General features: G+C 70.2%; 109 protein-coding genes, 11 tRNA genes, 1 other RNA gene and 1 pseudogene (2 of these 122 running past the window's edge). 47 read left to right on the top strand and 75 right to left on the bottom strand.

Annotation, left to right across the window (positions count from 1 at the left end; all coding sequences use genetic code 11):
- The 3 genes from DAETH_RS12570 to DAETH_RS12560 form a co-directional block, all read right to left on the bottom strand.
- On the bottom strand, window positions 1-1,816 hold the 5' portion of the coding sequence (locus tag DAETH_RS12570; RefSeq protein WP_264777437.1) for a DHH family phosphoesterase. It extends 245 nt beyond the left edge of the window; 1,816 of the gene's 2,061 nt are visible here — the first part of the coding sequence; it begins with the start codon at window positions 1,814-1,816; its stop codon lies beyond the left edge, outside the window.
- A gap of 71 nt (window positions 1,817-1,887) precedes the next feature.
- Window positions 1,888-2,229: a hypothetical protein gene (locus DAETH_RS12565; protein WP_264775224.1), complete on the bottom strand. Its 342-nt coding sequence runs from the start codon at window positions 2,227-2,229 to the stop codon at window positions 1,888-1,890.
- Between the two features lie 110 nt (window positions 2,230-2,339).
- On the bottom strand, window positions 2,340-3,707 hold the full coding sequence (locus tag DAETH_RS12560; RefSeq protein WP_264775223.1) for an S-layer homology domain-containing protein: 1,368 nt from the start codon (window positions 3,705-3,707) through the stop codon (window positions 2,340-2,342).
- Window positions 3,708-4,077: 370 nt separating this feature from the next.
- On the opposite strand from DAETH_RS12560, the gene DAETH_RS12555 reads away from it, so the two are divergent.
- The 5 genes from DAETH_RS12555 (at window position 4,078) to DAETH_RS12535 (ending at window position 9,037) form a co-directional block, all read left to right on the top strand.
- Complete coding sequence (locus DAETH_RS12555) at window positions 4,078-4,794, top strand: phosphorylase family protein (protein WP_264775222.1); 717 nt, start codon at window positions 4,078-4,080, stop codon at window positions 4,792-4,794.
- A 60-nt stretch (window positions 4,795-4,854) separates the two neighbouring features.
- On the top strand, window positions 4,855-5,652 hold the full coding sequence (locus DAETH_RS12550; protein ID WP_264775221.1) for an enoyl-CoA hydratase-related protein: 798 nt from the start codon (window positions 4,855-4,857) through the stop codon (window positions 5,650-5,652).
- A 67-nt stretch (window positions 5,653-5,719) separates the two neighbouring features.
- Window positions 5,720-6,778, top strand: a complete 1,059-nt coding sequence (locus tag DAETH_RS12545) for a phosphohydrolase (RefSeq protein ID WP_264777436.1) — start codon at window positions 5,720-5,722, stop codon at window positions 6,776-6,778.
- Window positions 6,779-7,035: 257 nt separating this feature from the next.
- Entirely contained in the window at window positions 7,036-7,254 is a 219-nt protein-coding gene (locus DAETH_RS12540; RefSeq protein ID WP_264775220.1) for a hypothetical protein, read from the top strand.
- An 82-nt stretch (window positions 7,255-7,336) separates the two neighbouring features.
- Window positions 7,337-9,037, top strand: a complete 1,701-nt coding sequence (locus DAETH_RS12535; protein WP_264775219.1) for a VanW family protein — start codon at window positions 7,337-7,339, stop codon at window positions 9,035-9,037.
- Between the two features lie 288 nt (window positions 9,038-9,325).
- On the opposite strand, the pseudogene DAETH_RS12530 reads toward DAETH_RS12535, so the two are convergent.
- From DAETH_RS12530 to DAETH_RS12520, 3 genes and pseudogenes are all read right to left on the bottom strand, one after another.
- A pseudogene (locus DAETH_RS12530) lies at window positions 9,326-9,379 on the bottom strand (hypothetical protein); the annotation flags it as partial.
- A 14-nt stretch (window positions 9,380-9,393) separates the two neighbouring features.
- Entirely contained in the window at window positions 9,394-10,116 is a 723-nt protein-coding gene (locus DAETH_RS12525) for a metallophosphoesterase family protein (protein ID WP_264775218.1), read from the bottom strand.
- 60 nt (window positions 10,117-10,176) lie between these two features.
- A complete protein-coding gene (locus tag DAETH_RS12520) occupies window positions 10,177-10,740 on the bottom strand; it encodes a hypothetical protein (RefSeq protein ID WP_264775217.1) in 564 nt (187 codons plus the stop codon).
- On the opposite strand from DAETH_RS12520, the gene DAETH_RS12515 reads away from it, so the two are divergent.
- The 5 genes from DAETH_RS12515 (at window position 10,729) to DAETH_RS12495 (ending at window position 14,485) form a co-directional block, all read left to right on the top strand.
- Window positions 10,729-10,962, top strand: a complete 234-nt coding sequence (locus tag DAETH_RS12515; RefSeq protein WP_264775216.1) for a VF530 family protein — start codon at window positions 10,729-10,731, stop codon at window positions 10,960-10,962. The genes DAETH_RS12520 and DAETH_RS12515 overlap by 12 nt on opposite strands.
- A gap of 393 nt (window positions 10,963-11,355) precedes the next feature.
- Complete coding sequence (locus DAETH_RS12510) at window positions 11,356-12,057, top strand: sigma-70 family RNA polymerase sigma factor (RefSeq protein ID WP_264775215.1); 702 nt, start codon at window positions 11,356-11,358, stop codon at window positions 12,055-12,057.
- Complete coding sequence (locus tag DAETH_RS12505; RefSeq protein WP_264775214.1) at window positions 12,045-13,262, top strand: hypothetical protein; 1,218 nt, start codon at window positions 12,045-12,047, stop codon at window positions 13,260-13,262. The genes DAETH_RS12510 and DAETH_RS12505 overlap by 13 nt, the downstream gene beginning before the upstream one ends.
- A 43-nt stretch (window positions 13,263-13,305) precedes the next feature.
- Window positions 13,306-13,740, top strand: coding sequence for a thioredoxin family protein (locus DAETH_RS12500; RefSeq protein ID WP_264775213.1), 435 nt, complete (start codon window positions 13,306-13,308; stop codon window positions 13,738-13,740).
- A 4-nt stretch (window positions 13,741-13,744) separates the two neighbouring features.
- Entirely contained in the window at window positions 13,745-14,485 is a 741-nt protein-coding gene (locus tag DAETH_RS12495) for a cytochrome c biogenesis CcdA family protein (RefSeq protein WP_264775212.1), read from the top strand.
- Between the two features lie 63 nt (window positions 14,486-14,548).
- Here DAETH_RS12495 and DAETH_RS12490 read toward each other — a convergent pair whose 3' ends face one another.
- Together DAETH_RS12490 and DAETH_RS12485 are read right to left on the bottom strand one after the other, a co-directional pair.
- Complete coding sequence (locus tag DAETH_RS12490) at window positions 14,549-14,872, bottom strand: hypothetical protein (protein ID WP_264775211.1); 324 nt, start codon at window positions 14,870-14,872, stop codon at window positions 14,549-14,551.
- 81 nt (window positions 14,873-14,953) lie between these two features.
- Entirely contained in the window at window positions 14,954-16,087 is a 1,134-nt protein-coding gene (locus tag DAETH_RS12485; RefSeq protein ID WP_264775210.1) for a PQQ-dependent sugar dehydrogenase, read from the bottom strand.
- Between the two features lie 267 nt (window positions 16,088-16,354).
- Here DAETH_RS12485 and DAETH_RS12480 point away from each other — a divergent pair, with 267 nt between their 5' ends.
- Entirely contained in the window at window positions 16,355-16,705 is a 351-nt protein-coding gene (locus DAETH_RS12480; RefSeq protein WP_264775209.1) for a hypothetical protein, read from the top strand.
- Between the two features lie 90 nt (window positions 16,706-16,795).
- Here the strand turns inward: DAETH_RS12480 and der are convergent, their stop codons facing one another.
- A complete protein-coding gene (gene der / locus DAETH_RS12475; RefSeq protein ID WP_264775208.1) occupies window positions 16,796-18,121 on the bottom strand; it encodes a ribosome biogenesis GTPase Der in 1,326 nt (441 codons plus the stop codon).
- A gap of 205 nt (window positions 18,122-18,326) precedes the next feature.
- Here der and DAETH_RS12470 point away from each other — a divergent pair, with 205 nt between their 5' ends.
- Both DAETH_RS12470 and DAETH_RS12465 read left to right on the top strand, forming a co-directional pair.
- Window positions 18,327-19,046, top strand: coding sequence for a M23 family metallopeptidase (locus DAETH_RS12470; RefSeq protein WP_264775207.1), 720 nt, complete (start codon window positions 18,327-18,329; stop codon window positions 19,044-19,046).
- Window positions 19,043-20,020: a hypothetical protein gene (locus tag DAETH_RS12465; RefSeq protein ID WP_264775206.1), complete on the top strand. Its 978-nt coding sequence runs from the start codon at window positions 19,043-19,045 to the stop codon at window positions 20,018-20,020. Before DAETH_RS12470 ends, DAETH_RS12465 begins: the two co-directional genes overlap by 4 nt.
- A gap of 2 nt (window positions 20,021-20,022) precedes the next feature.
- Here the strand turns inward: DAETH_RS12465 and DAETH_RS12460 are convergent, their stop codons facing one another.
- From DAETH_RS12460 to DAETH_RS12450, 3 genes are all read right to left on the bottom strand, one after another.
- Window positions 20,023-20,586 (bottom strand): chloramphenicol phosphotransferase CPT family protein, encoded by a 564-nt coding sequence (locus tag DAETH_RS12460; protein ID WP_264775205.1) that lies wholly within the window; start codon window positions 20,584-20,586, stop codon window positions 20,023-20,025.
- Window positions 20,587-20,611: 25 nt separating this feature from the next.
- Complete coding sequence (gene ilvA, locus DAETH_RS12455; RefSeq protein ID WP_264775204.1) at window positions 20,612-22,159, bottom strand: threonine ammonia-lyase, biosynthetic; 1,548 nt, start codon at window positions 22,157-22,159, stop codon at window positions 20,612-20,614.
- A 219-nt stretch (window positions 22,160-22,378) separates the two neighbouring features.
- Window positions 22,379-23,173, bottom strand: a complete 795-nt coding sequence (locus DAETH_RS12450) for a hypothetical protein (RefSeq protein ID WP_264775203.1) — start codon at window positions 23,171-23,173, stop codon at window positions 22,379-22,381.
- Between the two features lie 252 nt (window positions 23,174-23,425).
- Here DAETH_RS12450 and rplS point away from each other — a divergent pair, with 252 nt between their 5' ends.
- Together rplS and DAETH_RS12440 are read left to right on the top strand one after the other, a co-directional pair.
- Window positions 23,426-23,911, top strand: coding sequence for a 50S ribosomal protein L19 (rplS, locus tag DAETH_RS12445; protein WP_264775202.1), 486 nt, complete (start codon window positions 23,426-23,428; stop codon window positions 23,909-23,911).
- A 125-nt stretch (window positions 23,912-24,036) separates the two neighbouring features.
- Complete coding sequence (locus DAETH_RS12440) at window positions 24,037-24,870, top strand: HAD hydrolase family protein (protein WP_264775201.1); 834 nt, start codon at window positions 24,037-24,039, stop codon at window positions 24,868-24,870.
- Here DAETH_RS12440 and DAETH_RS12435 read toward each other — a convergent pair.
- Entirely contained in the window at window positions 24,854-26,266 is a 1,413-nt protein-coding gene (locus DAETH_RS12435) for an ATP-binding cassette domain-containing protein (RefSeq protein ID WP_264775200.1), read from the bottom strand. The two genes, DAETH_RS12440 and DAETH_RS12435, sit on opposite strands and share 17 nt — an antisense overlap.
- A 69-nt stretch (window positions 26,267-26,335) precedes the next feature.
- Here DAETH_RS12435 and DAETH_RS12430 point away from each other — a divergent pair, with 69 nt between their 5' ends.
- Window positions 26,336-27,310, top strand: a complete 975-nt coding sequence (locus tag DAETH_RS12430) for an SPFH domain-containing protein (RefSeq protein WP_264775199.1) — start codon at window positions 26,336-26,338, stop codon at window positions 27,308-27,310.
- Window positions 27,311-27,312: 2 nt separating this feature from the next.
- Entirely contained in the window at window positions 27,313-27,777 is a 465-nt protein-coding gene (locus DAETH_RS12425; protein ID WP_264775198.1) for an NfeD family protein, read from the top strand.
- A gap of 78 nt (window positions 27,778-27,855) precedes the next feature.
- On the opposite strand, the gene DAETH_RS12420 is transcribed toward DAETH_RS12425, so the two are convergent.
- The 16 genes from DAETH_RS12420 to DAETH_RS12345 form a co-directional block, all read right to left on the bottom strand.
- Window positions 27,856-28,626 carry a hypothetical protein gene (locus DAETH_RS12420; protein ID WP_264775197.1) on the bottom strand — a complete coding sequence of 257 codons (771 nt, stop codon included), beginning with the start codon at window positions 28,624-28,626 and terminating at the stop codon, window positions 27,856-27,858.
- 159 nt (window positions 28,627-28,785) lie between these two features.
- Window positions 28,786-29,178 (bottom strand): 30S ribosomal protein S9, encoded by a 393-nt coding sequence (rpsI, locus tag DAETH_RS12415; protein ID WP_264775196.1) that lies wholly within the window; start codon window positions 29,176-29,178, stop codon window positions 28,786-28,788.
- Between the two features lie 2 nt (window positions 29,179-29,180).
- Complete coding sequence (gene rplM / locus DAETH_RS12410) at window positions 29,181-29,606, bottom strand: 50S ribosomal protein L13 (RefSeq protein ID WP_264775195.1); 426 nt, start codon at window positions 29,604-29,606, stop codon at window positions 29,181-29,183.
- 128 nt (window positions 29,607-29,734) lie between these two features.
- Window positions 29,735-30,316 carry a hypothetical protein gene (locus tag DAETH_RS12405; protein ID WP_264775194.1) on the bottom strand — a complete coding sequence of 194 codons (582 nt, stop codon included), beginning with the start codon at window positions 30,314-30,316 and terminating at the stop codon, window positions 29,735-29,737.
- Between the two features lies 1 nt (window position 30,317).
- Window positions 30,318-31,136, bottom strand: coding sequence for an alpha/beta hydrolase (locus DAETH_RS12400; protein WP_264775193.1), 819 nt, complete (start codon window positions 31,134-31,136; stop codon window positions 30,318-30,320).
- A complete protein-coding gene (gene aroQ, locus DAETH_RS12395) occupies window positions 31,133-31,564 on the bottom strand; it encodes a type II 3-dehydroquinate dehydratase (protein WP_264775192.1) in 432 nt (143 codons plus the stop codon). The genes DAETH_RS12400 and aroQ overlap by 4 nt, the downstream gene beginning before the upstream one ends.
- Window positions 31,565-31,639: 75 nt before the next feature.
- A complete protein-coding gene (aroB, locus tag DAETH_RS12390; protein WP_264775191.1) occupies window positions 31,640-32,689 on the bottom strand; it encodes a 3-dehydroquinate synthase in 1,050 nt (349 codons plus the stop codon).
- The gene (locus tag DAETH_RS12385) at window positions 32,676-33,269 is read right to left on the bottom strand and encodes a shikimate kinase (RefSeq protein ID WP_264775190.1); all 594 of its coding nucleotides are present in this window, start codon (window positions 33,267-33,269) and stop codon (window positions 32,676-32,678) included. The genes aroB and DAETH_RS12385 overlap by 14 nt, the downstream gene beginning before the upstream one ends.
- 146 nt (window positions 33,270-33,415) lie before the next feature.
- Window positions 33,416-34,564 carry a chorismate synthase gene (gene aroC / locus DAETH_RS12380; protein WP_264775189.1) on the bottom strand — a complete coding sequence of 383 codons (1,149 nt, stop codon included), beginning with the start codon at window positions 34,562-34,564 and terminating at the stop codon, window positions 33,416-33,418.
- A 116-nt stretch (window positions 34,565-34,680) separates the two neighbouring features.
- Entirely contained in the window at window positions 34,681-36,897 is a 2,217-nt protein-coding gene (locus DAETH_RS12375) for a type II secretion system protein GspD (protein WP_264775188.1), read from the bottom strand.
- A 3-nt stretch (window positions 36,898-36,900) separates the two neighbouring features.
- On the bottom strand, window positions 36,901-38,058 hold the full coding sequence (locus DAETH_RS12370) for a hypothetical protein (protein ID WP_264775187.1): 1,158 nt from the start codon (window positions 38,056-38,058) through the stop codon (window positions 36,901-36,903).
- Between the two features lie 8 nt (window positions 38,059-38,066).
- On the bottom strand, window positions 38,067-38,705 hold the full coding sequence (locus DAETH_RS12365) for a type IV pilus inner membrane component PilO (protein ID WP_264775186.1): 639 nt from the start codon (window positions 38,703-38,705) through the stop codon (window positions 38,067-38,069).
- Complete coding sequence (locus DAETH_RS12360; RefSeq protein ID WP_264775185.1) at window positions 38,695-39,378, bottom strand: fimbrial assembly protein; 684 nt, start codon at window positions 39,376-39,378, stop codon at window positions 38,695-38,697. Before DAETH_RS12360 ends, DAETH_RS12365 begins: the two co-directional genes overlap by 11 nt.
- The gene (gene pilM, locus DAETH_RS12355) at window positions 39,371-40,561 is read right to left on the bottom strand and encodes a type IV pilus assembly protein PilM (protein WP_264775184.1); all 1,191 of its coding nucleotides are present in this window, start codon (window positions 40,559-40,561) and stop codon (window positions 39,371-39,373) included. Before pilM ends, DAETH_RS12360 begins: the two co-directional genes overlap by 8 nt.
- 457 nt (window positions 40,562-41,018) lie before the next feature.
- The gene (locus DAETH_RS12350; RefSeq protein ID WP_264775183.1) at window positions 41,019-41,744 is read right to left on the bottom strand and encodes a hypothetical protein; all 726 of its coding nucleotides are present in this window, start codon (window positions 41,742-41,744) and stop codon (window positions 41,019-41,021) included.
- A gap of 55 nt (window positions 41,745-41,799) precedes the next feature.
- Complete coding sequence (locus DAETH_RS12345) at window positions 41,800-42,120, bottom strand: winged helix-turn-helix transcriptional regulator (RefSeq protein ID WP_264775182.1); 321 nt, start codon at window positions 42,118-42,120, stop codon at window positions 41,800-41,802.
- A 203-nt stretch (window positions 42,121-42,323) separates the two neighbouring features.
- Here DAETH_RS12345 and DAETH_RS12340 point away from each other — a divergent pair, with 203 nt between their 5' ends.
- Both DAETH_RS12340 and DAETH_RS12335 read left to right on the top strand, forming a co-directional pair.
- The gene (locus tag DAETH_RS12340) at window positions 42,324-43,235 is read left to right on the top strand and encodes an SDR family oxidoreductase (RefSeq protein WP_264775181.1); all 912 of its coding nucleotides are present in this window, start codon (window positions 42,324-42,326) and stop codon (window positions 43,233-43,235) included.
- Between the two features lie 79 nt (window positions 43,236-43,314).
- Window positions 43,315-43,614 carry a hypothetical protein gene (locus tag DAETH_RS12335; protein ID WP_264775180.1) on the top strand — a complete coding sequence of 100 codons (300 nt, stop codon included), beginning with the start codon at window positions 43,315-43,317 and terminating at the stop codon, window positions 43,612-43,614.
- Window positions 43,615-43,650: 36 nt separating this feature from the next.
- Here the strand turns inward: DAETH_RS12335 and murF are convergent, their stop codons facing one another.
- Window positions 43,651-44,928, bottom strand: coding sequence for a UDP-N-acetylmuramoyl-tripeptide--D-alanyl-D-alanine ligase (gene murF / locus DAETH_RS12330; protein WP_264775179.1), 1,278 nt, complete (start codon window positions 44,926-44,928; stop codon window positions 43,651-43,653).
- A gap of 29 nt (window positions 44,929-44,957) precedes the next feature.
- Between murF and DAETH_RS12325 the strand changes: the two genes are divergently transcribed.
- On the top strand, window positions 44,958-45,941 hold the full coding sequence (locus tag DAETH_RS12325) for an acetamidase/formamidase family protein (protein ID WP_264775178.1): 984 nt from the start codon (window positions 44,958-44,960) through the stop codon (window positions 45,939-45,941).
- 47 nt (window positions 45,942-45,988) lie between these two features.
- Here DAETH_RS12325 and rsr read toward each other — a convergent pair whose 3' ends face one another.
- The 8 genes from rsr to DAETH_RS12285 all read right to left on the bottom strand — a co-directional run bounded on the left by rsr (window position 45,989) and on the right by DAETH_RS12285 (window position 51,079).
- A complete protein-coding gene (rsr, locus tag DAETH_RS12320) occupies window positions 45,989-47,584 on the bottom strand; it encodes an RNA-binding protein Rsr (protein WP_264775177.1) in 1,596 nt (531 codons plus the stop codon).
- An 84-nt stretch (window positions 47,585-47,668) separates the two neighbouring features.
- Window positions 47,669-47,745: transfer RNA gene (locus DAETH_RS12315), tRNA-Arg, on the bottom strand.
- 17 nt (window positions 47,746-47,762) lie between these two features.
- A tRNA-Asn gene (locus tag DAETH_RS12310) sits at window positions 47,763-47,955 on the bottom strand.
- A 25-nt stretch (window positions 47,956-47,980) separates the two neighbouring features.
- Window positions 47,981-48,115 (bottom strand) — tRNA-OTHER (locus DAETH_RS12305).
- Window positions 48,116-48,135: 20 nt separating this feature from the next.
- Window positions 48,136-48,273: transfer RNA gene (locus tag DAETH_RS12300), tRNA-OTHER, on the bottom strand.
- An 8-nt stretch (window positions 48,274-48,281) separates the two neighbouring features.
- Window positions 48,282-48,368, bottom strand: a tRNA-Tyr gene (locus tag DAETH_RS12295).
- Window positions 48,369-49,137: 769 nt separating this feature from the next.
- Window positions 49,138-50,709 carry a DAK2 domain-containing protein gene (locus DAETH_RS12290; RefSeq protein ID WP_264777435.1) on the bottom strand — a complete coding sequence of 524 codons (1,572 nt, stop codon included), beginning with the start codon at window positions 50,707-50,709 and terminating at the stop codon, window positions 49,138-49,140.
- 37 nt (window positions 50,710-50,746) lie between these two features.
- Window positions 50,747-51,079, bottom strand: coding sequence for an Asp23/Gls24 family envelope stress response protein (locus DAETH_RS12285; protein ID WP_264775176.1), 333 nt, complete (start codon window positions 51,077-51,079; stop codon window positions 50,747-50,749).
- A gap of 446 nt (window positions 51,080-51,525) precedes the next feature.
- On the opposite strand from DAETH_RS12285, the gene DAETH_RS12280 reads away from it, so the two are divergent.
- The gene (locus DAETH_RS12280) at window positions 51,526-52,185 is read left to right on the top strand and encodes a hypothetical protein (RefSeq protein ID WP_264775175.1); all 660 of its coding nucleotides are present in this window, start codon (window positions 51,526-51,528) and stop codon (window positions 52,183-52,185) included.
- Between the two features lie 139 nt (window positions 52,186-52,324).
- On the opposite strand, the gene DAETH_RS12275 is transcribed toward DAETH_RS12280, so the two are convergent.
- The 6 genes from DAETH_RS12275 to hflX form a co-directional block, all read right to left on the bottom strand.
- A tRNA-Leu gene (locus DAETH_RS12275) sits at window positions 52,325-52,410 on the bottom strand.
- Window positions 52,411-52,455: 45 nt separating this feature from the next.
- Window positions 52,456-52,803, bottom strand: a transfer-messenger RNA (tmRNA) gene (gene ssrA, locus DAETH_RS12270).
- 94 nt (window positions 52,804-52,897) lie between these two features.
- Window positions 52,898-53,629: a PHP-associated domain-containing protein gene (locus tag DAETH_RS12265; protein ID WP_264775174.1), complete on the bottom strand. Its 732-nt coding sequence runs from the start codon at window positions 53,627-53,629 to the stop codon at window positions 52,898-52,900.
- A 4-nt stretch (window positions 53,630-53,633) separates the two neighbouring features.
- Window positions 53,634-54,578 carry a diacylglycerol/lipid kinase family protein gene (locus tag DAETH_RS12260; protein WP_264775173.1) on the bottom strand — a complete coding sequence of 315 codons (945 nt, stop codon included), beginning with the start codon at window positions 54,576-54,578 and terminating at the stop codon, window positions 53,634-53,636.
- 53 nt (window positions 54,579-54,631) lie between these two features.
- Window positions 54,632-55,546 (bottom strand): endonuclease/exonuclease/phosphatase family protein, encoded by a 915-nt coding sequence (locus tag DAETH_RS12255; RefSeq protein WP_264775172.1) that lies wholly within the window; start codon window positions 55,544-55,546, stop codon window positions 54,632-54,634.
- A gap of 56 nt (window positions 55,547-55,602) precedes the next feature.
- Window positions 55,603-57,312: a GTPase HflX gene (gene hflX, locus DAETH_RS12250; protein WP_264775171.1), complete on the bottom strand. Its 1,710-nt coding sequence runs from the start codon at window positions 57,310-57,312 to the stop codon at window positions 55,603-55,605.
- A gap of 263 nt (window positions 57,313-57,575) precedes the next feature.
- On the opposite strand from hflX, the gene DAETH_RS12245 reads away from it, so the two are divergent.
- A complete protein-coding gene (locus DAETH_RS12245; RefSeq protein WP_264775170.1) occupies window positions 57,576-58,343 on the top strand; it encodes an SDR family NAD(P)-dependent oxidoreductase in 768 nt (255 codons plus the stop codon).
- 55 nt (window positions 58,344-58,398) lie between these two features.
- Here DAETH_RS12245 and DAETH_RS12240 read toward each other — a convergent pair.
- A tRNA-Ser gene (locus tag DAETH_RS12240) sits at window positions 58,399-58,488 on the bottom strand.
- A 96-nt stretch (window positions 58,489-58,584) separates the two neighbouring features.
- On the opposite strand from DAETH_RS12240, the gene murJ reads away from it, so the two are divergent.
- Entirely contained in the window at window positions 58,585-60,162 is a 1,578-nt protein-coding gene (gene murJ, locus DAETH_RS12235; RefSeq protein WP_264775169.1) for a murein biosynthesis integral membrane protein MurJ, read from the top strand.
- A gap of 417 nt (window positions 60,163-60,579) precedes the next feature.
- Here the strand turns inward: murJ and DAETH_RS12230 are convergent, their stop codons facing one another.
- The gene (locus DAETH_RS12230) at window positions 60,580-61,152 is read right to left on the bottom strand and encodes a YdcF family protein (protein WP_264775168.1); all 573 of its coding nucleotides are present in this window, start codon (window positions 61,150-61,152) and stop codon (window positions 60,580-60,582) included.
- A 134-nt stretch (window positions 61,153-61,286) separates the two neighbouring features.
- On the opposite strand from DAETH_RS12230, the gene topA reads away from it, so the two are divergent.
- The 4 genes from topA to DAETH_RS12210 all read left to right on the top strand — a co-directional run bounded on the left by topA (window position 61,287) and on the right by DAETH_RS12210 (window position 66,319).
- Window positions 61,287-64,262 carry a type I DNA topoisomerase gene (gene topA, locus DAETH_RS12225; protein ID WP_264775167.1) on the top strand — a complete coding sequence of 992 codons (2,976 nt, stop codon included), beginning with the start codon at window positions 61,287-61,289 and terminating at the stop codon, window positions 64,260-64,262.
- A 1-nt stretch (window position 64,263) separates the two neighbouring features.
- The gene (locus tag DAETH_RS12220) at window positions 64,264-64,599 is read left to right on the top strand and encodes a hypothetical protein (protein ID WP_264775166.1); all 336 of its coding nucleotides are present in this window, start codon (window positions 64,264-64,266) and stop codon (window positions 64,597-64,599) included.
- Window positions 64,600-64,650: 51 nt separating this feature from the next.
- Window positions 64,651-65,817 carry a cyclic dehypoxanthinyl futalosine synthase gene (gene mqnC, locus DAETH_RS12215; protein WP_264775165.1) on the top strand — a complete coding sequence of 389 codons (1,167 nt, stop codon included), beginning with the start codon at window positions 64,651-64,653 and terminating at the stop codon, window positions 65,815-65,817.
- Window positions 65,818-65,977: 160 nt separating this feature from the next.
- On the top strand, window positions 65,978-66,319 hold the full coding sequence (locus tag DAETH_RS12210) for a hypothetical protein (protein WP_264775164.1): 342 nt from the start codon (window positions 65,978-65,980) through the stop codon (window positions 66,317-66,319).
- 26 nt (window positions 66,320-66,345) lie between these two features.
- Here DAETH_RS12210 and DAETH_RS12205 read toward each other — a convergent pair whose 3' ends face one another.
- A complete protein-coding gene (locus DAETH_RS12205; protein WP_264775163.1) occupies window positions 66,346-66,597 on the bottom strand; it encodes a hypothetical protein in 252 nt (83 codons plus the stop codon).
- A gap of 82 nt (window positions 66,598-66,679) precedes the next feature.
- Window positions 66,680-67,099, bottom strand: a complete 420-nt coding sequence (locus DAETH_RS12200) for an NUDIX hydrolase N-terminal domain-containing protein (protein ID WP_264775162.1) — start codon at window positions 67,097-67,099, stop codon at window positions 66,680-66,682.
- Between the two features lie 89 nt (window positions 67,100-67,188).
- Here DAETH_RS12200 and DAETH_RS12195 point away from each other — a divergent pair, with 89 nt between their 5' ends.
- Both DAETH_RS12195 and dusA read left to right on the top strand, forming a co-directional pair.
- The gene (locus DAETH_RS12195; RefSeq protein ID WP_264775161.1) at window positions 67,189-68,439 is read left to right on the top strand and encodes a glucose-1-phosphate adenylyltransferase family protein; all 1,251 of its coding nucleotides are present in this window, start codon (window positions 67,189-67,191) and stop codon (window positions 68,437-68,439) included.
- A gap of 715 nt (window positions 68,440-69,154) precedes the next feature.
- Complete coding sequence (dusA, locus tag DAETH_RS12190) at window positions 69,155-70,180, top strand: tRNA dihydrouridine(20/20a) synthase DusA (protein WP_264775160.1); 1,026 nt, start codon at window positions 69,155-69,157, stop codon at window positions 70,178-70,180.
- Here dusA and DAETH_RS12185 read toward each other — a convergent pair.
- From DAETH_RS12185 to DAETH_RS12175, 3 genes are all read right to left on the bottom strand, one after another.
- On the bottom strand, window positions 70,168-70,992 hold the full coding sequence (locus tag DAETH_RS12185; protein ID WP_264775159.1) for a DUF2785 domain-containing protein: 825 nt from the start codon (window positions 70,990-70,992) through the stop codon (window positions 70,168-70,170). The genes dusA and DAETH_RS12185 overlap by 13 nt on opposite strands.
- 5 nt (window positions 70,993-70,997) lie before the next feature.
- Window positions 70,998-72,251, bottom strand: coding sequence for a TCR/Tet family MFS transporter (locus DAETH_RS12180; protein ID WP_264775158.1), 1,254 nt, complete (start codon window positions 72,249-72,251; stop codon window positions 70,998-71,000).
- Between the two features lie 120 nt (window positions 72,252-72,371).
- Window positions 72,372-73,433: a M42 family metallopeptidase gene (locus DAETH_RS12175; protein WP_264775157.1), complete on the bottom strand. Its 1,062-nt coding sequence runs from the start codon at window positions 73,431-73,433 to the stop codon at window positions 72,372-72,374.
- A 40-nt stretch (window positions 73,434-73,473) separates the two neighbouring features.
- On the opposite strand from DAETH_RS12175, the gene apaG reads away from it, so the two are divergent.
- Window positions 73,474-73,860 (top strand): Co2+/Mg2+ efflux protein ApaG, encoded by a 387-nt coding sequence (gene apaG / locus DAETH_RS12170; protein WP_264775156.1) that lies wholly within the window; start codon window positions 73,474-73,476, stop codon window positions 73,858-73,860.
- Window positions 73,861-73,895: 35 nt separating this feature from the next.
- Window positions 73,896-75,146: an MFS transporter gene (locus DAETH_RS12165; RefSeq protein WP_264775155.1), complete on the top strand. Its 1,251-nt coding sequence runs from the start codon at window positions 73,896-73,898 to the stop codon at window positions 75,144-75,146.
- 790 nt (window positions 75,147-75,936) lie between these two features.
- Here DAETH_RS12165 and DAETH_RS12160 read toward each other — a convergent pair.
- Complete coding sequence (locus DAETH_RS12160; RefSeq protein ID WP_264775154.1) at window positions 75,937-77,667, bottom strand: sensor histidine kinase; 1,731 nt, start codon at window positions 77,665-77,667, stop codon at window positions 75,937-75,939.
- Window positions 77,668-77,891: 224 nt separating this feature from the next.
- On the opposite strand from DAETH_RS12160, the gene DAETH_RS12155 reads away from it, so the two are divergent.
- On the top strand, window positions 77,892-78,617 hold the full coding sequence (locus tag DAETH_RS12155; protein ID WP_264775153.1) for a hypothetical protein: 726 nt from the start codon (window positions 77,892-77,894) through the stop codon (window positions 78,615-78,617).
- A gap of 127 nt (window positions 78,618-78,744) precedes the next feature.
- On the top strand, window positions 78,745-78,972 hold the full coding sequence (locus DAETH_RS12150) for a hypothetical protein (RefSeq protein WP_264775152.1): 228 nt from the start codon (window positions 78,745-78,747) through the stop codon (window positions 78,970-78,972).
- 27 nt (window positions 78,973-78,999) lie between these two features.
- On the opposite strand, the gene DAETH_RS12145 is transcribed toward DAETH_RS12150, so the two are convergent.
- Together DAETH_RS12145 and DAETH_RS12140 are read right to left on the bottom strand one after the other, a co-directional pair.
- Window positions 79,000-79,770, bottom strand: a complete 771-nt coding sequence (locus DAETH_RS12145) for an RNA methyltransferase (protein ID WP_264775151.1) — start codon at window positions 79,768-79,770, stop codon at window positions 79,000-79,002.
- Window positions 79,771-79,807: 37 nt separating this feature from the next.
- Window positions 79,808-80,497: an aspartate/glutamate racemase family protein gene (locus tag DAETH_RS12140; protein ID WP_264775150.1), complete on the bottom strand. Its 690-nt coding sequence runs from the start codon at window positions 80,495-80,497 to the stop codon at window positions 79,808-79,810.
- Between the two features lie 67 nt (window positions 80,498-80,564).
- Between DAETH_RS12140 and DAETH_RS12135 the strand changes: the two genes are divergently transcribed.
- Window positions 80,565-81,272 carry an alpha/beta fold hydrolase gene (locus tag DAETH_RS12135; protein WP_264775149.1) on the top strand — a complete coding sequence of 236 codons (708 nt, stop codon included), beginning with the start codon at window positions 80,565-80,567 and terminating at the stop codon, window positions 81,270-81,272.
- A gap of 3 nt (window positions 81,273-81,275) precedes the next feature.
- Here the strand turns inward: DAETH_RS12135 and DAETH_RS12130 are convergent, their stop codons facing one another.
- A complete protein-coding gene (locus DAETH_RS12130; protein WP_264775148.1) occupies window positions 81,276-82,619 on the bottom strand; it encodes a glycogen synthase in 1,344 nt (447 codons plus the stop codon).
- A gap of 106 nt (window positions 82,620-82,725) precedes the next feature.
- Between DAETH_RS12130 and DAETH_RS12125 the strand changes: the two genes are divergently transcribed.
- The 8 genes from DAETH_RS12125 (at window position 82,726) to tmk (ending at window position 86,020) form a co-directional block, all read left to right on the top strand.
- A tRNA-Ile gene (locus DAETH_RS12125) sits at window positions 82,726-82,801 on the top strand.
- Window positions 82,802-82,825: 24 nt separating this feature from the next.
- Window positions 82,826-82,900 (top strand) — tRNA-Val (locus DAETH_RS12120).
- A 182-nt stretch (window positions 82,901-83,082) separates the two neighbouring features.
- On the top strand, window positions 83,083-83,769 hold the full coding sequence (locus DAETH_RS12115; RefSeq protein ID WP_264775147.1) for a TrmB family transcriptional regulator: 687 nt from the start codon (window positions 83,083-83,085) through the stop codon (window positions 83,767-83,769).
- 37 nt (window positions 83,770-83,806) lie between these two features.
- Window positions 83,807-83,882: transfer RNA gene (locus tag DAETH_RS12110), tRNA-Ala, on the top strand.
- 32 nt (window positions 83,883-83,914) lie between these two features.
- A tRNA-Met gene (locus DAETH_RS12105) sits at window positions 83,915-83,991 on the top strand.
- 88 nt (window positions 83,992-84,079) lie between these two features.
- Complete coding sequence (locus tag DAETH_RS12100) at window positions 84,080-84,478, top strand: VOC family protein (RefSeq protein ID WP_264775146.1); 399 nt, start codon at window positions 84,080-84,082, stop codon at window positions 84,476-84,478.
- A 14-nt stretch (window positions 84,479-84,492) separates the two neighbouring features.
- The gene (locus tag DAETH_RS12095) at window positions 84,493-85,284 is read left to right on the top strand and encodes a Nif3-like dinuclear metal center hexameric protein (protein ID WP_264775145.1); all 792 of its coding nucleotides are present in this window, start codon (window positions 84,493-84,495) and stop codon (window positions 85,282-85,284) included.
- Window positions 85,285-85,381: 97 nt separating this feature from the next.
- Window positions 85,382-86,020, top strand: a complete 639-nt coding sequence (gene tmk / locus DAETH_RS12090; RefSeq protein ID WP_264775144.1) for a dTMP kinase — start codon at window positions 85,382-85,384, stop codon at window positions 86,018-86,020.
- Here the strand turns inward: tmk and DAETH_RS12085 are convergent.
- The 12 genes from DAETH_RS12085 to DAETH_RS12030 form a co-directional block, all read right to left on the bottom strand.
- The gene (locus DAETH_RS12085; protein ID WP_406585082.1) at window positions 86,017-86,904 is read right to left on the bottom strand and encodes a glutaminyl-peptide cyclotransferase; all 888 of its coding nucleotides are present in this window, start codon (window positions 86,902-86,904) and stop codon (window positions 86,017-86,019) included. The genes tmk and DAETH_RS12085 overlap by 4 nt on opposite strands.
- A gap of 120 nt (window positions 86,905-87,024) precedes the next feature.
- On the bottom strand, window positions 87,025-87,405 hold the full coding sequence (locus tag DAETH_RS12080) for a nuclear transport factor 2 family protein (RefSeq protein WP_264775142.1): 381 nt from the start codon (window positions 87,403-87,405) through the stop codon (window positions 87,025-87,027).
- A gap of 60 nt (window positions 87,406-87,465) precedes the next feature.
- A complete protein-coding gene (gene queG, locus DAETH_RS12075; protein WP_264775141.1) occupies window positions 87,466-88,569 on the bottom strand; it encodes a tRNA epoxyqueuosine(34) reductase QueG in 1,104 nt (367 codons plus the stop codon).
- Window positions 88,570-88,677: 108 nt separating this feature from the next.
- Complete coding sequence (locus DAETH_RS12070) at window positions 88,678-91,461, bottom strand: M16 family metallopeptidase (protein ID WP_264775140.1); 2,784 nt, start codon at window positions 91,459-91,461, stop codon at window positions 88,678-88,680.
- Between the two features lie 191 nt (window positions 91,462-91,652).
- A complete protein-coding gene (gene pgl / locus DAETH_RS12065; RefSeq protein ID WP_264775139.1) occupies window positions 91,653-92,327 on the bottom strand; it encodes a 6-phosphogluconolactonase in 675 nt (224 codons plus the stop codon).
- 25 nt (window positions 92,328-92,352) lie between these two features.
- Entirely contained in the window at window positions 92,353-93,309 is a 957-nt protein-coding gene (locus tag DAETH_RS12060; RefSeq protein ID WP_264775138.1) for a glucose-6-phosphate dehydrogenase assembly protein OpcA, read from the bottom strand.
- A 115-nt stretch (window positions 93,310-93,424) separates the two neighbouring features.
- On the bottom strand, window positions 93,425-95,035 hold the full coding sequence (gene zwf, locus DAETH_RS12055; RefSeq protein ID WP_264777434.1) for a glucose-6-phosphate dehydrogenase: 1,611 nt from the start codon (window positions 95,033-95,035) through the stop codon (window positions 93,425-93,427).
- An 83-nt stretch (window positions 95,036-95,118) separates the two neighbouring features.
- Window positions 95,119-96,198: a phosphogluconate dehydrogenase (NAD(+)-dependent, decarboxylating) gene (gene gnd / locus DAETH_RS12050; protein WP_264775137.1), complete on the bottom strand. Its 1,080-nt coding sequence runs from the start codon at window positions 96,196-96,198 to the stop codon at window positions 95,119-95,121.
- A gap of 151 nt (window positions 96,199-96,349) precedes the next feature.
- Window positions 96,350-96,604 (bottom strand): hypothetical protein, encoded by a 255-nt coding sequence (locus DAETH_RS12045; protein WP_264775136.1) that lies wholly within the window; start codon window positions 96,602-96,604, stop codon window positions 96,350-96,352.
- An 11-nt stretch (window positions 96,605-96,615) separates the two neighbouring features.
- Window positions 96,616-97,167 (bottom strand): SRPBCC family protein, encoded by a 552-nt coding sequence (locus DAETH_RS12040; protein WP_264775135.1) that lies wholly within the window; start codon window positions 97,165-97,167, stop codon window positions 96,616-96,618.
- A 165-nt stretch (window positions 97,168-97,332) separates the two neighbouring features.
- Window positions 97,333-98,088, bottom strand: coding sequence for a PIG-L deacetylase family protein (locus DAETH_RS12035; RefSeq protein WP_264775134.1), 756 nt, complete (start codon window positions 98,086-98,088; stop codon window positions 97,333-97,335).
- Between the two features lie 76 nt (window positions 98,089-98,164).
- Complete coding sequence (locus tag DAETH_RS12030) at window positions 98,165-98,647, bottom strand: DUF4870 domain-containing protein (protein WP_264775133.1); 483 nt, start codon at window positions 98,645-98,647, stop codon at window positions 98,165-98,167.
- 180 nt (window positions 98,648-98,827) lie between these two features.
- Here DAETH_RS12030 and rnhA point away from each other — a divergent pair, with 180 nt between their 5' ends.
- Window positions 98,828-99,385 carry a ribonuclease HI gene (rnhA, locus tag DAETH_RS12025; protein ID WP_264775132.1) on the top strand — a complete coding sequence of 186 codons (558 nt, stop codon included), beginning with the start codon at window positions 98,828-98,830 and terminating at the stop codon, window positions 99,383-99,385.
- Here rnhA and DAETH_RS12020 read toward each other — a convergent pair.
- Entirely contained in the window at window positions 99,372-99,779 is a 408-nt protein-coding gene (locus DAETH_RS12020) for a GNAT family N-acetyltransferase (protein ID WP_264775131.1), read from the bottom strand. The two genes, rnhA and DAETH_RS12020, sit on opposite strands and share 14 nt — an antisense overlap.
- Before the next feature lie 213 nt (window positions 99,780-99,992).
- On the opposite strand from DAETH_RS12020, the gene DAETH_RS12015 reads away from it, so the two are divergent.
- Complete coding sequence (locus DAETH_RS12015) at window positions 99,993-101,363, top strand: MFS transporter (protein WP_264775130.1); 1,371 nt, start codon at window positions 99,993-99,995, stop codon at window positions 101,361-101,363.
- A gap of 62 nt (window positions 101,364-101,425) precedes the next feature.
- A complete protein-coding gene (locus DAETH_RS12010; protein ID WP_264775129.1) occupies window positions 101,426-101,767 on the top strand; it encodes a barstar family protein in 342 nt (113 codons plus the stop codon).
- Between the two features lie 78 nt (window positions 101,768-101,845).
- On the opposite strand, the gene glmU is transcribed toward DAETH_RS12010, so the two are convergent.
- The 5 genes from glmU to DAETH_RS11985 all read right to left on the bottom strand — a co-directional run bounded on the left by glmU (window position 101,846) and on the right by DAETH_RS11985 (window position 106,652).
- Window positions 101,846-103,291, bottom strand: a complete 1,446-nt coding sequence (gene glmU / locus DAETH_RS12005) for a bifunctional UDP-N-acetylglucosamine diphosphorylase/glucosamine-1-phosphate N-acetyltransferase GlmU (RefSeq protein ID WP_264775128.1) — start codon at window positions 103,289-103,291, stop codon at window positions 101,846-101,848.
- A 114-nt stretch (window positions 103,292-103,405) separates the two neighbouring features.
- The gene (gene lgt / locus DAETH_RS12000) at window positions 103,406-104,338 is read right to left on the bottom strand and encodes a prolipoprotein diacylglyceryl transferase (RefSeq protein ID WP_264775127.1); all 933 of its coding nucleotides are present in this window, start codon (window positions 104,336-104,338) and stop codon (window positions 103,406-103,408) included.
- 101 nt (window positions 104,339-104,439) lie between these two features.
- Window positions 104,440-105,225 carry a twin-arginine translocase subunit TatC gene (gene tatC, locus DAETH_RS11995; RefSeq protein WP_264775126.1) on the bottom strand — a complete coding sequence of 262 codons (786 nt, stop codon included), beginning with the start codon at window positions 105,223-105,225 and terminating at the stop codon, window positions 104,440-104,442.
- Window positions 105,226-105,243: 18 nt separating this feature from the next.
- Entirely contained in the window at window positions 105,244-105,498 is a 255-nt protein-coding gene (locus tag DAETH_RS11990; protein WP_264775125.1) for a twin-arginine translocase TatA/TatE family subunit, read from the bottom strand.
- A gap of 416 nt (window positions 105,499-105,914) precedes the next feature.
- On the bottom strand, window positions 105,915-106,652 hold the full coding sequence (locus DAETH_RS11985) for an SDR family oxidoreductase (protein ID WP_264775124.1): 738 nt from the start codon (window positions 106,650-106,652) through the stop codon (window positions 105,915-105,917).
- An 80-nt stretch (window positions 106,653-106,732) separates the two neighbouring features.
- On the opposite strand from DAETH_RS11985, the gene DAETH_RS11980 reads away from it, so the two are divergent.
- Window positions 106,733-107,233: a hypothetical protein gene (locus DAETH_RS11980; RefSeq protein ID WP_264775123.1), complete on the top strand. Its 501-nt coding sequence runs from the start codon at window positions 106,733-106,735 to the stop codon at window positions 107,231-107,233.
- Window positions 107,230-107,625, top strand: coding sequence for a hypothetical protein (locus DAETH_RS11975; RefSeq protein ID WP_264775122.1), 396 nt, complete (start codon window positions 107,230-107,232; stop codon window positions 107,623-107,625). Before DAETH_RS11980 ends, DAETH_RS11975 begins: the two co-directional genes overlap by 4 nt.
- A gap of 413 nt (window positions 107,626-108,038) precedes the next feature.
- Here the strand turns inward: DAETH_RS11975 and DAETH_RS11970 are convergent, their stop codons facing one another.
- Together DAETH_RS11970 and DAETH_RS11965 are read right to left on the bottom strand one after the other, a co-directional pair.
- Window positions 108,039-108,593, bottom strand: a complete 555-nt coding sequence (locus DAETH_RS11970; RefSeq protein WP_264775121.1) for a nucleotidyltransferase family protein — start codon at window positions 108,591-108,593, stop codon at window positions 108,039-108,041.
- Window positions 108,590-108,968, bottom strand: partial view of an ADP-ribosylglycohydrolase family protein gene (locus DAETH_RS11965; RefSeq protein ID WP_264775120.1) — the end only. It continues 617 nt past the right edge of the window; the window shows 379 of its 996 coding nt (coding positions 618-996); its start codon lies off the right edge, out of view — the gene reads right to left on this strand; the stop codon is at window positions 108,590-108,592. Before DAETH_RS11965 ends, DAETH_RS11970 begins: the two co-directional genes overlap by 4 nt.

The raw sequence follows: 108,968 nt of genomic DNA, 5'->3' as shown, positions 1-108,968 counted from the left end.
CGAGGGTCTTGGGCCCCAGGGCGAAGGCGACCCGGCCCGCACCCAGCCAGCGCCGCAGGTCGTCCTCGGCGGGCAGGGCGTACAGGATCAGTTCGCCGCCGGGGGGCGCCTCTCCGGGGGAACGGAGAGTCAGGCCGGGCACCTGATCCCGCAGGTAAGCGGCGACCGCGCCGTCCGCGTAGGCCGCCGCTCCCGCCTTCAGGTGCCGCATGGCTTCCCTGGGGTCGAGGCGGGGGAGCGGGGCGACGTCCCCCGGGCTCCCCGCCAGCCCCAGCCGCCCCGGCGCCCTGAGCGCCTGCCCGTGCAGCTCCAGCCGGGTCCGCCCGCGCCACTCGCTCATGACGAGGTGGGTGGCGAGGTCGCGCTCGCCGGGGGTCGCGTCGCGCTCGCCGTGCTTGATGCCCCTCAGGGGCCCGACCTGGAATTGCAGGCTGTCCCCGCGCTTGCCGACGAGGCGGGTGGCGGCGAGCGGCTCGCGCACGTGCCACAGGGGCGGGGTGTGCCCGGTCCCGTACGGCTCGAAGGCGGCGGCCTCGGTCACCAGGTCCAGGGTCGCCCCCAGGGTCGGCAGCGGCGCGTCGAGCCGGTACTCGGGCACGGGGGGCGGGAACTGCCGGGCGTACTCGTGCAGCCTTCCCCGCAGGGCGGGGAGGTTGGCGGGGTCGATGGCGAAGCCCGCCGCGCCGGGGTGCCCCCCGTAGCGCCTCAGGAGGTCGTGGCTGTAGCGCAGCCCCTCCACCGCGCTGATCCCCGGCGTGCTGCGCACCGAGCCCTTGCCCTGCGCGACCACGAAGACGGGCTTGTGAAAGGTCTCCAGCAGCTTGCTCGCCACGATGCCCATCACGCCCGCGTGCCAGTCCTCCCGGGTCACCAGGATGGCGGGGGCCTCGGGGTCGGCGATCTCCAGCGCCTGCGCGAACATCCGGTCCTGGATCACCCGGCGTTCCTGGTTGCGCGCCTCCAGGTAGGTGGCGAGGGTCGCCGCCTCGTGCTCGCCAGTGGTCGTCAGCAGCCCGAGCGCGAGGTCCGCCTCCCCCAGCCGCCCCGCCGCATTCAGCAGCGGCGCGAGCAAAAAGGCCACGTCCCGCGCACTCGGCCGCAGGGCGCCCTTGGCCCGCAAGAGCGCCCGCACGCCCGGCAGCCGGGACTCCGCCAACGCCGGGAGCCCCACCCGCACGAGCGCCCGGTTCTCGCCGACCAGCGGGGCCACGTCCGCGACCGTGCCCAGCGTCGCCAGACCCGCGAGGTCGCGCGGCTCCCCCAGCCCGAGTTCTGCGCGCACCGCCCACAGCAGGTGGTACGCCACGCCCGCCCCCGTCAGGTTGTGCAGGGCGGGGTCGTACCGGGTCGTCAGGCTGGGGTGGACGACGAGGCAACTCGGGAAGTCGAGGCCCGGCGCGTGGTGGTCGGTGACGATGACCTCGACCCCACGCGCGAGGAGCGCCCCCACCTCCTCCAGGTTGGTGACCCCGCAGTCCACCGTGACGAGCAGGTCGCAGGCGGCGGCGTGTTCCTCCACCCGGTCAGGGTGGATGCCGTACCCCTCGTTCAGGCGGTGCGGGATGAAGCCGTGGACAATGGCCCCCAGCTCGCGCAGCCCCAGCACGAGGATGGCGGTCGCGCTTACCCCATCCGCGTCGTAGTCACCGTGGATGCGGATCCGCTTGCGTGCCCGAATCGCCGCCACAATGCGCCGCGCCGCCTCCCGCAGCGCCGGGTTGGGGGTCAGGGTCAGCGGCGGGTCGAGGTGGGCGGGGGTCAGGCCCCGGCCGTGGAGCACCTGCGCGAGGGGCGGCGACACCCGCCACGCGCGCATGGCGCTCAGCAGTTCCGCGCGGCTCGCCGGGGGGGAGAGCAGCCAGCGGGCCTCCGGGGAGGGGTGGACCTTCACGCGCTCCTCGCGGCGGGCTCGGACGGAGGCGCGCCCGGCAGGGTGCCCAGCCGGGCCTGGAGGGTGGCGGTGAGTCGGCCCTCCAGCGCCTCGCGCTCGCGCCTGACCCGGCGAACGCGCGTCCGGGCCCGCCACAGGGGCGGCAGCAGCAGCAGCAGCACGTAGCCCCCGCCCAGGCCCGTGAACACGGCGACGGCCACCCCGGTGGGTAGGGCGAGTTCGCCCCGGCCCAGCGGCAGCGGCAAGCGCACGGGCGCCGGGTTCTCCAGCGCGACGAGCAGCAGGTACGCCGCGAGCGCGAGGAGCAGCAGCACCTGGACGAACCCCACGAGTCGCATGGGGTCAGTCTAGCGCCGAAAAGTCCGCCCCGGCGGCGAGAATATGGGGTCGAAGTCAGGCAAAGAAAGAAGGCCCCGCCTGGGGGCCTCCCGGAGAGTGAGGAATCAGGTCAGAAGTAGAACTTCAGACCGGCCTTGACCGCGTTGCCGAAGCCACGGGTCGCGGCGGCGTCCTGGGCGGCCCCAACGCCCTTGTTGGTGAGGTAGTAGCGCGCGTCGGCCTCCGCGAAAGCCGAGATGGTGTCGGTGACCTGGAAGTCCACGCCGATGAGCGCGCTGACGTAGGTGTCGGTCGAGTTGCCGGTGGGGTTGGGGGTGGCCGCCGTGGCGCGGGTGCGGCTGCTCGTCAGACCCAGGCCCGCGCCCGCGTAGGGCTGGAAGCGGCCGAAGGTCGTGGCGACGGTGGCGTTCACGTCCGCCGAGATGGCGTTCGCGCCGGGGCGGTAGTCGGCAGCCACGCGTGCGCCCACCGGCCCGATGATCTGGGTGCTGCCGATCATGCCGCCGAAGCTGGCGCAGAAGTTCACCGCGCGGCCGTTCGCGTTCGGGATGTAGCAGTTCCCGAGCGAGCCCGCGCTCGCCGCGCCGATGCTCACCCCGGCGAAGAGGTTGCCGCGTGTGGGGGCGGTGGCGGCGGGCGCCGTGTCGCCGATCACGACGGTGCTGGGGGCGGGGGTCGTCGTGACGGTCCCGGTGGTATCGGTGCCCGTCGTCGTGGGGGCGGGCGTGGTCGTCGCGGGGGTGGTCGCGGCGTTGCGGGCGGCGGCCTCCAGCGCGTCGATGCGGGCCGTCAGGGCGGCGGTGTCGGTGCCCGCCGTGGCGGCAGGTGCGGTCGGGAGCGCGCGCACGGCGGCCTCCAGCGCGTCGATGCGGGCCGTCAGGGCGGCGGTGTCGGTCCCGGCCGTGCCGGTGCCGGTGCCCAGCGCGGCGATGCGGCCTTCCAGCGCGGTGATGCGGGCCTGCTGGTCGGCGCTGAGGCGCTCCAGGTCGGTCACGCGGGTGGTCAGGGCGGCCAGCTCGGTGCTGACCTCCTGGATGCCGCGCGTGATCGTGGTGAGGTCACCCTGGCTGAGGTTGCTGTTGCTGAGGCCGCCGTTTTGCAGCAGACGGTAGAAGATCAGCGCGGCCTGGTAGCGGGTCAGGCTCTCGTTGCCCCGGAAGGTGCCGTCCGGGAAGCCCTGGATCAGCCCGCGCTGCACGATCACGTCCACCGCGTCCTTCGCCCAGTGTCCGGCGGGCACGTCGCTGAAGGTCGTGACCTGACTGGGGGTCGCGGTCGTCGTGGCGGGCGCCGCCGCCGGGGTCGCGGCAGGCGTGGCCGTCTGGTCCGTCGTCTGCGTGGTGTTCGTCGCCGGAGTCGTCGGGGCGGGGGTGGTCTGGGTCGCGGGGGCGGCGGGCGTGGTCGTCTGGTCGGTCTGGGCGCTGGCGGCGCCGACGCTGAGGGCCAGGGTGGACGCGATGATCAGGGACTTGCGCATGAATTCTCCTTTACCTTCGCACGGGCACGGCCCTAGCCGCCCCGGTGCATGGGTTTACCGTAGGCAGCCCGCGTGAGTGCCTCGTGAAGCAGCCTGACGGAGCCTTGGGGACTGCGTTACAGTTCGTGGAAAAGCCGACGAAAAGCCCCTTGAATGAGCAAACCCTGAAGCCCGGAGGGTGGAGATGAGTCTCGCCAGCCAGGGCCCAGAGCGCCGAACCTCCTAATGAATGAGAAGCCTTGTCGTCTCTTCAGCCCCTCCTCTCATGAAGTGATCCTCATCCTCTTGTCTTGAAGGGTGGACCTAGGGTCGAGCTTCTCTTGGCGGACCGCTTCTCACCCACGCGGCACGGGTCCCTATACTCGCCCCCATGACCCAGATTCACGTGCGCGCACGGCCCGGGGACGTGGCCGAGTCCGTCTTGCTGCCGGGCGACCCCAACCGCGCCCGCCGCATCGCCGAGGAGTACCTGGAGGGCGCCACGCTCTACACCGAGCACCGCCAGCTCCTCGGCTTCACGGGCACCTACCGGGGCGTGCCCGTCAGCGTGCAGACGACCGGGATGGGCTGCCCGAGTGCCGCCATCGTCACCGAGGAACTCGCCCGGCTGGGGGCGCAGACCCTGATCCGGGTGGGCACGCTGGGGGGCGCGACCCCCGTGGTCAAGCCCGCCGACCTCGTGGTCGCCACCGCCTCGGTGCCGAACGACGGCACCACCCGGCAGTTTCTCGGCGGCGCCCCGTATGCCCCCGCCGCGAGTTTCGAGGTCGTCGAGGCCGCCGTCCGCGCCGCCCGGAAACTCGGGGTGCCCCACCACGTCGGCCTGGTGATGACCGAGGACGCCTTCTACGCGAGCACGCCCGAACACGCGTGGCTGTGGGCCTCGCGCGGGGTGCTGGGCTTCGAGATGGAGGCGAGCGCGATCTTCCTGGTGGCTGCCCAGCACGGCCTGCGCGCCGGGTGCCTGACGGCGTGCAGCAACGACATCGGCGACCCGCAGCTCGTTCCCGACGACGTGCTTGCGGGCGGGGTGGACCGGATGATCCGGGTGGCCCTGGACGCCATCGTGACCCTCGCCGGGGGGTAGGGGGGAGGCGCGGGGGCAACCCTTTCTTTTCTCCTGACCTCCCCGTGGCAGGATTGGGGCATGACGATGCTCGACGAGATCGAATTCCGTAACCTGCAACTCGACCAGCACGGGCCCATCGCCGTGCTGACGGTCACGCGGCCCAAGGCCCTCAACGCCCTGAACGCCGACACCCTCAACGAGCTCTCCCAGGCGGTCGAGGCCGTGATCGAGAATCCGGAGGTGGGCGCCCTGATCGTCACCGGGGGCGGGGACCGCGCCTTCGTGGCGGGGGCGGATATCCAGGAACTCTCGCAGCTCGACGGGGTGTACGCGGGCCGCGAACTCGCCCTGGCGGGGCAGGACGTGATGCACTCGGTCGCCAGCCTGCCGATTCCCGTGATCGCCGCCATCAACGGCTTCGCACTCGGTGGCGGCCTCGAACTCGCCCTGGCGTGTGACGTGCGGGTAGCCTCCCCGAACGCGAAACTCGGCCTGCCGGAAGTCTCCCTCGGGCTGATCCCCGGCTTCGGCGGTACGCAGCGCCTCGCGCGGCTGGTCGGCTCGGGGCGGGCGCTCGACATGATGCTCACGGCGCGGCAGGTCGGGGCCGAGGAGGCGCTCGGCATGGGGCTGGTGAACTACGTGGCCGACGATCCCCTCACCAGGGCGCGCGAGGTGGCGGAGCAGATGCTGAGGAATGCGCCCATCGCCCTCTCGCTCGTGAAGGAGGCGGTGCGCCGGGGGCTCGACACCTCGCTGGAGGCGGGGCTGGAGGTGGAGGCGGACCTCTTCGGGATGACGGTCGCCACCCAGGATTTCCGCGAGGGAACTGCGGCTTTCCTCGCCAAGCGCCGGGCGGCCTTTCAAGGTGAGTGAGGCCAGGGTGAGTGAACGCCGTTCAGAGGGGCCACCCGGGGACGAGCGGCTGGGACTGGAGGACAGCATGTCGGGAGAGCAGAAGTTCACCCTCAGCGTGCAGGACGGCACCGTGCAGGACGTGGAGAGCCGCCACCCGGAGGCGGCCCTCGCCCCGGCCGGCGTGAACGGGGCGCGCGTGGTGGAGTACACGACGCCGCGCGCCAAGCTGATCGAGGAGGCCCACCGGGCGATCTGCGCCGACCTCGCTGACTACCCCCGGGCGCTTGCCGCCTACGAGGCCCTGCGCGCCGACCCCGAGGCCCTGGCGCACTGGGACATGGCGAACTACATCACCATGCGCAAGCTCGGCTACAACGACCACGGGCGCGTCCACGCCTTCATCACGGGCGCGGCGAGCCTGGCGATCACCGAGCTGCTGCTGGAGGCGGGCGTCAAACCCGACCTGATGGAGTCCGGCGTGGGCGACCCCGACGACGTGTTCCTGACCGTGATCCTGGGGACGATGCTCCACGACATCGGCAACCAGATTCACCGGGTCGGCCACGAGGGGCACGGGGTCGCGCTGGCGCTGCCGATCCTCGACCGCATCATGGGCCCCCTCTACCCCGACCCCTTCAAGCGGATGAAGGTGCGCTCCTTCATCCTGGGCGCGATCAACTGCCACGACCTCAACCCGCCGCCGCTGACCCTGGAGGGCGGCATCACGGCGGTCGCCGACGGCACCGACATCACCAAGGGCCGGGGCCGCAAGGCCTTCGCGCTGGGCAGCGTGGACATCCACTCCATCAGCGCCCTGGCGGTGGATCAGGTCGTCATCGAGCGGGGGCGCGACATGCCCGTCCTCATCAACGTGACCATGAACAACTCGGGCGGCATCTTCCAGGTCGAGGAGGTGCTGGCCCCCAAGGTGATCCGCACGCCCATGCGGCGTTACGTCGAGTTGCGCGCCTCCATCCGGCCGCAGGGTGAAGCCCAGATCCTCAGCCGGGTGCGGCTCGACGGCGACCATTTCGTGATGGACTTAGAGAGTGGCGAGAGAGTGGTGACCGAGGTGCAGGACACGCAGAAGCAGATGGCCGAGGCCATCGCGCAGAACCTGGGGGTGGGGACGGAACGGCGGTAGGGGGCCCTGGTTGGGTCGCTTCAACAGACTGGACGTTGTGAGGAGTCGGAAAGAACATGTCTTTTTTCTGTTGCTGCGGCCATCGTATCCATGACGAGCCGGAGGGCCTGCCGTACTACGGCCGTGTCCTTCCTGATCGTCAGGCGGCTGTGAGTCTCGATCTCATCCCACGTGCAATTGCGTCCTACTTGAACGCACGACTCCAGGGAAAAGAGCAGAGCTGGCAAACTCACTTTTTCGGCCCTCAGTATGCAGGGATGAACCTGAAGGACGAGGAGGTCATCTTCGACATCATGAACCGTTGCAGCAACGTCGCCGGGAATGTTCTGGAGGTCTGGCAATGTCAAAACTGCGGACGGCTCTACGTCGAGGATTGGCGTGACAGCACCCGACTGATCGCCTTCAAACCTGAGAACGAGGGGGTCCCGAACGTGTTTGCGGTTCCCGAGCCGGACACCCAGAGTTTGGACTTCTAATCAGGAGGCCCGACGGTCCTCCCGCCCCCACCTGTACGAAAATCGGCCCTCCTCGCCTCCCCGGCCGCTCTACACTGAGGGGGTGAAGAGGGTCTGGGCCGTGGGTCTGTCTGCCGCCGCGCTGCTGGGCGGGGCGCTTGCCGTGGGGGTCACCGTGCAGGGGGACGACCGGCTCGCCCCCGGCCTGCGGGTCGCCGGGGTGGACGTGGGCGGCCTGACCCGCGAGGCGGCGGCCCTGGCCCTGAAGGAACGGGAGGGCGCCGCGCCCCGGGTGACGGTCCGGGCGGGCCCCCGCACCTGGACGGTGGGCGCGGATCGGCTCGGCTGGCGGGCGGACGTGGGGGCGAGCCTGGACGCCGCCGCGCGGGCGAGCGCGGAGCGGAACGTGCTGGAGCGCCTTCAGGGCCTGATCGGGCAGGCCAGGGTGCAGGAGTTCCCCCTGGTGACGGGGGTGGACGCCGCGAAGGCTCGCTCGGGGCTGGCGACGCTGACCCGTGAGGTCAACACCCAGCCCAGGAACGCCCGCGCCATCTTCGACAAGACCACCCTCCGCTACGCCGTGACCCCCGACGCCCCCGGCCGCCGCGCCGCCGTCGAGGTCGCCGCGAACGCCTACGCCGCCAATCCGGCCCTCACCACCCTGACTGTGTCCGTGACCGAGTGGAAGGCCGGGGTCACCGCCGAGAGCCTGCGGGGGCACGCCCTGCTGGGCAACCGCCTGATGCGGCCCCTCACCGTGCGGCTGGAGGGCACGGACCTCACGGGCGAGCTGAAGCCTCTTCAGGTCGCCAACCTGTACTGGGTGCGCGGCGAGGGCATCGTCCTCGACGAGGGGATGGTGAAGGCCGTCTTCAAACGCCTCACGGGGGAGATGGACCGCCCCGCGCAGAACGCCCGCTATGCCCTGCGCGGCGGCGAATTCGTGAAGGTGGGCGAGCAGGCCGGGCGCGTCACCGACCGACAGGCCGCCCTCGCCGCCTTCCGGGAGGCGATCCTGAACCCGGCGGTCACGACCGTCGTGTTCCCGGGCGAGGTCAGCGTGCCCACCCTGACCGCCGCCGAGTTGCCCGACCCGGCGGGGCTCGAACTCATCGCCAGGGGGCGCAGCACCTACTTCCACAGCAGCCCCCAGCGGCGGGTCAACGTCGCCAACGCCGCCGCCAGGATCAGCGGGATGGTCGTGCCCGCCGGGGAGGACTTCAGCTTCCTGGGCGCGCTGGGACCCATCACGCCCGGCAACGGCTTCGTGGGCGGACTCATCATCAGCGGGGGGCGCACGGTGGACGGGCTGGGCGGCGGGGTGTGTCAGGTGTCCACCACGACCTTCCGCGCCCTGTACTCGGCGGGGCTGCCCGTCGTCGAGCGCAACTCGCACTCGTACCGGGTGGGCTACTACGAGCCGCAGGTGGGCTTCGAGGCCGCCGTGTACGACCCCGGCGTGGACCTGAGGATGAGGAACGACACCCGCGCCCCCATCCTGATCAAAACGGTGAACGACAATGCGCGCAGCACGCTGGAGGTGCAGGTGTGGGGGGTCAAACCGGAGCGCACCGTCACCGTTCACCCCGCCGTGATCCTCTCGCGCACGCCGCACCCGCCCGCCCAGTACGTGGCGAACCCGGAGATGCGTCCCGGCGCCCTGCGGCAGGTGGACTGGGCCCAGGACGGCTACAAGCTCTACATCACCCGGACGATCAAGGACAGCCGGGGCGTCCGCACCGACAAGGTGAGCACAGAGTACAAGCCCTGGCGCGCGGTGTACGAGTTCGGGCCGCGCGGCTGAGAGGGAAGGCTTTACCGGGGTTCCTTCCCCGCCAACCGTGAGGGAACCAGTCGCCCCAGCAGGGTCACGAGGTCCGGGTCCATGAACTCGTAGTCGTCGGGGACACCGAGGGTGACGAGGCGGTCGTCGGGTAGGACACCGCGCAGCTTCGAGCGAAGTCCTGTCGCGGTGACTCTTCTCCATGCACACCGCCACGTCCGCCCACTCCAGCAGGTCGCGGGTGAGGGGCGTGTCGGCGTCCCGCGCCGTCCCTGCCGAGGCGACCTCCCAATCCGGGAGGGTGCGGAAGAGGGCCTCGGCGGTCGGGCTGCGCAGCCGATTCTGGGTGCAGACGAACAGCACCCGCAGGGGACGGGTCACGGTTCCTTCCCCCGGGTCAGCCACTCCGCCTCGAAGTCGGCCTGCTTCGCCGGGGCCTGTGCTCGTGCCCACTCGGCCGCAGCCTCCACGTCGTACCCGGTGCGGCGGAACTCGGGGGCCCAGGTTCCCCGGCGGCGGGTCAGCAGCACCCAGCGGGCGAGGGGCAGCCCGTCCTTCTGGCGGCTGACCGGGCCCGCGTTCACCACGGTCACGCCGTCCACCACGCTCAGCATCTCGCGGTGGGTGTGCCCGACGACGCAGACCCGCCCGCCGTTCTCGAAGGTGAAGTCTCCCAGCCGCTCCCGCACCTCACGGAAGTGAGCGGGGTGGGTGTGTTCGCCCACCTCCGTCAGCAGCAGGTCCTCCCACGGGCTGCGGGGGCTGCCGTGCGCCACGCGGACCTCGCCGCCCGCCACGTCGAGAAAGGTGGGCAGGGCGGCGAGGAGGTCCGGCACGTCGGCCGGGAGCTGGGTCCACAGCCAGGCGCGCATGGTCTCCTTGCCCCCGCGCAGCCCGGCCACCCGCTCGTCGGTGTTGCCGCGCACGCTGGGCGGGGCGTGCTCCCGCTGGAGGGCCCACGCGCCACCCGGGTCCGCCGCCCCCCAGACGGTATCGCCGAGGTTGAGCACCATGTCGGGCGCCGCCTCCCAAACCCCTTCCAGTACCGCCTCCAGCGCGGGGCGGTTGCCGTGAACGTCGCCCAGAACGGCGAGCCTCATGCCTTCCTCCTTGTCTCACTCCCGGGGCGACAGGACGCGGGTCTTCCCTGGCGACTCCCCCTACTGCGGTCTGCGGATCGCCGCGAAGATCAGGCCGAAGAGCACGCAGGTGAACAAGGTGGCGAAGAGCGAGGCGGTCGCGTTGAAGGTGGGGCGCAGGGCGTCGCCCGTGAAGCGGTAGACGGCGTAGGGGGCCAGCCAGCCCAGGGCGTAGAGCAGGGCGCGGCGGGGGTAGGCGCGGGTGGCCGCCGCCTCGGGGAACATGCGGGCCGGAACGAGCATCGCGGGAATCAGGAGGAGTTGCGCGAGCCAGAACCACGCGGGCAGGTTCCCGAACCCGTACTCCACCCCTGAAAAGACCACGTTCAGGGCCGCGATCAGGAGGCCCGTCACGAGCATGGAACGAAGCAGCAGCGAGTTCACACCCGGCATGTTCGCACAGACCACCCGCTCGTCCCGTGTCGGTCGAACCAGTCTCGCCTCCCCTCGCCCCGCAGGCGGATGGTCCGGCCGCGCTGCTCCCCGCGCGATCAGGTCCAGTTCCGGGCCCGGCCCCGGGGTGACGGGGACGCCGGTTGTGCGCGCCCCGGCCCGCCCGCCATCATGGGCGCGATGACCGATCACACCTCCAGAGACCCCCTGCACGGCGTCACCCTCGAACAGATCGTCGTGCGGCTCGCGGAACGCTACGGCTGGGACGGTCTGGCGCGGCGGGTGCCCGTGCGGTGCTTCGAGAACAATCCCAGCGTAGCCTCCAGCCTCAAGTTCCTGCGGAGGACACCCTGGGCGCGGGCGAAGGTGGAGGCGCTGTACGTGGCCCTCGCGCGCGACGAGCGGGAAACCTGAAGCCCGCTCCTCCCGCCCCGCCAGGACCTCCGCCGACTCCCGCTGGAGGTACGCCGGGCGTGAGGGTCGGCGCGTCCACCACCCGCCCGCCTCCCCGCTCGCGGCGCAGGCCCAGGGAGCGGGTGAGAGTCAGGCGCGTGCGTCCTTCCCCTCCCGGTCACCAGCTCCACCCGCACCCCGTCCGGTTCCCGGGGAGGGAAACTCGCCCGCCGTCATGCCTCAGCGGAGGGGGAGGCCACGGGAAACCGGCCCCCACGCGGAGAGCCGGTCCTGTTCTGGCGACAACCAGGCTTCCTGCGAAAATTGCAGAAAGCAGAAGGCGCTCGCCCTTGGCTTTCGGCCTTCTGCCTTTGACCTTCTGCGCTCCTGGGCGCCCACTTCCGTGAGAAGTCCATGGGGATGATCGCTCCGGTCGGCGCAGGCCGCGTCCTCCGGTTGAACTGGGAAGGGGCCGGGGCCCGTACCCTGGGTGTGACGTGGCTATCTGCCGAACTGGCCTGGGCCCGGGGGCGCCGCAGCGTGGGGGCTGACCCGGTGCCCGACGACGGCACCCTGGCCGCCCGGTTGCGCGGGCGCGACGAGGAGGCCCTGGCCGAACTCTACGACCGCCACGCCGGGGCGGTGCACGGGGTGCTCGTGCGCCTGCTGGGCGCGGCGGGCGCGGCCGACACCCTGCAAGAGGTCTTCCTGACCCTCTGGAACCATCCCGAGAGGTACGACCCCGCCCGCGCCGGGCTGCGCGCCTACCTGCTCGTGCTCGCGCGCTCGCGGGCGCTCGACCGCCTGCGCGCCGAGCGGGCCCACCTCCCCCTGGTGGACGAGGCGGGCGAGACGCTGCCCCTCCCCGACCCCCGACCCGGCCCCGGCGAGCGGGCCGAGGCCGAGCGGCGGGGGGAACGGGTGCGGGCCGGGCTCGCCCACCTGAGCCCCGCGCACCGCGAGACCGTGAGCCGCGCCTTCCTCCAGGGCCAGAGCCGCGAGGAGATCGCGGGAGCAATGGGCGTGCCGGTGGGCACGGTCAAAAGCCGCCTGAAGTACGCCCTGGACCACCTGCGGCGCGTGCTGGGCGAGGAGGCGGGAACATGGCTGGACTAGACGCGAAGGGCGTGACGTGTGAGGAGGTTAGGGAGGCCCTGGAGGCGCACGTCTCGCGGGGCGGGCCGCTGCCGGGGGAGGTCGCCGCGCACCTGGCCTCCTGCCCCGACTGCGCCCGGGAACTCGCCCTGCTGCGGGCGGTCGAACGGGCCCTGCTGGAGGAGGTGCCCGAGCACTCCCCCCCGCCCGAACTTCGCACGGCCGTCCTGAGCCGTGCCCGGCGGACCCGCCGCCGAGCTGGTCCCAGGCTGCCTGCCCTGCGCCCGGCCTGGGGCCTGGGGCTCGCGGCGGCGCTGGCGGCGCTCCTCGTCACGGGGACGCTCCTGACTGGGTCGCGCACGTCGGCGGGGCCCCTGCCCGACCCGGCGGTGGTCGTGAGCACGGGGGACGCCCTGATCGTGGCGAGCAACGACCGCGCGGGGACCGTCACGCTCGTGCAGGGCGACCGGGCGCGGGCCTCGCTGCAAACCGCCGGACGCCAGCCCGCCTGGTTCACCGAGGGCGTGCGGCTGGGGGACCGGGTCTACCTCGCCGACGCCGCCAACGACCGGGTGCTGGAACTCCAACCCGGGCCCCTGCGCGTGCTGCGCAGCGTCCCTGTGCCGGGCGGGGTGGCGGGCCTTGCGGCCGGGGACGGGGTGGTCTACTTCAAGAGCGTGCGCGGCGAGGTGGGCCGTCTCGGCGGGCCGGTGGTCGCCCTGGCCCGCGAGGGGGAGATGGGGCTGGCGGACGTGATGGACGGGGTGCTGCTCCGCCGGGGTCGGCTGTACGTCACCCACCACCTCAGCGGCGAGGTCTGTGTGCTCGACCCCGTCAGCCTGCGGGTGGAGGCCCGGCTGCGGGTGGGCGGCGCTCCCGTCGCCCTGGCCCAGACCCGGGACGGCGTGCTCGTCCTCGACCTGAAGGGCCGTCTCCTGCGGCTGGACGACGCCGGGCAGGTCACCCGCGAGTGGGCCGTGCCGGGCACCCCCGACAAGCTGACGCTGAACGGCGACCTCGCCCTCCTCAGCGACCGGGCGGGCCGGGTCACGCGGGTGAACCTGGCGAGCGGGGCGGTGACCCCCGTTCCCGCCCGGCACCCGATGGACGTGGCGGCCCTGCCCGGCGGCACCTTCGCCGTCGCGGAGGGCGCCGTGGAGGGAAGAGGCGCGGGTGTGCGGCTCCTCGACGCCTCCCTCGCCACCCGGGGACGGCTGGGGCATTGAACCTCCGGCCTGCCTCCCCCCGTATCCATATCAGGAGGTCAATATGAACAAGCTCCACCTGTCCGCCCTTGCCGCCGCCCTGCTCGCCACCGCGCTCGCCGCCGCGCCCACGTCCACGCCCATGACCGGGCACGACATGAACATGGGTGACCACACCATGAAGTCGGGTGCCTATCAGCCCTACACGAAGGCGGCCTTCGACGCTGCAAAGGGAATGCGGCGGGTGCTGTTCTTCCACGCGACGTGGTGCCCCAACTGCAAGGCCGCCGACGCCGACCTCACGAAGAATCTGGCGGGATTGCCGAAGAACGTGGTCGTCTTCAAGACCGATTACGACAAGGAGACGGCCCTGAAGCGGCAGTACGGCATCACCTCCCAGCACACCTTCGTCCTGGTGGACGCGCAGGGCAAGGCGCTGGCGAAGTGGTCGGGCGGCGGCGTGCGCGAGATCGTCGCCAAGACGGGCATGGTGCGGTAGGGCCATGCTGCTCCTGCTGGTGGCCTTTTTCGGCGGCGTGCTGACGGTGGTGTCGCCGTGCATCCTGCCGGTGCTGCCCGTGGTGCTCTCGGGCACGGTGGGCGGACGGGCGCGGCCCTGGGGCATCATCGCGGGCTTTCTCGGCAGTTTCGTGGTCCTCACGCTGTTTCTGAGCACGCTGGTGACCGCGCTGGGCATCTCCGCCGACGCCCTACGCTGGGGGGCCGTCGCCCTGCTCTTCGCCTTCGGGCTGACGCTGGCCGTCCCGGCGCTGGGTCACCGCTTCGAGCGCCTCGCCGCGCGGGCCGTGCCGCAGGGGGGAGCGCGGGGCGGCGGGGACGGGCTCATCGGCGGCCTGCTCGTGGGCGCCACTCTCGGCCTCGTCTGGACGCCCTGCGTGGGGCCGATCCTGGCGAGCGTGACCACCCTGGCGCTCAGCGGGCAGGTGACGGCCTTCGCCGCCGCCGTCACGACCGCCTACGCGCTCGGCGTGGCCCTGCCCATGCTCGCGGTCATGGCGGGGGGTCGGCGCCTCCTGACCCGCCTGCCCGCCCTGCTGCGGAATCTCGGCGGGCTACAACGGGCCTTCGGTGTGGTGCTCGCCCTCTTCGCGGTCGGGATGGCGCTGGGGGTGGACCGCGCCGCGCAGTCCTATATCGTGGAGCGCGTGCCCTACGTGCAGAACCTGGCCTTTCTGGAGGAGACGGGGGCGGTGCGGGGGCAACTCGACCGGACCCTGCGGTAGGAAGCACGACGAAAAAGGAGGCTGGGCGAGTGTCCCAGCCTCTCTTTCGTCTGCTCCACCCGCCTACCGCTCGCCCCGTACGTACGCCCTCCCCGGCGCGGCGGGCGCGTTCCCCTGCTGCCCCCTGGACCCCGCCAGCGCCAGCACGACGAGCACGAGCACGAAGGGCGTGGTGGAGAAGACCCCGGTCGGGATGCCGCTGTTGCCCTGAGGGCGGAAATGCCTGCCGTCCAGGAAGCTGAAGAGGAGGACTCGCCAGGTCCGCGAAGGTGAAAAGGGCCGGGCGGCGGCCGTCGGCTCGCCGGAGCGGAGCGGGTGCTCCAGCACGGGGCCGAAGACGCGCACGAACTCCGCCTGGGCCGGACTCGGAGCGGAACTCTCCCACATGGGTTGAGTCAAGCCCATCCACCAAGGTTTGCGAAGAACTGGGAAGGACGGTCGCCTCCCCACGCCAGGGATGAGCGAGGATCACCGGCTCAGCTTGAGCACCCGCCCGCTGCCGTACTCGGCCACGTACAGCTCCCCGGCCTCGTCCTCCCCGAAGGTCGAGGGGTTCTGCACGCTCCCGATCCTCGCCTTGCTCCAGCTCTGCCCGGTCGTCGGCGCAGCCCACACGTTGCCCGTGCCGAAGTCGGCGAAGACGTAGCGGCCCTTGAGCGCCGGGACGGCGTTCCCCCGGTACACGTAGCCGCCCGTGATGCTCTGGCCCTCGTTCCGTCCGTATTGCAGCACCGGGTCGGTCAGGCCCTGGGTCGGGCAGCCGCTCGGCGGGTTGAAGCAGCTTCTGGCCTCGCGGACGCGCCAGCCGTAGTTCTCGCCTCCCTTGCTCGTGCGGGGCTGGCGGTCCACCTCCTCGAACTCGTTCTGGCCCACGTCGGCGATGATCAGGTCGCCCGAAACGCGGTCGAAGGAGAAGCGCCAGGGATTGCGCAGGCCGTACGCCCAGATGTTCGGGTTGGCCCCCTGGCGGTTGAGGAAGGGATTGCCGGGAGCAGGCCGCGCCGCGTCGCCCTTAACGTCGAAGCGCAGGATCTTCCCCAGCGGCGAGGCGAGGTCCTGCCCGTTGTTCTGCGGGTCGCCGCCGCTGCCCCCGTCCCCCAGCCCCAGGTACAGGAAGCCGTCGGGACCGAAGGCGAGTTGCCCGCCGTTGTGGTTGGCGTAGGGCTGCTCGGTGGTGAAGAGGACGCGGGCGCTTCCGGGATCGGCGCGGGAGAAGTCGGGGGCGGCCGTGTAGCGCGCGAGCACCGTGTCCCCGTTCCGGTCGGTGTAGTGGACGTACAGGCGACGGTTGGTCTTATACGCCGGGTCGAAGGTGAGACCGAGGAGCCCGCGCTCTCCCCCCGCGCTCGTCAGGTTCCGCACGTCGAGGAAGGGCTGGTCGCGCAGCTTTCCCCCCTCGATCACCCGCACGAGGCCCCCCTGCTCGGTGGCGTACATCCGGCCCGAGCCGTCGCCCGCGTGGGTGAGGGTGGTGACCTGCGAGAGCCCGCTCACGAAGGGGGTGAAGCGGACCTGGGGCGCGGCGCCGCTCTGCGCACACGCGGAGGCGGTGAGCAGGGTGGCGGCAAGGGCCAGCACGGCGGGAAGACGAATTGTGGACATACGCCAGTGTGCCGGGTCCTCTGGACGGGAAGTGTAAGCGGGATGTGAGGTGCCTTCCCGCCAGGAGGGAGAACCCGGGAGACGCCGGTCGGCCCGTGGGGCGTTCAGTCGTCATAGTCCCCCTCGTTTGTCGGGCCGCACACCATGAGGCTGGGGACGACAAGCCCGCCCAGCAGCCACCTGATCATGTGGCGCCTGGCTCACGGTAAACGAGGACGTTGAGTGCGAGGCCCGGTTCCTGGGGCCGCCGAGCAGGTACGCTGGGCCATGACCCGACCCCAGACCCCCGCCCCGCTGGAGAAGTACCGCGCCCCCGGCCCCGAGCGGCTGAGGCTCTACGCCTCACTCTTCGTCCTCCTCGTCCTGACCACCGTGCTGGGGCGGGGGCGCCCGGACGACCTCGGCCTGGTGGGCACCCTGCGGCAGAGCACCTTCGCGCGCGTCATGTTCATGGATGTCGGGGCGCTGAGCACCCTGGGGGCCCTGTACCTCGTGCTCAACGGCAAGACGGCGGTGCGGGTGCCCGCCGCGATAGCGACCCTGTTCGTGGGGAGCTTCGCGCTGCTGCCCGCCCTCGCGTGGGAGGACTGGGTGGCGATGCGGGAGGAGAGCTTGTAGCGCGTGGCATGTGGCTTGTGGAGGAGGGACAAAAAGCGTGGACCGAGGTTTCCCCCGGTCCACAAGCGACAAACCACATGCCACAATCCCCTACGCCTCCGCCGCCTCGCCCTTCTTGCCCCGCTTGTACGGCCCCTTCTCCTTCCACTTCAGCCGCACGGGAATTCCGGCCAGCCCCAGGTCCTCGCGGATGCGGTTTTGCAGGAAGCCCTCGTAGGCGCGGGTCACGAAGTCCGAGCGATTGCAGAAGATGGCAAAGGTGGGCGGCGCGGTCTCCACCTGCGTCATGAAGTACATCTTCAGCGGCTTGCCGTGGAAGTTGGGCATGGCCTGACGCATCTGCCAGATTTCCAACCAGCGGTTGAGTTCGGAGGTGGGAATGCGGCTCTGCCACTTCGCGTGCAGCTTCATCGCCTCGGCGAGCATGTCGTGGATGCCGTAGTCATTGATCGCCGAGGTGTACACGCGCGGCGCGTACGAGATGTGGTGCAGCTTCTGGTTGAGGTCCTTTTCCGTCCGCTTGAGGTCCTCGTCGGGCACGAGGTCCCACTTGTTCACCACGACGATGACGGGCTTGCCGCTGTCGTAGGCGAGGTTGGCGAGCTTGAGTTCGTGGTCGCCGATCTCGGTGGCGTTCACCACGAGCCAGATCAGGTCGCTTCTCTCGATGGCCGCCTGCGACCGCTGGATCGCGTACTCCTCGATGGCGGTGTCGGGCTTCTTGCGGATGCCCGCCGTGTCCACCAGCACGAAGCGTTGCCCGCCGTAATTCCACTCCACGTCGAGGCTGTCGCGGGTGGTGCCCGGCTTGTCCGCCACGATGGCCCGCTCGCTCTGGGTGATCGCGTTCAAGAGGCTCGACTTGCCCACGTTCGGGCGCCCGATCAGGCTGATGCGGATGGGTGCGATCTCCGGCACGTCCTCGTCGTCCTCGGGGAGGTGGCTCATCACCCGCTCCATCAGGTCGTCGAGGCCGCGCGCGTGCTCGGCGCTGATGGCAATGGGATCGCCGAAGCCCAGGCCCCACAGCTCGGCGAGGTAGACCTCGTGCTTGGGGCTGTCGATCTTGTTGGCGACGACGATGACCGGCTTGCCGAGTTTCCGCAGCCACTCGGCGACCTCGTAGTCGGCGGCGGAGAGTCCCTCACGCGGGTCGAGGACGAAGATCACCGCCTGGGCGCCCTCCATCGCCCACTCGGCTTTCTCACGGATGGCCTGCTCCCACTCGTCCCCGCTCCAGAGTCCCCCGGTGTCCACCAGGGTGATGCGGTGGTTGTGGTAGAGCATCAGGCCTTCCTTGGCATCCCGCGTCACGCCCGGGAAATCGGCCACGACGGCCTCGCGCCGCCCCACCAGGCGGTTGAACAGGCTGGACTTGCCGACGTTCGGTCGGCCTACTATGGCGACTTTATGCATGTGGACGCTCCTTTCGGTGTCGAACTCCCCTTGGCGTCAGCAGGAGAGTTCGCCGCTGCCCGCCGCCCCTGTGCCGGATGAGAACACCGGGCTGGGCGGGCCATAGACCAAAAAGTTTAACAGGGAGAAGCTTTACGGTTTGAAACCTAAGTCGCCGTGTAAGCGTCCGCACCGTCTTGAGCGCGGCGGTGCGTCACCATCGCCCATGCGGAAGAGAAGTTGGGGGCTGGGGGTGGTTCTGGCGGGAGGTGCGGTGGCCTGGGCGCACTACGCGCCCGCGTTGCCGGACAGCGCCATAGCGAAACCCGCACGGCAGTTCGGGCTGCCCTTCGCCGGGGCGCCGGGGCCGGACACCTGGCTCCTGGGGCAGGGCTACGGCAACACGACGGGCGCGTACCGCCAGCGGCGCAGCACCTACATCAACCTCCAGGGGGTCCACGCGGGGCTGGACTTCAGCGCCCCCTGCGGCACGCCGGTTCGCGCCATCGGGGACGGGGTGGTCGCCGAGGTGGACGGCTCGCACGGCAGCCCGCCGCACAACGTCGTCGTGGACCACGCGGGGAACCTCAGCAGCCTGTACGGGCACCTGCGGGTGCGGTCGCCTCTGCGGGTGGGGCAGCGGGTGACGCGCGGGCAGGTGATCGGCCAGAGCGGCGACTCGCAGTTCACCTGCGTGAGCGCCCCGCACCTGCACCTGGAAATCCGCGACCGCTCGCACCAGCGTTTTTTCAATCCCCTGCCCTACATCGCCGCCGACTGGGATTCCCTGTCGCTGGCGGGCAGCTTCGGGCGCGGGTACGAGTACGACCTCTCGGCCCCGCGCAGGTGGCAGACGCCCGAGTCGCAGCCCGAGGTGCGCCGGGGCGGCCGAATCCTCAACGAGTTCGCCCGGCCCTGGCCGCCCTCGCCCGGAGGGGCACGATGAAACGAGTCCCTTTCAAGCGGGTCTGGGCGCTGGCCCTCGCGCTCTCGGCCTCCTCCCTGGCCGCCACCCTGCCCTCAAGGGCCGTGCTCTCGGGGACCTGTTGTCCCGGCGCGGTGTGGACACCAGATTCGCAGGCGCTGCTCTTCCTCGACGGGCCCCCCGCCCGCCCCACCACGGGCATCTATCAGGTGTCGGCGGACGGCGAGACGGTCACCCGCCGCTTCTCCTCCGTCGCCTTTTTCTCCCCGAAACTGCGCTGGGCGGTCAGGCCCGGCACGGGCGAGAACACGGTCATCGAACGGCTCGCGGACGGGCGGAGATTCACCCTCCCCACGCGCGGCGGGGACGTGACGTGGACGGCCTCGGAAAACCGGCTCGCGTTCACGCGCAGCGACACGGCGGGCAACTTCGACCGCCGAGCCACCCGCGTCTTCGCGGCGGACGTGTTCGGCTCGCCCCGCCAGGTCGCTACCCTCTACGGCGGCGGGATCAGCGGGTGGCTCAACGAGAACGTCCTCCTGTTGAACGGCAAACGCAGCCCGGGCAACCGCGACCGCGAGCTCTTCACCCTCGACACGCGCACGGGGGCCCGCCGCAGTCTCGCCACCGCCCTCTCCTTCCGGGGGGTCAGCGTCAGCCCGGACGGCTCGCGCGTCATTTACTACGTCGCCTTCGACTCGGCGGCGCGCAACGGCCTGTGGTTGCGGCCCACCTCGGGCGGGACCCCCCGCAAGCTCGATGCCTTCGGCTCCTACCGCTGGCGCGACGCGCGGCGCCTCCTCCTCATCCCCCTCAGGGCCGACGGTTCTCCCCACGTCCTGCGCGAGTACAACGTGGGAACGAACGCCTGGCGCACCCTCGGTGACCTCGGCGATCAGGTCCGCCAGGGCGACTGGAACGTCAGCCCCGACGGGGAGAGGGTGTCGTACCTCAGTGCCAGGGACGGGAATGTTCGGGTGGTGGAACTGCCGTAAGTTTAGGAGAGGCGGCCCAGCACGCCGGGCCACCGTCTCAAGTGCCACGCGGCGATGATTCTTTCCGAGTTCTCCTCGGGTGGACGCCGGGAGTCCACCTCAAAGTCGTAGCGGGTGAAGGTATGCACGGTCAGCAGGTCACGCCGGGCGTCCCCGAGGTGGCGGTCACCGCGCGCCCTCTCCCGCCGCTCCAGTTCGTCCAGCGGACAATGGACCCCCACCAGAAAGACATCGAAGGGCCGCAGCAATTCCACCAGGCGCCGCCACTGTTCGGGTGTCTCGATGATGTAGTCCACCACCAGGTTGTTGCCCGCGCCCAGAAACGCGGGGAGGCAGCGATAGTACCCCTCGAACAACCGGGGACGCATCTCGGCCCAGGAAAAGGGCCCCTCAGGATCGCGGCGGGGCAATACTCTGGCCCCGAACATCAGGAAATCCAGCGAGAACTGGAGAAACGGTTCGTCGATTCGCGTTTGAATGGCGTGGCATAGCGTCGATTTTCCGGCACTCGACGCGCCGTTGAGCAGGATCAACCTGCCCGGGGGCACGGGAGGGGAAGAAGGCACGTCCTCCACCCTACCGCCCACAACCTCACGTCAAGAACAGCCGGTACGCCGGGTTCCCCGTCATGTCCGTCGCCGGGTAGCCCACCCCCCTGAGAAAGGCGGCGAAGTCGCCCAGGTCCTCGCCGGGAACCTGGATTCCGGCGAGGACGCGGCCGTGCGCGCTGCCGTGGTTGCGGTAGTGGAAGAGGCTGATGTTCCAGCCCGCGTGGAGGTGGGTCAGGAATTCGAGGAGGGCGCCGGGCCGCTCGGGGAAGGTGAAGGAGTAGACGCGCTCGTCGGTGGCCTCGGGGGCGCGGCCGCCGACCATGTGGCGGATGTGGACCTTGGCGATCTCGTTGTCGGTGAGGTCGGTGACACCGTAGCCGTACGCGGAGAGGGTGTCCACGAGTTCGGCGCGCTCGCCCGGGGAGCGAAGCTGCACGCCGACGAAGACGCGGGCTTCCAGACGAGGCGCGTAGCGGTAGTTGAACTCGGTGATGGTGCGCGGGCCGATCACCTCGATGAACTCGCGGAAGGAGCCGGGCCGCTCCGGGATCGTCACGGCCAGCGTCGCCTCGCGCTGCTCGCCGATCTCGGTCCGCTCGGCGACGTGGCGCAGGCGGTCGAAGTTCATGTTCGCGCCGCAGGTCAGCGCCACGAGCGTTTCTCCCCTCAGCCCCCGTTCGGCGGCGTACTTCTTCAGCCCCGCCACCGCCAGCGCCCCGGCGGGCTCCATGACCGCCCGGGTGTCGTCGAACACGTCCTTGATCGCGGCGCACACCTCGTCGGTGTTCACCCGCACCCAGTCGTCCACGAGGCGACGGGTGAGGTCGAAGGTGTAGGCCCCCACCTGCTTGACCGCCACCCCGTCCACGAAGATGCCCACGGTGTCGAGACGCACCGGCGCTCCCGCCCGCAGGCTCTGGTACATCGCGTCGGAGTCGTCGGGCTCCACGCCCACGATCCGCACGTCGGCCCGCAGCGCCTTCATGACGCCCGCCACCCCCGCGATGAGTCCGCCGCCGCCGACGGGCACGAACACCGTGTAGGCCCCATTATCCACCTGCCGCAGGAGTTCGAGCGCAATCGTGCCCTGCCCCGCGAGCACGAGGGGATCGTCGTAGGGGTGGACGAAGGTCAGCCCCGACTCACGTTGCAGGCGGTAGGCGTGCGCCTCGGCGTCGCTGAAGGAGTCGCCGTGGAGGATCACCTCGGCCCCCCGGACCCGGCACGCCTGCACCTTGATCTCGGGCGTGGTCACGGGCATCACGATGACCGCCTTGAGTCCCAGGCGCTGCGCCGCGAACGCCACCCCCTGCGCGTGGTTGCCCGCCGAGGCGCAGATCACCCCCCGCGCGGCCTCCTCGGGGGTAAGGTGGCTCATCTTGTTGTAGGCCCCCCGCAGCTTGAAGGAGAAGATGGGCTGCTGGTCTTCCCGCTTGAGCCAGACCGTGTTGCCGGAGCGGGCGCTGATCCCCGGCGCCGCGCTGAGGGGCGTTTCCACCGCCGCGCGGTACACCTTGCTCGTCAGGGCGAGCCGCAGCACGTCCTGGGCGCCCAGCGAGCCGGGAGTGAATTCCTGGGTTTGCGTCATGTGCCTATTCTCCTCGCCGAGAACAAGAAAAAGCCCCCGCCTCGGACGCGGGGGTGAACGTGGGGCACGCGGGCCTAGGCAACGTCAGTCCCCGAGGGCCCGGATCATTGGCGCCGCCTGCATGCCCGGAGGATAGGCGCGGGGCGGGGGAGGAAAGGTGCGCAGGGGTAGACAAGGAGGGAAGTGACGGGGCCGCGCCTCGTGGGGCCCAGCGTCGGCTCAGCGTTCCCGCAACTCCTCGGCCTTGTCCTGCACGGCCTGGGCGAGGGCTTCGAGGGCCTGGACCTGCTGGGAGGGGGTGGTCCCCGTCTCCGCCACCTTCTCGACGACCGCCTCCCCGATGCGGCCCAGGGCGTCAAGCTGGTGCGCGTTGGCCTCGTCGAGTTCCGCGATGCGCCCCACGACCTCCTCGCCCAGGTCTCCCAGCACCTGCACCCGCTCCCGGGCGCTGAGGTGCCGGGTGGCCTCCACCCGCTCCTGGTGCTCGGCACTCACCCGTTCCAGGCGGCTGATCTGTTCGAGGGTGTCAGCCTGGGCCCGCGCCGACCCGGTGATCGTCTCCAGGGCGCCGACCTGCCCCTGCAACCACTCGTGAATCCGGCGCAGGGCCTGCACGTTCACCTCGGCCACGGGCGTGCGCGTCACCTCGGCGAGCGCGTGGCACACCAGGTCGTCCAGGGCCTCGGCGGCGCTGATCTGCTCCTCACCGCTGTGCACGATCTCGGAGAGGGCCTGCGCGTGGACCTCGCGGGCCTCGCCGGGCGCCCCCAGCGGCAGCGTCCGCACCTGCTCGGTCGTCAGGGACACCACCTGCCGCAGCGCGTCCACCGCCGCCGAACCCTCACGCCCCGCCCGGATGATCGCCTCCAGCATGCTCGTCTGCGCCCAACCCGCCGCCCCCACGTGTTCCCGCGCCCGCGCCTCCGCCACCCGGCGACGGTGCTCGCCCACCGCCTGCCGCGCGCTCGCCAGCAGGGCGTCCCTCTTCTCGGCCGATCCGTCCACAGGCAGCATGTTGCCTGCGCCACATCGTGAGAAAAGTGATCTGGGGCAGACAGGTCCAGGAGCGGGGAAACTCAGGCTCTGCCGTGATTGGATAAGGGCAGGGTAAAGCCGCCGGGGCGTGCCCCTTGAGGTCCGGGCGCCAGGGCGGCTATACTCCCCAGGTTCGCCCCGCCGCAGTGCGGGAGCCGCACATCAGGCCAAGAACGTCTCTGCCCGGTCGAGCCGGGACTGTGGGGCGGTCCGCTGGCGAAGGAGAACAAGATGCAAAGTGCCGTCAAAGTAAACCGTGGCGCGATCCTGCGCGCCGTCGAGCAGCCCCACATCAAGACTGAGCACCCCGAGTTCCAGCCGGGCGACACGGTACGGGTCGAGACCAAGGTGGTCGAGGGCAACCGCACCCGCAACCAGGCCTTCGAGGGCGTGGTCATCGCCATGAACGGCTCGGGCAGCCGCAAGAGCTTCACCGTCCGCAAGATTTCCTTCGGCGAGGGCGTTGAGCGCGTCTTCCCCTTCAGCAGCCCGCTGGTGGCGAAGGTCACGGTGCTGGAGCGCGGCAAGGTGCGCCGGGCCAAGCTGTACTACCTGCGCGAACTGCGCGGCAAGGCCGCCCGCATCAAGAGCGACCGCAGCCGCGTGATGAAAGACGCCGCCCGCGTCGCCCGGGGCAAGGCGGACGCCGCTGCCCAGGCCACCTCGCCCGTTGAGGCCCAGAGCGACTTCACGCCCGTCGAGACGCTGGGCGAGTAAGCTCATCCCCGTCTCTGCCCGCCCGCCCGCGACGGTGGGCGGTTTTCTTTGGCCTCTTTCTTTGACCTCAGCCTTCGCCCCTCCCTCACGTTCCCTCACGGGAAAGGCTTGCTAGGCTGCCCCGCGTGACCACGCCCCGCCTCCTCCCCGCCGAATTGCCGCTCCTCCTCGCCTTCGACCTCGACGGCACCCTGATCCCCGACCAGGGCCGCGAGGTGCCCCCCGCGAGCGTGGACGCCCTGGCGCGGCTGCGGGAACTGGGCGCGAGGGTGGCGATCATCACCGGCCGCGACACCGCCCCTCGCCCCGTGCGCGACGCCGTGCAGCCCGACGCCATCGCCTCCAACAACGGCGGGCGCATCGAGATCGGCGGTGAACTCCGCGCCGAGGCCCGTTTCACCCCCGTCGAGCTGGAGGCGGTGCTCGCGCATGAGCTGGAGGACGCCCGCGTCGTCGTCTTCACGCCGGACACCCTGTATATCGACCTCCCGCCGGGCCGCGAGCCCGAGCCGTGGATGCAACTCCGCTCCTGGCGCCCGCTTGCCGAGGCTCCGACCGACGGCGTGCTCAAGGTCGGCTTCTACCACCCCGGCGTGAGGGACTTCGCCGCCCGCCTGCGGGACAAACACCCCAGCCTCGTGCTCACGGGCGCCCAGCCCCCCTACGACCACTTCCTGACCGTCACCCCGGTCGGCGCGCACAAGGGGGCGGCCCTGACCCTGATCGCGGGGGCGCTGGACATCCCCCTGGAGCGCACGGTTGCCTTCGGGGACAGCGACAACGACGAGGCGATGCTCGAACTCGCCGGGTACGCCGTGCAGCTCGGCAGCCTGCCCCTCCTCGCCCGCCACGCCCACGCGCGGGTGGCCTCCCCCGAGGCGCTGGGAACATTCCTCGACGCGCTGGCCGACCGGTTAGAGAAGACCTCGGAACCCCAGCAGGTTAGAGGGGACGGCTGAACACCTTCCGCCCGCCGTCGAGGTGAAGGTGGTGGGTCAGGCCGGGCGGCGCGTCCGCAGGGCGGTGCGCGATCACCATAACGTGCGTGCCGTTCCGGGCGAGCCCCGGCAGCAGCGTGAGAAAGGCGGCGCGTGCCCCCACGTCCAGAAAGTCCAGCCCCTCGTCGAGGATCAGGAGGCGGGGAGAGTGTGCAACCGAGCGGGCAAGGAGCAGGCGCCGCAGTTGCCCCTGCGAGAGCGTCTCGGCATTGCGGGTGAGGAGGTCGGTGACGCCGAGGTGCGCGGCGAGGGTGTCCACCCGCCCGGCCTGCTCCGGCGTGAGGTCGGGAGCGAAGCCCTCCGTCCCGCCCCACGCGCTTCCGATCACGTCCCGCCCCGTCCACTCGCGGCGCTGCCGGATGCCGACCTCGGCGCTCACCAGCCCTATCGTGCGCCGCCGGGCCGTCAGCAGGTCGCGGGCGAGGTAGGGCCGCTCCACCGTGCCGCCCAGCGCCGGGTGGAACTCCCCGGCGATCAGGCGGGCGAGGGTGCTCTTGCCGCTGCCGTTCTCTCCAGTGACGAGCCAGTGCTGCCCCGCCTCCCACGTCCAGTCGAGCGGGCCGAGGGCGAGGTGGCCGTTGCGGTAGACCCGCGCGTCCCGCAGCCGCACGAGGTCGCCGGAGCCGGGGGGAGGAGGAAGGTGCGTGGCCTCGTCCGTTTCGGACTGAGCCCCCCCCTCCGCCGTCACCCTTCCTCCACTGACATGCAGCGTCCGCCAGGGGAGGGGAGGCGCCTCCTCCGGCCGATGCGTGGCGAGCACGACGGCGACGCCTACCTCATGCACCCTCACCAGCACGCGGCCCAGTTCCGCTCTCGCCTTCCCGCTCAGCCCGTCGGTGAATTCGTCGAGGAGCATGGCCTCGGGGCGCGGCATCAGGGCACGGGCCAGGACCACCCGCCGCCGCTGCCCGTGGCTGAGGGTGCGGAAGTCGCGGCTCATGAAGGATTCAACCCCCGTCAACAACGTGACTTCCTCCAGTCGTGCCGAGGCTTCGGGCGTGGCCTCCCACAGCCGCAGCGCGTCCCCCTCGAAGCCCGCCAGGAGCACGTCGTGCACGGTCTGGGCCCACTCGCGGGTGAGGTAGAAGGCCTCGGCGTCCGGGCCGACGACGGAGAGGGTTCTTCTCGCCTGGACCGCCGACCGCCGCGTTTCACCCCCCAGCCGGTAGACGCGTTCCCCACTCACCGGGGCAACCTCGCCCGCCAGCAGCCGCAGCAGCGTGGTCTTGCCGCCACCGTTCGGCCCACTGAGCCGCAGGGCCTCTCCAGGTTGCAGGCACAACGTCACCCCCTCCAGCAGCGTTCGCCCGCCCGCCCGGACCGTCACGTCCCTGAGTTCCACCAGCGGTCCCGTCATCGCCGCCGAGTGTAGAGCGGGAACCCGGGCCCCCGCCCCCGCGTAAGGGAAGACAGGAGGCGACAACCTATGGGCGTACTCATCCTCGTCAGCGTGCTCGTGCTGCTCGTCATCGTGACCCTGCTCGCGGGCGTCAAGAGCGTGCCGCAGGGCTTCGAGTGGACCCAGGAACGGTTCGGCAAATTCCAGCGCACCCTCAAGCCGGGCCTCAACCTGATCATCCCCTACATCGACCGGGTGGGCCGCCGGGTCAACATGATGGAGCAGGTCCTCGACGTGCCCTCGCAGGAGGTCATCACCAAGGACAACGCCCTCGTCACCGTGGACGGCGTGGTGTTCTATCAGGTCCTCGACGCCGCGAAGGCGAGCTACGAGGTCCGTAATCTGGAGCAGGCGACCCTCAACCTCACCATGACGAACATCCGCACGGTGATGGGCAGCATGGACCTCGACGAGCTGCTCTCCAACCGCGACCAGATCAACGCCCGCCTGCTGATGGTGGTGGACGAGGCGACCGAGCCGTGGGGGGTCAAGGCCACCCGCATCGAGGTCAAGGACATCCGCCCGCCCGCCGATCTGGTGGCGAGCATGGCCCGCCAGATGAAGGCCGAGCGCGAGAAGCGGGCCAACATCCTCGACGCCGAGGGCTTCCGGCAAGCCGCCATCCTCAAGGCCGAGGGCGAAAAGCAGGCCGAGATCCTGAACGCCGAGGGCCGCCGCCAGGCTGCCTTCCTGGAGGCCGAGGCCCGTGAGCGCAGTGCCCAGGCCGAAGCGGAGGCGACCCGCATGGTCAGCGAGGCCATCGCGGCGGGCAATGTCCAGGCCATCAACTACTTCATCGCTCAGCGGTACGTGGACGCGCTCAAGGAGATCGCCACCGCCCCCAACCAGAAGACGCTGATCCTGCCCGTCGAGGCCACGAGCATCCTCGGCAGCCTTCAGGGCATCGCGGAGGTGGCACGTGAGGCCTTCAGCCCCGGAAACAGCATGAATAGCCTCGGCAAGATCGAGAGCCCGGTCCTGAGCGGCCCCCGGAGGTCCTGACGGTGGACTGGCTGCCCAGCCTGGCCCGGGTAGAGCCCTGGCACTGGTGGGTGCTGGGCGCCCTACTGCTTCTGCTGGAACTCCTGGCGCCGGGCGTGCTCTTCGTGTGGCTGGCCCTCGCCGCCTTCACGCTGGGTCTCGTCGTCTTCGTGCTCCCGCTGCCCGTCGCCCTGCAACTCCTGCTCTTCGCGGCGCTCAGCGTGGCCGCCTTCTTGATCGGGCGCCGCTATGTCAGCCGCCTCCCGGGGGGCAGCGAGGCGGGTGACGCCCTCAACGTCGGGTCGGCGCGCTTCCTGGGGCGCACTGTGACCGTCACTGCCCCCATCGTGAACGGCGTGGGCCGTGTCCGGGTCGGGGACAGCGAATGGCGCGCGACCGGGCCCGACCTCCCCACCGGGAGCCGGGTGCTGGTCGTGGGCGCGGAGGGGACGACGCTGGAGGTGGAGGCGGCGGATCGGCGGGGCTGAGGGCAGGGCACCGAGACAGGGCCGCCGCATTTCCTGGTGTTGGAATGCGGCGGCCCTGTCGGCAATGGAGTTCTGGCCCTACTTCTGGAACGGCACCATCTTGGCCAGCCGGTCGAGCAGCGTGGCCTGATCACTGGCGCTATTGCCAATGCTGCCGATACCGGGGAGGGCGCCCTGGCCCTCGCTGATCCAGAACGAGGCGCTGTCGGGCGTATTTTCCAGGGTGAGGGTCAGACTGCTGCTGGTGCCCTGGGGGTTGGACGTGAGGGCTGCGCTGGCCTTCAGGATGTTCCAGCCGGTGTGCAGGCGGGCGTTCGCCGTCAGCTTCCCGTCGAACGTCACGCCGGGTTGTGTGGAGGTGCAGTTCAGGCTGCCGCTCAGGTTCACGTCGCGGTCGGCATAGACCCAGAATCGGGCCTCGGCGGTTGCGCTGACCTGGGTGGGGGTCGAGGACTGGGCGTAGCTCACGGGCAGGATGGTCTGGCTGTTGCCGCCCGCCGTTGCCGTCAGACTCGCCACGGCGTAGGCCCGCGCACTTTGATCGCTGACGGTCAGGCTCCCCTTGCACCCCGTCTCCTCGAAGGTGACGCTGCTGATCGAAGTCAGATACGGCGTGACCGCCGACGCGGCCGGAAGTGCCAGCTGGAAAGTCCCGTTGCTGTTCAGCGCCGCGCTGCTGAGCAGCTTGGAGCCCTCCTGAAGGCTGACCGTACCCGCCCCGCCCGTCCAGCCGCCGACCGTGCCGTTGATCGCCGTCGGAGTCGCCGTCGGGGTGACCGTGTTGGTGCAGGCCGTCATCAGGCCGCCGAGAAGGAGGGTGCCGAGGGCAGACCGTTTGAGCTTTTGCATATCCTCACAGCGTAGAGGCTGGGGAAGCGTCCACCCCCGCAGATGTCCGCCTCTCCAAAAGAATGAAGGTTCGATGAAGGCTGGCGGCACATCCCAGCTCGTCCGGCAAAAGAAAACTCCCTTCCAACCTGGAAGGGAGTTCTTGCTGGCCGCGCTTGTTTATCGCTTGCTGAACTGGGGCGCGCGGCGGGCCTTCTTCAGGCCGTACTTCTTGCGCTCGACCTCGCGGGGGTCGCGGGTGAGCAGGCCCCGGGGCTTGAGCTGGGCGCGGAAGTCGGGGTTGACCTTCAGCAGGGCGCGGGCGATGCCGAGCTTGATCGCGTCCGCCTGACCGCTGGGGCCGCCTCCCGTCACGGTGATGATGGCGTCGTAGCGACCGGCGGTGCCCGTCTCGCGGAAGCCCTGGAGGGCGTGGACGGCGCGCAGGAGGCCCCGGAAGTAGGTCTGGAACTCCTTGCCGTTGACGATGATGCGGCCCTCGCCGGCGCGCAGGAACACGCGGGCGACAGCGGCCTTGCGGCGGCCCGTGCCGTAGAACTGTTCAATGGCCATGGTTAACGAACCTCAAGCCGCTGGGGCTTCTGAGCGGTGTGGGGGTGAGTTTCGCCCGCGTAGACCTTCAGGCGGGTGTGCATCGCGCGGCCCTGGCGGCCCTTGGGCAGCATCCCGAAGACGGCGTGCTCGATCACGCGCTCGGGGTGCTTGGCGAGGGCCACGCGGGCCGTCTCGGTCCTGAGGCCGCCCTGGTAGCCGGTGTAGCGGGTGTACACCTTGGTGTCCAGCTTGCCGCCGGTCAGCACGACCTTCTCGGCGTTGACCACGACGACGAAGTCGCCCTGGATGATGTTGGGCGTGAAGTCGGGGCGGTGCTTGCCGCGAATGCGGCTGGCGATCAGGGTCGCCAGGCGGCCCAGCGGCACGTTCGCCGCGTCCACCACGACCCAGTTCTGCTCGTCGTTTTTGGGTACGAAAGTCTTCACGTCTTGCCTCGTGGGGGGAATTTGGCTGCGAGTGCGCCCCGCACCTCGGGGGAAAGGTCTGCGTGCGCCTCCGGGAGCCTCCCGAACGTTCCGGCCCTACCAAGCGCGAAACACCGTTAGCGAGTGTATCAGGGCAGGGGGGAGGGGGGCAAGGGCAGTGAGGGTGAAGTCTGCGCCTCAAGCTGGCGCCGAACGAGGTCCCAGTTGTCCTCAAAACCTCCCTCCTGCAACTGCGAGGCATTCAGGCGCGCGTCGAAAGAGGCAGGGTTGCGAGGACGACGCCAGGGTTCCTTGCGCTCTTCCATGTAGGCCCGATACGCCGGGGCCATGATGTTCTGCACGTCCTGTTGGGTGAGGACAAAAAAACGATCTTTCGCGTCCTCCGTTTCTGCGGCGTTCTTACCCGCGATGGCGACGAAGACGTAGATCAAGTTCGGGTGGTCGAGCTTCCGGTCGCCGTGGTCCACCTGCCTGTTGCCGACAACCTCCAGATTGATCCAGTTGTTTGCAGGAGACAACCATTGGGGTCCTCTCGCCGCCTTGACCTGGACGGGGATGCAACGGCACTGTTCGTCCGCCACCAGCAGGTCGAAGGCAGGCACGTTTCCAGCGAAGGGGGTGGCTACCAGATCAAGCTGTCTCCCAAGTTCAGCGCAAACCAGAAACTCGCCGATCTGCCCTGTCAATTTGTTGCTCAGTCCACTCGCCATCTCACCCGTCTCCAAGCAAAAACTCCAGCGCCCCCAGCAACCGCCGCGCCCACGCGCTCTCGTGGTGGATGCCCTCCGGCTCGGCCACGAAGCATAACTGCTCGCCCATGCCCTTTTCGAGCAGCAGGTCGCGCATGGCGTGGGCGTCTCGCCAGTAGGCACGCATCAGCTCGGGCTCTTCGGGGCCCTCCCGGCCGCCGATGTCGAGCCAGATGCGCCCGGTTGGGGTGGGGCTGGTCTGGACGCGAGTAAAGGACTGGGCGGGCGCAGTCCAGAACGCCGGACTCATCACCCCGGCGTGCCCAAACACGTCCGGGCGGGTGAGCAGGGCGTGCAGGCTGACCAGACCCCCCATGCTGGAACCGATGACGACCGTGCTGCCCGGGCCGGGAAGAGTGCGGAAGTGGCCGTCCACAGCCGGTTTGACCGTACCCACCAGAAAGGTGACGTAGTCGTCCGCACCGCCCCCGTCCGCCGTGCCTGTCAACTCCGGGTTGGGCGACGCGCTGTACTCGTGGAATCTCCGCTCGCCGCCGTGGGGAATGCCGACCGCGATGGCCTCCACTCCCCGCGCCGCCAACTCGGTCAACGTCTCGTCCGCCCCCCACTCGCCGCTGTTGCTCGTGGCCGCGTCGAAGACGTTCTGGCCGTCGTGGAAGTAGACGACCGGGTAGCGGCGGTTCGGGTCTGTGTCGTAAGAGGGCGGCAGCCAGGCGAGCAGGGTGCGCGGGGCGTGGTTCGCGTCGCCTACCCCCTCCCACTGGAGCAGGGTGCCTGTGACCGTGCTGTCCGGCCTCGCCGCGTAGGGGCGCCAGCTCACGTGCCGCCCTCCGTCAGGGCCTCCATCGCCAGGCGGTAGCCCAGAAAGCCCAGGCCGCTGATCTTGCCCCGGCACACGGCGGCGGTGACCGACCTGTGCCGGAACTCCTCCCGCGCGTCCACGTTGCTGATGTGGACCTCGACCACGGGGAGGGGCTGCCCGGCGATGGCGTCGCGCAGCGCGTAGGAATAGTGGGTGAGGGCGCCGGGATTGATCACGATGCCCGCAAAGCCCTGCTCCTGCGCCTCGTGGACCCATTCGAGCAGTTGGCCCTCGAAGTTGCTCTGGCGGCAGGTGACGGTGACGCTGAGTTCCGCCCCCCACCCCTCGCACAGGCGTTCGAGGTCTTCGAGCGTCTGCGAGCCGTACACGCCCGGCTCCCGCAGGCCGAGGCGGTTGAGGTTGGGGCCGTTCAGGACGAGCAGCATGGGGGAAGCGTAACAGGGTGAGTGGGAAGTGATGAGTGGTCCGTGGGCCGCGTCTTTTCCACTCACCACGGACCACTACCTACTCACTGTTTCGACCTCTTCCCGCCACCCCGCGAACTCCCGCCGCAGCACCTCCCCCGGCACCCGCGCCAGGTAGGGCCGCGCCAGGTCATGCAGCAGCACGAAGCGCACCCCCTCCGCGTCCGCCTTCTTATCGCGCGCCATGTACGGCCACACGTCCTCGAACGTGAGGGGGGGAAGGGGCCGGGGCCGCTGCCAGCCCAGGAAGGCGAGCGTGTGCCCGGTCAGGTCCGCCCCGCCGAGCGCGCGGGAGAGGCGGGCTGCGTAGTGCATCCCGTACCCCACCGCCTCGCCGTGCGTGACTCCATGATCGGTGAAGGCCTCCAGCGCGTGTGCGAGGGTGTGCCCGAAGTTCAGGAAGGCCCGCTCGCCCCTCTCCGTCAGGTCGCGCGTGACGACCCCGGCCTTGACGGCGATGGCGTCCGCGAGGGTGTCCTCTAGGTTGGAGCCACCGGGGCGGAAGTCAGGGGACAGGACGCGGGGGAGGAGGGCCGGGTCGGCGATCAGCCCGTGCTTGTACGCCTCCGCCGCACCCTCCGCGAAGACGGCGGGGGGCAGGGTGGCGAGCACGTCCGTGTCGCACCACACGGCCCGGGGAGGCCAGAACGCACCCACCAGATTCTTGCCCTCGGGAAGGTTCACGCCCGTCTTGCCCCCCACCGCCGCGTCCACCATGCCGAGCAGGGTGGTGGGCATGGTGTAGAAGGCGACGCCACGCAGATAACTCGCCGCCACGAAGCCCGCGAGGTCGGTCGCCGCCCCTCCGCCCAGCCCCACCACCGCCCCGTCACGCGGGATGTTCGCCCGTGCCAGCCGCGAGAGCACGCCCGAAAAGACATCCAGCGTCTTGCAGTCGTCGCGGGCGGGGACGCTCACGGTCAGGGTGGGGGAGAGGGCCGACTGCGCCGCTTCGACGAGGAGCACGGGCAGGTCTACCGGGTGGATGAGGGCGACGTGCCGCTCGGGGACGCGGGCCCTGGAAATCAGTCCTGAGCCGACCTCCACGGCGTAAGTCCGCTCGCCCCCGACCTCAATCCGTCGCACGCTCGGCCCCGACGAGTTCTGCCTCCTCGACTTCTGCCCCGGCCTCGGCCCAGTCCCACAGCCGCTCCACGATCTCCCCGGCGATCTCCTCGGCAGGGCGGCCGTCGCTGTGGACGTGGAGGGTGCCCTGGCGGTAGTGCTCCTCGCGCTCGGTCATCAGGGTGCGGATGCGGGTCAGGGGGTCAGGGGTCTTCAGCAGGGGGCGGTCGCTGTGCTTGGTGCGCTGGTAGACCGTCTCGGGACTCGCCCACAGCACGACGACCGGGCCGCGCTCCAGCAGGGTGCGGCGGTTCGTCTCGTGGATGAAGGTGCCGCCGCCCAGGCTCACGACGGCGTGGTCGAGGCGGGTGACCCGGCGTACGACCTCCTGCTCGCAGGCGCGGAAGTAGCCCTCCCCCTCCTGTGCGAAAACCTCGGGGATGGTCTTGCCCACCACGCGGGTGATCAGCTTGTCGGTGTCCACGAAGTGCAGGGCGAGCATCCGCGAGAGTTCCCAGCCCACCCGGCTTTTCCCGGTGCCCATGAAGCCCGCCAGCGCCACCCAGGTGACGGGGCGCTCGATCAGGCCGGTCCCGTGCATGGGGGACAGTCTAGTGGAAAGCCCGCCTCTGAGCGTGACCGCCACACTCTGCCCATGGGCCACGTCCTCGGGAGGTTCCGGGTGCGCAAGGTACGCTTCCAGGCCCGCCTCCACTCGCTCCGCCAGCGGCGACGACACCGGGCTCCCTAGTACGCCTGCACGTAGGCCCGCGCCGCCGCCACCCGCTCCTGCAACTCGGGCAGGGTGTCACCCCCGAACTTCTCCAGCATCGCGTGGGCGAGCACCCAGCCGATCACGCACTGGAGGATCACCCCGGCGGCGGGCACGGCGGTCGTGTCGCTGCGTTCGCGCGCCGCGTCCGAGGCCTCGTGCGTGACGACGTTGACGGTTGGCAGCGGCTTCATCAGCGTGGCGATGGGCTTCATGGCGACCCGCACGATGAGTTCCTCGCCGTTCGTCATGCCCGCCTCCAGGCCGCCCGCCGCGTTGGTCTCGCGGGCGTAGCCCCCCTCCTTGTAGTACACCGCGTCGTGCACGCCGCTCCCGGGCCGGGTGGCGTTCTCGAAGGCCCGCCCGATCTCCACCCCCTTCATCGCCTGCACGCTGAGACATGCCTGCGCGATCCGCCCGTCGAGCTTGCGGTCCCAGTGGACGAAGGAACCCAGCCCCACCGGCAGCCCCCGGAAACGCACCTCCAGGATGCCGCCGAGCGTGTCACCGTCCTTCTTCGCCCCGTCGATCCGCTCGCGCATCTGCGCCGCCGCGTCCGCGTCCAGGGTCCGCAGGTCGGACTCCTCAATGGCGTCCAGCGCGTCCCAGGAGAAGGGCTGCCGGGTCTCGATCCCGCCCAGGCTCGCCACGTAGTTCGCCCCCTCGACCCCGAGTTCGGACAGGAGCTTGAGGGCCACCGACCCGACCGCCACGCGCGCCGCCGTCTCGCGCGCCGAGGCCCGCTCCAGCACGTCACGCAGGTCCTTGTGACGGTACTTGATGCCGCCCGTGAGGTCGGCGTGGCCGGGGCGGGCGTCGGTGAGGGCCTTCTTGCGGGGCTCGCCGCCCGGCTCCGGGGACATGATCTCGGTCCAGTTGCGGTGGTCCCGGTTCTCGACCACGAGGGTGATCGGCGCCCCCGTGGTGCGGCCCGCGCGCACGCCGCTGAGGATCTGGGCCTCGTCGGTCTCGATCACCATGCGGCGGCCCCGCCCGTAGCCACCCTGCCGCCGCCTCAGCCAGGGGTCGATGTCGCCCTTGCCCAGCGGCAGTTGCGAGGGCAACCCCTCGATGATGGCCGTCAGTTGCGGCCCGTGCGACTCCCCGGCGGTCAAGTACCTCATGGGGGGAATGTAGCGTCGCCGTCAGGTTTGGCCCGGGGGGCTGCCCAGACGGCGGGCAGGGGAGAGGAAGCGGGCGGCCCCCGCGTGGAGAGCCGCCCGCCTGAAACCGGCAGGAACTACCGGACGACGTTGCCGGTGATGACCACCAGGAGTTGAGATGCCTTCTTGGTCGTGGACTGCTTGCCGAAGAGGCCGCCGATCACCGGCAGGCTCGACAGGAAGGGCACACCCGTCTTGCCGGTCGATTCGGTGTTGCCGAGCAGGCCGCTGAGCAGCACCGTCTGGCCGCTCTTGAAGGTGATGGTGGTCTGCGCCTCGCTGTTGGAGAAGTCGAGCACGTTGGGGACGGAACTGGGCGTGATGGCGGACTTCGGGGTGTTCACCTGACCGCGCACCCGCAGCGTGATCGTGCCGTCCGGGGCGACCTGCGGGTCGAAGAAGTCGAGGTTGACGCCGTAGTCGATCTGCTTCTGGATGGGGGGCACGTTGGCCGCGCCGGAGGGAATGTTGAGTTCCAGCCGCCCGCCCGACTTGATGGTGGCCGCCGCACCGTTCGACGAGTTCTGCGTGCTGCCGTTCGCACCCAGGGACCGCTGCCCGCTCTGCATGGTGATGCTGCCGTCGTAGACCTGCTTGCTCAGGCCCTGGCTCTCCTGGGCCTGAAGGGTTGGGAACACGTTGAAGCCCATCAGGCTGCGGGTGGGGTCGAACGTCGCGCCCAGGCCGCCGCCCCCCAGCGAGACGTTGAAGCCCCCGAAGCCCACCTTCCAGTCCACCCCCAGGCTGCGGCTCGCGTCCTCGGTGATCTCCTGGATGCGCACCTGCACGTTGATCTGCGGCACGACCTGATCGAGCTGCGGGATGAGTTCGGCGATCTGCCTGACCTGCGCCTCGGTGCCCCGGGCGATCAGCGTGTTCGTGCGCTTGTCGGCGATCAGGGTGACGGCCTCGGCGGCGGGCCGGGCGGCGGTCGTGCCCGTGGTCTGGGTCCCCGTCGTGGTGCCGCCCGAGCCGGTGGCGCCGGCCGGGGGCAGGGCCACGTTGATGGGGTTGCCGTTCACGTCGAGCAGGGTGGTGGGCAGGCTCTTCAGGTTCTGCCCGACGCCGCCCTCGTCGCTCACCTCACGCGCCAACGTGCCCTCCAGCGTCGCCTTGACCTCCTCGGCGCTCGCGTTGATGAGCTGGAAGACGCGCTGCACCGTCTGCGGCCCGGCCTGGGGGGGCGGCGCGGGGCGGTCCACCTGCGTGAGCAGGGCGAGCGCCGCGTCGAGCTGGGTGGGCGGCCCGACCAGAACGAGTTGTCCGGTCTGCCCGACCGGCGTAACCTTCATGCTGGGGTATTGCGCCGCGAGCAGCGCCGTCACGTCTCCCTGCTGCCCCTTGACGTTGTAGATGCGTTGTGCCGTCTGTACGGCGGGGCGGTCCACCTGACCCAGCAACGCGAGGGCGGCGTCGAGCTGGGGTTGCGGCCCGGTCAGGATCAGTTGTCCGCTCTGCCCGAGGGGGGCGACCTTCAGTTCGGGATACTGCGCCCCGAGCAGCGAGGTGACGTCGGCCTGCTGGCCTCTCACCGTGTAGACGTGTTGCATGTTGGAAGGCCGAGCGGCGGCCGCTCGGACGGCTGGGGGCTGCGCGGCGACGATCTCGGCGAGCAGCCGCTCGACCTGCGCCACCTCCTGATTCGTGCCCCGGATGATCACGCTGTTCGAGGTGGGCTCCGCGATGATCCGCATGGTGGGGGAGTCGAGCACGACCTCGTCGCGGGTGGTCTCCGTGGTGTTGGTGCTCGCGCCCTGAGCCGGGGCGGCGTTGCTCTGGCTGCTTACGGTCTTCAGGGTGCCGAAGGACAGCTTGAGCTGCCGCTCCACCAGGGGCGCGCTCAGGGTCTCCGGCAGCTTGACGATCTTCTGGACGGGCTTGGCGCTCACGCGCAGGACAGGCTTGCCGCCGATCCGCAGGGTCTCGTAGCTCAGGCCGTAGATGTCGAGCACGAGCGGCCAGACCTCGTTGAAGGGCTTATTCACGAAGGAGTAGGTGACCTGGGCGGGAGTGTTCGCCGCCCCCTGGGGCGCGGCGTCTCCTCCGTTGTTGCCCCGCAGCACGGCGTCCACGCTGGGCTCCATGATGATCTCGTAGCCCGCGCTCTTCGCCAGGGCGAGCAGCATGGAGGTCAGGTCACTCCCGGCACGGTGCATGTCGAAGGTGACGTTGGCGCCCGAGAGCCCGGCGTCGGCGAGGCGGGAGGAACTGGCGGCGGTGGCCTGGGCGGGGGCGGGGGTCTGCGCGGCGGCCATGCCGAGCGCGGCGGTCAGCAGGAGGGCGTATCTCTTCATGGCTCACCTTTTGTCGAGTTCGAGGAACTTGGTTTCCGTGCCGAGCGCGAGGGTGGCCCCGCTGGCGCTCACGTCCTTCACCACCACGTCCGAGTCGGGCAGGGGTTGCCCCACCGACACGACCAGGAAGCCGCCCTTCGAGCGGAAGATGGCGGTGTTCACCGGGCCAAGGACCCCGGCGTCGAAGGCGAGTTCACGCCGCCGCACGAGGTCGTCGAGCGGGCTGACCGGAGCGGCGTCCACACGGTCTCCACCGAGTTGCGTGATGGGCTGCGGCAGTTCGGGGGTGGGAAGGGCCGTGGCGGAGGCCGTCCCGGTTCCGGCCGCCCCCGTGGCGCCGCCGCTGGCCGAGGAGCGCGGCCCGAGCAGGGCGTTCAGGTCGAGGGCCCCGCCGGGCACGCGGACGCCCGCGACGGGGGGACGGACCGGGGGGGCCGGGGGGACCGGGGCGGCGGGCACGGGCTCACGTCCCCCGCTCGGCGCGGTGAGCGTGACGACGCCTGCGGGAGGCGTGCCGGGAACGGGGAACGCCTTGCCGCTCACCGGCGCGGAGGCCACCTTCACGGGGGCGTTCGTGCTCGGCAGGGGCGGGATGACGACGGGCTCGGCGGGGGTGGGCACCGGGTCGTCGGCGCGGGCGGCCACGCTCGGCAGGGGCTCGGGGGCCGTGAAGGGGGTGGCCGGGAGCGCCGTCCGGGTCACGCTGACCGGTGGTGCCGTCACCGGGGCCGCCGCCACCGGTGAGGGCGCCGCGCCGGTGGCCGTGCCCGCCGCGAGTTCGAGCGGCCGGAAGGGATTGCCGGGCGGCAGCGCTGCCAGGGGGGTATCGGGGTTGATGCCGCCGGGCGGGGGGGCGGCCTCGGCCTTCGGCCGGGCGGCGTTGGCGTCGGAATCGGCACCGAAGGCTGGGATGGAGGGAACCTCCACCTGCCCGTCGGGTTGGACCCGCAGGCCCGCGTCGGGGGCTGCCTCCTGCCCGTCCGCCGCCCCGGAGGCCGGGTCACCGCCGGGACCGGACGGCGTCTGGGCAAGGGCTTGCGACTGCGCGTGGCGCGCACTCAGCCACACGTACCCGCCCCCGATCAGGGCGACGAGCAGCAGCAGCACGAGCAGCACCTTCATCTCGCGCGAGAGCTTGAGGTTCGGGGAGGCAAGGGTCACGGGGCTCTTCACTGGGTTCCCCCCTGGGCGGGCGGGGCGGCGGGGGCGGCGTTCGGGGCCTGGGGGGCGCCTCCCGTGCCGCTCGCCTGGGTCTGGTCGAAGGTGTACACGGTGAGGCCCAGCGTGCCCTCCAGCTCGGGATCGAAGGCGTCTGCCTGGGGCAGTTGCAGGCCGAGCGCGCCCACGGTCGTGAAGCGGTTTTGCGTCTCCAGCGACCGGAGTGCCCGGAATACCTCGGCGAAGCGCCCCCGCACGCTGAGACTCAGGTTGATGGGCCGCACCCCGCCCGGCAATCCCGCCACGTTGCCGTTCTGCACGGTGAAGGTGGTGAGTTCCGCACCCGCAGCGGTGACGTTGCGGCGCACCTCGTCGAGCACGGTGCCGAACTGGGCGGTGGCGGGCAGGGCGCGCAGGAACTGGTCCTGTTCCACCTGAAGCCGCGCGACCGTCTGGCGCAGTTCGGGCAGGGCCCGCTGGGCGGCGCGGTACTGCTCTGCGCGGCTGCGGGTGAGTTCCAGGTCGCCGCGCAGCAGGGTGATCTCCTGCTGGCGCGGCTGGAAGCGCAGGAAGTACCACAGCATCGCGGCCAGCACGCAGGCGGCGAGGACGATCAGGAAGAGCGAGCGTGGCGCGAGCTTAACGGACATCGCTGCCTCCCGTGTTGCCCGCCGAGGCCGGGGTGGGGGTTCCGTCCGGGGCACCTTCCGCCGGGGTGTCGGCGCCCTTCCCCACCAGCCCCACCGAGGCGGCAAAGGTGTAGCGGCCCGTCTCGCCCTCCTGCCCCAGGCTGCGGAAGTTCACCGCGAAGTTCGGGTCGTTCTCGTAGACGTTCAAGAAGTTCACCACCGCCTGCTGGCTGCGCGCCGTGCCCGAGAGGTCGATCTCGCGCACCACGTTCTTGCCCACGTACACGCCCCCCTGTTGCAGGCTGCTCAAGGCGCCCGCGTCGAGGGGCCTGACGTTCATGGAGGTCAGCGCCACCCCGCCCCCCGCCGGAAGCTGCGCGGAGAAGGACGCCACGTCGTTCGTCCAGTACGTCTTGCCGTCCCGCAGTTGCCCGGCGACCGCCGTGACCTCTTCGAGAGTGCGCCCGGTAGCCGTCAGGCGGTCGTACTCGCTTTTGGTGGGGGCGAGCGCGGCGATCTCGCCGTTCAGGCGGTCTTGCTCCGCGCGCAACTGCCCGACCTGGCGGCCCACGACGATCTCGGGGACGAGCAGGGCCAGGATCGTCACGGGCGGCAGGACGTAGGCCGCGTACTTCCAGACGTTCGGCTCGCCCCGCTTGCGCTCCTGCGGGGGAAGGAGGTTCAGTTCAACCACGGCCAGGCACCCCCCTCAGCGCGAGGCCCAGCGGCACGGTGAATTCCGCCGCGTGGGTCTGGAGGTAGCCGCCGTCCACGTTCGCCCCGTCGGTCTGCACCGAGAGCCAGGGGCTGGCGACCTCCACCCGGAAGCCCAGCGCGTCGCCGATGGCGGAGGCGAGCCCGCGCAGCTTGGCGCCGCCCCCGGCGAGCAGGGTCCGGTCCACCACCACGTCGCCCGACTGCACCCGGTAGAACTCCAGCGAGCGCCGGATCTCGGTGATCAGGTCGCCCAGCACCGGGCGCACGACCTCGAAGACCCGGGCCGGGGAGTACTGCTCGCGGGCGAGGTCGAAGTTCAGCAGGTCCTCCTCGTCCTCGGTGGGGGTGGTGGCGGTCGCGTAGCCCAGCTTGACCTCCTCGGCGGCGCCGAAGTCGAGGTCGAAGGCCTTTTGCAGGGCGGTCGTGAAGTCGTCCGCCGACACGCCGATGTTGCGCGCCATCAGCACCCGCTCCCCGCGCACGAGGCTGATCACGGAACTGCTCGCGCCGATCTCCAGCACCAGCCCCACCTCGCCCCCGGGACTCAGCCCGGCGACCGTCGTGCCGTCCACGGTGCTCGCTGCCGTCAGGTGCTCGCCGAGCAGGCTGCCGCGCAGGGCGCGCAGGGCCGCGAAGCTCTTGAGATCCACCACCGTGGGCTCCAGCCCCGCCAGCCGCAGCACCTCGACCTGCCGGGTGACCGCCTCGCTGGGGGCCGCCGCGATCACGACCTCCATCTGCCCGTCTTCGGGGATGGTGGCGGGGTCGTCGAGGAGGTCAAAATCCAGGCTCACCTCTTCGATGGGATAGGGGATGTACCGCTCGGCCTCCCACTTGATGGCCTCCTGGAGGTCCTTGCGCTCCATGCGGGGCACCATGATGTTGCGGGTCACGACCGACTGGTTGGGCACGGCGGTGACCGCGTGCCGCGCCGTGATGCGGTGCTCGGCGAGGAGCGCTTTCAGCTCGCCCGCCACCGCCTGCGGCTCCACGACCAGCCCGTCGCGCATGCTTCCGATGGGCGTCGGGATCATGACCGCGTGCGAGAGCACCGGGGGCGAGCCCGGGCGCAGGGCCACCACCTTGATGGCGCTCGTGCCGATCTCCACCCCGATGGCCGCCGGGCGCGGGTTGAGTAGGCGTTGTAAGAAGCTCGACATTCTCCCTCCAGGACTTCGGCAGGCTTTAACGTTTGCTCATGCTCGGGCGGGCCAGGGCGCGGGCGGGGGGCCGCAGGGGCCACGACGGACGGGGACGGGGGTGCATCAACGGCTCATGCAACCACCTGCCCACTTACGGAACTCTGACAGTTTTCGGGCTCCGGCACGTTTTTTTCGCGTGTCAGCCGAGGAATTCAGCGCCTTGCCCGGAAGCGCGACGTGCCGCCGGGCCTTCCAGCTTCACGCCCCCAGTACGTGAAGGTTCCCCGGCGGCGGTTCTCGCCCCGTGTTCACCTCCGGGGTGGACAAAGGGGTCGACTCCCGGCGGTGGCGGCAGGAGTTGCGGGGAAGCCGCTCGCTTCCCGCGTCCCGGGCGAGGCGGAAAACCGTGAGGAGCAGCGGCCGGAGTGGAGCCCGGGGGGTGTCGTCCTCCTGGGGCTTCGGCGGAGCACCGCGATCAGGGGGTCAGCGGCCGGAGGTCCACGTCGAAGACCCGCACCGCGCCCCCCGGCGCGACCGTCACCACGTCCGCGCTGACAAAGCCCACCCGGCCCGGCCCGTGCGGCACGCTCGCCAGGACCCGGCCCGAGGCGTCCACCCGTTCGAGCGCGGTGCCCGTCAGGCGATAGGTGCCCTGGGGAGTGACCACGCCGGGCGTGTTCGCCGTCGTGACCCCCGTCGGGGTGACGCGCAGGAAGGGCTGCGGCGCGCGGTCGAGGATCACCCCGTCCTCCACCCGGCGCAGCGTTCCCGCCAGGAGCACGTAGTCCTGCCCGTCCCCGCCCGTGACCGCCGCCGAGGGTGCTCCCGCCACGCCCGTCGCCGCCGCCCCCGCGTAGGTCACGGCGCTGCCGTCCTCGCGGTAGGCCCGCGTGCTCGACAGCGCCACCACGCGCCCTGCCGCCACCGAACGCGCGGCCCGGTCGAGGGTCACGACCACCCCGGCAGCGGGCACCGCCGCCCAGGCGTCCCCGCCGTTCCAGGCGACCGCGACCGCCGGGGGGAGCGCTGGGCAGACCGCCCGGTATGAGGGCGCCCGCGCCACGCAGGCCCGCCCCCCGTCCACCCACGCCACGCCCTCCACGCCAAAGGCCGCGTCGAAGGCGGGGGCGCGGGTGGCGGTGGTGGGGGCGCAGGCGGTCAGGGGCAGAAGGCAGAGGGCCGAAAGCAGAAGGCGGCGCATGGCCCGATTCTCCCCGGGCCGACGCTGAGGGGCGTGAAGCCTCCCCGCGTCCCGCTCAGGTCCAGCGGTCACCCCAGGCGTGCATGGCGGCGATCACGCCCTCCAGGGCCCGGCCCTTGGGGGTCAGGGTGTATTCCACCCGGGGCGGCACCGCCGGGTAGACGGTGCGGGTCAGCACCCCCTGCTCCTCCAGCTCGCGCAGCTTGTCTGTCAGGGTCTTGGGACTCACCCCGGTCAGGGCCGCGCGCAACTCGCCGTAGCGCCGGGTTCCGCGCAGGAGTTCGCGCACGATCAGGGTCGTCCACCGTCCGCCGATCACGTCCACCGTCCGCTCCACGCTGCACTCCTTGCGGCGCACCTGCTCCTCGTAGTTCATCTCCTGAAACTATGTTCCTTTTTGGTGCCTTCTTCAACTGTTGATGCACGGCTGCTAGGGTGAGCCCGTGGAGAGGTGCGGGGGCGCCCGGAGGGCGTTCATCCGGCCGCAGGACGTGTGGGCAGGAGAGGAGCGGCGGGGGCAGGACCCGGCGCCCCGGCCTCGCCCCTGTCCCGGCACGCGCTTCTCCCAAAGGAGGGACCATGCAGACCATTCTCGTGACGGGAGCCACGGGCTCACAGGGACGGCCGGTCGTGGAGGGGTTGCTGGAGGCGGGGTACGGGGTGCGGATGCTCGCTCGCCACCCCGAGCGGGCGGGCGACCTGACCGCCAGGGGTGCCGAGGCCGCCCCCGGCGACCTGGGCGACGTGGAGGCGGTGCGGACGGCGGTGCGGGGCGCGGACGGCGTGTTCCTGCTCGTCCCCTTTTTCGCGGACCCCGGCGCCGCGCTGGAGTACGGCCGCCACGTGATCGACGCGGCGCGGGACTCGGGGGTGCGGCTCATCGTCTGGAACCCCACGGGCGAGATTCCCCCGGGCCCCACCGGCAACCCGGCCCTCGACCTGCGGCGGGACCTCCTCGCGCACCTGGAGGCGAGCGGCGTGCCCCACGTCGTCCTGCAACCGACGGCCTACCTGGAAAACCTGCTGGGGCCCTGGACCCGGGAGGAGGTGGCGGAGGGAGACACCTTCGCCTACCCCACCCCGAACGAGGTCCGCATCCAGTGGATCGCCACCGCCGACGTCGCCACCTTCGCGGTGTACGCCTTCGGCCACCCCGACCTCGCGCCCCTGAACCTCAAGATCAGCGGTCCCGAGCGCCTGAGCGGGGAGGAGGTCGCCGAGCGTTTCAGCCGCGCCCTGGGGCGAAAGGTCACCTTCCGGCCCATGCCCCCGCGCGAGTTCGGCGAGCGGCTGGACCGCGTGTTTCCCGGGATGGGCGAGGACGTGACCCGCGCCTACGAGATGGCTTACACGAACCCTGAGATGATGTCTACCCACGTGGACATAGACGCCGCCCTGGCAAAGATGCCGGTGCGCCTCACCACCGTCGAGGAATGGGTGCGGCAGCACGCGGGGGCATTCAGCCCGGCGGTGGAGAACCAGACGGTCTGACCCTCAAACGGAACAGGACAGGGGGCGGCTTCACCTACAGGTGGCCGCACCCTGTCCCGTTGAAGGGTAAGGAGACAATGTGTTCAACATCCGGGGCGACGGCTATGAAATCAGTTTGGTTGTGGAAGACCTCCAGCGCGCGTTCGAGGATGCTTCCGCCGTCGATTTTCATGTGCGAATCAAGGTACGTCGGCACGGCACTGACACTCGATATGATTTCAACGTTGATGACCCGTTACAGAACGACGGGCGAATGCGGTCGGGAAAAGTTCTTCTGGGCGTCCGACATGATCATCTTAGAGGACTTTCGACCGGAGACCCTCCGGCTGGCCGTATCGGAGCTGATTTCGACTGGGGAGTACCGTCAGGCCTTGTCTAAGGTTGATGACCTTGGGGAGAACTGACCTCAGACACTTCACTCCTCCCGCTCCCGCAGCAGGGCGTCGACCACCACGTCCAGCCCCACGCCCTCCTCGGCCCGCCTCTCGGGCGTCCAACTGATGCCCCGGCTCGCCTTGACGAGCACCACGTCCCCGTCCCGCACCTCGGTGAGGAGGTCGGCGAGGAGGTCGGGCACGGTGCGAAAGGCGCGGTCGCCCAGTTCCGGGGCGAAGGCTCCGACCCCGTAGGTCAGATCGGCCCGCTGGCGCGCGTGGGCGCCCACCCCCGTGTGCAGCTCGCGCTCCGTCTCGCCGAGTTCGAGCATCCGCCCGAGCACGCTGATCCGGCGGCCCGGGAACGCGGCGAGGGCGTCGAGTGCAGCCCGCACGGCGAGCGGCGAGGCGTTGTAGGCGTCGTCGATCACGGTGAAACGCCCCGGATGCACCCGGTAGCGGCCCCCCGGCACCTGCACGTCCGCCATCCGCGCCGCCGCCTCTTCCGGGGACACCCCCGCCCCCTGGGCCAGCGCCAGCCCCAGCACCGCCGCCTCCGCCTGCACCCGTGAGGCGAGGGGCAGGGAGACGGGCACGCCCCGGAAGGAGAAGCGGGCGCCTTCCGGCGTGACCTCCAGGTCCTCCCCCGCGAAGGTCGCCCCCTCGCCGAAGCCGTAGGTCGCAGCGCCGGGATACCAGGGCGACGCCTGCGTGCTCACCAGCCCGCGCCGCCCTTGCAGGATCACGCCCTTCTCGCGCGCGATGCCCTCGACGCTGCCCAGGGCTTCCAGGTGCGCCTCCCCGATGCTCGTCACCACGCCGATGTCGGGCCGCACGAGGTCCACCAGCTCGGCCATCTCGCCCACCCGGTCGATGCCCATCTCCACGACAAGGGGCCGCTCGCTTCTGCCGAACTCGATCAGGAAGCAGGCGATGGCGGGCATGGTGTTGTACACGGGCATGGTGTGCGCGCCCAACGCCGCTGCCGCGTAGCTCTTGGCGGTCGTCTTGCCCACGCTGCCCGTGATGCCGACGACGAGCCCATTCCTCGCCCGCTCCGCCCGCGCCCAGGTAAAGAGGGCCTCCCTCGCCTCCGGCACCCGCACCGCCCGCTCCACGTCGAGGTCGGTGAGGACGAAGGGCGCGCCCGCCGCCAGCGCCGCCTCCACGAAGCTGTTCCCGTGCATCCGCTCCCCCGGCAGCGCCACGAAGGCCACCTCGGGGCCGGCCTGCCGCGAGTCCCAGGTCAGGCGCGCGGCGGGGGAGGCGTCCGGGTGAACGGCGGCGGGGAAGGGGAGGGCGGCGCGGGGGTCGAGCATGGGCGGAGGATACCCGTACCCTGGGGCTCATGAGCGACCCCCACCTCGGCACCGCGCACATCCACACGGTCTGGGACCGCGACCTTGCGCCCGCCCTGAGCATCCGGCCTGGCGACACGGTGACCTTCGGGACGCTGGATGCCTCGGACGGCGCGGTGGCCCGGCGGGTGGCGGCGGGGGAGGTGGAGGCGCCCCCCGAACTCGCCGCCCTGATCGCCGCCGACGCCTTCCCCGCCCGGGAGGGACCGCGCGGCCACCCGCTGACGGGGCCGGTGTTCGTGGGGGGCGCCGAGCCCGGCGACGCGCTGGTCGTCGAACTGTTGGACGTGCGGGCCGCCGCCTGGGGCTGGACCGCCTGCCGTCCGAACGGGATCGGCCTCCTCGACGCCGTGCTGGCCGAGGAGGGCCTGCAACCCTACACCCACCTCTGGGACCTGCGGGCGGGCACCCACGCCGACTTCCGCCCCGGCATCCGCGTCCCGCTCGCGCCCTTCCCCGGTGTGATGGGCGTCGCTCCCGCCGAGCCCGGCCCACACCCCACCGCCCCGCCCCGGCAGGTGGGCGGCAATATGGATGTCAGGCAACTCGTGGCGGGCAGCAGCTTTTATCTCCCCGTCGAGGTCCCCGGCGCCCTCTTCTCGGTGGGCGACCTGCACGCGGCGCAGGGGGACGGCGAACTGAGCGGCACGGGGATCGAGTGCGCCGGACAGGTGACGCTCCGTTTTGGGCTAGAGCGCGGCGCGGGGCTCTCCACCCCGGAATTCACCACGCCCACCCACGGCGGCAGCAGCACCCGCTGGCACGCGACCACCGGACACGACCCCGACCTGATCACGGCGGCCCGGATCGCTCTCCGTGCTCTCCTGCGGCGGCTCCAGGCGCGCGGGCTGAGCCTGGAGGAAGCCTACGTGCTGTCGAGCGTGTGCGTGGACCTCAAGATCAGTCAGATCGTGGACGCGCCGAACTACACGGTGAGCGCGTTTCTGCCGCTGGATGTATTCGCGGAGGGCTGAAAGCAGAAGGCAGAAGGCGTGATTTGCCTCCTGCCTCTGGCCTACTCTTACAACTCCCCCCGCGCGAAGTCCGCCATCACCCCCGGGGCGGCGCTGTCGAAGCCCACCACGTCGAGCATGTCGGCCCGGTTGGGGTCGGCGATGCTGAATCCGGTCGCCGTCAGGCCCACCACGATCAGGCGCGCGGGGAGGCCGGTCTTCTGGCGGTAGCGGTCGAGGGCGACGGTGGGGTGGACCTTGCCCGCCCAGGTCTCGTTGTCGGTGTAGACCACGAAGGTCTCCGCCTCGACCCTGTTCTGGGCCGCCCACAGCATCGGCTGGGCGCAGTCGGTGCCGCCGAAGCTCGCGCTCTGAGCCTTACGCATGGCGCCTTCCAGCGTGTCTCCCGGCGTGATCCCCAGCTTGCGGAACCCGTCCGCGAAGCCCATCGTCAGCGCCTGGGGCTCGGTGCGCAGGGCGACCAGGCTCATCGCGGCGGCGGCCATGTTGGGCGTGAGGCCGGGCGTGCCCTCGACCTGGCCCCAAGTCATGCTGCCGCTCACGTCGAGTGCGAGCAGATGCCGCGTTCCGGCGGGCCGCACGTTCCCGAAGGCCGTGTGAAAGGCGTCTTCCAGCGCGTCCACCACCCGGGGCACGGGCACCCACTCACCGCCGCCCTTCACGCCGCGCCCCTGGCCGTACACGAGGCGAGCCTTGAGCGCGTCGAGGGGGTGGATGCGGCCCCGCTTGAGCTGGGCGGGGTCGGTGACGCGCTCGGTCACCACCCGCGTCACCTCGGAGTCGTTGACGCTCAGCACGCCCACGCGACCGAGGTTGCCCAGGTTACGCAGCAGCCACGTCAGGCCGTTCGTCGCAAACGCCGCGCGGTAGACCTCCGCCCCGCGCAGCCCGGTGGGCACCGCCTCGATGGGCAGGCCGTACTCGCCCATGAGCCTCGCCGCCTCGCCGTCCGTCCCTGCGTTCAGGGCGAGCAGGTGGCCCTCGATCACGCGCAGGGCGGGGTCCGAGGCACCCTCCAGCACGCCGTTCACCATGAACCGCAGCACCGCGTTGCGGGCCTCGTCCGTGGTCCTGGGGTGCGCGAGGCGCAGGGCGTCACGCATGTGCCAGCCGTCGCGGGCCTTGTACTTCACGGCCCACAGCGCGAGGCGCTCCAGGGGCGCGTCCTCGTACACGCGCGCCACGCCCCGGCGAGTCAGGCGACCCCAGCCGCCCAGCGCGTTCGCGAAGGCCAGGAAGTGCAGCAGCATCGTGCCCGTGCGCGCGACCTCGGAGAGTGCGTTCCAGGCCGCCTGACGGTCAGCCACGTTCGGCGCCGTCTTGGCGATCAGCGCGAGCACGAGCAGCGCGGGGTCCATCTTGGGCGCACGGTTGCCGCGCACCGCGTCCAGCGTCACCCGCAGGGCGGTGGCCGCGTCGCGCTGAACGAACTCGCGCACGAAGTCGGTGGCCTGCACCGTGTGCGCCCGCTCGCCCGCGTAGAAGGTGCCGCCATCGGTTCCCAGCACCAGGAAGCGGGTCAGGCGGCCCTCGTCCGGGAGGGCGTACACGAATCCGCCCGCGTTGTTCTTGACCTGACGCGCGTCCAGGCGCTCGGTCTGCTTGCGGCTCTTCGGAGAAACGGCTTTCAGGAGGTTCTTCATGGCTTCGGCCCTCCTTTCAAGGGGGCGAGGGGGGAGAAGGGGCGCTGGAGTCACCAGCGGCGACCGGGCACGCGGCGTGCCGGGTGGAGAAACGGACAGGGGTCGAACCTGCAGCCTCCCGGTTCGCTCCCGGGTGCTCTGTCCTGCTGAGCTACCGCTTCTTGAGGTTGTTGTGAGGTGGAGCGGGCGGGACTCGAACCCGCGACCCGGCCATTAACAGTGGTAACCTTCCCGCTTCGGCCCGTGGGGCAAGGGATGCCGGAAGGGGTTTTCCTGCTCTACCCAGGCACGCAGAGACGCTTCATGCACTGCAAGGCAAGCTTCAGGCCGCCCTGAAGCGTCCGGCCACGTACCAACTGAGCTACCGCTCCACGCGATGAGAGAACAAAGGGAGGTGGGAACGGGCGGGATTCGAACCCGCGACCTCTCGATCCGGAGTCGATAAGCCTGGACCTTCGGCCCGCCCATCTCGGCGAAACAGGGGGCAAGGGGTGGTCAGGCGAAGTGCTCTGTCCGCTGAGCTACCGTTCCCATCTGAAGAAGAGTCTCCGCGCGGCGGGGCAGGAGTCGAACCTGCGACCCAACGAGTATCGGTAAGCCTTCCGCTGCGGCCCGTCGCACCCGGGGGCACGGGGGCAAGGGGTCGTGGAAGGCAGGCGTTTGCTCTACCAACTGAGCTACCGCGCCGCGCCGAGACTGGTGGATGGGGTGGGACTTGAACCCACAGAAACCGAAGTTTCCGGTTTTACAGACCGGCGCGACTCGCCTCCGTCGCCGCCCATCCATGTGCCGGAAGTTGGGGCCTTCCGGCGGTGCCCTGTGGGGTGGGTGTCTGGAGTCGAACCAAGTTTCACCGAGAACCCTCGCGCGTCGGCCCGCCGGGCAAGCCGGGGGCAAGAGGTGCGGAGGGGTTGAACACCCACCATGAGAGGTCGGGGAAGGGTTACCCTCTCGCTTCGGCCCAGGAGAACCGGACGAGGGGGGGCGGCAGGGGAAGATTCCCCGTGGAGCAGGCTGGTCGCCAGTCCCATCAAGCAGGGGCACCGCCGTCTCCCCGCTGGTCGCGGGGCGTCTTGCTGCTGGACGAAACCTGCGTGAAGGGCTCAGGGCAAGGGGTGGGCCACGGGATGTGCACGTGCGCGAAGCACGGTTTCCTCGGGGATGGTGAAGAATAACCGTCGCCCTTCGGCCCTGAGCATTGGCGATCCCGGCGGGACACGAGGGCCGCGTCACCCGGCAGACAACCGGGCGTCCTGGCCGCCGGACGATGGAATCAGGGTGAAAAGACCGGGCAAGGCGTGACACTGGGGCGTGGTCTACAGGAAGGTAGGTAACCCAGCGTCTTCGGCCCGGTCAGTGAGGCGCGGCGCGTGGCCTCGTCCTCACCCGGGGCAGAGTCTACGGAGGGAGCGGTGGGCGGCACATTCGCCGCATGGCGCAGGGAAGGAGTAAGCCAAGTGATGCAGAAGGCGGACGGCAGACAGCAGAAGGCCGGGGACGCTTCCGCTCTCGCCACCCCGGCCCTCTGCCTCCGCTTTCTGCCCCTTGCGCCTCTACTCGATGGTCACGAGATAGTCGTACAGGTCCGGCCCGCCGGAGTGCGCCTCGACCTCGGCCTCGGGGTAGTCCTGCCCGACGCGCTCGGCGAGGGCCTGGAGGTCTTCCGGCGTCTTCTGCGGCCCGCCGAACACGGTGACGATCTCCTGGCCGCTGTAACCGCGCATCAGCATCTCCATAACGGAATCTTCGGGAGTGCCGCCCGATTGCACGAGTTCGTCGTCTTGCAGGCCGATCACGTCGCCCTCGCTGATCGCTAGAGTGCGCCCGTCCTTCGTCGTGATGTTCGTGGTGCGGCTGGCGCGCGTGACCTCGAAGGTGGTGACCCTCCCGGCGGCCTCCTCCATCTCGGCCCTCAGCGTCTCGGCGTCCACATCGGCGTTGAAGGCGAGCGCGGCGCCCATTCCCTGCCCGAGCGTGCGGGTAGGCACGACGACGGCGCGGCCCTCCATCAGTTCCGTCGCCTTCTCGGCGGCCATCAGGACGTTCTTGTTGTTGGGGAGGATCAGAACCTTCTCGGCGCTCACCGACCGCACCGCGTCCACGATGTCCTGCACGCTGGGGTTGGCCGTCTGCCCGCCCGAGACGATACGCGCGCCCAGCGAGCGGAAGAGCTTGACGAGGCCGTACCCGCTGGCGACGGCGACGAGGCCGGAGGGCGGCACCTCCTCCTCGGCCCGCGCGGCAGCTCCCGCCATGCCCAGGATTTCGGTGTGCTGCTCGGACATGTCCTCGACCTTGGTCTTGAGCATCCGGCCGTAGCGGCCCACCGTGGCGAGGAGTTCGTCGGGCTCGTTCGTGTGGATGTGGCCCTTGACGTAGCCCTCGGCGCCCACCACGAGCAGGCTGTCCCCGAAGGGGGAGACGAGTTCGCGGATGTCCTCGATGGACCTCGTGGAGTCCGACATCAGGAACTCGGTGCAGTAGCCGAACTCCTCGGTCTCGAACCCCTCCTGAGCGTAACTCGTGATCTCGGGTGCCTCGGGCAGCGCCTCACCGCGCAGGGCCGCCAGCATCCCCTGCACCACGTACAGGTAGCCCTGCCCGCCCGAATCGATCACGCCCGCCTGCTTGAGCGCCGGAAGCATCTCGGGCGTCTGGTCGAGGAGACGCTGACCCTCAAAGAGCGCCTGTTCCAGCACGGCGTCCACCGTCTCGCGCTCACGCGGTCCCTCCGCCCCGTCCGCCACCCCCCGCGCCACGGTCAGGATCGTGCCCTCGACGGGCTTCATGACGGCGCCGTACCCGGCCTTCTGGGCGGCCCGGAAAGCCGCCGCCAGCGTCCGCGCGTCCACGGTCGGCCTGTCGCGTACCGCCTCGGCGAAGCCCTTGAGGAGTTGCGAGAGGATCACGCCGCTGTTGCCGCGCGCCCCCAGCAGTGCCCCGTAGCTGATCGCGCGGGCGACCGAGGCCATGCTGCTCTCGTCGCAGGTGTCGAGTTCGCGCCGCACCGACTGCATCGTCAGGTGCATGTTCGTGCCGGTGTCGCCGTCGGGGACGGGGTAGACGTTCAGGGCGTTGACCTGCTCGCGGTACACGCCCAGCCAGTCGGTCGCCACCCGCAGCATCCGCGCGAGGTCGGCGGGTTTGAGGAGTTCGACATGTTCAGGCACGCTGCACCCCCACCGCGTGAACGCGCGTCGCCTTGAGGGTGATGCCCGCCTGGGTGCGGACGATGTGCTCCACCCGCTCCACGATGTTGCGCGCGACCGTGGGGATACTGACCCCGTAGGCGACCACGACGTACAGGTCGGCGAGGTAGTCGGGTCCCTCGCGGCCGATCACAACCCCCTCGCGGGCGTTGGCGCGGCCGAGCACGCGCGACAGGCCCTCCTTGAGGTTGGCGGGGGCCATGCCGACCACGCCCGGAACCTCGTGCGCCGTCAGGCCGATGAGAGAGGCAAGCGCCGCCTCGGTGATGTTGATGGTGCCAGTCACAGTAGACGTCAGTATACGTGAGCCCCGGCGGGCTCCCACCAATGCCCTTGCCATGCCTCCAACACGGAGGACAAGCCCGTTCGCCGGACTCCTGCCCAAAATGTACGAGCAAGGCCTATCTCATCCGCAACCCTCTCCCGTGGGGTCACGGTCCGCTGATCTGAAGAAGTCCTTAATGTCAGGGAATCGTCAGGAGATGCGCCCATTGTGTGCAATACTTCTCAAAAAGCATGAGCATTGTGAACCACTCCGCTGGAGTTGGGCAGCCCCTCAACGGGTCTGTCGAGTACGACCTTTGAAAGGAAACCATGATCAACACAGGAGAAACTCAGGTTCGGGGGACCCTTCGAGGAGACAATGTCTTCATTCAGGTTTCAGGAACGACAGACAACCTTGAAGGTCGGCTGAACATATCCATCAAGAGGTTTACCTCTTTGCTGTTCAGAGTGACCCTCGTCCTGGCCTTGCTCAGCGTGTTCCTCGACTTCTTCGACGCTCACGTTCCCAACTTTCCCGGCGGGGGATGGCTGCACCACGCCTTTGACCTGGACGCGGAGGCCAATATCCCGACGTTCTTCTCCACGGGCCTCCTCCTGCTGGGGGGCTGCCTGAGCCTGCTGATCGCGCGGGTGGGTGCTCGTGCGGGCTCCACAGCGTCCAGCGCCGGGTCGTGGCGCCTGCTCGGCTTCATCCTGATCCTGATGGGCGGAGATGAACTGCTGATGTTTCACGAAACCCTGGGGAGTTTTCTGGACAGCCCCTTTCACGTCGCGGGTGTGTACGCTTGGGTTATTCCGGGCACGCTGGCGGTGCTCTGGTTCGTCTGGTCGTTCTTCCGTTTCTTCAAGAGTCTGCCGAGTGCCGTCAGGAGATATCTGGCCCTCTCGTTCCTCCTGTTCGTGGGTGGCGCCGTAGGCCTGGAGTACGTGGAGGCCGTGAACCGCAAGGTCATGGGGGAACTCGGGCTCTCGGGTCTTCTCCTCACCAACAGCCAAGAGACACTGGAGATGCTGGGCGAGATTGTCCTGGTGAAGGGCCTGCTGATCTACATCCGGGACTTCCTGGAGTACCCCAGGACTCAACTGGCCCTGCTGTTTGGCGATTGACTCGTCCCTCGTCTGCTCCCCATCACCCGGGGTATTTAGTTTGGAGGAGGACGGGGCTCATCCCTGGTTCCGTCGCGCTCTCAATCTGCCAAAGATTCCCGGGGAGAAGGAAAAAAGTCCGCCATAGACGGACTTGTGCTGGTGCCGAGAGCGGGACTTGAACCCGCAAGGGCTAGGCCCGGCCGATTTTAAGTCGGATGCGTCTACCGATTCCGCCATCCCGGCCCGGGGGGAGTATAGAGAAAAACCCCGCCGGGATGGCGGGGCAGGTGGTGGAGGTGGGCGGAGTCGAACCGCCGTCCAAAGGTCCTTCCAGCGTGCGTCTACGTGTGTATCCCGCTCTTTGGTTGTCGGGTGACGCGCCGCCAGCGGGCGGGCTTCGCGTCACCGTATTTCCATTTGTTTTCGCCTTCGGTTATGGAACCTCACCGGGGCTAGCCTTCTTTTGGTTCAGTTCGCGCCGCGCCAAAGGCCGGGCTAGGCGGTCACTGTCTCACTTAAGCAGCGAGAGCGATGTTCTGGTTGCCAGTTAATGGCTTTGCCGTTTGTTTACGAGGCCAACGGCACCTCGACACGCAACATCACCTTCGGTTCCCCTGTCGAAACCGGGTCACCCCCAGCCCAAAGAGTGTAGCAGAACGGGGCGAAAAGCATCCTGAACCTTCTCACGATCTTTCCTCATCCGGCAGGGCCGGACGGCCTCCCCGCAGCCTCACCTCTCCTGCCTGAACCGCCCGTTCAGCGTGCGCCACTGCTTGCGCCCGTAGGCGTAGACGGGGTGGGTCCAACGTCCGGCCACCACGCCCTCGCGCAGGGCGGCGATCAGGCTCTCGGGCGTGCGGATGACCCGGAAGGGCGTCTCCACCCACGCCTCCCCGATGTCGCGCAGGGTGTGGGCGTCGCTCCCGGCGCACTCCGGCAGGCCGCGCTCCCGGGCCCAGGCGGCGGCCACGTGGTTCCAGTGGTGGCGCGAGAGGCGGGAGTTGAAAGTCTCCACGATGTCCACCTGATGGGCAATGCGCGCCGTCGCCTCGGGCCTCAGGCGGTAGCGTTTGAGGGGGTCGAAGCCGTGCTGTAGCATCACCAGGCCGCCCTGCGCCTTGATCTCGCGGGCAGTTTCCTCGGGGGTGAGTTTCGGCGGAATACGTTCTTGCAGGAACAGGCCGATCAGCTCGCCCTCGCTGGTGGTGACCTCCTCGCCGGGGATGATGCTGAGGCGGTCGTCCAGGCCCATATCCGCGACGATGCGGGCGAGTTCGGGGCCGCCGCGCTGCTGGTCGTGGTCGGTGACGGCGAGGGCGCGGGTGTTCGTGCGCAGCATCCAGGCGGGGACGCTGCGCAGCGGGGTGCGGCAGTCGTGGCTGACCTCGGTGTGGGTGTGGAGGTCCACGCGCATGACCTGCACGCCGTCACGGAAGACCACGTTGTTGATCAGGACGGGCATGTGCCTAGCCCTCCTTGTCTGGCGGCACGAGCACCTGGAGGGCACCCGGCCAGACCTCAATGCAGACGGTCCCCGTCACGCCCGGCTGCGCGGCCCGGACCTCGCCGTCCACATGGAAGGCCTGCCCGACGTAGGGAACCCCGACCGCCCGCGCCTCGTCGCTCAGGACGCTGGGCAACGCCTCGAACTCGTCTCGCGCCAGCGCCGCGAGGTAGGTGAGCAGACCATCGAGTTGCTCCCCGTCCACCCGGATCACGTTCAGCCGCCCGTCGGTGGGGTCGGCGGTGGTGGCGAGACGTAGGCGCGGGCCCGTCGCCTTCATGTTCATCACCTCCACCAGGGCGCAGGCGGCCTCCGGTTGCGCCCGCCCGTCGAGCGTGAGGGCCAGGGGCGGCGGCTCGAAACCGCGCAGGGTGGAGGCGAGCGCCTGCACGGCCCGCAGCGGGCTCTTGCCCTCCTCCGGGTCGTACTTGGCGAGCACGTCGGCGAAGGCGCCGCAACCGCACGCCTCCACGAAGAAGTCCTCGCCCCAGGGCGCCGTCACCCGCCCGAGGTCGAGCGGCACGGTCCGGGCGTGCTCGTACCGGGCCAGCACGTCCAGGGGGGCGCCCTCGATGCCCAGCGTCCGACCGATGTTGTTCGCCGTCCCCATCGGCAGGATGCCGAGCCGTACGCCCGACCGCCCGGCGAGGTGCAGGGCCGCCGCGCGCACCGTGCCGTCCCCACCCGCCACGAACACGGTGCCCCGGACATCCGCCAGCGCCGCCGCGAGGTCCGCCTCGTCGTCCGTCGCCCGGTAGACGGGCCGGTAGCCGAGCCCGTAGAGCGCCTCCACGAGGAGGTCGGGGCTGGCATTCGCGCTGCCGCCCGCCCTCGCGTTGAAGATCAGCGTCGCGTCGGTCACGTCCGCGCCCGGCACCTGGGGGGCGGCCGGAGAGTCGAGGGTCATGGGAAGACTGTAGCCCATCATGCAGTAAGCGCGACAGCAGGCGGTGGGGGAGGTCAGGGGTACTCGACGAGCAGCGGGCGGTGGTCGCTCCCCGTGCCGGGCAGGACGCGGGCGCGGGTGGGGGTCAGGCCGCGCGCCATCAGGTGATCGATACGGAGGAAGAGGCCGGGGAAGGTCCAGCCCGGGCCGCGTCCGGCGACCCCGTGGGCGTCCGGGCCGACGCACGCCCGCAACCGCCGGTACAACCGCCCCCGCCCGGGCGTGTTGAGGTCGCCGCCCACGAGCAGCGGGCCGGAGCCGTCCGCCGCGACGCGGCACAGCAGGTCCACCTGCCCCACCCGCGCCCGGTTCGTGCGCCGCAGGGCGTCCCCGTCGCGCCTCAGGAGACTGGACACCAGGACAGTGTTCAGGTGGGCGTTCATGATCCGCAGGTCCTGCCCACGCCAGCGCACGGTCGTCTCCAGCACCGTGCGCCGGCTGCCGGGAATGGGGTGGTTGCGGCCAGACACCAACGGCAGGCGGGTGAGCGTCATGACCTCGTGCCCGGCGCGGACGTGGTAGCCCGGCAGCGCGTTCAGGAGTGTCCTCCCGTACCCGGGCGGGAGGAAGTTCGTCTCCTGCAACAGGATCACGTCCGCGTCCGCCGGGCGCAGCGCCGCCGCAATCTGATCCGGCGTGCCCAGTGTTCCCCGCGTCACGTTGTAGGTCACGACCCGGAGCGTGCCGCCTTGATGGGGCCGCCAGTGGAGGAACCCGGCCCCGCCCAGCGCGAGGAGGGTTCCTGCCAGCACCACGCCCACGCCCCGTCCCCCCCACAGCGTCCAGGCCAGCACGAGGGGCGCGGGCAGCACCCAAACCACCGCCGGGAGGTAGGCGAGCAGGAGGGTGGGCACCGTCCACTCCCCCACGAACTCCCCGAGGAGCCACGCCGAGGCGACGGTCAAGAGGTATGCCCACGCGAGCCGCATAAGAAGAAGCCTCTCACCCGGGGGCGAGAGGCGTCGTCCTTCTCAAGTTGGAGGTTTCAGCGGTACTCCGCCGCCCGCACCTGCGCCTCCTCGCGCTGGGCGAGTTCCTGGCGCTGCACCTGCCCCACCGCGTCGGCGAGGGCGTCCTTGAGTTCGGTGAGGCCAATGTCCCGCAAGGCGCTGACGGGCACCCCGCCCAGCCGCTCGCGCTCGCGGTCCAGCGCCTCCGGGTCGGCGGCGTCGGCCTTGTTCAGCGCGACGACGGTGGGCATATCGCGGAAACCCAGGTCTTCCAGAATCCGGTTCACCGCCTCGAAGCGGGTGTCGGCGCCGGGGCTCGCCGCGTCCACCACATGCAGGAGCACGTCGGCGTCGCCGATCTCCTCCAGCGTGGCGCGGAAGGCGCGGCTGAGGTCCTTGGGCAGGTCGCGGATGAAGCCCACCGTGTCGGTGAGGACCACCGGGCCCACGCCCACGACGAACCCCTGGCGGCTCGTCGGGCGCAGGGTGGCGAAGAGCTTGTTCTCGGCGAGCACCCGGCGCGGCTCCTCGGCGGCGTGGGTGAAGGCGTTGAGCAGCGTGGACTTGCCCGCGTTCGTGTAGCCGACGATGGAGACCACCGGGATGTCGTTCCGCGCGCGGCCCTTGCGGCGCTCCTCACGGCGGACGGCGACGCTTTCGAGCTGCTTCTCCAGGAAGGAGATGCGGTCGTTGATGCGGCGGCGGTCGAGCTCCAGCTTCGTCTCACCGGGGCCGCGCGTGCCGATGGAGCCGCCCGCCGCGCTGCCCGCCGACCCACCGATGCGCGAGAGCTGGGCGCCCGCGCCGAGCAGCCGGGGCTTCATGTACCGGAGCTGCGCGAGTTCGACCTGAAGCCGCGACTCCACCCCCTGCGCGTGCAGGGCGAAGATGTCGAGGATCAGTTGCGTGCGGTCGAGAATCTTGAGCCCGGTCGCCGCCTCGATTTCCCGCGCCTGGGCCGGGCCGAGTTCCTGCCCGAAGATTAGGAGGTCCGCGTCGAGATGGTACGCCCGGCTCGTCAGTTCCTCGAGCTTCCCGGCGCCGACGAGCGTGCCCGGCTTGAGGTTGCGGCGGTACACGAGTTCCTTGTGGACGACCTCCGCCCCCGCCGTGCGCGCGAGTTCCGAGAGTTCCTCCAGCCGCTCCTCCGCGTCGAACTCGCCCTGGTCGATCTGAACGAGGATGGCGCGTTCGTGGTCCTTCTTCGCCTCGCGGGTGCGCACGGCGCGGGCCATTTCTTCCTCCAGCGCCGAGACCTGCGCGCCGAGGTCGAAGCTGTCGATCTGGAAGCTGGGCACCGGGTCGAGGATGCGCCAGTCCTCCTCCTCGCCCACCGTTCCGGGCGGGGTGAGGTGCGCGGTGTGGACGAGGCCGGGCTGCCCCTCGTCCCGCACCTCGATGGCGCTCACGGCGTCGAGCCGCTTGAGGAAGAGAGTGGAGAGGTCGCCCTTGCTGAGCCCCCCGCCGCGCGGGTGCGTGTGCAGCAGGTGGAAGCCCGCCAGCCGGTTCTCGCCGAGGCGGAGGTCGGGCAGTTCGGCGCCCTTCGCGTCCGCCACCGAGACGCTGATGACGCGTCCCCGACGATCAATGAGGACGCTGACCTCTCGCCGCACGTCGTCGGAGAGTTCGGCGAGGTTGCGCGCCAGTTCGGGCGACCCCACCCGCCCCGGCTCGATGCGGCGGCGGTAGAGGTTCCCGAGGGACTTCAGTTGGGCCGGGCGCAGGCCCGAGGTGTTGCCATGCACTTTATCGATAGGGAGTCACTTCCTTCTGGTGTTTGTGAGAAGAGAGGAGCGATACGCAGGCCAGGCCACCCGGATAAGGTCCGCGCGGCAAGGGAGAGAAGCGTCCTGGCATTGCTCCTATCTTAGCCGAATCCGCGCAGAAAAGGTGTGGGCTTACTTAAGAAAGTTGATCACAGTACGCTCAGCCTAGCAGCCGGGTGGCGTCCGGGCATCCGCCGGGTGGCGTAGGGCAGCCCGGGTCCCACCGGGTGCAGACTGTACCCATGACGAACCCACTCCCCCTGAACGGCACCGTCGCCCTCGTCACCGGGGCCAGCAGCGGCATCGGCGAGGCCACCGCTCTACATCTGGCCCGGCAGGGGGCGGTGGTCGCTCTGGTGGCGCGGCGGGCCGACCGGCTGGAGGCTCTGGCCGAGGAGGTCCAGGGGAGCGGCGGACGTGCGCTGGTCCTGGAGGCGGACGTGACCGACCGCGCCGCCGCGACGGAGGCGGTCGAGCGCACCGTGCGGGAACTGGGCCGCCTCGACACCGTGGTCAACAACGCGGGGGTGATGTTGCTCGGCCCTGCCGAGGAGGCGCCCCTGGAGGAATGGGAGCGCATGGTGAGCCTCAATGTCCAGGGGTTCTTGTACGTCGCCCACGCGGCCCTGCCCCACCTGCTGCGCGCGGCGGACGGGGAGCCGCGCCGGGTCGCCGACCTCGTGAACGTCTCCTCGGTGGCGGGGCGGGTCGCGCGGGCGGGGAGCGCGGTGTACAACCTCACCAAGTTCGGCGTGACGGCCTTTTCCGAGGCGCTGCGTCAGGAGGTGGCCGGGCGGCACCTGCGCGTCTCGGCGGTCGAGCCGGGGGCGGTGGAGACCGAACTCGCCACCCACCTCCGCCCCGAGGTGATGGGCGCGATGCGGCAGCGCTTCGGTAACATCGAACGCTTGCAGGCAGACGATATCGCCGACGCCATCACCTATATCGTGACCCGACCCCGCCACATGGCGATCAACGAGCTGCTGGTGCGCCCGACCGAACAGGTCTGAGGGAGAAAACAAGCCGCCGCCCCCGACCTGGAGTTGGGGGCGGCTCGACTTGCTTTGGCGAAGAGGGTGGGATTCGAACCCACGGTAGCCTTGCGACTACTTCGGTTTTCGAGACCGACCCATTCAACCACTCTGGCACCTCTCCGCGTGTGGTTGCTCCCGGCTGGGAACCGGTGGGCGTCAGCGAATATAGCACGCCCGCCCGGGGGTTGGGGAGGGGGGAGGCGCTACAGTTGACCGCGTGACCGTTCCGCCCGCCGCGCCCGACCCCAACCTCCCGCCGCAGGGGCCCGCCTCGCCCGCCCTGGCCCCACGCCGCTCCCTGCGGGTGAACACCCTGATCATCATGGCGGGAACGTTGGGCTCGCGCCTCTCGGGGATCGTGCGGACGCAGGTGATGGCGCTCTTCGGCAACACCCTGCTCGACGCCTTCCTGGTGGCCGTGAAGGTGCCGAACCTGTTGCGGGAACTGCTGGCCGAGGGTGCGCTCGTCAATTCCTTCATCCCGGTGTACAAGACGCTGGACGACGCGGGGCGCCGGGCGCTCGCCTCGGCCTTCAGCGGGGTCCTCATCGCGGTCAACCTGATGCTGATGGCGCTGGGCATCCTGGCGGCGCCGTTCATCGTGGACCTGCTGCTCGCCGGGTCGCCCAACGTGGACCGGGCGCTGGCGGTCTACATGACGCAACTCGTCATGCCCTTCCTGATGCTGATCAGTCTCGCGTCGGTGGCGATGGGGCTCCTGAACGCCGACGAGCATTTCCGGGAGAGCAGCTTCGCCCCGGTCGCCTTCAACCTCGCGGGCATCGCCGCGCTGCTGTTGCTCCCGGACACGGCGACGTGGCTCGCCTTCGGGTGGCTGATCGGCGGGGTCGCGCAACTCGTCGTGCAGCTTCCGGCCCTGCGGCGTTTCGGGCTGCTGCCCACCCCCGCCCTGCGTGGTCACCCGGCGCTCGGGCGCGTGCTGCGGCAGATGGCCCCCTTCACCCTGACGGCGGGGGCGCGGCAGTTCCTGAACCTGTACGTCACGCGCCTGCTCAGCAACGCGCAACTGTTTCCGGCGGGCACCCAGTCGGGCTACTTCTACGCCGAGACGCTCTTCACCACCGTCAACGGCCTCTTCGTGGTCTCGCCCGCCCTGGCCCTCTTCCCGCGCTTCTCGCAGCACGCCGCCGAGAAGAACTGGCTGGAGTTCCGCACGCTCACCGTGCAGGCGATCCGCACCACCACCTTCCTCGCCGCCCCGATGAGCGCGCTGCTCGTCGCGCTCGCTCCCTATGCTGTCAGCATCTTCAACCTGCGACCGGATTTCGACCTGACGCGCTTCGTCGCCGGGACCCTGATCCTGCGGGGGTGGGCGCTCGCGCTCGTGCCCTGGGCGGTCGTCACCCTGCTGCTGCGGACCTTCTACGCCCGCGAGCGGGCGCGCGAGGCCGTGACGGTCAGTGCCCTCGGCTTCGTGCTGGAAGTCGCCCTGTACCGGGTCTTCGTGCCTACCTTCGGGCTGCTGGGTTTCGGATTGAGCACCACCATCAGCGGGTTGATCATCGGCACAGCGCTCGCCCTGCTGTACCGCCGCGCCCTGGGCTTTCCCACCCGGGCCGTCGCCTCGCACCTGATCCGGGTGGTGCCGCTCGCCCTCGTCGCGGGCCTTGTCGCGTGGCTCGTCTCGCGGCTGATGCCCGCGCCGGGGTTCGTCGTGCCGGGCGTGATTGGGCTGGCGGTCGCGGGTGGGGTGGGGCTGGGGGTGTATCTGGCCGGGGCGTTGGCGCTCGGGATGCCGGAGGTGGCGGGGGTGTTGCGGCGGTTGAGGCGGTAGGGCGGTTAGGTTGGAAGACGTTGCCCCCACCCCCCCAGCCCCCCTACCCCCGCCGGGGGCAGGGGGGAGTGGCGCTGCGCTGGGCAAGGGCACACGGGCAACGTGGGTGGACGCGTTCTTCTGAACGGAATGTTTGATCTTGTCGCCTCCCGTCTGCGTGCCCACCGTCTCGCTGCGCGAGCCGACGTGGTCGTGGGCTCAGGGCGTCCGTTCACTTTCACCTGTTCGGCGTCCAGAGTAACGTTTCAAACAACGCAAAGGCTCCCGCTCTTTTTACTCCTCCCCCCTTGTGGGGGACTGGCACAGCTCGCACCGCGAGAGGCCGGGACTTGTAAAGCTCCGCAGGAGAGGGGGCGTATGACCCACTCCACCGCCCCTGCCCCGCCTTACGCCCCTGCCGTTCCCACAGCCCCACCTCTACTTCCCGACCCCCAGCAACGAGTACGCCATCAGTGCCAGCTTCTCCCTCAACAGGTAGCGGCGATCCGGTCGTTCGCCCAGAGGGCTCGGGCTCGCGTTGGCCGTCAATCCAAGGGCGTGCGCGAGGGCCAGGGCGCGCGGCGCGTGGGCCTCGTCGGTGACCAGGGTGACGGGGGTGTGAGGGGGCAGGTACGCGCGGGCATTGCGGAGGTTTTCGACCGTCGTGCGGCTGCGCGTCTCGGCGAGGAGGGCGGCGGAGGGGACGCCGTGGCCGTGCAGGTAGGTCACGCCGACCTCGCCCTCGGTGTGGGGGTCGCCGGGCCTGCGGCCTCCAGTGACGACGATGGTCCGGATGCCCCCCGTTCGATAGAGGCTCAGGGCGTGGTCGAGCCGCCGCTGGAAGGCGGGGCTGGGCCTCCCCGCGTACTGGGCGGCGCCGAGGACCACGAGGACGGGGTGGGGGGGCCGGGCAGGGGACACACGCGCGCCGGGCGCCAGCAGGAAGGCCATGGCCAGCAGGCCGACGAGGGCGAGCGGCAGCAGGGGGAGACCTGAGCCCGTGGCGCGCATTGCGGCGAGCGTAGCACGGGAAAAAGGCGGCTGGGTGGGAAAAGACTGGGTCAGAAGACTTCCGTGACATGTCGCCCCGTACCCTGGAGGGGGGTGTGCTACGCTCCGCGCAAGTTTTCAGGGGAGCCCTCGCTATGTCCAGAACCCTCGTGATCGTCGAGTCGCCCGCCAAGGCCAAAACCATCGAGAAGTACCTCGGCAGGGGGTACGCGGTGGAGTCCTCCATCGGGCACATCCGCGACCTGCCGAGGAGCGCCGCCGACGTTCCCGAGAAGTACAAGGGCAAGGCGTGGGCCCGGCTCGGTCTCGACGTGGAGGACAACTTCAAGCCCCTCTACGTCGTCTCGCCCGAGAAGCGGCAGCACGTCGCCCGCCTGAAAAAGCTCGCCTCCGAGGCCGACGAGATCATCCTGGCGACCGACGACGACCGCGAGGGCGAGAGCATCGCCTGGCACCTCTACCAGGAACTGCGGCCCAAGGTGCCCGTCAAGCGGATGGTCTTCCACGAGATCACCAGGGACGCCATCCAGCACGCCATCGAGCACCCCCGCCAGATCGACACCAACCTCGTCGAGGCGCAGGAGGCCCGCCGGGCGCTCGACCGCCTCTACGGCTACGAGGTCAGCCCGGTGCTGTGGAAGAAGGTCGCCCCCAAGCTCTCTGCTGGCCGGGTGCAGTCGGTGGCGACCCGGATGCTCGTCGAGCGTGAGCGCGAGCGGATGCGCTTCGTCAGCGGGACGTGGTGGGACCTGCTCGTGACGGCGGCGACGAGGGACGGCGAGACCTTCCCCGCCCGCCTGACCGACGTGGACGGCGTGCGGCTGGCGACGGGCAAGGACTTTGACCCCCTCACCGGCAAGGTGAAGAAGGGGACCGAGGTTCGGCTGCTGGACGAGGCGGCGGCCAAGGCGCTTGCCGACGGCCTGACCGGGCAGACGCTCACCGTCACGAGTGCCGAGGAGAAGCCCTTCACCCAGCGGCCCTACGCGCCCTTCATCACCTCCACCCTCCAGCAGGAGGGGAGCCGCAAGCTGGGCTTCGCCGCCACCCGCACCATGCGCGCGGCGCAGCGGCTCTACGAGCAGGGCTACATCACCTACATGCGGACGGACTCGACCAACCTCTCGCAGGAGGCGATCAATGCCGCCCGCACGCAGGTCAAGGCGATGTACGGCCAGCCGTACCTCAGCCCCCAGCCGCGCGTGTACGCCAAGAAGGCGAAGAACGCCCAGGAAGCGCACGAGGCGATCCGTCCCGCCGGGTCGAGCTTCCGCACGCCCGAGTCCCTGCGCGGCGAGCTGAGCGGCGACGAGTGGCGGCTGTACGACCTGATCTGGAAGCGCACGGTGGCCTCCCAGATGGCGGACGCGCGGGGCCGCAGCCTGCGGGTGCGCCTCACGGGGAAAGCGACGGGCGGGGAGGAGGTGGGCCTGAGTGCGTCGGGCCGCACCATCGACTTCCCCGGCTTCCTGCGCGCCTACGTCGAGGGCCGCGACGACCCGAACGCCGCGCTGGAGGACCGCGAGACGCCCCTGCCCCCGCTGAAGGAGGGCGACCGCGTTCACGCCGAGTCGGTCAAGCCGGAGGGCCACGAGACCCAGCCGCCCGCCCGCTACACCGAGGCTTCGCTGGTGCAGGCGCTGGAGGGAGCCGGAATCGGTCGCCCCTCCACCTACGCGAGTATTCTCGGCACCATTCAGGAGCGAGGCTACGCCATCAAGAAGGGGCAGGCGCTTGTTCCCACTTGGACGGCCTTTGCCACATCTGCCCTGCTGGAGCACCACTTCGGGCGGCTGGTGGACTACGACTTCACAGCCCGGATGGAGGAAGACCTCGACGACATCGCGGGCGGGCGGGCGCAGCGGGTGCCGTACCTGCGGCGCTTCTACCTCGGTGAGAACGGGGAGGGAGTGGCCCTGCGCCCCCTGATCGACTCCAAGATGGGCGAGATCGACGCGCGGGGCATCGCCACCATCCACGTGCCCAAACTCGACGGCAGCGGCATCGAGGTGCGGGTGGGTCGCTACGGGCCCTACATGCAGCGGGGCGAGGAGAAGGTGAACCTCCCCGACGACCTCGCGCCGGACGAGCTGACCTTTGATGCGGCCGCCGAGCTGATGAGCCGCCCGACCGGAGACCGGGTGATCGGGACGGACGAGGCGACCGGACACCCTGTCGTTGCTCGTGCGGGGCGTTATGGACCTTACGTGACGCTCGGGGACGGCAATCCGCCCATCCGCTCGGCGAGCCTCTTCCCGAGTGACGACCTCAAGACGATCCCCCTGGAGCGGGCTCTGCGCCTCCTGAGCCTTCCCCGCCTCGTGGGCGTCTCCGAGGGTGAAGAAATCTGGGCGCAGAACGGCAAGTTCGGGCCGTATCTCAAGCGCGGGAACGACAGCCGCAGCCTCGCCACGCACGAGCAACTGTTCACGGTCACGCTCCCCGAGGCCGAGGCCCTCTTCATGCAGCCGCGCTTCCGGGCGAGGGGTGCCGCCGCCGGTCCCTTGAAGAGCTTCGAATACGAGGGCCGCGCCCCCATCCAGCTCAAGTCGGGCCGCTACGGGCCTTACCTGACGGACGGCGAGCGCAACGCGACCCTGCGCAAGGGGGAAGAGGAAGGCACCCTTACCGCTGAGCGCGCCCTGGAAATCCTGGAGGAGCGCGGCAAGGAGCCCAAGAGCAAGGCGGGGAAGCCGGGCCGCAAGACAGGAGCCGCGAAGGCCAGCGGGACGAAGGCGAAGACGGGCGCCACGAAGACCACCGCCCGGGGGAGCACGGTGACCCGAACGGTGGCCGCGAAGACTCCTGCCCGCAAAGCCCCGGCGAGCAAGACGAGCGCGAGGAAACCCGCCGCCAAGGCGACCCCCGCGCGAACCAAGACTGCCCCCAAGGCCCCCGCCACTCCCGCCAAGGCCGCCCTCACCTGGGCCGACCTCAAGCCGCATCTCGGCGTGCTGAGCGAGCAGGAACGCGCTCTGGTGACCGCCACCCGCGACCAGGGGCGCAAGGTGGAGGAGGTCGCCCCCACCCTCGGCCTCGACGTGAAGAAGGCGAAGGGGATGGCGCTCCAGGCGAGCAAGAAGCTCAACCAGGCGGCGCGCGGGGAGTAGCTTGCCAGGACGCCCGCCCCTCCGGCGCAGGCCCCCGCCCCAGACCCTGCACCTCGCGCGGCTGGCGCAGGGCACGCCGGGGGAGTGGGTGGCGTTGCCGGGCGGCCTCCTGCGCGTGCTCGCTCTGGGGGGCAAGGTGGACGGCCCGAGTGCTGCGGGCTGGCTGACCTGCCTGACGGGTGAGGCCATCCTCGACCTGCCGGAGCGGGAGTTCGTCCGCCTGCGCCCCGCCGAGAGCTACCGGGTCACGCCGGGGGAGCCCTGGACGGCGCTGCCCGTGCGGGAGGGGACGGTGCTCCTCCTCGCGCCGGACGGGGAGATGGGCCGTTCTCCCTGAATCGCGTCCCACGGGACGCTTGCCGCCCCCTCCCGGTGCTAGCGTGACCCCATGACCTCCGGCACCGAGCCCCTCCAGAAGGCCGCCTCCGGCGAGCGCCTGAACGCCGCCGAGATCGAGGCGTTGTACCACCTCCCGCTGCCCGAGGTGGCCGCCGTCGCCCACGGGCTGCGTCTGGAGCGGCGCGACCCCGACGTGGTGACCTTCCTGATCGACCGAAATATCAACTACACCAACGTCTGCAACGTGGGCTGCAACTTCTGCGCCTTCTACCGCACCCGTCGCCAGAAGGACAGCTACACCCTGGATTACGAGGAGATCAGCGCTAAAATTCGGGACCTGGAGGCGGTCGGCGGCACCCGCATCCTCCTTCAGGGCGGCGTGAATCCCGAGCTAGGGCTTGCTTACTACACGGGCCTCCTGAAGCACGTCAAGGCGCACCACCCCACTATCCGCATCGACGCCTTCTCGCCCGAGGAAGTCCTCTTCATGGAGAAGACCTTCGGGCTGAGCCTCGACGCGCTCCTCGACACGCTGATCGAGGCGGGGCTCGACGGGCTGCCGGGCGCGGGCGGCGAGATCCTGGAGGACGAGGTGCGGGCGAAGGCGGCCCCCGCGCGCATCCGCTCGGACGACTGGTTCCGCATCATCGACGCGGCGCAGCGCAAGGGGCTGTACACGATCTCGACGATGGTGATCGGCTTCGGGGAGACGTACGCCCAGCGCGCGGCCCACCTCCTCAAGATTCGGGAGCAGCAGGACCGGGCAAATGCGCTCCACGGCGGCAACGGCTTTTCCGGTTTCGCCATGTGGACCCTCCAGACCGAGCACACGCGGCTGCACGGCAAGGCGCCCGGCGCGACGGCCCACGAGTACCTCCAGCAGCTCGCGGTGGCCCGCATCGCCCTCGACAACGTGCCCAACATCCAGGCGTCGTGGCCCGCGCAGGGGTTCAAGGTGGCGCAGGCGTCGCTGTACTACGGGGCGAACGACCTGGGGAGCACCATGCTGGAGGAGAACGTGGTCTCGGCGGCGGGCGGGCACGGGCGGCACAGCGCGACGGTGCGCGAACTCGTCCGCGTCGCCGTGGACGCGGGCTACACCCCCGCCGTCCGCAACAGCCGCTTCCAGATCATCGACTGGCCGGACGCGGACGCCCTGCTCAACCGCGCGGAGGCGAACCCGGAGGCGGAGCGGGCCGTGGGGGCGGCGGGGTAGGGTGGAACAAGCCGGGCAGTTCCCCGCCCAGCCTTTACCTTTAAGGTGAAGTAGTTAACAATAGGTGCATGTGCTGTGGGTTGACCGGGCGTTTCCTCCCGCTGATGGACGGAGGAGAAGACCCGGCCAGAGGAGTGTCGTCCGTGTTCGGGGAGGGCCTTTGCTCGCGTTCGTGATCTGCGAGGCCCTGGACGGAAAGGTCTGGCAGGCGGAGGCACGCTTTCTGGTGCGCTCGGCCCGTGACCTGCGGGCGCTGCTCGACTCGGCGGGGCTGGGGGACCGGGGCCACCAACCCGATGTCAGCGTGACCGTGCGGGGGGACCTGCTGATGGAGGACCGCCGGGTAAGCGGTCGCACGGTGTTGACCACGGAGGAGGTCGCCCGGCTCGCGGCGGTGGCGGAGCCGAACGAGCGGGCCCAGCTCACGGCCTGGCACGCCTTCGCCCGGACGCTGGAGGACGCCGGACGGCCCGCGCGGCTGATCTTCTGGTTCGTGGGATAGTGGGGGAACGACCGGCTGCCCGGGCCTCAGGCCGCCCCGTCCACCTGTTCGTCCACCCGGGCCCGCCGTTCGAGGTCGCCTATCGCCTGCTCGTACAGGTCCTGGCCGAGGAAGGGCACCACCGCGAGGAAGGTCGCGGCGTCCTCCAGCGTGGCGTGGAGACTGTCGTGGTGCCAGCCGGGGCCCTCGGCGATCAGGCGCACCCCGCCCGCCGAGAGCAGGAAGCGCACGCGCCCCTCTGCCGTCCGCGTGTCGCTGAAGTGCCGACTCGTGTTCATGCCTCCAGCCTAGAAAACGGGGGTGAGGCCCGCATCGGCCTAAATGATGAGGCGTTCAGGGAGGGACGGGCATCACAGGGCGCTAGCCCCGGAGCAGCGCCCGGAAACTCGCCTGCATGAGCAGACGCACGAGCCTGACGCGAAGTGACCTACGTTGGGGCGTCGTGCCGCCGGGCCGGGCCTGCTCGTGCCACTCGCGGGCGGGCTCGGGGTCGAAATAGGGCGTGCCCGAGTCCAGCGCCGCCCGCGCGATTCGCAGCGAGGCCGCGTGTCCGGGGTGCAACTCGGGCAGGGCGTCCCAGCCGTGCCACCCCACCCCTCGCGCCTCCAGATACGCACCCTTGACCTCACCCAGACGGGCGGGGCTGTCCTGTGCCGCCAACTCGGCGCTCAGCGCCAGCACGCGGCGGTAGCGGTCGAGGTCGTACGGGTCCCGGACGTAGGTGAGGCCCAGCAGGGCCAGGGCGCGCAGCTCGTCGGCGATGAGGTGGGGATGGGTCACCCGGCCATTTTGACCCTCGCCCTGCTCATGAAGCGGTATGCAGGGGTCCCTCACGGCCCTGGACGTTTCTCCCCACACACTCTGGAGCGATGAGCACGCGCATTGCCGGTCAGAAGGTCCTCGCCATCGTCCTCGCGGGGGGCAAGGGCAGCCGTCTCGCGCCGCTGACGACCGAGCGGGCCAAGCCCGCCGTGCCCTTCCTGGGGACCTACCGCCTGATCGACTTCACCCTGTCGAACCTCGTGCACAGCGGCGTGCAGGACGTGTGGGTGGTCGAGCAGTACCTTCCGCACGGGCTGAACGACCATCTCTCGGGCGGGCGACCCTGGGACCTCGACCGCACGCGCGGCGGCCTGGTGGTCATGCCGCCCTTCTCCAGCCCCGGGAACGAGGACGGCGAGTTCGCCCAGGGCAACGCCCACGCCCTCGCCCAGCACCTCCCCCTGATCCGCGAGTTCGGCCCCAACGTGGTCCTGGTCCTGAGCGCCGACCACATCTACAGGTTCGACTACTCGGACCTGATCCGCGCCCACGTGGGGCACCGGGCGAGCGTCACGATGGCCACCACCGAGGTCGAGCTGGGGCAGGCCACCCGCTTCGGCAACGTGGTGACGGGGGAGGACGGCCGGGTCGAGCGGTTCGCCTACAAGCCCGACGAGCCGCTGGGAGGGACGGTGACCGCCGAAATCTTCGCCTACGACGCCCAGGTCCTCCTCGACACGCTGGAGGAACTGGGTCGGCAGGGCGACCTGGGGGACTACGGCGAGGAGTTGCTGCCCGCCCTCGTCGCGCGGGGGGACGCCTACGCGCACCCGCTGGGCGGCTACTGGATGGACGTGGGCACCCTGAGCGCCTACCACGGGGCGCACCGCGACTTTCTGGACGGCCGGGGATTCCCCCTCGACACCGAGGACTGGCCCTTCATCACGTCCTCCATCGCCCGCCCGCCCACCCGGGTCGAGGGCACGGCCCGCCTCGACCACGCCCTCGTCTGCGGCGGGGCCGTCATCGCAGGCGAGGTGGTGGGCAGCGTGGTCGGCCCCAACGCCGTCGTCGAACACGGCGCGGTCGTGCGCGACAGCATCGTCCAGGCAGGCGCGGTCGTGCGTGCGGGGGCGAGGGTCACCCGCACCATCGTCGACCTGCACGCGACCGTCGGCGAGGGGGCCCAGGTCGGTGCGGAGGGGGGCGACCTGAGCGTCATCGGCGCCCGCGCGACGGTGGAGGCTGGGGCGAGGGTGGGCGGCGGGCTCGTCGTCGAGCCGCGCGTGACGGTGCGGGCCGGGCGGGAAGGGGAGACCGCACGTCCGCCCGAGGGAGACGACACGGCGGGGAAGTGATCTGAACAGGAGTGGCCGTTGGGCGACCTCGCGTCCGGTGTGCCTGATATCTGGGGGTGGCTGAACCGACTCGGCGGGTCATCTGCCCAATGCAGCCTCTTTAAGGTGAAGACGTGCCGAACCATGCGAGCCCCGTGTTCGGTGCACTGTGGGGCGGCGTCCTGGGAGTGTCAACCGGGCTCCTGAGTTGGGCGTGGACCGCAGTCCTGATCTTCGTTTTGGGGAGACGGAAGTGGCCTGGGTGGCAGCTTGCGGTCAGGCAGGAAGACAGCCGCTCCTTCCTGAATCCGTTGTACCTCCTGGCTGTGCTCGTCGTCCCCGGGCTGGTTCTGGCTTTTGTCACCGCAGAGGTGTTTTGGAAACGCACGAAGCGCCGTGGGTCTACCAGCATTCTGGGAGTGGGTTTTGCACTGGCTGCGGGGGCCAGTGTTCTTACAGGTGGCTCGGCCAGGTGGCTCGGCCCTTCTCCTGGCATTCACTCAACTGTTTTCGGCGCAGGGAATGGACTCGCTCGTCGTCTCCGCTCTGCTCATTCCTCTTGCGGTCTTGGCATCGGGAGTTTTCCTCTTCTTGTCGGGAAGCTGGTTGTTGGCCGGTGCCGTGTTAACACGGTAGGGCATTTATAGGAAGTTCGTTGAGACCAACCCTCAACTATCAACGGGGCCGTGACATGGGTACGAATCGCTCCTGCGACGTGCTCGTACACTGATTATCCATGAGCGCCGCCCCCCGCCACCCGCACACCCTGTCGGTCGCCCCGATGATGGACTGGACCGACCGGCACTGCCGCGCCTTCCACCGCACCCTGACCCGGCACACCCTGCTCTATACGGAGATGGTCACGACGGGCGCGATCCTGCACGGCGACCGGGAGCGGCACCTGGGATTCGGGGAGGCCGAGCACCCGGTGGCGCTGCAACTCGGCGGCTCCGACCCCGCCGCGCTCGCCCAGTGCGCCCGAATGGCCGAGGATTGGGGGTACGACGAGGTGAATCTGAACTGCGGCTGTCCCAGCGACCGGGTGCAGAACGGCTCGTTCGGCGCCTGCCTGATGGGCACGCCGGACGTGGTGGCCCGTTGCGTCGAGGCCATGCACGGCGCGACCGCCCTCCCCGTCACCGTGAAGCACCGCATCGGCATCGACGACCTCGACAGCTATGAGCACCTGACCCGCTTCGTCTCCACGGTTGCCGGAGCAGGCTGCGAGACCTTTATCGTCCACGCGCGCAAGGCGTGGCTCTCGGGCCTGTCGCCGAAGGAGAACCGGGAGATTCCCCCCCTGAGGTACGAGGTCGTGCGGCAATTGAAAGGGGACTTCCCGAGCCTGACGGTCGTGCTAAACGGCGGCGTGTTGACCCTCGAAGCCGCACGTGACCACCTCGCCTGGGCGGACGGCGTGATGATCGGGCGGGCAGCGTACCAGGACCCCTACCTCCTCGCCACCGCCGACCGGGACATGTTCGGGGAGGACGTGACGCCCCCCACCCGGCAGGAGGTCGTCGAGGCCTTCCTCCCCTACGTCGCCGGGCAGTTGGAGGCGGGGCAGCCCCTGAACCGCGTGATGCGCCACGCTCTCGGCTTGTTCGCGGGGCAGCCCGGCGCCCGCCACTGGAAGCGGACGCTGAGCGAGCAGGGCCACCGCCCCGGCGCGGGGTTGGAGGTCGTGCGGGAGGCGCTGGCGGGAGTGCCGGAGAGCGTGCTGAACGCGCGGCCCGGGGTGGGGGAGGCTCAGACGGTCTGACCTTCACCGGAGTACGGGTGGACGCTGCGTAAGATGTCCTGCACGGCGGCGAGCGTTGCCTCCGGGTAGGCCGGGCGGAGAGTTACGCCGTCCACCGTTGCGCCCAGGTGGAGCAGGGTGTGGAGGCTGTGGAGGGTTCGGAGGGCGAGGGCGGCTCCGGGTGAAAGCGGGAACGAGAGGGGTGTCCAGAGGGTCCGGTAGTCGGCTAACCATCCCCGCACATCTCCGGGTTCGTACTCCTCGCGGGCGAGAACGGCGAGCATGGCCAGGGCGAGACGGTCGTCCTCGGTCTGGTTGAGGTGCAGGGGCAGGGAGCGCAGGCGTTTCGTGAGGGTGTCGAGGAGGCCGCGAAGCTCCGCGCGCTCGGTCCGGGGATGACTCGCTACCTCCCGCGCCGTGTCCGCTCCGTGCGCGACGGCGTGGACCCAGCCGACCCCTTCCTCGAAGGAACGCACGTCGAGTTCATGTGGATACCAGCGCGTCCACCTGTCCCGCCAGACGGCAACGGTCTCCCCGGGAAGCAGGGAGGTCAGCCGATCCCGCCGAATGGCCTCCCCCAGCACGAGAGCTGAAAACGAACGGACGAGAACGCTCTCGTGACTCAGCCCGAAGGCCGTCGCGTCTCCCAGTTCTCTCAGGACGGAATCGAAGTGTCCCGCCCGTGTCCAGTGCGCCAGCGTCGAGTACGCCTGCCTGTCCCGCACCTCCGGGTCCTCGCTGCCGAGCATCCCCAGCAGTTCGCCCAGCGCGTCCGGCGGGTGCAGCCCTTCCGGCACCGCGTACCCCCGCGCCGCCACCTCCGCCCAGTTCACGCCCGTCACTCCTGAAGCCGCACTGGGGCAGGATTCTTCCCCGCCCGCCGCAGCACCACGCCCGCGACGAGGGTGCCGAGCAGGCTGAACACGGCCGACAGGTAGAAGGCGGCGCCGGGTTCGTTGAAGGTGTTGCCCGGCCGGGTGAAGTAGGCGAACACGCTCGCGGCGATCAGGGGGCCGACGATTCCCACGAGGCTGTTCACGCTGGTGAGCGCCCCCTGCACCCGGCCCTGCTCGGTGGGGTCAACGGTGCGGCTGATCAGGCCCTGGATGGCCGGGCCCGCGATGCCCGCCAGCGCCCCGACCACGATGGAGGCGTATAACGTCGCGTCCGTGCGCGCCGCGCCTAGCAGCACGTACTGCACGACGCCGAGGAGGAGCCCCGTGATGATCGCCCCCCGTTCCCCCAGCACCCGCATCGCCGTCCCGACCAGCCCCGCCTGCACGATGGCCCCGAGCAAGCCGACGACCGCGAGCGCGACCCCGTTCTGCGCCGGGCTCCACCCCAGCACCCGCTCGGTGAAGAGGACCCAGGTGCTGAAGATCGCCTGCTGCGCCAGCCCGATGAAGATGAAGGCGGCGGCGAGGTTGCGCACCAGGGGATAGCGCCCCAGGGCCCCCAGCGGCGCGAGGGGGTTGAGCACGCCCTGCCCCGGACGCGCCCCCCGGTTCTCCGGCGACAGTGATTCGGGCAGGACGAAGAAGCCGTACAGCGCGTTCAGCAGCGCCAGCCCCGCCGCCACCAGAAAGGGCAGCCGCAGGCTGATGTCCCCCAGCACCCCGCCGAGCGCCGGGCCCAGGATGAAGCCCACCCCGAAGGTCGCCCCCAGCAGGCCGAAGCTCCGCGCCCGGTTCTCGGGAGGCGTCACGTCGGCCAGGTAGGCGTTCGCCACGGTGATGCTCGCCCCCGTCATCCCCGCGATGATCCGGCCCAGGAGCAGCCACCACAGGTTCGGCGCGACGGTCAGCAGCAGATAGTCGAGCCCCATCCCCGTCAGGCTCGCCAGCAGGACCGGGCGGCGGCCGTAGCGGTCCGACAGGGCGCCCAGGATCGGCGCGAACACGAACTGCATCAGCGCGTAGACGGCGGTGAAGAGGCCGACGAACTGCGCCCCGGCGGTCGGCGATCCCGCCAGTTCGGTCACCAGGGGCGGAAAGACCGGGATGATCAGCCCCAGCCCCATCACGTCGAGCAGCACGGTGAGCAGGATGAACACGAGCGCGGCGGGACGGCGGGAGGCAGGGGGAGCGCGCATCCGAGCAGTCTACGGCGCTGACCCGGAAGGGCAGTAAGCCGTTTGAGCGAGGGAACTCTATGTGTTCGGGCGGAAATGAGGATGACCGGGACTCCCCCGCCCCGGCCGCCCCAGCCTCCCTCAGCGCGTGAAGTCCGGCTCCGCCTCCAGCCCGCGAATCCAGGCGGCGATGAGGTCGATGCAGGCCTTCACGTCCCGGGCGTCTACCATCTCGTTCGGCGAGTGCATGTAGCGGGCGGGGGCGCTCACCACGGCGCTCGGCACGCCTGCCCGCGCGAGGCTGAGAGCGTCGCCGTCGGTCGCGGTGGAGTGCGGGCTGGCGCTGACGGTGTAGGGAATGCCCTCCGCCTGCGCGACCGCGATCATCTGCCTCCGGATGACCGGGCTCGTCCGCGCGCTCACGCTGAGGTTGGCGCCCGAGCCGAAGGGCTTCACGCCGTTTTTCTTCTCGTTCACGCCGGGCTGCTTCGTCTCGTGCGTGAGGTCCACGGCAATTCCGGCGACCGGGTTCAGGCGGTAGCCACTGACCTGTGCCCCGAAAAGTCCGATCTCCTCCTGGCTGGTGCCCACGGCGACGACCCGGTGCTTGAGGTCCATCCCGGCCAGGGCCCGCAGCGCCTCCAGCACGATGAACGCACCCACCCGGTTGTCGAGCGCCCGGCCCACGATCCTCTCCCCGACAAGGATCGGGCCCTGGTCGATCACGCCGACGGTGCCGACCGGGATGCGGGCCTGCGCCTGCTCCCGGCTCAGGCCCACGTCGAGCCAGAGGTCCTCCATCTTGCTCGCCTGCTTGCGCTCCTCCGGGTCCATCAGGTGAATCGCCTTCTTGCCCACCACGCCGGTCAGGTCCCCCTCCGGCGCGAGGAGGCGGATGCGCTGCCCCACGAGCACCTGCGGGTCCCAGCCGCCGACGGCGACCACGCTGAGCAGGCCCTCGTCGCCCACGTAGCTCACCATCAGGCCGATCTCGTCGAGGTGACCCATCAGGGCAATCGTGGGCGCGTCCTCGGGGCCGAGTTCGGCGTACACGTTGCCGAAGTGGTCCTCGGAGACAAGGGCGAAGCGCTCGGCTTCCCGCTTCCACACGTCCGCCGCCCGGCGCTCGGAGCCGCTGGGCCCCGCCTCGCGCAGCAGGGCGAAGAGGAAATCCTGGTTGATCTGGGTTGTGGGGGCAGTCATCGGGGCGAGTCTACGCCACCCGCCCGGCTATGCTGCCCGCATGACCGGCCCCCAGAACGCCCCCGACGTGCGTGTCACCGTGGACGTGCGGCACCTTCCCACCCACAGTGGCCCGGAACGGCAGGTCTTCGCCTACGTCATCCGCATCGAGAACCACAGCGATGAAACGTGGCAACTCCTCGCCCGCCACTGGGACATCGTGGACGCTTCTGGCCGCGAGACGGTCGTGGACGGCGAGGGCGTGGTCGGCCAGCAACCCCTCATCGCGCCGGGCGGCGTCTTCGTGTACGACTCCTTCATGACCGTGCAGGACACGCCGGGGCGCATGGGCGGCCACTACGTCCTGCGGGACGCCTGGGGAGAAAGGGCGCGCATACCCATCCCGCCCTTCGTGCTGGAGGTGCCGGGGGAGCGGACGTTGAATTAGAGTGCTTACTCAGCGGTGACACGATAGGCTCAGCCATGAGGGCTTGGCGGGCGGGACCGACCTTCCGGCGCCTGTGGCTGGCGAGCACGAGCGCGAATATCGGGGACGGCATCGGCAAAACGGCGCTGCCGCTGCTCGTCGCGTCGATCTCGCGCGATCCCATCGTCGTCGCCAGCCTCTCGGCCTTCGCCTCGCTGCCCGGCCTGGTGTTCACGCTCCCGTTCGGCGCCCTGATCGACCGGCTTGACCGCCGCACCCTGCTCGTGGTCGCGCACACGGCGAGGGGGGTGCTGCTCGGCCTGCTCGCCCTCGCCGTCTTCACGGGGCACCTCCACGTCGCCCTGCTGTACGGGCTCGCCTTCGTCCTCGGCACGGCGGAGACGCTCGCGGACGGGACAGCCGAAACCTTCGTGCCGTCGCTCGTAGAAAACGAGCACCTGGAGGACGCCAACGGTGCGCTGTACGCCACGAGCGTGACGAGCAACGAGTTCGTCGGCCCGCCGCTCGGGGGGCTGCTGTTCGCCGCCTTGCCCGGCCTGCCGTTTCTCGTGAACGCCCTGAGCTTTCTCGGGAGTACGGCGCTGATCTGGGCCCTGCCGGGCCGACCCGCGCGCCACTCCTCGCCGCGCGAATCGTGGTGGCGCGGGGTGGTGGAGGGCCTGAAGTGGCTGTGGTCGCACGCGCTGCTGCGCTCCGTGGCGTTGCTGATGGCCCTCACGACGCTGCTCGACGCGGCGGTGTTCGCGCTGTTCGTGCTCTTTGCGACGGCTCTCCCCGGCGTCGGCCCAGTGGGCTACGGCCTGCTGCTCACGGCAGGTGCGGTTGGGCACATCCTCGGCAGCCTGCTGTCGCCGTACGTCTCACGGCGCTTCGGGGCGGGGCGAACCGTGCTCGGCTCGGTGTTCGTCCTGGGGCTCGTGTATCTCGGCCTGAGCGTCCTCCACGCGCCGCCGCTGCTGGCCGCGCTGTTGGTGCTCGACGGCCTCAACCTGGGCTTGTCGGGGGTCGTGAGGGTGGCGCTGCGCCAGAGGCTCGTGCCCCCGGAACTGCGCGGGCGGGTGGGTGGGGCGTACCGCTTCATGGTCGCCGGTGCTGCCCCGCTCGGTGCGTTTCTGGGAGGGGTGCTCGGACAGACCCTGGGCCTGCGCGAGACCTTTGCGGTGGCGGGCGGGCTGGCCCTCGTGGCGGCGGTGCTGTTCGTGGGCCGCGTGAACAACCGGGCGGTGGCCCGCGCCCAGGAGTGGGTGGACGCACAGACACGTCTTTCGTCACTTTCGCGTGAATGACAGCGGTGAATGCAGGTGCCCATCTCGCCCTTCGTGCTGGAGGTGTCGGGGGAAAGGACGTTGAATTAGGGAGATGTTATTTCGGATTCCTGCCTGCGTGCCTGCGCTATCAATAGCCCTACCAGCGCCACCGAGATCATTACGAAAAGAAGACTGGGCCAGAACACCGGGCTTCTAAAGACACTAGGTCCACAGCTTGAGCTGAACTTGTCCTCAGGTAGCCAGGGGAGAGGACGGCCTCGATCTAGGTTCAGGGCCGAACGTAATTCCTTTTCATTGGAGGCTCTGCTCACTGAGCGTTCAGCAGGGTGAATGATGACATAGCTCCCCTGACCGTCGTCTCCTTTGATAGCAAGAAAAGGCTGCTTCCCAGCACATCCGAAACGCTCGACGATTGGCTTGTCGTAAGCGTTCAATCGTGGTGGGTCGTCAGAGAAACGAGTCGCAGAGTAGCCTCCGCCCAGAGGAGTTTTCCAAATCTCATCACTTCCCTGATCTAAATCGGCGTCTAGAAGGGCAGTCAGAACATAGGTCATCAGGAAGATACCTGTGCAAGCCAGGGGTAATAGAAGGGCAACTCGCGCTAGCCCCTCCCTCGCTGCCTCTTGAAGACCTTTTGTATTTCGCCTGACCAGCGTTTCGAGAAGACGGCCAGCTACGATAAGCACGAGAAGAAAGAGAAGTACCAATAACATCCCCAAGTCAAAAAACACTCTCCACCGTAAGCGGCCAACGGAGGCGAAGTGTCCTGACGGTTGTGCTTAATGGACTGGCGGGGTACTCCTCCCCCTCACGCCTGCGGCACCTCCGCCTCCACCAGCGTCCCGTGCCCCGGCTCGCTGAGCACGCGGTATTTTCCTCCCCGGCTCTCCACCCGCTCGCGCATCTGCATCAGGCCGAGGCCCCCGGCGCTGCTCACCCGGCCCGAGACCTGCTCGGGGTCGAAGCCCGCGCCGTCGTCCTGCACACGCAGGGTGACGTGCTGGCCGCCGTGCAGGGTGACGGTGACCTCGCGGGCGCGGGCGTGCTTGGCGACGTTGTTCAGGCTCTCTTGCAGGATGCGGAAGACCATCGCCTCGTCCCCCGGCGCGAGGTGAATCTCGCCCGTGACGTTCAGCGTCGTGCGGACGCCGTTCTGCTGCCCGAAGTCCTCCACGTAGCGCCGCACGGTTTCGAGCAGCCCGTAGCGTTCGAGGTCGATGGGCCGCAGCGCGAAGATCGACCGCCGCACCTCCCGAATCTGCTCGCGCAACAGGGCGGTCGCGGCGCGGACCTCCGCCTCCGCCCGCTCGGGGTCCGCGTGCAGTTGCCGGGCCACGAGGTCGAGCTTCAGCGCGCAGAAGGCGAGCGACTGCGCCACCCCGTCGTGAATCTCGCGGGCGATGCGGGCGCGCTCGTCGCTGATCGCCAGTTCCTCCGAGTAGAGGTAGGCGCGGGCGTTGCGCACTCCTAGGGCCGCCTGCGCCGCCAGCAGCGCGAGCAGGGGCACCCGCGCGTCCGTGAAGGCGTCGGGCCGGGCGTCGCCGAGCACGAGGACGCCGACGAGCCCCTCCTCGTCGCGCATGGGGAAGCCCAGGGCACTGGCCGCGCCGGGGAAGACCTCGGCGGCCTCCCCGGCGGTCGCGGTCAGGGGCGTGTCGGCCTCCGCCACCCGCAGCGCGAAGGGCGGGGCGAGGTTGCCGCCGCCCATGCCCTCGCCTTCCGCGTCCTGGCGGTATTCGAGCCTCAGCACGCCGTCCTGGTCGCTGAGGTAGGCGGCCCGCGCCCCCGCCCGCACCCGCTCGGCCATGTTGCGGGTCACGCGGGCGAGGAGCCGCCGCAGGTTGCGCTCGGCCCGGATGCTCTGGTCCACCGAGTACAGGGTCATCAGGTCGAGGGTCCGCTGCCGCGCGGCCTCCACCCCGGTCGCCACCTCCGCCGCGAGGGCCTGGGCCAGGGTCTCCGTCTCTGGGGCGGGCGGCGTCTCGAAGTGCAGGGCGAGGGCGCCGCCCCCCGGGATGCCGACCTTGAGGGGGTAGAGGTCGGCGCTGGGCGTGGACACGGGCACCTCCCCCCGCGCCGTGCCGCTCAGGCCCCCGGGTACGGTGAGGGTGGCCTGCACCGCCCCGGTCGCCCGGACCGCTCCCCGCGCGGCGACCTCCACGACGGCGCCCATGTCGGGCGCTTCGGTCAGGTCCCGCATCAGTTCCTGCACCGCCTGGAGCCGCCCGTGCGAGGCGCGCAGTTGCCCGTACAGGTCGCGCAGCTCGCGCTCGGCCCGCTCGCGCGCCCGGGTGCCCTCCGCGATCCACTCCACCGAGAAGAAGGTCACCGCCGGTCCCACCAGCCCGTAGAAGAGCAGATGAGCCCACACCTCGCGCCCGGGGTCGCGCAGCCCCGCGATCAGGTACTCCACCACCGCCACCACGAGCACGATCAAGGGCGGCAGGACGTTGCGCACCAGCCGCACCCGGTCCGAGAGCGGCACCTCGCGCGGCTTGGGCGGCGGCGCGGCGGGGAGGGAGGCGGGCAGGTCCGTCATGGGAGACAGTGTAGGGACGGGGCGGGGAGAAACCGTGGGAGGAACTGGCAATTCGGCGAGGTGACGACTGGAGGCTGAGGTGTCGCCCCGGCTGCGGCGAGGGGCCCCGGGGACGGGGCAGCTCTTTGACGAACGTCCCCCGTCCGTGTACGTTGACCACGCCGTGACATGTCGCGGCCGGAATGCGCCACATACCGTCAACGTGAACTGAGGGAGATCACGGCATGAACCGATCAACCCTGCTCGCATCACTCGTCCTCGCCCTGCTGCCCACCCCGGGTGAGGTGGCTTCCGCCGCCAGCATCGTCCGCTCCTACCCGGCCCCGACTTCACCGGATGAACTGGAGCGGTGGAAGCCCTTCGGTCCCGGCACCGCCTCATGGCTCACCCAGGTCCCGGGCGACCCCTGCTCGCCGCGCGTGCGGTTGATCTCAAGTGAGGAGGTGTCGGCGCGTGCCGCCGTCCTTGACCTGGCGCGGACCAAGCGTGTCACGTTCGCCGGGACGCCCCAGATCACTCTCGAACCGCTGGAGGCGTGGCGCGGGTTCGATGGGCAGGACCGCCGGGTCGGGCTGATCGCGACGCGGCTGTGCGGTCAGCCGGGCGTGCTGTTCGTGCAGACGCAGCGGCAGAAGGACGGCACCCACTACGTGGTCGGGCGTGAGATGACGCGCGCGACCTACGAGGCCTGGGGCGGTGTCGCGCGGATGATGGTGCTCGACGAGAGCGTGCCGTCGGTCAACGTGTTCCCGGCCCAGCGGCGGCAACAGATCGTCACCGCGCCGCTGCCGAGGCAGGTCGCGCTCTACGAGGCTGCGCTCGACAAGCTCTACAGCAACATCGCCGGTGCGATGACCATGATGGCGCAGGCCGAGGTCACGCGGATGATGACCCAGCTCAACTACAACCTGCTGTTCGGGAACGACATCACCAACACGCTGCCGAAGTAACCGCCCGGCTCGGGTATCCCTGGGGACCGGGCGTTCACCCGGGTTTCCACCGCTGCCCGTCGCGCCGCGTCTCACCTCTTTCATTCACCTCACGAAGGACGTGACTGGCAAGGAAGTATCCTGACCTATGGACACCCCCCTGTTCCTCTGGAGCAAGGCGCTGTATGGAATGTCGGTGATCACGCTGGCGGTTGCCTTCGGAGGCTGGCTGCTGATCTCCAGCGGGCTCCTCATGGTCAGTTGGGACGATCTGGGCGGCAAGCGATGGTGGCCCCTGCTGGGGGCGTCCGCCCTGGCCCTGCTGCTCTGGCTGACCTCCTCCGTCTTGTCCCGCCTGGCCCGCCGCCGGAAGTAGAGCCCTCGCGCGGGTGAACGCCCGTCCTCACTCCGGGCCGTCCGCCCCGTTCCCCGCGCGGCCCTCCACCATCCCCCTTCTCGCCGCGTCCCGCACCTTCCACTCGACCTGACGCAGGAAGCCCCGGAAGAGGCGGCTCTCGGCGCTGCTCATCAGGGCGCGGTCGAGCATCGTGCGCCACAGCCGCAGCGTGTGGCGGGCGCGCACGGCGTCGGTGTAACCGATCAGGTGCATCGTCCCTCGCAGGTGACCGTACAGCGCCTCCATCTCCTCGCGGTTGGCGGTCTTGCGCGTGCTGATCGGGACTTGCGCCATCTCACCGGGCGTCTCGTCCTGCGCCTGCAAGAACTCGTAGCACACGAGCAGCACCGCCTGGGCGAGGTTGAGGCTCGCGTAGTCCCCGGTGGGCACCCGCACCGTAACCTGACACTGCTCCAGGTCGGAGTTGACGAGCCCTGTCTCCTCGGGCCCAAAGACGAGGGCGGGGGCGGCGGCGGCGCGGACGAGCGGGCGCACCTGCGAGGGGTGCCGGGGTGGGGCGAGGTCCGCGCGCACCCGGGCGGAGGTCCCCACGCTCACGTCCCGGTCGGCCAGGGCCTCGCGCAGGGTGGGGTAGACCCGCGCCGCCCGCAACAACTCCTCCGCGTGGACGGCCATCGCCACCGCCTGCCCGTCGAGGGGATTGCAACGGGGGGCGACGAGGCGCAGGTCGCGCGCCCCCATGTTCAACATCGCGCGGGCCGCCGAGCCGATGTTGCCGGGCGTCTTGGGGGAGACGAGGACGACGGCGAGGTTCACGCCCGGGATGCTAGCGCGAGCGGTGAGGTTTCGCCCCTCACGCCAGCAGCCAGTCCAGCGCCGCCTCCACGTGAATACGGGTCGTGTCGAACACGGGGACAGTCACGTCCCCTGGCCCCACGAGCAGCGTGATCTCCGTGCAGCCCAGGATGATGCCCTCGGCGCCCCCGTCCACGAGGTCTCCCATGACGCGGCGGTAGGTGGCGCGCGAGTCTCCCAGGACCGTGTTCCGGCACAGCTCGTCGAAGATGACGCGGTGGACCTCGGCCCGGTCCTGCGCGTTCGGCACGGTGACCTCCACGCCCCAGCGTGCCAGCCGCTCGCGGTAAAACGCCTGCTCCATCGTGAAGGCGGTCGCCAGCAGCCCGGCGCGCGTGAGGCCCGCCGCCTGGAGGCGTGCCCCGGTCGCGTCCGCGATGTGCAGCAGGGGCAGGCCGACTGCCGCCCCTATCCGGTCCGCGACCCTGTGCATGGTGTTCGTCGCCAGCAGGAGGGCCCCGGCCCCGGCCCGCTCCAACCCTCTCGCCGCGTCCGAGAGCAACTCCGCCGCGTCCTCCCAGCGGTCCTCACGCTGGAGCCGCGCGACCTCGGCAAAGTCGACGCTGTGCAGCAGCAGGGGTGCGGAGTGCAGGCCGCCCCGCCGCGCGGCGACGCCCTCGTTCAAGAGCCGGTAATACTCCGCCGTACTCGTCCAACTCATTCCTCCCAGCACACCCAGGGTCTTCACGGGGAGCAGCGTACCCCTCAAGCAAGCCTCAAGGTGCCCCGCCCCCCACCCGCCCTAGCCTGGGCGCATGACTGCCCCTGCCCCCCACACCGTCCTCTTCCTCCACGCCTACCCCTTCTCCGGCGCGATGTGGTCGGGTCAGCGTGCCGCCCTGGAAGGGGCCGGGTTGAACGTCCTGGCCCCGCACCTCCCCGGTTTCGGCGGGCGTGAGGGGGCGATCACTTCCCTGGCGGACACGGTGCGCGACCTTCTCGCCGAGTTGCCGGACGTGCCGCTCGCCGTCGTGGGGCTGAGCATGGGCGGTTACCTCGCCCTCGAACTGCTCGCTCAGGCGCCGGATCGTTTCGCCCGTGTGGTCCTCGCCGACACCTCGGCCCAGCCCGACGACGGGGAGAAACGCGAGAGCCGGGAAGGGCAGGCCGAGCGGGTGCTGGGGGAGGGCAAGGATTTCATCGTCGAGGCCGCCCGCGAGGAACACTCCCCCGCCACCTTCGAGCGCATCCTGCCCATGATCGAGATTGCCTCGCCCGAGGGCATCGCCGGGGCCCTGCGCGCGATGGCGGCCCGCCCCGACTACCGCGACACGCTGCGGGGGCTGCAAGTTCCCCTGCTCGTCCTCGTTGGGGAGGAAGACACCCTCACGCCGCCCGAGCTGGCACAGGAAATGGCCGAACTGGGCCACGGCGAGCTGAGGGTCATCCCCGACGCGGCCCACCTCTCCAACCTCGACGCGCCGGAGGCCTTCAACGCTGCGCTACTGGACTTCCTGCGCTAGACCTCACTCCTGGGGCTGGAGGTGAGTGTACAGGGCGAGGTACTGACGGGCCGGGCCGTCCCAGCTGAAGTCGAGTTCCATTCCGCGTGCCATCCGCTCCCGCCAGCCCTCGGGGTCGTCGAAGGCGGCGCGGGCCTTCCCACAGGCCGCCGCCAGGGCCTGAGGGGTCGCGTCCCCGAAACGGAAGCCGACGTCATGCGGCACGGTGTCGGCGAGTCCCCCCGTCTCCCGCACGACGGGCAGGGTGCCGTAGCGCATGGAGATCATCTGCGAGAGGCCGCACGGCTCGAAGCGGCTGGGCATGGCGAAGGCGTCGGCCCCCGCGTAGATGCGGTGGGCGAGGGGCTCGTTCATCCCCTGCGTGAAGGCGACGCGCGGGTGCAGCGCCCAGCCCTGGAGCGCGGCGGTGAGCAGCGGATCGCCCCCGCCCAGCACGACCACGTTCCAGTCCCCCACGAGGTCGGGCAGCGCCTCGATCAGGAGGTCCATCCCCTTCTGGTCGGCGAGGCGGCTCACCGTGCCCAGGATGGGGAGATCGTCCAGCCGGAACTCCGCCCGCAGGGCCGCCGTGTTCGCCGCCTTCCCCGCCGGGTCCGTGTAGGGCAGGATGTCGGGGTCGTGGCGCGGGTCCCAGCGTTCCTGGTCGAGGCCGTTGATGATCCCGCTCAGCCGCCCCTCCAGGGACAGGCGCACGAGCAGCCCGTCCAGCCCCTCCCCGTATTGCGGTGTGGTGATCTCCTGCGCGTAGGTGGGGCTCACGGTCGTCACATGGTCGGCGAAGGTCAGCCCCGCCTTCATCAGGTTGAGGTCCCCGTAGAACTCCACCCCGTCCTGACCGAAGGCCCAGTCGGGCAGGCCCGTCCATCCCCGTGCCTCCCCCAGGTTCCAGCGCCCCTGGTACTGGAGGTTGTGGATGGTGAAGGCTGTGCGCCAGCCCGTGAGTCTGGCGTGTGCCACCACCAGGCCCGCCTGCCAGTCGTGGCCGTGCAGCACGTCGGGGGTGATCTCCAACGCCTGCAACACGGGCAGCACCGCCCGCCCGAAGGCGCAAAACCGCCACACGTCGTCCGGGTGGTAGAGCCCGGGCCGCTCGAACTCGGCCATCCCCACGAAGAGGAAGCGCACGTCCCCCTCCCGCAGCTCGCCCACCCGCACCGGGCCCACGCCGGGCACGTCGCCCCGCCATACCTCGCCCGGCTCGCCGCCCAGACCCGCGTACCACGGCGACACGACCGCCACCTCGGCCCCCAGCCTCGCCTGCACGGCGGGCAGTGCCGCCAGCACGTCCCCCAGCCCGCCCGTCCGCGAGAACGGGAACACCTCCGACCCGACATGCACGACCCGCATGTGGGGCATCCTACCCGGACGGCGCCCCCTGCTGGCCGGTTTGACAAGTCCCGAGGGCCGCTGGTACACTTCCCCTCGCTCGTAAGGCGGGGCGCCCCTGAGCCCTGGGCTCTTAGCTCAACGGTCAGAGCAGTCGGCTCATAACCGATTGGTTGCCGGTTCAAATCCGGCAGGGCCCACCACAGCGCCTCCCAGGAGAGCAGGACGGGCGGTTAGCTCAGCGGTAGAGCATTCGCTTCACACGCGAAGGGTCGTAGGTTCAAATCCTATACCGCCCACCAAGAAAGCCTCGGCGCTGCCGGGGTTTTTCGTTATTGCTCGCAGACTCTTGTGACCTCCTGCCCCAGGAGAGCGGCGAGACGCAGGCCAGGTGTCTCTCGGGCGGTGTCGGCTGTCCCTCCGGCAGGGGCCGAGTCGCGGGAGATGGCCTACAATCCGGGCTTTTCCCGTATGCTGTGCCCACATGAGCGCCGTGATCCACCTGCAAGCCCTGGGGCTGACCGAGTACGAGGCCCGCGCTTACACGGCCCTGCTGGCCCTCGGGCGCGCCGTTCCCGCCCGGGTGGCGCGGCAGGCGGGAATTCCGAGGCCCAAGATCTATGAGACCTTGGAGCGGCTGGAGGGCCGGGGGCTCGCGGCGCGGGTGGGGCAAAATCCGCTCGAATACGCGCCACTCAGCGCCCGCGAGTACCTGGCCCGGGCGCGTCGCGCCTTCGACGACCGCCTGGGGGCCCTCGACCGCGACCTCTCGCGCCTCGCGCCCGATCCGGCCCCCGAGGCGGTGTACCACCTCTACGGCGAGGCGGCCATTCGCAGCCTGTGCGAGGACCTGACCCTCAACGCGCGGCGCAGCGTTTACATCGCGGGAGAGCCTGCCCTCGCCGACCGGCTGGAGCGCCTGACCCCGCGCGGGGTGGAGCTGCAGCGCGCCGCCCTGACCGGGCTGCCCTCCGTCGCCGCCGAGGGCCAGCGTGCCTTCCTGCTCGCCCGCGACGGCGAGGCGGCCCTGATCGCCCATTTCATCGAGGAGGGCGGCGTGGGCGAGGCGCACGGCGTCCACACCCACAACCCGGTGGTCATCCATCTGATCGAGGGGTACGTGCGGCTGGCGGCCGAGCGCAAGCCCGCCGAGTCGCCGGTGGGCCGTTGACAAGACGGGAGGGCGCTGTTAACCTACCTGAGCCTTCGGGGCTGTGGCGCAGTTGGGAGCGCGTCTGAATGGCATTCAGAAGGTCAGGGGTTCGAATCCCCTCAGCTCCACCAAGGACGCCCCGCTCGTGCGGGGCAAACTTCTAGGCGATGTAGCTCAGCTGGTTAGAGCGAACGACTCATAATCGTTAGGTCGACGGTTCAAGTCCGTCCATCGCCACCAAGAGGAACCCTGCCCCGCGCGGGGTTCCTGCGTTTTGTCCCCGTGGAAGGGACGCCTCTGGGGCGGGCGCTGGGCCTACGCTCCTCACATGACTTCCCTGATCTCCGGTCTTGATCATGTGCAGGTCGAGGCCCCCGCCGGGTGCGAGGCGGACGCTAGGGCCTTTTTCGGCGAATTCCTGGGCCTGCCCGAACTCGCCAAGCCTGGGGCGTTGCGATCCAGGGGCGGCGTGTGGTTCGGCCTGCCGGACGGGCGGCAACTACATGTGGGGGTGACGCCCGACTTCGTGCCGCGCGAGAAGGGGCACCCGGCGCTGCGGTGTGCCGACCTCGCGGCCTTCCGGGCCCGTTGCGGGGCCCACGGCGTCCCCTTCCGCGCGGACGAGGAGGCGGGTGTGCCCCGCGTTTTCCTGCGCGACCCCTTCGGCAATCGCCTGGAGGTCGTCCAGGGCGCCCACGAAAGCGTTCCCACCGACCCTGCCCGCTGACGCACCCGCCTACAATGCACCCCATGACCGATACCACCCCCCGCCGGGCCGAGGTCGAGCGCGACACGCTCGTACGCTGGCTGAACGAGTACCTCGACATCGGCCGCTACCCCGACGCCAGCCTCAACGGCCTCCAGATCGAGGGCACGCCGGTCATTCGCCGGGTCGCGGCGAGCGTGGACACCAGCGTCAAGACTCTCCAGGACGCGGCGGACAGCGGGGCCGACCTGCTGATCGTCCACCACGGGCTGTTCTGGGGGCAGCCCCTGCCGATCACCGGGCCGCACCGCGAGCGTGTTCGCACGGCGATCATGGCGGACCTCAACCTTTACGCCGCACATCTGCCTCTCGACGCGCACCCGGAAGTCGGCAACAACGCGATGATCGCCCGCGCCCTGAGCCTGCAAAACGCGCGACCCTTCGGGGAGGCGACCGGGCACAGAATCGGCCTGGCGGGTGAACTGCCCTTCTCCCAGAGTCTGCAAGACTTCGCCGACCGGGTGCAGAAGCTGACGGGGGAAATCTGCCTCGTCCACGGGGGCGGCGGGCCGACCGTCAGCCGCCTGGGCATCCTCAGCGGGGGCGGGGCGGGCGCGGTCGCCGAGGCGGCGGCGGCGGGCCTCGACACCCTGCTCACGGGCGAGCCCGAGCACAAGCACTTCCATGACGCCTTCGAGTACGGGGTGAACGTCGTCTTCGCGGGGCACTACGAGACCGAGGTCTTCGGCGTCCGCGCCCTCGCCGCCCGCCTGGAAGACGAGTTCGGGCTGCCGTGGCAGTTCCTGCACCACCCGACGGGGCTGTGAGGGGCACTGAGCGCAGTCCGTGGTTAATGGTCAGTGGTGAGTGGTTTGTCTTCCACTTGTCACTCACCATGGATCACTTCCAGTCGTTTGGAGCCGGATGACCCCCCCCTTCATCACCTTCGAGGGGCCCGAGGGCGCGGGTAAGAGCACCCAGCTCGCTCGGCTCGCCTCACGGCTGGCGGGGGCCGGGGTGCCGCACCTCGTCACGCGGGAGCCGGGGGGCACGGGGCTGGGGACGCGGGTGCGGGAGGTGCTGCTCGACCCGGCGCTCGACATCGACCCGCTGCCGGAGTTCTTGCTGTACTCGGCGAGCCGCGCGCAACTCGTGCGGGAGGTGATCTGCCCGGCGCTCTCACGCGGAGAGGTCGTGCTGTGCGACCGTTATGCCGACTCCAGCCGGGCTTACCAGGGGGCGGGGCGGGGGCTGGACCGGGAGCTGCTGGAGACGGTCACCCGGGAGGCGGCGGGGGGCCTGACGCCCGACCTCACGGTGCTGCTCGACCTCGACCCCGCCGTGGGCCTCGCCCGGGCCGCCTCACGCGGGCAGCCCGACCGTCTGGAGCGGGCCGACCTCGCCTTCCACGCCCGGGTGCGGGAGGAATTTCTGGCCCTCGCCGCCCGGGAGCCGGGGCGTTTCCTGCTCCTCGACGCCACCCGCGATCCTGACACGTTAGAAGAGGACATCTGGGCGGCGGTGGGGGAGAGGCTGGGCCCTGATCTGCTCCCGACCGCCTAGCGTCCCGGCGTGGTTCGCCCGGTCGTGCCCGGCTCGGGCTTCACGCCGGGAAGTTTCACCTCGAAGAGGGTGGGCCAGCGTTTGCCCGTCAGGAGCAGGGTGCCGCGCTCGGGGACGAAGGCGATGCCGTTGGGCACGTCGTCGAAGGTGAGGGGCTTCCCGGATCGGCTGGCGGCGGCGCTGGCCTCCTGGGTCAGGGCGCCCACGTCGATCCAGGCGGTGACGTTGCCCGTCTTTGGGTCGATGCGGGCGATGCGGTTAGTGAGCCAGACGTTCGCGTACACGCTGCCCTGCACGTACTCCAGCTCGTTGAGGTTCTTGACGGGCTGCCCGCCGTCCGTCACGCGCAGGGTCCGGGTGACGGCGAAGGTCTTCGGGTCGCGCCAGAAGAGGGTGTCGGAGCCGTCACTCATGATCAGGGCCCTGCCGTCCTGGGTCAGGCCCCAGCCCTCGCCCGGGTAGCGGTAGCGGCCCACCTCGCGCAGGGTCGCCGCGTCGAGGGCGAAGGCCACCCCCGTGCGCCAGGTGATGTGGTAGGCCACCCCGTTCAGCACCGTCACGCCCTCCCCGAAGGCGGTGGGGATGGGCGTGGGCACCTCGGCGAGCGTGCGCCCGGTCCTGAGGTCCACCCGCCGCACCCCCGACTCGCCGACCTGCCCGGTGCTCTCGACCAGCGTTCCCTGCCCCACGTACTGGAGCCCCTGGGTGAACGCCGCCCGGTCGTGCCGGTAGCGCGCCGTGACGCTCGGGGTGAGGAGGACGGGGGCGGGCTGGGCCGCCGTGGCCGGGGTGGAGGCTGCCCGGACCTGGGGCAGCGCGAGGGTCAGCGCCGCTGCGGCGGCCAGGCAGGCGTGGGGGAGGAGTCGGGGGCGCATCTCCCCCATGCTAGACGCGTCATCTGAGAGGCGGTCTTGTGAGCGCGTTCACCTGCGGGGGGACGACAGGAGGACAAGAGAAGGCGCCCGGAGTCGCCCCCGAGCGCCCAGCCGTTCCCGCTGCCCGGCTCAGGACTCCACGCCGGGCTTCACGAAGGCGGCGGAGTCGTAGTAAGTGCGGAAGGCCTGCACCTGCTGGCCGTCGTGCTCGATCACGCTGATGCCCCGGTAGGCGATGTCGGCCCCGTCCGCGAGCTTGCCCGCCGCCTCCCACTCCATCACGCCGGTGTGGCCGTCGTCGGCGTGGTGGAAGAACTCGCTGCGAATCGTCTGGAAGTTCGCCAGGTAGCGCGACCAGAAGTCCTGCGCCCCTTCTTTGCCGTTCCACTCCTGGGTCGTCATGTTGCGCAGCGCCGTCTCGTCCGCGAACAGTTCCACCAACGGCATAGGGTCACCGCTCGCCTCGATGGTCTGGAGTCTTTCCATGAACGTCTCGGTCAGGTTCGCCATGCCCTTCACCTGACCACGTTCCCGCCCCAAATGCGAGGGGGAAATCCTGCCTGTTTTTCCTCATGAAGCCTCGGTCAAGGAGCGCAGGGCCGTCTTGCACACCGCCTCGTGGGGGTCGCCGAGGAGGGGCCGGAGGCGCCCCGTCTCCCCCCAGCGGCCCAGCGCCCAGGCGGCGGCCTCGCGCACCTCCCAGGCCGGGTCCTGCGCGCCCGCGAGGAGGAGGGGCCAGCCCTCCGGCGCGCGGGTGTTGCCCAGCACCGTCAGGGCGTTGCGGGCCATTCCCTTGCGGCGCGGGCGCAGGAAGGCCGTCCCCGCGAACCGCCGCTCGAACTCGCGCTCGCCGGTGCCGAAAAAGGCGCTCAGGTCGGGGTGGGCCAGTTCGGCGCGCGGCTGGAGGAGCCGGGCGAGCGGCCCCGCCTTCTGCGTCCACGGGCAGACCTCGGAGCACACGTCGCAGCCGAAGAGCCAGTCGCCGATGCCAGCCCGGAATTCGTCTGGAATCGGCCCCCGGTGTTCGATGGTGAGGTACGAGATGCAGCGCCGCGCGTCGATGGCCCGGTCGGGACCGATGGCGTTCGTGGGGCAGGTGGCCACGCAGCGCAGGCAGCGCCCGCAGCGGTCGGGGTGGGCCCCGTGCGTCCCCCCGAAGGGCAGGTCGGTCAGGAGCACCGCCAGCGTCACGAAGGCGCCCAGCCGCGTGCTGACGTTCATCCCCGACCTGCCGCGCCAGCCCAGGAAGGCCCCCGCCGCGAACAGGCGCTCCATCACCGGGCCGTGGTCCACGTATCCACGCGCCCGTACGCCTATTCCTACGGCCTCCTCCTCTAACCGGGTCAGCACCGGCTGGAGCTGGTCGTGGTAGTCGGGCGTCCAGGCGTAGCGGGCGACTTGCCCCACCCGCACACCCCCAGCCGGAACGGTCGGCTCCTGGAAGGCGTGCGAGACGCCCAGCACCAGGACGCTCCCCGCCCCCTCCAGCCGCGAGGACAGGTCCGAGCGGGCCGGAAGCTGCCGTTCCAGGTACGCCATCCCTGCGTGCCGTCCCGCCCCCAGCCACCCGGCGTACTCCTCCACCGAGGCCGCCGGAACCTGCGCCGGAGCCCACCCCACCGCGTCCGCGCCGAGGGACACGGCGAGGTCGGCGAGGAGTTCGGCGGCGTTCACGGGGGGAGTATGGGGCCTGTCGCCCGTGGCTTGTGGCGTGTAGGGAACAGAAGAAGGCGGGGGCTTGACTTCCCCCACCTCCACAAGCGACGGACGACAAGCCCTCTCTCACTTCCCGAATGTCCCCGCCCGCACCACCACGAGATTCGCCGGGTTCACATACTTGCGCAGGGCCTCCCGCGCCATCTCGGGTGTCACGGCCTTGAGCTTGCTCTCGAAGTCGGCGCTGAAGGCGTAGGTGCGGCCGAGGTAGAGCTGGCGGGCGAGGCCGGAGGCGAGGTTGCCATCGTCGCTGCGGGCCACGCGCGTCTCCTGGAGAATGGAGGATTTGGCGGCCTCGACCTCCTGCGCGGTGAAGCCGTCCTTCAGGGCGCGGTCGAGTTCCTCGCGCATCGCGGTAGAAACTTGGGCGGTCACGTTCGGGTTGAAGATCGCGTAGGAGGTGAACGACCCCTTCTCGTCCTCGCTGGAGACGCTGACGCCGCCGCCCGCCCCGTAACTCAGGCCTTCTTTCTGCCGCAGCCGGTTGAACAGCCGCGAGTCGGTGCCCGAGCCGAAGACGCGCATGGCGACGGTCAGGGCCGCGTAGTCGGGGTTGTCGTCACGCAGGGGGAAGTTCAGCCGCGCGAGGTAGACCGCGTTCGCCTTGTCGGCCACGTTCAGCACGAGGTCCTGAGCCCCCGGCGTGGTCAGCGGCAGGATCACCCGCTGGTACGGCACCCCGCTCGTGAAGCCGCCCAGAAGCTCAGGAATGGCGGCCCGCACCGTCTGGGGATCGAAGTCGCCGACGACCGCGACCTGGGCCTTCGCCGCCCCCCAGACCTTGCGGTAGTAGTCGCGCACCTGCGCGAGCGTCACGGCCCGCGTGTCCGCGATCTCCTCGTCGAGGGTAGGGACGTAGGTGAGGTCGCCCCGCTTGGCTCCCGCAGGCATGAAGGCCCGCCCGAGCGCCTGCCCGGCGACCTGTTGCGGGTCGCTGCGCCCGGACTCCAACCCATCGAGGCTCGACTTCCTGATCTCCTCGAAGTCGGCCTCCGGGAAGGTGGGCTCGCGCAACACCTTACGAACGAGGGCCAACGCCTCGGGGAGGTTCTTGCGGTCGGTGCTCACCCGCACGGTCGCGCCCGTCGTTCCTCCCGTCACGCTGAGCTGGGTGCGGATGGCCTCCAGGCGGTCGGCGAGTTGCTGCCGGGTCAGCCCGGTGCTGCCGCGCGTGAGCAGGGGCGCGATGAAGTCCGCCGCGTCCTGGCCCCCTCGCGCCGTCTCCGGGTTCCCGAAGTTAAGGCTGAGGACGAATTCCACCCGCTCGCCGCGCGTTTTCTTGGGCAGCAGGGCCACGTCCGCCCCCGCCACCTTCTCGCGCGTCACCCGGGCTTCCAGGGCAGCGGGCTCGGGGGCAATCGTCTCGCCCGCCGCGAGGCCCTGCCGTCCCTGGTAGCCCTTCAGGAGGTCGGCGGCGCTCGGCGCGGGGGTGATCACCACCCGGTCGGGCTGGGCGGTGGGGAGGAAGGTGCCCAGGGTGCGGTTCGTCGGCTTGAGGTACGCCGCCGCCACCCGCTGCACGTCGGCGGGCGTGACCTTCTCGATGTCGTCGCGCAGCTTGAAGAGCAGGCGCCAGTCTCCCGCCGCGATGTACTCCGATAAGGTGACGCCGACCTCCTCGGGCTTGGTGAGGAGTTGCTCGTAGCCGCTCACGACGCGGGTGCGGACGCGGGACACGTCCTCTTCCGTGAAGGGCGTCTTGCTCGCCCCCTCCAGCGTGGCGAGGAGGGTCGTCTGGGCGGGGGCCAGCTTGTCATCCTTGCCCAGCACGGCGGCGTACATCATCAGGCCGGGGTCCGATGCGCTGTTCGTCAGGCTGCCGATGGCGGTCGTCTGCTTGGTTTGCACCAGGGCCTTGTACAGCCGCCCGGAGGGCTCGTCGGCGAGAATCTGGTCGAGCACCATCAGGGCGGGCATGTCGGGGTGGCGGATGCTGGGCATGTGGTAGGCGGCCAGCAGAATCTGCTCGTCCCCCACCCGGCGCACGGTGACGCTGCGTTCGCCGTCCTGCGGGGGCTCGACCGTGTAGAGCGGCGGCAGGGTGCGCCACGGGCGGCGGATGGCGCCGAAGCTCTCCGCGATCAGCCGCAGGGCCGCGCCCGGCTCGAAGTTTCCGGCGAGCGTCACCACCGCGTTGTCCGGCTGGTAATAACGCTGGTAAAAGGCTTTCAGGCGCGAGGCGGGCACGTTCTCCACGTCGGAGCGGTTGCCGATGGTGTTGTTGCCGTAGTTGTGCCAATCGAAAGCGACTGATTGGGTCTGCTTGAGCAGAAGGCGAAACGGGCTGTTCTCGCCCGACTCGAACTCGTTGCGCACGACCGTCATCTCGGTCTTCAGGTCCTCGGCGCTGATCTTGGAGTTCACCATGCGGTCGGCCTCCATGCGGATGGCCCAGGCGAGGTTGTCCCCGGTGTTCGTCAGCGTCTCGAAGTAGTTCGTGCGGTCGTCGCTCGTCGTGCCGTTGAAGTCCGCGCCGCGCTTGCCGAGCCCTTCGAGGATGTTGCCGCTCGTGGGCGTGCCCTTGAAGACCATGTGCTCCAGCAGGTGCGCCATGCCCGTCTCGCCGTAGCTCTCGTGTCGGCTGCCCACGAGGTAGGTGACGTTCAGCGTGAAGGTCGTCTTCGACATATCGGGGAAGAGGAGCACGCGCAGCCCGTTGGACAGGCGGTACTCGCGCACGCCCTCGACCTCGGTCACGAAGGTCACGCCTGCGGGGAGGGCGGCTTGGGCGGCGGGCGCACTCGTCGTGGCGGGCGCGGGTGCGGCGGGCGCCGTCTGCGCGAGGGCTGCCGGGCCCGTCAGCAGAGCGAGGGTGAGAAGCAGGTGACGGCGAGAGGGGCTGATGTGCATGGTTCCTCCGGGGGCGGGGTTCAAGCGGTGAGGGGTAGGCGGGATTCTGCTCCCGAGGCTACCGTCTGAGCGGATGAGCTTCGCGGCGGAGGGCACGTTCCCCGGAGGAAGGGTGGGGTGAGCCACAGCCCTCCCAAAAAGGAAGACCCGGGCACCCCGGCCCGAGCCTCCCGTGTCCTCGAAACGAGGAACTACCGCCCCAACTCGCCCGCCGCCGCCTCGTCCACGAACCACACCGGGTCGCGCACGCCCGCCACCGGATAGTCGCCCTCGCCCGCCGCGACCTGCCGCAACACGTCCGCCTTGCCCTCGCCCGCCACCAGCAGCCAGCGTTCGCCCGCCGCGTTGATGTCGTCATAGGTGAAGGTGAGCCGCCCGGTGTTCAGTTTCGGCACCCAGTTTGCCGTCACCCTTCCCCCCGCTGTCAGCGCGGCCGTGCCGGGGAAGAGGCTCGCCGTGTGTCCGTCGTCCCCCATGCCCAGCAGCACCACGTCGAGCCGCTCGGGCAGGAGGGCCGCGTACGCGCTCGCGGCCTCCTCCAGCGGGCGGCGCTCGCCCTCCATGCGGTGAATCTGGTCTCCGGGAACGGGAACGTGGGTCAGCAGTTCGTCGTGCGCCAGCCGGTAGTTACTTTCCGAACTGTCCGGCCCCACGCTCCGCTCGTCGCTGAAGTAGATGTGAACGGCCTCCCAGGGCACGTCCTCCATCCCCCGGAGAGAGCGGTACATCAGCTTCGGCGTGCTGCCCCCCGAGAGGGCGACGTGGAAGGCCCCGCGCGCCCGCACGGCCTCCCGCGCGGCGTCGGCGAACGCCTCGGCGGCGGCCTGCGCGGTCGCCTGCGGGGTGGGGAAGACTCGGAGGTTCACCGGAGGACCCCGCTTTCCGCGCCCCTCACCCCTTCTTCTCCAGGCTCGCCTTCGCCAGCGTCCAGGCGCGCTCGAACACCTCGCGGCGCTCGGGGCGGGCCATCACGCGGGCCAGGCCCTCGGCGAGGGTCATGCGGGGCACGTTGATCTCGGTGGTGCGGGTCATGCCCGGCCACTCGCAGCGGGTGCGGGCGATGTCCCCGTCCGCCGCCGTCAAGGTGAAGTGTGCACCCTCACCGATCAGTTCCATCCCGCAGAGGTCGCCGTTCTCGCGCCCGCAGCGGGCCGGGCGGAATTCGGCGTTCTCCAGGTCGCGCCAGCCCAGCGTGCTCGCCACCCACCCCGCGAAGAGGCGGGCGGGCAGCTCGTTCCTCCCCGCGTAGCGCACAACTATCCGGTCCACCCTCGGGAGTTGCCGTGCCGCGTCGGGCGAGTCGAAGACCTGCGCCAGCGCCTCCCGCCACCCTGAAGAACGGCTCCACCCCAGGTCGGCCAGCGCGTAGTGCCGCGCCGGGGGAATGTCGAGGGTCAGGCTGTCGGCGATGATCTGGTCGGCCACGTCGGTCAGCTCGCGCAGGAGCACCCCTTCCGGCTTGGTGTCCGCCCCCCACCACACGTGGTTGACCGTGGCGGGGCGCAGCAGGGGCAGGATCGCCCCCTGAAGCTGCTCGGGGGTCGCCTCCAGGGTCAGCCGCTCGATGTAGAGCCCGCCCCGCTGCGGCACCAGGCTCGCCCGCACGACCACGTTCTGCTGGCCGTCCATCACCCCGATGATCTGCCGCCCCGCGTAGCGCCCCTCCAGCCCCGCCAGCGCCTCCTCCACCCGCTCCCGGTGCTTTTTCACCGTCAGCGCCACGATGTTGCCGGTATACGCCCGCGTCTCCACGTCCGTCTGCGCCCACAGCTCGTCCAGGGTCGCCTGCGCCCGCTGCACGGTGGTCTCCACGGGGCCGAGGGGGCGCAGGTCGGTGGCGGTGGTCATGTCGCACCTCCGTTTTGGGGGTTTGCCCGTTCAATGGGGCTGTCAGCTATCAGCAGACAGCGTTCAGCCGGGGGGCTCTTGCTGACGGCTGACGGCTGACCGCTGAAAGCTCCCCTCACAGCCGCCTCCAGCGCCGGTCCGGCCCGATCAACTCGTCGGCCGCGTCAGGGCCCCAGGTTCCGGCCGGGTAGTTGGGGAATTCGGGGGCCGGGGTGCCGTCCCAGGCCTCCAGAATGCCGCTCACGAGCTGCCAGGCGTGGTCCACCTCGTCCTCGCGCGGAAAGAGGGTGGCGTCGCCCAGCATGGCGTCGAGGAGCAGGCGGGAGTACGGGCTCTCGAGCTGCGCCCCGAAGGCGTCGTAGCGGAAGTCCATCACCACCTCGCGCAGCACCATCTCCTGCCCGGGGGACTTGGAGGAGAACTTGAGGCTCACCCCCTCGTCGGGCTGGATGCGGAAGGCGAGCACGTTGCGCTCCAGGCCGCCCGGGAAGATGCCCAGCGGAGGGCGCTTGAAGACGACGGCGATCTCGGTGACCTTTTTCGGAAGCCGCTTGCCCGTCCGCAGGAAGAAGGGCACCCCCTGCCAGCGCCAGTTGTCCACCTCGAACTTCGCGGCGACGTAGGTGGGGGTGGTGCTCCCGGGCCTCACGTTCGGCTCCTCGCGGTAGCCGGGGACCTGTTCGCCGTACAGCGTGCCGGGGCCGTACTGCCCGCGCACGGCGACCTGTTTCACACGGGCCCGGGGAATGGGCTTCACCGCCCGCAGCACCTTAACCTTCTCGTCGCGGATGGCGTCGGCGTCGAAGGCGGCGGGGGGCTCCATCGCGGTCAGCGCGAAAAGCTGCATCAGGTGGTTTTGCAGCATGTCGCGCACCACCCCGGCCTCCTCGTAGTACCCGGCGCGGCCCTCCAGCCCCAGGTCCTCGGCGGCGGTGATCTGCACGTGGTCGACAAAGCCCCGGTTCCACAGCGGCTCGAAGATCGAGTTCCCGAAGCGGATCGCCATCAGGTTCTGCACCGTCTCCTTGCCGAGGTAGTGGTCGATGCGGTAGACCTGCGACTCGTCCCAGACCCGGTGGATCGCGTCGTTGAGTTCCCGCGCGCTTTGCAGGTCGCGCCCGAAGGGCTTCTCGATCACGATGCGCCGCCAGCCCTCCGACTGGTCGGCGAGGCCGAGCCGCCCCAGCCCGTTCGAGATCGGCTCGAAGAGGCTGGGCGGGGTGGAGAGGTAGAAGAGCGCGTTCTTGCGCCCGCCGTGCGCCTCCTCGGCCCGGTCGAGTTCCTTGCCCACGAGGTCGTACACCTCGTCCCCGGAGAAGTCGCCAAACTCATAGTACAGCAGCTCGCGGAACTTCTCCAGGCTGCCGGGCTGGATGGCGTCCGTCTCCTTGCTGGATTTCAGCGCCTCCAGGGCGAAGTCCTGGAACGCCTCGTCCGTCATCTCCTGGCGCCCCACGCCGACGATGTTGAAGGCGCTCCCGAGCAGGCCGTCCTGCCACAGCCCGAAGACGGCCGGGAGCAGCTTGCGCTTGGCGAGGTCTCCCGTCACCCCGAAGATCACCAGGGTGGCGGGCTCGGGCGCGCGGCTGCGGCGCATCAGCGCCCGGAAGGGGTTCTCGCCGTCGGCCCCGGCCTTCGCCCCGGGGGTGCGTTTGCGGGTGCGTTTGGGTTTGGCCGGGGGAGCGGGCTGGCTCTGGTCGAGGTCGTCGTTGCGCACCGCCTCCATCCTCGTGACGGCCTCCCCGACGCTCGCGCTGGTCGGCTCGGGGGTGTCCGGCGTTCCCGCCCCGGCCTTTTTCCGGCCGCGCGTCACGCGTCCCCCGTCACACGCTGCTGCCCGGTCTCGCCGAGCTGCCGCGCCTCACCCGCGCTGTCCGTGGCAGTCTGGGCGGTCTCCACGGGGATGTTCTGCGGCGCGGCGGCGGTGGGGTGCTCGCCGGGCTGCACCTCGGGCACCACCGACTCCTGCCGCGTCTGTTCGAGCAACTTGACCGCGTGCCCGCCGAAGGCCCGCCGCATCGCCGAGAGCATCTGCCCGGCGTAGCTGACCTCCTGCTGCGACCGGAAGCGCATCTGGGTGGAGAGGGTGATGACCGGCGTGGGCACCCCGAGTTCGACCGAGTCGATGACCGTCCAGCGCCCCTCGCCCGAGTCGGCCACGTAGTCGGAGAGCTGCGAGAAGTCGGTCTGGTTCTTCAGCGCCTCGGCGGTGAGGTCGAGCAGCCACGAGCGGATCACCGACCCGTGCCGCCACAGCTCGGCGATCTGCCCCATGTCGAGCCCGAACTCCCCCTTGGCGTGCAGCAGCTCGAAGCCCTCGGCGTAGGCCTGCATCATCCCGTACTCGATGCCGTTGTGGACCATCTTGACGTAGTGGCCCGAACCCGTGGGCCCCATGCGGCCCCAGCCCCTATCCGGAGCGGGGGCGAGCACCTCCAGCACCGGGCGCAGCCGTTCGACGGCCTCCTGGGGCCCGCCCACCATCATCGCGTACCCCTCCGTCAGGCCCCACACGCCGCCCGAGGTGCCCACGTCCACGAAGTGGATGCCGCGCTTTTCCAGCTCCTCGCCCCGGCGCATCGTGTCCTTGAAGTTGGAGTTGCCCCCGTCGATGATGATGTCCCCGGGGGCGAGCCGCCCGGCCAGATCGTCGATGACCGACTGCGTGATCGCCCCGGCGGGCACCATCACCCACACGGCCCGCCCCCCCAGCTCGCCGAGGGCCGCGATCAGCTCCTCCATCGTGCGGGCCCCCTGCGCGCCCCCTTGCTCGACCAGGGCCACGTTCTCCTCGTTACGGTCGTAGCCCACCACCTGCTGGCCACCCCGGGTCAGGCGCAGCACCATGTTGCCGCCCATCTTGCCGAGACCAATCATGCCGATCTTCATATGGGACCTCCCCGGCGCCAGGAGGGGACTCGGAAGCGATTCCAGCCCCCAGCACCTGATGAGGGGCATCATACGCGCGGCCCCAAAGGCGTTTCCCTTCCTGAATGTGAGGTTTAGATGGGGCCCGGTGTCCCCGCCCGGCCCAGGGCGCTCAGCATTCGCCGCCTGCCTCGCGCACCTGCTCGTGCGTCAACCCCTGATACCGTTCGGTCAGGCGCGCGGCGAGATGAGGGTCCTGCCGGTACTGCCGGAAGGCGTCCTCGCTGACCCTCAGCCGGGCGGGGTACTCCCCGAAGCCGAGCTGCACCATGAACAGCAGGTAGGGCTGTCCGGTCTGCGGGTGCCGCCCCAGCGTGAGGCGCAACTCCCGGAAGATGAGTTCGTCCCGCAGGTCCCAGAGGTCCACGGCTGTTCCTCTTACCGCTTGCGCCGCGAGGCCTTCGCCGCCTCCCGGGACGACCGCTTCTCCTCCTGCTGGCGCTTCTGCATCTCGCGACCCATGTCCTCCATCAGTTGCGCGCCCTGCGCGTCCACCTGCCGCTGGAGTTCGAGGAGGGTGGTGGCGACCATGTTGTGCAGGATGCGCTCGATGGGACGGCGGACCCAGGTGTAGCGGACCCGGCCGTTGACGGTCATGGTCACTTCCGTGCCCCCCGGCATCGCCTTGAAGGTCCAGCCCTGGGTGAGCTTTTCGAGCGGCCCCACGTTGCGCACGCTCTCCCAGCCGCCGCGCAACGGCGCCTGGAGCTGCCCGTACTTCGCGGTGAACGCGATGCCCAGCAGCCGCCGCGAGAACTTGAAGCGCACGAGGACGTTGTTGCTCAAGCGCCCGTCCCCGCCCTGGTACTCCGCCCGCACGATGTTGGGGTCCCACCTGACCCGGCGCCTCGGCTCCAGCGCCAGCCGGTACAGCACGTCCGGGCGCGACCGCACCACGATGCTCTGCCTGATGTTGATGGGTTCGGGCATGTCGGGGGTCAATGTAGCGCGCGGGGGCGCGCAGTCAGTGGTGAGTGGGAAGTGGCCCGTGGTGAAAAGACAGCCTGCCAGGGGTTTTCTCGTGGTACGGGATCATCCCGTCGTGTCGCCGGAAGAACGGCTGCCACCCTCCACTGACCACTTCCCACTTACCCCTCAGTCCAGGTACTCCCGCGCCCGCAGGTGCGACGCCCGCAGGTTGAACCGTTCGGCGTACTTCACGCCCGCGAGGCGGCCCGCCCCCGCGCGGCCCTCGCGGAACTGCTCGGCGGTCCAGGTCCACTTGTAAAAGTCGCGGTAGTAGCTCGCCACGTCTTCCGAGGCCGCGAAGGTGTCCGTCGTGTCCACGAAGACCTCGGGGTAGGGGCTGGCGGGCGCGTAGTACTGGTAGAAGCGCACGGGCTCGCGCCACGCCTCCAGCCGGGTCACGTCCTCGCCGCTCTCCACCGCCTCGTCGCCGCTGAGGTCGGGGGCGGGGGGCATGGCCGCGCCTCCGCCCGACTCGTTGACGATCTTGGGGATGCGGGCGAGCGTGACCGCGTCGAAGGCGATCTTGGCCGTCATGCGGTGGTCGGGGTGGGGGTGGTCGTCACTCCAGGTGATCACGGCGTTGGGGCGGAAGCGGGCGTAGAGCCGGGCGAGCTGCAACGCTTCCGAGCGGCCCCCCGTCATGCGGCTGTCCCCCATGTCGAAGAAGTGGTGCCCCGCCCCGATCCGGCTCGCCACCCACGCCCCGTGTTCCTGCCGCACCCGCGTGACCTCCTCATGCGAGGCTTCCCCGAACTGCGAGGCGAGTTCCCCGAGCGTCGTCCATACGAGCAGCACCTCATCCCCCCGCGCCGTGTGCTTGGCGAGGGTCCCGATGCACCCGATCTCGTCGTCGGGGTGAGCAAAGACGGCCATGATTCGCATGGGGGACAGGGTAGAGGATTCGGGGTGGGGGCGAAAGAAAAAGGACGCGGCGGCGCGACGCAGGCGCCTCATGCCCCTACCTCACCCACCGGATGCTCAGCGGATACCGGTACGCCCGCCCCTGGTTCACCCGGATCACCGCCAGCAGCATTACCACGAGGGGAAAGGCCCACAGCACCAGGGTCAGCGGGACGAAGAAGGCGAAAAACGCCGCCAGCGAGCCGAAGAGGGCGAAGGCGCCCAGGTCCGGCGAACCCGCCGCCGCCCCGAAGGCCCCTCCGATCAGCCCCAGGCTGAACAGGGCGAAGAACAGCAGGCCGAACACGAACGAGTACAGCCACACGCTGAGTTGAAAATTCAGCGCCTCCTTGCCCTGGTCGTCGAGCACCCGGCTGCGGTCGCGGTAGGCGAGCCACGCGGCGAGCGGCCCCAGCACGTTGCCCAGCACGGGCAGGATGAAGCCCAGCAGCGGCGAGAGGTGAATGAGCAGCGCGGGCGTCCGCTCGGCCTCGGGGATGAGGGGAACGGGCGGCGGGCGGGACCCCTGAGGGAGGCGCATATCCTTGACAGTACGGGGCGCCCCTCCCTACAGTTCCGGGGTTATGACGAAGCTTCCGAAAATTTCCGTTCTTGTTTCGGAAATTTTCCGAGCGGACGTGAGTAGGAAGAGAGAGGGGTTCAGCGGATTGGAAGAACGCCCGGTGCTTTCCTGGGCGTTCTGGAAAGGAGCTGAATCCCGATGAGGCCCGGCGGCAGACCCTCCTTCCGCAAGTCCGCCGCCCAGAAGGCGCAGGACGCGGCGCGGGACCTGCTCCCCATCAGGGCGGGCATCCAGCCGGATCACCCCATCGCCGGGGAACTCGTGGACCTCTACAGTGACGGCGCCTGCGACACGGCGGCGGGGCACGGCGGCTGGGCCACCATCCTGAAGTACCGGGGCCAGGAATTCGTCCTCAGCGGCAACGAGGAGGGCACGACGAACAACCGCATGGAGCTGCGCGGCCTCCTCGAAGGGCTCAGGGCCCTCAAGCGCCCCTGCCAGGTGCGGGTGATCACCGACAGCCAGTACCTCCGCAAGGCCTTCACCGACGGCTGGATTCTGAAGTGGCAGCGCAACGGCTGGAAAACGGCGGGCGGCGAGCCCGTCAAGAACCGCGAGTTGTGGGAGGAACTGATCGAGCAGGCGAAGAAGCACGCCCTCACCTTCGTCTGGGTGCGCGGCCACGACGGACACGCGGAAAACGAGCGGGTGGACCGGCTGGCCGTGCAGGAGCGCAAGAAGCTCAGGAAAGGGTGAGGACGCAGCGGTACCGCGCCCGCTCCCGGGGAGAGGGGATCGGCGTCACCTCGAATCCGGCCCGCCGGTAGAACTCCACCGCCTCGTCGTCCGTCTCCGCGACCACGTGGCCCGTGTTCAGGTAGGCGGCCAGAGCGTGCAGGAGCGTCCTGGCGTGCCCCCGCCTCTCCTCACCGGGGGCGGTGCCGAGGTGCAGGACCTCGACCTCCCCGTCGCGTTGCTGGATTCCTGCCGTGCTCACGGGGCGACCCTCCACCACCCAGGCGAAGACTCGTCTGGTGGGATCGGTCCGGTAGCTCTCCAACGTGCGGCGGATGCGCCCGGGGTCAGGGAACATCGCGCGGGCGAGCAGCGTCTCCAGCTCGGGGGTGAGGGTATTCGCCTCGGTGAGCACGGCGAGAGAATACTCTCCGGCGCCCACCCGCCCTCTGCTGTGACCCGTCGGCCTTCGGGTGGACGGGCAGAACACTGGCCGCCTGGTGACTCCTGACTGCTGGAGTGAAAAAATCCTCTTCGGGACGGGCTCCAAGGGGATGTCCAGAGCAGAAGGGGACGGGAACTGACGTGCTGGCAACTCCTCACAACACCCGCTTTACACTGCCTCTCCATGTCCCCCTCAGCTTCTCTTCCGGCCTCCGGCTGGAGAACGTTCCTGGCGTTGTGGGGTTCGCAGTCGGTCAGCCGGGTGGGCAGCGCCGTCGCGTACTTCGCCCTGATCATCTACCTCGCGCAGACCCTGTACCCCGCTGAGGGCCAGAAGGCGCAGCTCGCCCTGGCGACGGGCGCGGTGTTCATCCTCGCCACGTCGCTCGCCGTGATCCTCGCGCCGATCACCGGGTCCATCGTTGACCGGCACGACCGCAGGCGGGTGATGCTGCTGTGCGACACCCTCTCCGGCGTGGTGACCCTGGCCGTGGCCGCCCTGATGCTCACCACCGCCCTGCCGCTGTGGGTGCTGCTCCTCTACGTGATCGTCACCCAGACCCTCGACATCACGCACGAGGCGGCCTTCGAGACGAGCTACGCGATGCTCCTGCCCGACGAGGCCCTGACACGCGCCAACGGCATGGTGCAGACCACCCGGACGCTGAGCTACCTGATCGGCCCGGCCCTCGCCACCCTCCTGATCGGCCTGCCCGCCCTGCTCGCGCGCGGGGGAGGGGGCGGCTGGCTCGCCTCGCTGCACGACGGGGTTCCTTTTGCGCTCGCCGTGGACGGCCTGAGCTTCCTGATCGCCGCCGCCGTGCTCGCCCGCCTGCATATCCCCAGCCCGCCCCCCGCCGAGAGCCACGGGGGCGCCGCCGCGAACGTGAAGGCCGACACCCGCCTGGGCTGGACATACCTGCTGCGCCGCCCGCCCCTGCTGCACCTCCTCGTCGTCTTCGCGGTCCTGAACCTCGCGCTCGCCGCCATCCCGAGCTATCAGGTGCTCCTCGCCCGCTTCACCCTGGCGCCCGACCTGGAGGCGCGCGGCCTGGGCTTTACCGCCGCCCTCGCCATCCTCCAGACGGCCACGAGCGCGGGGATGTTCCTGGGCGGGCTCGCCATCTCCGCCTGGGGGGGTCTGAGGCGGCACAAGTTCCTCGGCATCTTCGTTCCCCTCGGGCTGATGGGCCTGGGGCTGCTCGGGGTGGGGCTCTCGGGCCACCTGTACGTCACGGCGGCGGCCCTCGCCTGCACCGTGTTCCTGATGCCGGTGGCGACCGCCCACAGCAGCGGCATCTGGCAGGCGCAGGTCCCCCGCGAGATGCAGGGTCGGGTCTTCGCCGTGCGCCGCCTCGTCGCGCGCTTCACCGCCCCACTTGGCATGGGGCTGATCAGCCTCCTCGCCACCCGGTTGCCGCCCGCCCCGGTCATCGCCGCCCTCGGCGTGCTCGTCGCTCTGCTCGCCGCCCTCCAACTGCTCAACCCCGCGATGCGGCGCCTGGACGACCGCGAATACCTGGAGGGACTGGCGCAGATGCGCGCGGGGGACTGAGGAGCGGCGGGGGAAACGATTCCGGCGACGGCGGCTTCTGAAAGCGTACCGTCGCCTTTCTCATGCATGATGGACGCACGGCCTACGTCTTGCTAGACACAGCGAAAGTGCATGATTGGGCGAGCTTACATAAGGTATGTGCCGAAGCGTTCGGCTTTCCAGAGTTCTATGGCCGGAATATGAACGCTTGGATGGATTGTCTTACCTACTTACATGAAGGTGATGGGATGTCTCGATTCACGTTAGAGGCAGGAGAACATCTTTTTGTCCTCCTTCCCGATTTCGAAATATTTGCTGCAAGAGTGCCAGAGATTGCAGAGGCTCTCTTGAGCTGCACGGCCTTTGTCAATCAGCGGTATCTTGAGCAGAAGGAAATGCCCTGTCTGGCACTTGTCTTGCAATAACTGAAGCCCCATGAATAAGGAAAAGGCCAGCGGTGAGTCTTCCCACCACTGACCACTTCCCACTCACCACTGACCCTCTTACCCCTGCCGTTCCAGCCATCCCGCCAGCCACGGCAGCTTCTCGCCCACCTTCTCCCTCATGCCGCCCCAGTAGCGGCGCGACCAGCCCTCCAGGGTGCGCTGCTTGCCCCGCGCGACGGCCAGCGCCCCATCGGGCACGTCCTCGTGGAGGGTGCTGCCCGCCGCGACGAAGGCCGCGTCGCCGACCACGCGCGGGGCGATCAACGTCGAGTTGGAGCCGATAAAGACGCCCGCGCCGACCCGGGTCTGGTGCTTGTTCACCCCGTCGAAGTTGGCGACGATGGTCCCGGCCCCGATGTTCGTCTCCGCGCCGACCGTTACGTCCCCCAGGTAGGCGAGGTGTCCAGCCTTGACGCCCTCGTCGAGGTGCGCGTTCTTGGTCTCGACGAAGTTGCCGACGTGAACGTCCTTGCCCAGCACGGTGCCGGGCCGCAGCCGGGCGAAGGGGCCCACGTCGCTTCCCTCGCCCACCCGCGCGCCCTCCAGGACGCTGTGGGGCTTGACCACCACGCCCGCACCCAGCACGGAGTCGGTCACCACGCTGTAGGCCCCCAGGGTCACGCCGTCCGCCACCTGTGTCTCTCCGCGCAGGATCACGCCCGGCTCGACCGTCACGTCGCGGCCGAGGGTCACGGTGTCCTCGATGCGGGTGGTGTCGGGGTCTTGCAGGGTCACCCCGGCGCGCATGTGGGCCATGTTGATGCGGCGGCGCAGGATGGCCTCGGCCTGGGCGAGCCCGGTGCGGTCGTTCGCGCCGGTCACCTCGTCGGGGTCCTGGAGGCGGAAGGCGCGGACCCGCGCGCCCTCCCGGCGGTACAGTTCCAGCAGGTCGGTCAGGTAATACTCGCCCGCCGCGTTCGTGTTCGTGATGCGCCGCGCGAGGTCCGGGGCCCGCCCGTCCATCAGGTACACGCCCGAGTTGAACTCGCGCACCGCCTTCTGCTGTGGAGTCGCCGCCTTCTCCTCCACGATGCGCTCCACGTCGCCGCTGGCGTCCCGGATGATCCGGCCGTAGCCGGTCGCGTCGGGCAACTCGCCCGTCAGGATCGTGAAGGCCGATTCACCGGCGCGGTGGTCGGCGAGCAACGCGCGCAGCGTCTCGGTCCTCAGCAGGGGCGTGTCGCCGTACAGCACGAGGATGTCCGCCCCGTCCCCCGGCAGGGCAGCCGCCCCGCACAGGAAGGCGTGCCCGGTGCCCAGTTGGCGGTCCTGCCGAGCGAAGTGCACCCCGGAGTCCTTCAGCGCCGCCTCCACCTGCCCGGCCCCGTGTCCGGTCACCACGATCACGTTCCGCGCGCCGAGTTCCTGCGCCGCCTTCACCGCCCAGGCCACCATCGGGCGGCCCGCAACCGGGTGCAGCACCTTGGGCAGCGCCGACCTCATGCGGGTGCCCTGTCCCGCCGCGAGAATCACCACGTCCAGCGGACGATTGTTGTCAGTCATACCCTGTCACCTGTCGGGAGCCAGTGTAAGGCAAGCGGTGTGAGAGGGTCGTCAGGCGAAGAGATAGGACGGGGGAGGCTCACCTTCCGCCTCCCCCGCCCCTGCCCGTGACGCCTACGCCTCCGCTGTCCCCGGGTGACCGAGGACCGGCGCCTCCCTGCGGTCGGGCCGGTTGCGGATTCTGAGCAGCATCAGGATGCTCACGATGATCAGAGGGATGCTGATGAGGTGCGTGTCCGTCCACAGGCCGATGCCCGGCGCCTGGAGGCCCTGGCTCAGGTAGGACTTCAGGGCGAGGGGATTGAGGCGGAAAGTCTCCTCGAACCCGGCGCGCAGGATCGAGTACCACAGCCAGAACTGCCAGAAGGCCCACCCTGCCTTGCGCGACCGCAGCCAGAAGTACGCGGCGACCGAGAGGATGATCCCGATGATCACCCCGTAGAGCTGGGTGAAGTGGACGGGGGCCGTCATGACGAGTTGCCCGCCGATCTCCTGGCAGTAGCGCGAGAGGTCCATGTCGGGGTTGGGGTTGCGAACGCACATGCCCTCGTGAAAGGCGCGGGCCGAGTCGGGCCAGCGGTAGCCGATGGGCCAGCCGGTGACTCGCCCGACCGTGTCTGTGCCGTTCATGATGTTGCCGATCCGCCCGCCGATGATCCCGAAGGCGACGCCGGGCACGCACAGGTCGGCGTACTCGTAGAAGTTTAGTTTGTGCCGCCGGGTGTAGTAGATCAGCACCAGGATGCCGCCGATCAGGCCGCCGTGGATCGAGATGCCGCCCTGACGCAGGTTGATGACGTCGAGCAGCACGCGCGGAAAGGGGATGTTCTGAAACTGCTCCCAAGAGGTGAGGACGAAGACCAGCCGGGCGCCGACGAGTCCCCAGACGATCATCCACAAGATCATGTCGTTGAAGAGGTCCACGTTCAGGCCGCGCTGACGGGCGAGCCGGGTGCCCACCCACACACCCGCGACGATGCCGAGCGTGATGAGCACGCCGTACCAGGCAATCGTGAAACTGCCAATTTGAAGGAAGACCGGATCCATAAGCTGTTAGGCAGTCTAAGCCCAATTCCTCCCCCGCACCGTCCCGACCCGCCCCAAGGAAAAACCCGGCCACGGGAGCCGGGTGGGGGAGGGAGGGGGGCTCAGGTGCCCAGCGGGGCGCCCCCGTCGGTGGTGTCCTCGGCGGGCCGGACGCGGAACACCCGCGAGAGGAGCACCCCCAGCTCGTAAAGGGCGTACAGCGGGACGGCGACGAGGAGCATGTTGCCGGGGTCGGGCGTGGGCGTGATCACGGCGGCGGCGATGGCGACCGCCACCAGGGCGAAGCGCCAGGCCCGGCGCAGCATCACGTGGTTCACCAGCCCGATGCGGGTGAGGATCACCGCCAGGATCGGCAGCTCGAAGGCCAGCCCGAAGGCGACGAGGAAGGTGGTGACGGTGCCGATGTAGTCCCTGAAGCTGAGCAGCGGCGTGACGGCCCCGGCCAGGAAGTCCAGCAGGAACCCGACCATTGCGGGCAGCACCAGCTTGTACCCGAAGACCGCTCCCCCCAGGAACGAGAGCCCGGCCCCGATCACGAAGGGCAGCGACCACCTCCGCTCGTGGGCGTACAGCCCTGGCGCGATAAAGGCCCACACCTGCCACAGGATGAAGGGCAGCGCCAGCGCGAGGCCCGCCCAGAACGACAGGTTGAGGGTCAGGATGAACTGGTCGGTCAGCCCCAGCGTCACGACGGTGACGGCGTTCTCCCGGTACTGCTCGGAGGCTTGCAGCGGCGCCTTGACCAGCTCGATCAGTTGCAGGCGGTACTGGAAGGTGATGACCACCCCGATGGCCAGAAAGACCAGGCTGATGATGATGCGCTTGCGCAGCTCTTCGAGGTGGTCGAGCAGCGGCGCGCTCTTGAGGTCGGCGGGTGGTGTCGTCATGCGCCCTCGCCCCCGGTCCTACGCCCGGTGATCGCGGTCGGCGGGCATTTCCACCACTCGCGGGCCCTCGGGCCGGGCCGTCGTGACGGGGTCGAGCGGGCGCGCCTGGACATCCGTCACGGGGGTCGTGTGGGTGGGAGAGGCGGGGTCGTGCGTCTCCTTCTTGAACTCCTTGATGCCCTGCCCGAGGCCCTTGCCAAGTTCGGGCAACTTGCGCGCGCCAAAGATCAGGGCGACGACCAACAGGATCAGGATGATTTCGAGCGGTCCCATAACGGTTCCTCCTTGAGGGTGGTGGTGTGGGTGGCCCGCGCGGCGGCGGGACGGGAGACGTGTCTTCAGCCTAGCGCCCGTGTGTGAACGCCCTGTGCAGGGGCGGACATTTCCGGGCAGACCTGCATGGGTGTATGCCGGGGTGGGCCCTCTGGATTATCGGTCGTTTCTTAATCCGTACCGCCCGGAAGGGAGGACACCCCCATCGGCTGCCCCCTCCGAGCCTGTTTCAAAAGTCGGACCTGGCGTATCACGGGCACGATGAAGGCGGGGGTTTAGCTCCTCCCCCCTGGCGGGGGACTGGTACAGCTCGCACCGCAAGAGGCTGGACGGGTACAGCTCCGGAGGAGAGGGGGGAACGCAGACGACCGCCCAGCTCACTCCACGGACGATCAGGGGCCTTTTGAAACACGCTCTCAGATGCTCCACCCGCCGTCCACCAGGATTTCCTGTCCGGTGATGTACCCCGCCTCGGGGGTGGCGAGGAAGGCGACCGCCGCCCCGACCTCGCCCGGCAGACCGAAGCGGCGGGCGGGGATGCGGGCGCTGAGCTGCTCGGCAGCCTCTGGGTCGGCGTGCAGGGCTTTCAATCGGTCAGTGGCGGTGTAGCCGGGCGCGACGGTGTTGCAGGTCACCCCGTCGGCGGCGACCTCCAGCGCGAGGGTCCTCAGGTGGTTCGTCACGGCGGCGCGCATCGCGTTGCTCACGGGCAGGTTCAGGGCGGGCCGCCCGACGGTGAGGCTGGTGACCGCGATGATCCGGCCCCACCCGCGCTTCCGCATTCCCGGCAGCACCGCCCCGGTGAGCCGCACGGTGGAGAGGAAGGTCACCTCGAAACCCCGCTGCCACGCCTCCTCGGTCACCCCGCTGGGGAAGCCGGGGGGCGGGCCGCCCGCGTTGCTCACCAGGATATCGATGTTTCCGACCGCCGCCGCTGCCTCGACCGCCGCTCGCACGCCCTCCGGTGTGCCCACGTCCGCCACGACGCAGTGGGCGCCGAGGGCGTCCGCCGCCGTCTTGAGGGCCTCCGCCCCGCGCGCCGCGAGGGTCACGTGCGCCCCCAGCCGCACGAGCGCGTGGGCCGCCGCGAGCCCGATACCCTTGCTGCCGCCCGTGACGAGGGCGTGCCGTCCGTCCAGCCTGAAGAGGGTCATGAAAGACACCGTACCGCAGCCGCCGGTCCACCGTGACCCCGGGCGCGAAGGCCCGGGCCCGGGCCCGCTAGCATGGGCCCATGAACCTGCCGCGTGTCGCCCTCACCCTGATCGCGGGCCTGAGCAGCGCCCTGATCGCGTACAGCGCGTTCTACGTGCGAGGGAACACCGCCGGGGTGATGCGTTACCTGCGCGAGCGGGGGGACGTGCGTGACCTCGCAGCGAGCGGCGCCGGGCCGGGGGAGATCGAGGCCGCCCGGCAGAACCTCGCGGCGCTGGCCGCCCAGGTCGCCGCGCCCGACTTCGCCGCTCGGATGCTGCCCGCCGCCGTCCTGATCGGGCTCCTCGTCGCGTGGCTGGTGTGGCGGCTGTTCGGCTCGCGGGTGGAGAGACCCCCGAGGACGGACGTGCAGGAGCGGATGGTCCTGCGTCTCGCGTACCGCAAGGGCGGGCAGTTCACCCTGGGGGACCTCGCCGTGTCCTCGCCCCTCACCGAGGAGCAGGCGCGGGCGGTCACCCGCCGGATGCAGGAGGAAGGCCGCCTCGACCGGGACGGCGAGACCTTCCGGCTGGTGCGGTGAGCCCGGTGCCCTTGCCGCCCGCCGATCTCGCCCGCCTCCTGGAAGGGGCGCAGGGGGGGCCGCGTTATAGCGTCCGGGTGGCTCTGGCGATGATCGACGGGCAGCCCCCGCCCCGGGTGGCGGCGCTCGTCTCACGGCTCACGGCGAGCAAGCGGGCGCTATGGGGGCGTATTGCGGACGTGACGGGCACCCTTCCGCCGCCCGACGACGCGGGGCTGACGCGGCTGGCGGAGTGGGAGGTGGGGGCGGCGGGCGCTCTTTTGCCGGAGCACCTCAGCCTGTGGGTCGAGCCCGGCGTGACGGTGGAGAACCTGTTGCTGGAGCATGTCCGCGAGGTGGTGTGGACGGCGGGGATGATCGCCACGTATGGAGAGCGGGTTCGGATGGCGTGAGGGGCGGGGCAACTTGCCATGGTTTGCCCCCACCTCCCAGCCCCCTCCCCCCAAAGGGGGCAACGTCTCCGCCGCGCGGGGCAGCCCGCGCGTTGACGCTAAGCTCGCCCACGTGTCTCTCCTCTGAGTGGAGGGGGAGCGGCGCTGCGCTGGGCAGGGGCACACGGGCGGCGCAGGTGGTCGGGTCTTTCCGAATGCAATGGTTGATCTTGTCGGGGCCCATCCGCGGACCCACCGCCTGGCTGCGCGAGCAAGGCGGGGTCGTGGGCCTGGGGCGTCCGTTCACGTTGACCTGTTCGGCGTCCGGCTTGGCGTTTTGAACAGCAAAAGCTCCTGTGCTTTTAGCTCCTCCCCCTTGAGGGGGGAGGCTGGGTGGGGGTGAACCGAAGCGCCTCCCGGCGCCCCTTCCCGCCCTACCCCTCCTCCACCTCCCTCAACCACGGCCATCTCGCCTGATAGTCCGCCACCTTGGCGGCGTACAGCCCCGGGGTGTGGTTCCGTGGGTTGCGGCGCAGGCGACCCGCCGCGAGGTCGTCCAGGCCGAAGGGCGCGTACAGGTCGCTCCCCACGCCGATGCCGACGCAGGTGCATTCGACGAGAAACTGGTCTATTCCCTCGCGGGCGCTATGCAGGGGGGGGCGGTGGAGGCCGTGCTTCCCGGGAAACCACAGGTGGACCCTCGCCTGGTTGCGGACCTCGATCCGGGCCCCTAGGTCGGCGAAGAGGGTGTCGGCGCGGCGGATGACGGCGTCCTCGGCCTCGTAGCTCGTGTCGGCGTCCCAGTAGAAGAGGTCGTAGTCGCGGAGGTGATCCCCCGGGGGCTGACCGCTCAGGACGTTCCACACCGTCTGGAAGAGGGCCCCGGCGACGAGGTGGGTCTGGGAGGTGCCCAACTCGGGGAGGCGGTCGAGGAGGGCGGCGTTCACCGGGTTGAGCCGGACGATCCGGAGAAAGTCCTCTTGGGTCATCCCCGCCGCGCCCCCGCGACCACCGCCGGGAAGTGTTCGGTGCAGGCCCAGGCTTGCTCCCAGCCGGGCCAGCCGTGCCCCAGACGCAGGGGGGGCAGCAGGTGTTCGGGAATGGGCAGGCCCCGCGCCCCGGCGATGGCCCCGACCACGCAGGCCACCGTGTCGCTGTCGTCCCCACCCAGGACGGCGGGCTCCACGCAGGCGGGCCAAGTGGTATGGGCGCGGGCGTGGGCGACGGCGGCCTCCAGGGTGTCGAGCACGAAGCCGCCCTGCGAGGTGACGTGCCCGTCCAGCCCCGAGCGGACGCGGGCGCGGACCCCGGCCCGGGCGCCCCGGTCACGCTCGCGGAAGGCAGCGTGGGCCTCGCGGGTGCCC

It is taken from the genome of Deinococcus aetherius, from assembly GCF_025997855.1.
Taxonomy (GTDB): Bacteria; Deinococcota; Deinococci; order Deinococcales; family Deinococcaceae; genus Deinococcus; species Deinococcus aetherius.
This window is presented reverse-complemented; position numbering and strand designations above follow the sequence as displayed.

What these genes read in the sequence shown, in the direction of transcription:
- DAETH_RS12070 (WP_264775140.1), bottom strand. Translation starts at nt 91,461, where the DNA reads ATGCACATCAGCCCCTCTCGCCGTCACCTGCTTCTCACCCTCGCTCTG.
- DAETH_RS12100 (WP_264775146.1), top strand. Translation starts at nt 84,080, where the DNA reads ATGACTTCCCTGATCTCCGGTCTTGATCATGTGCAGGTCGAGGCCCCC.
- rplS (WP_264775202.1), top strand. Translation starts at nt 23,426, where the DNA reads ATGCAAAGTGCCGTCAAAGTAAACCGTGGCGCGATCCTGCGCGCCGTC.
- DAETH_RS12245 (WP_264775170.1), top strand. Translation starts at nt 57,576, where the DNA reads ATGACGAACCCACTCCCCCTGAACGGCACCGTCGCCCTCGTCACCGGG.
- rnhA (WP_264775132.1), top strand. Translation starts at nt 98,828, where the DNA reads ATGAGGCCCGGCGGCAGACCCTCCTTCCGCAAGTCCGCCGCCCAGAAG.
- ilvA (WP_264775204.1), bottom strand. Translation starts at nt 22,159, where the DNA reads ATGACGCAAACCCAGGAATTCACTCCCGGCTCGCTGGGCGCCCAGGAC.
- DAETH_RS12480 (WP_264775209.1), top strand. Translation starts at nt 16,355, where the DNA reads ATGACCCGACCCCAGACCCCCGCCCCGCTGGAGAAGTACCGCGCCCCC.
- DAETH_RS12565 (WP_264775224.1), bottom strand. Translation starts at nt 2,229, where the DNA reads ATGCGACTCGTGGGGTTCGTCCAGGTGCTGCTGCTCCTCGCGCTCGCG.
- DAETH_RS12560 (WP_264775223.1), bottom strand. Translation starts at nt 3,707, where the DNA reads ATGCGCAAGTCCCTGATCATCGCGTCCACCCTGGCCCTCAGCGTCGGC.
- tmk (WP_264775144.1), top strand. Translation starts at nt 85,382, where the DNA reads ATGACCCCCCCCTTCATCACCTTCGAGGGGCCCGAGGGCGCGGGTAAG.
- DAETH_RS12135 (WP_264775149.1), top strand. Translation starts at nt 80,565, where the DNA reads ATGACTGCCCCTGCCCCCCACACCGTCCTCTTCCTCCACGCCTACCCC.
- DAETH_RS12420 (WP_264775197.1), bottom strand. Translation starts at nt 28,626, where the DNA reads ATGCAAAAGCTCAAACGGTCTGCCCTCGGCACCCTCCTTCTCGGCGGC.
- DAETH_RS12115 (WP_264775147.1), top strand. Translation starts at nt 83,083, where the DNA reads ATGAGCGCCGTGATCCACCTGCAAGCCCTGGGGCTGACCGAGTACGAG.
- DAETH_RS12080 (WP_264775142.1), bottom strand. Translation starts at nt 87,405, where the DNA reads ATGGCGAACCTGACCGAGACGTTCATGGAAAGACTCCAGACCATCGAG.
- DAETH_RS12150 (WP_264775152.1), top strand. Translation starts at nt 78,745, where the DNA reads ATGGACACCCCCCTGTTCCTCTGGAGCAAGGCGCTGTATGGAATGTCG.
- DAETH_RS12505 (WP_264775214.1), top strand. Translation starts at nt 12,045, where the DNA reads ATGGCTGGACTAGACGCGAAGGGCGTGACGTGTGAGGAGGTTAGGGAG.
- DAETH_RS12375 (WP_264775188.1), bottom strand. Translation starts at nt 36,897, where the DNA reads ATGAAGAGATACGCCCTCCTGCTGACCGCCGCGCTCGGCATGGCCGCC.
- DAETH_RS12490 (WP_264775211.1), bottom strand. Translation starts at nt 14,872, where the DNA reads ATGTGGGAGAGTTCCGCTCCGAGTCCGGCCCAGGCGGAGTTCGTGCGC.
- DAETH_RS12365 (WP_264775186.1), bottom strand. Translation starts at nt 38,705, where the DNA reads ATGTCCGTTAAGCTCGCGCCACGCTCGCTCTTCCTGATCGTCCTCGCC.
- DAETH_RS12230 (WP_264775168.1), bottom strand. Translation starts at nt 61,152, where the DNA reads ATGCGCGCCACGGGCTCAGGTCTCCCCCTGCTGCCGCTCGCCCTCGTC.
- DAETH_RS12555 (WP_264775222.1), top strand. Translation starts at nt 4,078, where the DNA reads ATGACCCAGATTCACGTGCGCGCACGGCCCGGGGACGTGGCCGAGTCC.
- DAETH_RS12350 (WP_264775183.1), bottom strand. Translation starts at nt 41,744, where the DNA reads ATGCGCCGCCTTCTGCTTTCGGCCCTCTGCCTTCTGCCCCTGACCGCC.
- pilM (WP_264775184.1), bottom strand. Translation starts at nt 40,561, where the DNA reads ATGTCGAGCTTCTTACAACGCCTACTCAACCCGCGCCCGGCGGCCATC.
- DAETH_RS12195 (WP_264775161.1), top strand. Translation starts at nt 67,189, where the DNA reads ATGAGCACGCGCATTGCCGGTCAGAAGGTCCTCGCCATCGTCCTCGCG.
- DAETH_RS12175 (WP_264775157.1), bottom strand. Translation starts at nt 73,433, where the DNA reads ATGACTGCCCCCACAACCCAGATCAACCAGGATTTCCTCTTCGCCCTG.
- murF (WP_264775179.1), bottom strand. Translation starts at nt 44,928, where the DNA reads ATGCTCGACCCCCGCGCCGCCCTCCCCTTCCCCGCCGCCGTTCACCCG.
- DAETH_RS11980 (WP_264775123.1), top strand. Translation starts at nt 106,733, where the DNA reads ATGAACCTGCCGCGTGTCGCCCTCACCCTGATCGCGGGCCTGAGCAGC.
- DAETH_RS12035 (WP_264775134.1), bottom strand. Translation starts at nt 98,088, where the DNA reads ATGCGAATCATGGCCGTCTTTGCTCACCCCGACGACGAGATCGGGTGC.
- DAETH_RS12060 (WP_264775138.1), bottom strand. Translation starts at nt 93,309, where the DNA reads ATGACCACCGCCACCGACCTGCGCCCCCTCGGCCCCGTGGAGACCACC.
- DAETH_RS12470 (WP_264775207.1), top strand. Translation starts at nt 18,327, where the DNA reads ATGCGGAAGAGAAGTTGGGGGCTGGGGGTGGTTCTGGCGGGAGGTGCG.
- aroQ (WP_264775192.1), bottom strand. Translation starts at nt 31,564, where the DNA reads ATGCTGCTCGTCCTGAACGGCCCCAACCTCAACCGCCTCGGCCTGCGG.
- DAETH_RS12130 (WP_264775148.1), bottom strand. Translation starts at nt 82,619, where the DNA reads ATGCGGGTCGTGCATGTCGGGTCGGAGGTGTTCCCGTTCTCGCGGACG.
- DAETH_RS12345 (WP_264775182.1), bottom strand. Translation starts at nt 42,120, where the DNA reads ATGAACTACGAGGAGCAGGTGCGCCGCAAGGAGTGCAGCGTGGAGCGG.
- DAETH_RS12015 (WP_264775130.1), top strand. Translation starts at nt 99,993, where the DNA reads ATGTCCCCCTCAGCTTCTCTTCCGGCCTCCGGCTGGAGAACGTTCCTG.
- DAETH_RS12465 (WP_264775206.1), top strand. Translation starts at nt 19,043, where the DNA reads ATGAAACGAGTCCCTTTCAAGCGGGTCTGGGCGCTGGCCCTCGCGCTC.
- zwf (WP_264777434.1), bottom strand. Translation starts at nt 95,035, where the DNA reads ATGGAGGCGGTGCGCAACGACGACCTCGACCAGAGCCAGCCCGCTCCC.
- DAETH_RS12040 (WP_264775135.1), bottom strand. Translation starts at nt 97,167, where the DNA reads ATGCCCGAACCCATCAACATCAGGCAGAGCATCGTGGTGCGGTCGCGC.
- DAETH_RS12205 (WP_264775163.1), bottom strand. Translation starts at nt 66,597, where the DNA reads ATGAACACGAGTCGGCACTTCAGCGACACGCGGACGGCAGAGGGGCGC.
- DAETH_RS12510 (WP_264775215.1), top strand. Translation starts at nt 11,356, where the DNA reads ATGGGGATGATCGCTCCGGTCGGCGCAGGCCGCGTCCTCCGGTTGAAC.
- DAETH_RS12010 (WP_264775129.1), top strand. Translation starts at nt 101,426, where the DNA reads ATGCATGATGGACGCACGGCCTACGTCTTGCTAGACACAGCGAAAGTG.
- der (WP_264775208.1), bottom strand. Translation starts at nt 18,121, where the DNA reads ATGCATAAAGTCGCCATAGTAGGCCGACCGAACGTCGGCAAGTCCAGC.
- DAETH_RS11970 (WP_264775121.1), bottom strand. Translation starts at nt 108,593, where the DNA reads ATGACCCAAGAGGACTTTCTCCGGATCGTCCGGCTCAACCCGGTGAAC.
- DAETH_RS12515 (WP_264775216.1), top strand. Translation starts at nt 10,729, where the DNA reads ATGACCGATCACACCTCCAGAGACCCCCTGCACGGCGTCACCCTCGAA.
- DAETH_RS11985 (WP_264775124.1), bottom strand. Translation starts at nt 106,652, where the DNA reads ATGACCCTCTTCAGGCTGGACGGACGGCACGCCCTCGTCACGGGCGGC.
- DAETH_RS12385 (WP_264775190.1), bottom strand. Translation starts at nt 33,269, where the DNA reads ATGCACGGGACCGGCCTGATCGAGCGCCCCGTCACCTGGGTGGCGCTG.
- aroC (WP_264775189.1), bottom strand. Translation starts at nt 34,564, where the DNA reads ATGAGGTACTTGACCGCCGGGGAGTCGCACGGGCCGCAACTGACGGCC.
- lgt (WP_264775127.1), bottom strand. Translation starts at nt 104,338, where the DNA reads ATGGATCCGGTCTTCCTTCAAATTGGCAGTTTCACGATTGCCTGGTAC.
- DAETH_RS12180 (WP_264775158.1), bottom strand. Translation starts at nt 72,251, where the DNA reads ATGCGCGCTCCCCCTGCCTCCCGCCGTCCCGCCGCGCTCGTGTTCATC.
- DAETH_RS12450 (WP_264775203.1), bottom strand. Translation starts at nt 23,173, where the DNA reads ATGCTGCCTGTGGACGGATCGGCCGAGAAGAGGGACGCCCTGCTGGCG.
- DAETH_RS12545 (WP_264777436.1), top strand. Translation starts at nt 5,720, where the DNA reads ATGTCGGGAGAGCAGAAGTTCACCCTCAGCGTGCAGGACGGCACCGTG.
- glmU (WP_264775128.1), bottom strand. Translation starts at nt 103,291, where the DNA reads ATGACTGACAACAATCGTCCGCTGGACGTGGTGATTCTCGCGGCGGGA.
- DAETH_RS12155 (WP_264775153.1), top strand. Translation starts at nt 77,892, where the DNA reads ATGAACCGATCAACCCTGCTCGCATCACTCGTCCTCGCCCTGCTGCCC.
- topA (WP_264775167.1), top strand. Translation starts at nt 61,287, where the DNA reads ATGTCCAGAACCCTCGTGATCGTCGAGTCGCCCGCCAAGGCCAAAACC.
- DAETH_RS12540 (WP_264775220.1), top strand. Translation starts at nt 7,036, where the DNA reads ATGAACCTGAAGGACGAGGAGGTCATCTTCGACATCATGAACCGTTGC.
- rsr (WP_264775177.1), bottom strand. Translation starts at nt 47,584, where the DNA reads ATGAAGAACCTCCTGAAAGCCGTTTCTCCGAAGAGCCGCAAGCAGACC.
- DAETH_RS12340 (WP_264775181.1), top strand. Translation starts at nt 42,324, where the DNA reads ATGCAGACCATTCTCGTGACGGGAGCCACGGGCTCACAGGGACGGCCG.
- DAETH_RS12525 (WP_264775218.1), bottom strand. Translation starts at nt 10,116, where the DNA reads ATGAGGCTCGCCGTTCTGGGCGACGTTCACGGCAACCGCCCCGCGCTG.
- DAETH_RS12030 (WP_264775133.1), bottom strand. Translation starts at nt 98,647, where the DNA reads ATGCGCCTCCCTCAGGGGTCCCGCCCGCCGCCCGTTCCCCTCATCCCC.
- mqnC (WP_264775165.1), top strand. Translation starts at nt 64,651, where the DNA reads ATGACCTCCGGCACCGAGCCCCTCCAGAAGGCCGCCTCCGGCGAGCGC.
- DAETH_RS12095 (WP_264775145.1), top strand. Translation starts at nt 84,493, where the DNA reads ATGCACCCCATGACCGATACCACCCCCCGCCGGGCCGAGGTCGAGCGC.
- DAETH_RS12550 (WP_264775221.1), top strand. Translation starts at nt 4,855, where the DNA reads ATGACGATGCTCGACGAGATCGAATTCCGTAACCTGCAACTCGACCAG.
- DAETH_RS12265 (WP_264775174.1), bottom strand. Translation starts at nt 53,629, where the DNA reads ATGCCCGTCCTGATCAACAACGTGGTCTTCCGTGACGGCGTGCAGGTC.
- DAETH_RS11990 (WP_264775125.1), bottom strand. Translation starts at nt 105,498, where the DNA reads ATGGGACCGCTCGAAATCATCCTGATCCTGTTGGTCGTCGCCCTGATC.
- DAETH_RS12290 (WP_264777435.1), bottom strand. Translation starts at nt 50,709, where the DNA reads ATGCTGCGGGTGGCGACCGACTGGCTGGGCGTGTACCGCGAGCAGGTC.
- tatC (WP_264775126.1), bottom strand. Translation starts at nt 105,225, where the DNA reads ATGACGACACCACCCGCCGACCTCAAGAGCGCGCCGCTGCTCGACCAC.
- DAETH_RS12255 (WP_264775172.1), bottom strand. Translation starts at nt 55,546, where the DNA reads ATGCGGCTCGCGTGGGCATACCTCTTGACCGTCGCCTCGGCGTGGCTC.
- DAETH_RS12500 (WP_264775213.1), top strand. Translation starts at nt 13,306, where the DNA reads ATGAACAAGCTCCACCTGTCCGCCCTTGCCGCCGCCCTGCTCGCCACC.
- DAETH_RS12260 (WP_264775173.1), bottom strand. Translation starts at nt 54,578, where the DNA reads ATGACCCTCGACTCTCCGGCCGCCCCCCAGGTGCCGGGCGCGGACGTG.
- dusA (WP_264775160.1), top strand. Translation starts at nt 69,155, where the DNA reads ATGAGCGCCGCCCCCCGCCACCCGCACACCCTGTCGGTCGCCCCGATG.
- DAETH_RS12165 (WP_264775155.1), top strand. Translation starts at nt 73,896, where the DNA reads ATGAGGGCTTGGCGGGCGGGACCGACCTTCCGGCGCCTGTGGCTGGCG.
- DAETH_RS12405 (WP_264775194.1), bottom strand. Translation starts at nt 30,316, where the DNA reads ATGGCGAGTGGACTGAGCAACAAATTGACAGGGCAGATCGGCGAGTTT.
- DAETH_RS12435 (WP_264775200.1), bottom strand. Translation starts at nt 26,266, where the DNA reads ATGACGGGACCGCTGGTGGAACTCAGGGACGTGACGGTCCGGGCGGGC.
- DAETH_RS12495 (WP_264775212.1), top strand. Translation starts at nt 13,745, where the DNA reads ATGCTGCTCCTGCTGGTGGCCTTTTTCGGCGGCGTGCTGACGGTGGTG.
- gnd (WP_264775137.1), bottom strand. Translation starts at nt 96,198, where the DNA reads ATGAAGATCGGCATGATTGGTCTCGGCAAGATGGGCGGCAACATGGTG.
- DAETH_RS12485 (WP_264775210.1), bottom strand. Translation starts at nt 16,087, where the DNA reads ATGTCCACAATTCGTCTTCCCGCCGTGCTGGCCCTTGCCGCCACCCTG.
- DAETH_RS12430 (WP_264775199.1), top strand. Translation starts at nt 26,336, where the DNA reads ATGGGCGTACTCATCCTCGTCAGCGTGCTCGTGCTGCTCGTCATCGTG.
- apaG (WP_264775156.1), top strand. Translation starts at nt 73,474, where the DNA reads ATGACCGGCCCCCAGAACGCCCCCGACGTGCGTGTCACCGTGGACGTG.
- DAETH_RS12160 (WP_264775154.1), bottom strand. Translation starts at nt 77,667, where the DNA reads ATGACGGACCTGCCCGCCTCCCTCCCCGCCGCGCCGCCGCCCAAGCCG.
- DAETH_RS12325 (WP_264775178.1), top strand. Translation starts at nt 44,958, where the DNA reads ATGAGCGACCCCCACCTCGGCACCGCGCACATCCACACGGTCTGGGAC.
- rpsI (WP_264775196.1), bottom strand. Translation starts at nt 29,178, where the DNA reads ATGGCCATTGAACAGTTCTACGGCACGGGCCGCCGCAAGGCCGCTGTC.
- DAETH_RS12085 (WP_406585082.1), bottom strand. Translation starts at nt 86,904, where the DNA reads ATGGGGGAGATGCGCCCCCGACTCCTCCCCCACGCCTGCCTGGCCGCC.